The sequence below is a fragment of the Limnothrix sp. CMB-01 genome (assembly GCF_055193175.1).
Genome location: NZ_CM143720.1, coordinates 3518088 through 3633430, shown reverse-complemented (window position 1 = coordinate 3633430; position 115343 = coordinate 3518088). Strand labels below are relative to the sequence as shown.

Genomic DNA, 115343 nt, shown 5'->3' with positions numbered 1-115343 from the left:
ATGCGGTTAAATTTACCCCCGACCACGGATCTGTTTCTTTGGAAGTTTGTTTGGGAACATCACGGCGAGTCCCTAAACTGAACAGTAGTTTGGGGGAAACAGAAGTTCACCAGTTTTTGGAAATTTCGGTGGTGGATGACGGGATCGGGATTTCGCCGGAAGATGTTCGCAAACTCTTTCAGCCCTTTATGCAGGTGGACAGTGCTTTGAATCGGCAGTACACCGGCACAGGGTTGGGGTTAGCGCTGGTGAAGCGAATTGTTGAATTGCATGGTGGAGAAGTATCCCTCGTGAGTGAAGTAGGTGTTGGCAGTCGATTTACGGTCGATTTGCCCTGTGCAAGTACGCTGTCTGGGCCGGATCAACCGGCAACGGGGGCGATCGAGGCGGCGGAACCCAGTCCGGCCGTACCTTTGGAATCGCCGTTGATTCTGTTGGCGGAGGATAACGAAGCCAATGTCAGCACGATCGTGGCGTATCTGCAAGCGAAGGGCTATCGCCTGACCCTGGCCAAAAACGGCGAGGAGGCCGTTGCTTTCGCCAAGGCCGCGCCGCCGGATCTGATCCTGATGGATATTCAGATGCCGGTGATGGATGGTTTGGAAGCCACTCGCCAAATTCGCCAAGATCCAACCCTGGCCAATGTGCCGATCATTGCCCTGACGGCTTTGGCAATGGCGGGCGATCGGGAACGATGTTTGGCGGCGGGAGCCAGTGATTATCTGAGCAAGCCGGTGCGACTCAAGCAGTTGGCAGCCATGATTCAAGAATTCCTCGCGGCCATTTCCTAAGCCAAGGGGGCGGCCGTGGGCGCTGCGGATCTCACGGAATCCCCAAAAATCTGCCGATCGCGGCGATCGTGCCCAGGAAGCCGGTTCCGGGATCGAGCGCGAACAGGGGTGCGCAACCGGGTAAGATAACAGCCTGAATCATTGACCTTCATTTGCCCCAGCCCTCGTCGCCATGACTGCCCCGGTAGACGCGCTTCCCACCCAATATGATCCCAAAGCTGCCGAAGCCAAATGGCAGACCACCTGGGAGGACTCCGCTGCCTTTGCGGCCGATGTTGATGCCGCTGGCGAGCCGTTTTGCGTGGTGATTCCGCCGCCGAACGTCACCGGCAGTCTGCACATGGGCCATGCCTTTGAGCATTCTTTGATCGATGCCTTTGTGCGCTACCACCGGATGACCGGGCGCAACACCCTGTGGCTGCCGGGAACCGACCACGCCAGCATCGCCGTGCAATCGATCCTGGATAAGCAACTGAAGGAGGCAGGAACCGATCGCTTTGCCTTGGGTCGTGAGGCGTTTCTCGATCAGGCCTGGACTTGGAAAGAAGAATCCGGCGGCACGATCGTTGGGCAAATGCGCCGCCTGGGCCTGTCCGTCGATTGGGATCGCGAGCGGTTCACCATGGATGAAGGCCTTTCCAATGCCGTGTTGGAAGCCTTTGTGCGGCTCTACGAAGACGGGCTAATCTATCGCGGCAAATACATGGTCAACTGGTGCCCCGCCTCCCAGTCGGCCGTGTCCGATTTGGAAGTGGACAACAAAGAGGTGGACGGCAACCTCTGGCATTTCCGCTACCCGCTGACCAATGGTTCCGGCGAAGTGGTGGTGGCCACGACCCGCCCGGAAACGATGCTGGGTGATACGGCGGTGGCGGTGAACCCCAAGGACGATCGCTACAAGGCCCTGATTGGCAAAACCGTCACCCTGCCCCTGGTGGGCCGGGAAATCCCGATCGTTGGCGATGAATTTGTTGATCCGACCTTTGGTACGGGCTGTGTGAAAGTCACGCCAGCCCACGATCCCAACGATTTCGAGATGGGCAAGCGCCACAACCTGCCCCAAATCGAAATCCTGAACAAAGACGGCACGGTCAACGAAAACGGCGGCGAATTCTGCGGCCAAGATCGCTTCGTGGCCCGCAAGAACCTCGTGGCCAAGATGGAGGAGCTGGGCTACCTGGAAAAGGTGGAAGCCTATCGCCACTCCGTACCCTACAGCGAGCGCGGCAAAGTGCCCGTGGAACCGCTGCTGTCGTCCCAGTGGTTCTTGCAGGTGCGTCCCTTGGCCGAAAAAGCCCTGGCGGATCTGGAAAACAACCGGGAGCCGCTGTTTGTGCCCGATCGCTGGACGAAGGTCTATCGCGATTGGCTGCTGAACCTGCGTGATTGGTGCATTTCCCGCCAGCTCTGGTGGGGCCACCAAATCCCCGCTTGGTTCGTGATCAGCGAAACCAACGGCCAAGTGACGGAGCACACGCCCTTCATCGTGGCCCGCACGGAAGCCGATGCTCTCAAGCAAGCCCAGGCCCGCTACGGCGAAGAGGCGGTGCTGGAGCGGGATGAGGACGTGCTAGATACTTGGTTCTCCTCTGGTTTGTGGCCCTTCTCCACCTTGGGTTGGCCCAACGAATCCGCGGCCGATTTCCAAACCTATTACCCGAACACGATGCTAGTGACAGGTTTTGACATCATCTTTTTCTGGGTGGCCCGGATGACGATGATGGCGGGCTATTTCACCGGCCAGATGCCCTTCAAGACGGTCTATGTCCACGGGCTAGTGCGGGATGAAAATAACCAAAAAATGTCGAAATCGAAGGGCAATGGCATTGATCCCTTGCTGTTGATCGACAAATACGGTACGGATGCGGTGCGCTATACCCTGGTGCGGGAAGTGGCCGGCGCGGGTCAGGATATTCGCCTGGACTACAACCGCAAAACCGATGAGTCGGTGTCCGTGGAAGCATCGCGCAACTTTGCGAACAAGCTGTGGAATGCGTCGCGGTTTGTGTTGATGAATTTGGCGGGGGAAACGCCGGCCAGCTTGGGTGCGCCGGAGGCCGATCGCCTGGAGCTGGCCGATCGCTGGATCCTGTCGCGGTTCAACCAAACCGTGCGCCAAACCCGCCACGACATCGATCACTACGGTTTGGGCGAGGCGGCCAAGGGGCTTTACGAGTTCATCTGGGGCGACTTCTGCGACTGGTATATCGAGCTGGTGAAACCCCGGTTGAATGGCGACGATCCGGCGGCTCGGCGGACGGTGCAGCAGGTGTTGGCCCTGGTCTTGGATGGGACGCTGAAGCTGTTGCATCCCTTCATGCCCCACATTACCGAAGAGGTGTGGCACGCCCTGACGGGGGCGGCGGCGACGGACTTTTTGGCCCTGCAAGCTTATCCGGTGGCGATCGAACAGGCGATCGATCGGGAACTAGAAGCCCAGTTCGAGGCGATCATCAACGCGATCCGCACGATCCGGAACCTGCGGGCCGAGGCGGACATCAAGCCCGGCCAGAAAGTGCCGATCGTCCTGCAGCCGGAGACCGATCGGGAGCGGACGGCCTTTGAAATTGGTCGCGCCTACATTTGCAATCTGGCCAAGGTGTCCGACCTGACGATCCAGAGCGGTGCAACCCCGGTGAAACCGACAGCCGCCCCAGAACCGACCCTGATGGATGCGGACACGGCAGCCCTGCTAGAGGCAATCGCCGCTGACGAAATGAATCTGGATGCCGACCAACTGGCTTGGGAACAAAGCGAAAAACGGCGGGTGGCCCTGCTGACCCTGGCGATGATCGGGACGGCGGTCTTTGCCCTCTATTTGGCCAACAGCACCCTGGATGCGATCGACGAGATCCCGCTGCTGCCCTCGATCTTCCAGTTGATTGGCTTCTTCTGGACGGTTTACCACCTGCCCAAGACCCTGCTGTTTGCGCGCGATCGAGCCGCCTTTGCCAACGGCGTTCGGCAAGCCAAGCTGACCTATATCGGCGAGGGCAATCCCTTTGCGGTGCGGGCCTATCCTGGGGAAGCCCCGGCCACAGCTCCGGCCACGTCGCAACCGCTCCAGTTGCCGGCCGCCCAAGCGCCGGAAGTGAACTTGCCGATCGACCTGGGCCAGGCAGCGCCCGAAGCCGTCCCGATCGAGCGGGCCATGGCCGGCGTGGTGGGTACGACCCAAGTGTTGCTGCCCCTGGTGGATGGTGTGGTGGACTTGGCCGCCCTGCGAGCCAAGTTGACCAAGGCCCTGATCAAGGCCGAAGGGGAAATCAAGGGGCTGTCGGGTCGCCTCAGCAATTCGGGCTTTGTGGACAAGGCTCCGCCGGAAGTGGTGGCCAGCGCCCGGGCCGCCTTGGCAGAAGCGGAAACCCAAGCCCAATTGCTGCGCGATCGCCTGGCCCAGTTGCAATAGATTGCCCCGAAAATCCTGAATCCCAGCAATTTCCTGAGTTCAAGAAACAAATCAGCGTATGGCTTCACCGGAGGGGACATGGTGCTTTATTTAGCCCAAGTGCAACAACAGGAAACGGATCACTCCCTAGCCCTGATGCCGCTGGCGGTGCAGTCCGTCGATCGGGGATGGCAAATTACCCGAGAGCGCCAACGCCAGACCCTGCCCTTGCCGGAACAGGCCCAATGTCATCCCCAGCAGTTGGTGCTGATTGAGGTGGACAACGCCCAATTGGTGACCGACTGCCAGGATGCAACCGATTGGATTTTGGAGCTGATTAAAACCTACTTGAGCTTGGGAGTCACGCCCGAGGAGTTGGCTCACGAAGCCAACCGCCTAGAGCAGTGGAAACAGTCTCTGACCCTGCAAAATCAAGAGCTATCGCGGCGATCGCTGGAGTTGGAAATTCGCCGCGATCAGCTACAGGCTCTGGAAGCGGCCCTCAAAACATCTTCCCCGGAAGATGAGGAAGCCGCCGAAGCCACTGAGGATTAGTGGGGGAAATCAATAATGTCTTTTTTATCCAAAGAAACCCTGTTTGGTTTATCTCTGTTTCCCTATTTGGGGTTTCTGTGGTTTTTGACGCGATCGGGTCAAGCGCCCAAGCTGGGTCTGATTGGGTTTTACCTGACCCTTTTATTCGTGGCGATTACCATTCCCGCCGGTATCTACGCCCAGGTGCATTACAACCAAAGTCTTGCCGATGTGGACTGGCTCCATGGCAGCGCGGAGGTTTTCTTGACCTTGGCGAATTTGACCTTGGTGCTTGGGTTTCAACGGGCCATCAGCCAACTGAAAGCCACCAAAAAGGCCCCATAGGCCCGCTAGCCCGCTGAGTTGGGGGACTCGAACTGGGGTTGCCCAGGATTGATGCGGTGGGGATGGCTCAGCGGGCGGCGGCTAAACCGCTAGTTCTGGTAGCGGGAACATTTCACCCCGCAGATAAGCCTCAAAGTGCTCTTTGAAGTAGCGCCAAGAGGTCATGTTTTTTTGGGTGCTGTGGTGATCAGGCGCGTGGCGATATTTCGGGAGGCGATCGCGGATTTCCGTTTGCAGCAGGGGCGGCAAGGCCTCGAAGCCCGCCACCCGCTGACCACAGGCGCTGTAGACCAACTGCCCGGAGCGATCGCCCATTTTCATCCAAGGCAACCAAGGGCCAATCCGATGCCAAGCAACGGTCATGGTTTCAACGGCGGCCAACTCCGGATTGGTTAGCTCCGAAAGCGGAACGGTCAGCTTGAAAAACTCAGCGGCGCTGTAGTGGGGGCTGGGGCTGTAGTCCTGAAAGCGCGGGTCGTTGCCCAAGGGGTTGGGATAGGCCGGAAACACATCACAGGTAAAAATCACCGCATCGCCCGCCAGGGTCGCTCCGAACGTGCCCGTGAGGCGACTTTGCACCGGGTCATTGGCCACATGCACCACCGGCACGGTTTCCCCCGTCCAGGGATTATCCCAACTGTGGAGCACGGCCCCCGTATCGGGATCCAAATAGTAGGTCAGTTCCCGGGACACCAAGCTCCAACTGCCATCTCCGTTGTTCACACCCCGGGCCACGTTCATGCCCACGATGTCAAACAGGTGGCATTGGGTTTGGTCGGGCAGCATGGCGTAGATGGAGCCAGTCCATTCCACATACACGTCCCGATCGTCCGTGGCGGCTCGGGCCTTGAGGAAAGTGGCCGCATCAAATTCCGATCGCCCGGAGCCAGGCGCGATCGGGTGAGGGCGGGCCGGTGCTGGGGAACTGCGCAAGGAACTAGGGTTGCCGGTCTGGATACTCATGGTTCAGCCTCCACCTCGGGGGATTGGCCCAAGAGAACTGTGGCGTGGTTGACACGCTTGTCACAATTTCAATATATCGCAACAAATTTTAACAGTAACCCTCGCTACGGTTTTTCTGGACTTCAGAATCTGCTTGGGATCGCGAATTCCCGTTCGATCAGCCCGGGAGCGATCGGGCTGAAATGGCTTTACTGTCAACCCCTTGTCAATTGCCACCGAGCAACGGACACTGGACGTGGAAGTGGATTGGCAGCGCTAGAGGTCGTCTTGTGAAAAGAGTTTTAGGCATCATCCTAGGCGGCGGAGCAGGAACCCGCCTGTATCCGCTGACCAAATTACGGGCAAAACCGGCAGTCCCCCTGGCGGGCAAATATCGGTTGATCGATATTCCGGTTAGTAACTGCATCAATTCCGAAATTCTTAAAATCTACGTCCTCACCCAGTTCAACTCTGCCTCGTTGAACCGTCACTTGTCCCGGGCCTATGCCATGTCCGGGTTCACCGATGGTTTTGTGGAGGTTTTGGCGGCCCAACAAACCCCCGATAGTCCCAATTGGTTCCAAGGCACTGCCGATGCGGTGCGGAAATATCTGTGGATTTTTGCCGACTGGGACGTGGATGAATACGTCATCTTGTCCGGCGATCATCTCTATCGGATGGACTATCGAAAATTTGTGGAGCATCACCGCGCCACCAATGCCGACATCACGTTATCGGTGATCCCCATTGATGAGAAGCGGGCCTCGGATTTTGGCCTGATGAAAATTGACGGCAACGGCCGGGTAACAAGCTTTAGCGAAAAACCGAAGGGGGATGCCCTCAAGACCATGGCGGTGGACACCACCGTTTTGGGTTTGCCGGCTGACCGGGCCCAGGAGATGCCTTATATCGCCTCCATGGGCATTTACGTCTTTAAGAAAGAAGTTTTGATTGACCTGTTGAATGAGTCCGTAGATCGCACGGATTTTGGGAAAGAAATCATTCCGCAGGCGGCTCCCAATTACAACGTTCAAGCCTATTTATTTGACGGTTATTGGGAAGATATTGGAACGATCGAAGCCTTCTTTGATGCAAATTTAGCGCTGACCAAGCAACCGCAGCCACCCTTTAGTTTTTACGATGAACATGCGCCGATCTATACCCGATCGCGCCATTTGCCCCCCACGAAAATTTTGAACGCCCAGGTTACCGATTCGATCGTGAGTGAGGGTTGCATCCTCAAAAACTGCACGATCGAGCATTCCGTGTTGGGGGTGCGCTCTCGGGTTGAATCTGGCTCTGTGATTGACAACGCCCTGTTGATGGGAGCGGATTACTATCAACCCTTCCCCGAGCGGATGGACTGCCTTGAGCGGGGCTACGTGCCGATCGGGATTGGGCCAGATTCCACAATTCGCCGCGCCATTATTGACAAGAACGCCCGCATTGGCCAAAAGGTGGCGATCGTAAACAAGGACAATGTGCAAGAGGCCAACCGCGAGGAGTTGGGCTTTGTCATTCGCAGCGGCATCGTGGTGGTTCTCAAGAACGCCACCATTCCTGACGGTATGGTCATTTAAGCCATGAGTATTTGACCCAGCAATCCGGTTGACCGGAAACCGGGTTATTGAAACGGCTGAATTGAAGTGCTCAGGTCGATCGGGCAGTGCTCGATCGAGCCGTGATCGATGATTAGTCGATCGGGCAGTGCTCGATTCAATCGATCAATCCAATCAACTGAATTGACCGGATCTATCGGATCTATCCGATCGGGAGTGGGCATTCGCTGGCTCCCGATTTTGTTTTGCTGGCGGTGGGATGGTTGCCTGCTTGATTGTGGAGCGAGTGGGCCAACAGCGGATCAAGTCCCGAGTGCCATTCGATCGCGATCGCCCGGCAGAGGGGCTGGGTGTATATTTTGGTGAAAAGTACTATAATTGCCATACTTCACCCGCCTATCTTCATACTGCCGTGTTTGCAGCCGCGCTCGATCGCCCCACCGCCGTTCCTCACGATCTTTTTGCTGCCATTCGCGACCTCAAGCGCGAACTCAACGCCGTCATTTTGGCCCACTATTACCAAGAATCGGAAATTCAAGATATTGCCGACTATATTGGCGATTCGTTGGGTCTCTCCCAGCAGGCAGCCCAGACCAATGCGGATGTGATCGTGTTTGCGGGAGTTCATTTCATGGCAGAAACAGCCAAAATTCTGAACCCCCACAAGCAGGTGTTGTTACCGGATTTAGAAGCGGGCTGTTCTTTGGCGGACAGTTGCCCGGCGAGTGAATTTGCCGCTTTCAAGGCTCGCTATCCCGATCATTTAGTGATTAGTTACATCAACTGCACCGCTGAAATTAAGGCCCTGAGTGACATTATTTGCACCAGTTCCAATGCGGTCAAAATTGTGCAACAAATTCCCCCGGAGCAACCGATTATCTTTGCGCCCGATCGCAACTTAGGGCGCTACGTGATGCAGCAAACGGGTCGCGAGATGGTGCTTTGGGATGGTAGTTGCATTGTCCATGAAACCTTTTCGGAACAAAAATTGGTGCAACTTCAGGTTCAATATCCTGAGGCGGAAGTGATTGCCCATCCTGAATGTGAACCGCCTCTGCTGCGTCATGCCAGTTTCATTGGTTCCACCACGGCCTTGCTCAACCATGTGCAACGGAGCGATCGGGCGGCGTTTATTGTGGCCACGGAACCTGGAATTTTGCACCAAATGCAAAAGGCAGAACCCCAAAAGCAATTCATTCCCGCGCCACCCGAGGGCAATTGTGCTTGTAATGAATGCCCACACATGCGGCTGAATACTTTAGAAAAGCTCTATCTCTGCATGAAGACGCGATCGCCTGAAATCACGATGGATGAGTCCGTGCGATCGGCCGCCCTCCAGCCCATTCAACGAATGTTGGCGATGAGTTAGTAGCTGTTGATTTCTAAACCAGTCATGCAAAAAGGGGCTAATCCTTTAAGAACTAGCCCCCTATGGTTCGGAAAACCGAAGATTAAAGTTTTGCGGGAAAGTTTTACGAGCAAGCTTTGCGGGAAAGCTTTACGGGAAAATTCTACGGGTTAGGAACCGATGCCACATCACCCGGGAGAGCTTGCAGGACTTCCAACCGGACGGAAGCCACCCCGGAGCTGTACATGTCGATTTCGCGAGCAGCCGCCACCGACAGATCAACAATGCGGCCACGGGTAAAGGGCCCGCGATCGTTAATCCGCACAATCACCGATCGACCGTTGCGCAGGTTCGTGACCCGCACCAACGTGCCAAAAGGCAGGGTTCGGTGAGCAGCGGTGAGGGCGTTCTGGTTAAAACGCTCGCCGTTAGCCGTGCGGTTGCCGTGGAAACCGGGACCATACCAGGAAGCCTGTCCCGTTTGGCTCGATCGCACCGCGTAGAGCACCCCGTTATGTCGCAGGCCATTAGCGTTGGGATTGCCCAAAGCATCATCGCCCGACTGGTTCGAGGCAGCCCGCATCCGCAACTGGCCGTTGTAAGCCAAGGGTTGAGCATTGCCCAACTGGCGGCGCAGGCGATTGGTGACCTGCACTGCATCGGCTGAGTAGCTGGCAGTGGGTTGGGGAGCAAGGGTGGTTTGGTCGATCGCAACCAGCGGCTGGCCGCCCATCGTCACCCAATAGCGATTTTCGCGGTTGCTCCACTCGTAACGAATGGCCTGGGCATCCACACCGTTGGCGTGGCGTTGGTCAATTTCGCGAGCGGTGGCGGTGGCCCGTTCCAGGGCGTTGGTGGTGCTGGCTTCGTCGTTGGCCAGGAAAGTCACCACGGGAATGTTGCGAACATAGAGCGTCACTGCTGGCCGATTGCCCAGTTGGTGGGCATGAACCTTGGTGATTCCGTACAGTTGCGACCCGATCGCGGTGGGCTGTGGAATCGCAGCAGCGGCACTGATGCGCGCACCAGTCATTTCAGCGGCTGGCTGGAGGGCCAGGGTGGGAGCGGTTAACTCCGCTGCCAAGATAACTGAGGGGGTGGACTGAGCTTGGGCCGGAATGGGTTGAATTTCTTCCCCAAGGGCGGGAGCTTCAGCGCCGAAGGCGACGGCGGCCACCGAGGCAGCCAACAACGTCAGTTTTTGAATGGAATAATTCATGGCGTGGTGGGGTAAACGTCACGCGCGCCTCAAACTAGGTTCAGTGATCAGGCTCTGGCCGTCCGATGCTCACGAACATGCAATGGTCGAAGGGAAACGAAGTGGGAGCTAGTTGGAGTTAACTGACAAAAGACCACCAAGGGGCGATCGGGAAAGTTAAAGACGTTGGCGCAAAATGCACCGGAGCATCAACAGGTTTTGGAGTATCAGTTAATCGCCGGGGAACTCAGGGGGAGTTCATGGAGGTTAGTCAGTGGCGATCGAACTCGATATTGCAAAACCGGGAACCTAGGAGGTCTGTCGGTTGGTCATGCACCCTAGCAGAGCATCAACACAGCGGTTCCGAAGTAACCAAGCGTCCGTCTAAACTCCAGCGCAACATTCAGCACAGTGGAGACGGCGGCTTTGGTGAACTCGGAGGCTGACCAATGCCGGAACCCAGTTAGCAATAGTTTCAAGGAACCAAAGCTGGGAACCAACGCTGCACAGGGCAACAACACAGTGGACAGAAAGCGATTGGCCGTGGCGATCGCAATCAATGGGTGGATAGCTGAATCGGCAAGAGTTCCAACCGCTTCGCACTCTCCGGCAGTTGCCACCAGGGGTTTTGTTAAGAACCGCAAAGTTTTGACTGCAAGATTGACGTAGGTTACCACAGTCAACCGCAGCAGACCGCCTGATCCCCAGTGGCGGCGCTCTGGGTCTGGCATCGGTGGGGATCGCTCCCTGCTCGATCGCCATGGAAAACAAAGGATTTCAGCCCCTTAGGCTCGATCGTCGTTTTAATAAAAATTTAAGATTTCCCGACCCCAAATTAGTTCCTTTGGGAGCGCCCACAGGACAGAATCGCAACTGGCTGAAGGCTGGGCTAAACGATTGGAAGGCTGAAGGTTCATAGTGCTTGCGGCAACCTGAATGCTAAAATCCATGCCGTTCAGCGCCCCGCCCCCAACGATTTATTTCTCAAGGGTTATTTCTCAAGGGACTATTTCTTCAGGGATTACTTCTCAAGGGATTATTTCTCAAGGAAAGTCTCCCTCAGGAGCGGCGGGCGACTTCGAGAGGAACAGCAACCGTGGACTATCGGGAAGCAGGGGTCGATATTGAAGCGGGTCGCGCCTTTGTGGATCGCATTCGCGATCGCGTGCAACGCACCTTCCGTCCTGAGGTGCTTGGGGGACTGGGCGGCTTTGGCGGTTGTTTTGCGCTGCCCACGGGCTATCAGGAGCCGGTATTGGTTTCCGGAACCGATGGCGTGGGTACAAAGCTGGAAATTGCCCAAAAAACCGGTCAACACAACACCGTGGGCATTGATTTGGTGGCCATGTGCGTCAACGATGTGCTGACCTCTGGAGCCGAACCCCTCTTTTTCCTGGACTACATCGCCACGGGCAAACTGCGCCCGGAGGCTATGGCCGATGTGGTGGAAGGCATTGCGATCGGCTGTGAGCAGGCGGGTTGTGCTCTGCTGGGCGGCGAAACGGCCGAAATGCCGGGATTCTATAGCGAAGGAAAATATGATTTGGCGGGCTTTTGCGTGGGCATTGCCGAGCGCAGCCGCCTCCTGACCGGTGCTCAGGTGCAGGTGGGTGATGTGGCGATCGCCCTGCCCAGCTCAGGACTGCACAGCAATGGGTTTAGCCTGGTGCGCAAGGTAGTTGAACAGGCGGGCCTAACTTGGGGCGATCGAGTAGAAGGGCTGACGGGCGATCGTACCTTAGGTGAGCTGGTACTCACGCCCACCCAAATCTATGTTCAGCCCATTTTGAACTTGCTGAAGTCTGACCTGTCGATCCATGGCATGGCGCACATTACCGGTGGCGGGCTGCCGGAGAACTTGCCGCGCACCCTGGGGCCGAACCAAGCCGTAGCGGTCGATCGCAACAGTTGGCAAATTCCCCCCCTGTTCCAGTGGTTGGCCCAAACGGGCGATGTGCCAACCGCAGCCATGTTCGATACCTTTAATATGGGCGTGGGCTTCGTGGTTTTGGTGCCTGCTGCTGAAGCTGCGGCTGCCTTGACGCAGTTCAATCAATTGGGAATTGCTGCTTGGCAATTAGGCGAAGTGGTGGCAGGTAATGGCGAAATTCTAGGGCTGTTGTAATCAGGGCTGGTTCATTAGCTTTCTGGCTATTGTTGCCGACTTTTCGCATTCTTCCTTCTGATTGGAAGCGGCTGAAAGTCGGTTTGGAAGAAGTTTTGATCCTGTCATTGCTGTTGCGTTTGAGAGAGCTGTTGTGCTGCCACTTGCCTTGCAATTCACTTCGCCAGGGCCCGTTTTTCTGAAATTTGGCCCGCTCATCATCCGCTGGTATGGACTCTTAATTGCGATCGCCCTGATGACGGGCGTGAGCCTATCTCAATGGCTGGCAACTAAGCGTCGAATCGATCGGGATTTGGTTGCCGATGTCTCCATTTGGTTGGTGTTAGCTGCCTTGCCGGCCGCTCGGATCTATTACGTGCTGTTTAATTGGTCAGCCTATGCAGCCCATCCAGAGCGGATCATCGCCATTTGGGAAGGCGGCATTGCAATTCATGGCGCTATTTTGGGTGGCTTGGCGGCATTGTTGCTGTTTTCTCGCCTCAACAAAATTCCCTTTTGGCAGTTGGTGGATGTCATTACGCCTTCGTTGATTTTGGGCCAGGCGATCGGGCGGTGGGGCAATTTCTTTAACTCCGAAGCCTTTGGGCGGCCAACGGATTTACCTTGGAAGCTTTATATTCCGCCCGATCGTCGTCCCTTGGGCTATGAAGGATTTGAGTATTTTCATCCCACATTTCTTTACGAATCGCTCTGGAATTTGGGAGTTTTTGGGTTATTAATGACCCTCTTTTTGCGGTTACCCAATTTGCGACCCGGGACGATCGGTTGTGTTTATGCTGTGACCTATAGTTTAGGTCGAGTTTGGATTGAAGGTTTACGCACCGATAGTCTGATGTTTGGCCCCCTGCGCATGGCCCAGATGGTGAGTTTGACCGGGGTAATTTTGGGCGGTTTGGGTTTGTTTTGGCTCTATAAACTTCGTCGATCGCTGCCTGATGTGGTGAGCGTGGGTCACGAAGCTTCCAATGGTTAAGGCTCCATTCTAATAATTATCAGAGGTAACCCAGCAGAACAGGAATTAGGCTGAAAAATTAGGGCAATAAAGCTCCCCAGTTAAGACTCCAAAATAGAGATCTTCAACGGTCAAAAAATCAAAACCAAGCCAACTCAAAACCAAACTAACAAAGCTACAGAATTACCAGCCAAGTAAACCCGTTTCCTTGATCGTTGGAGATCGCCATGCACAGCAGCCCACCCGATCGCAACTTCTTGGAACCTTGGTTCCGATCCCTATCCAAAATAACCAGGTTCGATGGCTTCGGCTGGCATTCTGGACTGCAAGCGATCGGCAAGGGATGCTTGGCCCATCGCGGCCTGGCCTTGCTCATTTGTTTTGGATTGATGGTGGGCGGTTGTGGATTGCCCCAAGTTAGTGCAGAGTCTCGGTTGCTATTGCCATTGTCCGTTGATTTTTTGGGGGCCTATTTGTTGCCCGCTCAACAGGTCATGGACACGCCCGTGGGAGGGCTTTCGGCCTTGGCATACGATCGCCAAACCGATCAATTTCTGGCCCTTTCTGACGATCGCTCCAACTTGGCTCCCGCAAGGTTCTATACGCTCAAAATTTCCTGGCGATCGACCGACAATCCTAATCCTTCTGGGGCCTCTATTTCTGATCAAAATTCAGCGCCTTCATCGGTCAAAACGGGGCAGACTATTGATCGCGTGACGGTTGAAAATGTCACCATTTTACGAGATGAATCGGGTGAGCCTTTTGCAGCAGGAGAAATTGATCCTGAAGGGTTAGCAATTACCCCACGAAATACGGTTTTAATTTCCAGCGAAGGCGACGTAAAACAGGGCATTCCGCCCATGATTCGTGAGTTCGATCGCAAAACGGGCATGGCCACGCGATCGCCCCTGCCCTTGCCCAGTCGCTATCTACCCGGCAACGCGGCGGACGGTTCGCCCCAAGGAATTCGCGATAATTTGGGTTTTGAGGCGCTGGGCATTGTGCCCGTGGGAACGAACCCCTCCCCTGTGGAGCCGTTTCGGGCGTTCACAGCCACCGAAGAAAACCTGGCCCAAGATTTGGAGCCGAAACCCGAGAAAGCCGAGGGCGATCGCCCCACGATTCCGTCCCGATCGCGCATTTTACATTTCAGTTTGGGCGACGGGCCCCCATTTCCCATTTCTGAGCATTTGTACGAAATGGATCCGGCCAGCAGCACCGCCATTAGTAACGGTTTGGTGGATTTGATGCCCCTTGATCAAGGCGGTCATTTCCTCAGTTTGGAGCGCACCTTTGACCCCCTAGAAGGCTTTGGAGCCAAACTCTTTCAGGTGGAATTAGGAACCGCCACAGACACCTCCAGCTATGCCAATTTGCGGGGGGCTTTACCCGATGTGAAACCCGCTTATAAAAAATTACTGCTGGACTTTAAAACCCTGGGCATCCCGATCGATAACTTGGAAGGATTGACCCTTGGCCCCCAGTTACCAGACGGTCGCCAAAGCATCATTTTGGTGAGTGACAATAACTTTCGAGAAGCCCAAGTAACCCAGTTTATCTTATTGGCACTGGATGGTTTTAAGGCTCAGTAAGAGGCTCAGTAAGCAGTTAGCTGAGTACTGAATTCGTGGAGCAAGCCATCAAATCATCCGTTAGGAAAATTGTTGGCTGCATAGGAAACCACTTTGGGCTGAAATTGCACTAAGTGCAGGTTATTCAGCAAGTCTTGGCTGTTGTACTGTCCCCAATGCTCAATTTCCAGAAAGTTGGCCCATGATAGCGCCGGTTTATAGACCCGAAAATAGCGCATGAGGTGGAGCGAAGCAGCACTTTCCAAGGGGCCAATAAACTGATTGCTGGGTTGCCCAAAGTCCACTGTCGAAGCCCAAAGGGTCATTTGCGATCGGGTCAGAAAAAAGCAACCCGCGTGGGGATTTCCCGCTCGTTGGAATTGGATCGGTTGACCGAGAAACTGGCCAACCAAAACGCGCCGCTCAGTGAAATGGTGGGCAAATCCCGGATTTTGGCCAGTTTTGCTTTCAAAGTCTGGATCAACATAGACCTTGTGATAGTTCGCTGAATGATGGCTTTCTGGATGATTGCTGCCTAGTACATCAGGATGGGTTGAGCTGACTAAATGCGAGGTAGATGAGTCAGAGCATTCACCGACTTCACCGGTTGCCAAAGAATTGGTTGCTAAAGAGTTATTGAGCCACGGATTTGACCATTCAAAGCGATGGGGCTGCAAGATAGCGGTTTCGCCTAGAAGTGACTGAAACCATTGTTGTTTCAGAAAAAATAGGGGATCACGAATGGTTAAATCATCTTCCAAATAACAATAATAGTCATAATTTTCCGAGAGCCGATCGCCCAAAACTCGCTGGCAATAAAACCCCAACTCCCGATCAGGACAATCTAGGGCAATATGCTGAAAAAGATGGCGACTGACGGGTAATTGTGACAACAAATGGCGATCGCCCGTTGTGCAAAGCAGAATATTTAGTTCACAACTTGTCCATTGGTTCACCTGTTGAATTTGTAGTCCCTGTTGGGGCTGATCTTGGAAGGCAATTTGGCGAGCATTGAAAAGGCTATGCAGTGCCTGAATTCCTTGGCTGAGGGCAGCAATTCGCGGCCGGGGATCGCGCCTGGCGGAACCATATTTCCCATCAGCGTCAGGACGAAAAAAGTGCGGAATCGCCACCAAAATTCGCATTTTATAAAACCCTCTCAACCCTAGGACGCACTGACCAAGGCCATCGATCGGGCAGCGAATCCCGCGTTGGAAAGCGCGTGGGTGACGGCTCCCGGATCGCGCACCCGGAATTGGGGGCCAAACCGCACTAATTCACGGCGGCCATCCTCCCCGCGCACAATGGCAATCACGGGCGTTTTGGCATCATCCCCCGCCCAATTCAGCAGCAAGGTTCGTAACTGGTGTTGTTGTTCAATGTTGCCGGCCAAATCGGCAGAAATCTCGATCGTTAACAGTTGAATTTGGTCAACAGGTTCCGCATCTTCAATGATGAATTGGGGTTGATCATCACGGCGATCGACCTTGCCCCAAATCATCAACTGTCGATCGGGCTGAATCAGTGGGTGAATTCGCTCATAGGCCCGGGGAAACACAATCGCCTCCGCCTGAGCAGTCAGGTCTTCAATTTGCACGATGGCCATTCGATCGCCCTTTTTGGTCACCACCGGCTTCACGGAATTCAACATCACAATGGCGCTGACCGTTGCCTTGTCATCGGGTCGCTCGCCCAGTTCTGACAGGTTCATGGGAGCCAACAATCGAGAGGGTTTTTGAATATCCTTCAAGGGATGATCGGAAATATAAAATCCGAGTAATTCCTTCTCCAAATTCAACCGTTCTTGTTTGGGATAATCTTCCATCGGTTGCGCTTTGGGAGCCAAATCCAACACATTGTCTGGCGTTTTGGCATGGCTTGCGGATTCCAGTCCCATAGACAAATCAAACAGATTGCCCTGGCCGCTGGCTCGATCCTTGGCCCGGCTATGGGCCCAGTCGATAATTAACTCCAAATCAGCCATCGATTGACGGCGATTAGCCTGCAAGCAGTCCAATGCACCGCACTGCACCAATGCTTCCAAGGCCCGCCGGTTGACCGATCGCAAGTCAATTCGATCGCACAAATCAGCCAAAGATTTAAAGGAACCACCTTCCGATCGCGCCTGCAATAAACACTCGATCGCCCCCAATCCCAAGTTCCGAACTGCGCCTAAGCCAAACAGAATTTTGCCCCGTTTTCCTGACGCATCCTTGAGCGGTGTGAAGTCCACATCCGATCGATTAATATCCGGTGGCTCCACATCAATTCCCAGGCGCAAACAACTGGCAATATACATTTGCACCTTATCCCGATCGTCGCTGTTGGAAGTCAGCAACGCCGCCATATATTCAACGGGATAATTGGCTTTCAAATAAGCCGTTTGGTAGGTCACATAGCCATAGGCTGCCGAGTGGGATTTGTTAAAGCAATATTCCGCAAACTTCACCATCTGGTCAAACAAACTTTCGGCAATTTTGCTCTTGATGCCATTGCGTGCGGCCCCATCGACAAAAATGCTTTGGTGTTTTTCCATTTCCTCCTTTTTCTTTTTCCCCATGGCCCGTCGCAGCAGATCCGCTTCACCCAAGGTATAGCCCCCCAACTCTTGGGCCACCTTCATGATCTGTTCTTGGAACACCAAAACCCCATAGGTCTCGTTCAAAATGGGTTCCAACATTTCGTGGTCATAGGCGATCGCCTCTCGACCGTGTTTCCGGTTAATAAACTGTGGAATCAGACCAGCATCAAGGGGGCCTGGTCGATAGAGGGCCAAAATTGAAGAAATATCAGCCAAGTTGGACGGTTTCAAATCCCGCACCACCTGGCGCATTCCGGAAGATTCCAACTGAAAGATCCCTTCCAAATCACCACTTGCCAGCAGTTTGTAAGCATGGGGATCATCTTCCGGCACACTGTCAATATCAATGGTTTTGCCACTGGTACGCTCAATGAGGTCAATGGTTTTTTGGATCATCGTTAGGTTTTTCAGACCCAAAAAGTCCATCTTTAGCAATCCAACGGCCTCAATATCTTCCATGTAATATTGAGTGATCACTGAGCCATCATTGTTGCGTTGCAGCGGCACGATTTCATCCAGGGGATCTGCGGAAATGACCACGCCGGCCGCATGAACCCCAAAGGTTTTGTTCGTGCCTTCAATCCGCATCGCCATATCTAGCCAGCGGCGATAGGTCACCCCCGGTAGCGCGCCGGGAACCTGCTCATCTTTGTCATATTTTTCCTTAAATTCGGGGGCAGGCGTTTCATTGGAAACCATCACTTTCAACTTGGCTGGCTTGCCCCGCGAAACGGGAATCATTTTCGCCATTCGATCGGCTTCCCCGTAGGGAATATCCAACACCCGCGCCACATCCTTCAACACGGCTTTCGAGGTCATCCGGTTGAAGGTAATAATTTGCGCCACCCGATCGGTTCCGTATTTTTGGGTGACGTAATCAATTACTTGATCCCGCTTTTCAATGCAGAAATCCGTATCCACATCGGGCATGGATTTCCGTTCTGGGTTCAAGAATCGCTCAAACAGCAAGCCATGGTGTACTGGGTCAATGTTGGTAATGCCAAGGCTATAGGCAACTAGGGAACCGGCAGCACTGCCCCGACCGGGACCCACGGGAATATTGTGATCGCGAGCAAATTTGATGTAGTCCCAAACTACGAGGAAATAGGCCGAAAAGCCCATGCGTTGCAACATTTCCAGCTCGTAGGTTTGGCGTTCCACATATTCAGGATGTCGATCGATCAATTCCTGTCGAGAGGCCAAACCCAAGCGTTGACAAAGGCCCTGCCAAGCCACTTCTTCCACGTAGGTGTCAGCGGTGTGACCGGGAGGAACCGGAAAGTCAGGAATCCGGGGTTGACCCAAGATGTTGTAATCTTCAATTTTTGCAGACACCTTAAGGGTGTTGTTAATGGCCTCTTGAATCACATCATCGGTGAGGTGATCGCGGAACAGTTGGGCCATTTCTTCGGCCGATTTCAGATATTCCGTGCCGCTGTAGCGCAGTCGTTTATCTTCTGTAATTAGTTTGCCGGTTTGGATGCAAAGCAATGCGTCGTGGGCTTCCACATCAAAACAGGAAATGAAGTGGGAGTCGTTGGTGGCAATCAGTTGAATATCGAATTGGCGGGCTAGCCGAACCAAGGCCACATTCACCACCCGATCTTCCTGGGAGCCATGGTCTTGCAGTTCTAAATAAAAATCATCGGCAAAAATTTCTTTGTACCATTGGGCAACCCGTTCCGCCACGTCAAAACGCCCGGCCAAGATGGCTTGGGGAATTTCGCCCCCTAAGCAAGCACTGGTGACGATTAGACCTTCGCGATGGGTTTCTAGTAGTTCTTTATTAATACAAGGACGGGCAAAAATGCCTTTTCCGCGCACCCCTTGCAGGTTGGAAACGGTGGTTAATTTAACGAGATTTTTATAGCCCTGTTTATTTTTTGCCAGGACAACTTGGTGATATTTCGGTAATTTTCGTTTGTCATCAAGGCTGCCATTGATGACATACATTTCGTTGCCAATGATCGGGCGAATGGGTTTGCCGCGACAAACTTTCAGCAGTTCGATCGCCCCATACATGACTCCGTGATCCGTCAGGGCGATCGCGGGCATTCCCAATTCCATGGCCCGATCGATCAAGGCGGGCAGTTGACTCGCCCCATCAAGCAGGCTGTAATCGCTGTGGATGTGGAGACCAACAAAGGACATGGCAGGAGAACTCGATCGAACCGATGGATGATGCGCTCTCCATTGTGGCCTATCGGGTTCCCGGACGCGAGTGCCTGCGGGGTTAATCAGCCGGAACGGGCCAGGCTGCCGCTGCGTTCCACCAAATGCAGGGCGATCGAGCTGAGGGGGAGCACCTGTTTGGCCGCGCCCAGCTCGATCGCCGCTCGGGGCATGCCAAACACCACGGAACTGGCCTCATCTTGGGCGATCGTCCAGCCGCCCGCTTGGGACAGTTCCAGCAGGCCCTTTGCGCCGTCGTTGCCCATGCCCGTCAGTAAAATCCCGATCGCCCGTTTGCCAAAAACCCGAGCCATGGCGCGAAAGGTGGCCGTCACCGAAGGGCAATGGCCATCCACCGGCTCCGTGCGAAAGGTGACGAACCGCCCTTGCAGATCAAACTCCAATTGGTGACCTTCCGGCGGAAAGTAAATCACGCCCGGCTGCGGGGTTTGGCCCGCTTGGGCAATTTGAATCGACAGCGCGCAATTGAGGCTGAGCCAATCCAGCAATCCCCGCAAGAAGCCCGTGCTGATATGTTGCACGCAAACCAGCGGCAGGGGAAAACGCGATGGTAATTGGCTCAAAATCTCCCGCAGGGCCTGGGGGCCGCCCGTGGAAGCGCCGATCGCCCCGATCGCCCGTTCGATCGCTGGCCCTTGCACCAGCACCGACGGCAGCGCGATCGTGGGTGACGGTGAGGGGGATAGCGATCGCCGCAGCTTGAAAACCTTCACCCCCGCCAGCACCCGAATCTTGGCAACTAACTGGGCCGCCACTTGAGCGTATTGTTCCGGCGAACTCATCACCGGTTTGGGGAACACATCCACCGCACCCGCCTCCAGCAACTCAAACACCGTGCGCCGATCGTCTTCGCGAACGGAGTTGCTGATTACCAAAATGGGCCGGGGCGATCGCCCCATCACCTCGCGGGTCAATTCCAGCCCATTCATGCGCGGCATGTGCAAATCCGTGCAAATCACGTCGGGATAGGTCGTTTCCAGCAGTTCCAACCCCTCCAGCCCTGTGCGGGCCGTGCCCACCACTTGCAGCGCACCGGTACTCTCGATCGCCCGCCGCAGGAGCCGGATGGCAATTTCGGAATCTTCAACCAACAGCACTCGGATGGGGGGTGGAGCCACTGGTATTCCCTGCCTGAAATTTTGGTGCTGCAAATCGGGAGGCAATTAATCTTTGTCTGATTTTTTGTCCTATGCCTATTGTCGCAAATTTCTGGGGGTTTGAAGCTAAAACCAGCAAGGATTTAATCAATTAGCCGATCCATTAGCCGACCATTTGCTGATTATTTTTTGAGATTCTGATCCTGTTCGAGCCATTGCTTTTTTTAAAGAAAATGATTCTGCTGCTTAGTTTTTTTGGAACAGCAAACAGAGTTCAATCGCCTTAGATTGCAGCGTTTCGATCGGGTCGCTGCCCCGCTTCAGGAGGGTTTCCTGCTCCAAGAGAAGCTGGAGGCTTTTTTGAAGTGCTTTGAGTCCCATAGGTTGCACTTCTTTCTTAATGAAAAAAAGTCGCTTGGGGTTGCCCAAATCTGCCGCCTTGGCAATCACCAAATCATCCCGCTCGCCCCGATCAAGCATCAGCTTCACCCACAGCCACAGCCGAAACTGGGTGACCAGAGAAGCATGAATTCGCAAAGGATTTTCATTCCGCGCGATCAAATCCGCAATCAGCTTCAAAGCTTGGGAAATTTGCCCCAGGGAAATGGCCTTCGCCAGCTCCAAACTGCTTTGGGTGGAAACGGAAACGAGGTGGTGAATATCTTCCTTGGCGATCGGGCGATCGCCCACAAATAATTGCAGCTTTTCCAGCTCGCTATAGAGTTGGCGCGTGTTGTTGCCCACCGCATTCACCAACAGTTCCGCCGCTTCAGGTTTAATTTTCACTTTCATCGCTTGGGCGGCCCGTTTCACCTGTTGCAACAGCTCCTCCGTTTTCCAGGGAGGAATCGGGGAAAATTCCTGAATTTCGGTGTTTTTGGCCTTCTGGAGCAATTTAGTGGACTTGAGGCGGCCATCGGGCTTTTGGCGGGAGGTGAGCAGCAAAATGGCATTGTCGGGAATTTGGGGCAGGGTGCGTTCCAGCTCTCGCAACCAATCGTCGGGACAGCGCTGGGCCAAGGCCGTTTCCGCCAGCCACACCAGCCGATCGCCCGCACCAAAGGGAGGAGTCACCGCCTGGGCCAGGGCCGCCAGCAGGCCATCCTCGCGATCGGGCGGGATTTTTTCAAAATTAAAGCTTTCCCAAGCCGCATCCACACGCGATCGCAACGGGTCGATCGCCCGCTGCATCGCAAAATCATCCTCACCCCAAAACCAATAAACCGGCATTTTGTTAAACGGTGGCGAACTCGCCCCCGGATGCTTGACTGGAGAATGGGCTAATGGGTTAGCCTTTGCCGCCCCCGATCAGGTAAAGCAACGCCATGCGCACCGCAATGCCGCTGGTCACCTGATCCGGAACCAAGCTCAGGGCCGGGTCATCCATCACATCGGAAGCCAACTCCACACCGCGATTCGTGGGGCCCGGGTGCAACACCCGCACTTGGGGCTGACAGAGCCGCAGTCGATCGCGCGTAATGCCATAGCGTTGGTGATATTCCCGCAAGCTGGGCAGCAGGTGTTGGCTCATCCGTTCCTGTTGCAACCGCAGGGTCATCACAAAGTCCGCATCGGCCAAGGCCGGCTCCAGTTGCCAATGAATTTGGAGGGGCGATCGATCGGCCGTTGGCGGCAAAAATTGGGCAAATTCCCGAGGTAGCAGGGTTGGCGGCCCGGCCAAATGCACGGCTGCCCCGGCGGCCGTCAGGCTCCACAGATTCGATCGAGCCACCCGTGAGTGCAAAATATCGCCCACGATCGCCACCTTTTTGCCCCGCAAGTCCCCGATCGACGGTTTTTGGGGATTCAACACCTGGCAGATGGAGAACAGATCCAACAATCCCTGGGAAGGGTGTTCGTGTTGGCCGTCCCCCGCATTCAGCACACTCACCCCGGACTGCAGCCGATCCATCTCCGCCGCGATCGACTGGGGTACGCCGGCCTGCTTGTGCCGGATCACCATAATGTCCGTCCCCATGGCCAAATAGGTTTTGGCCGTGTCTAGGATCGTCTCTCCCTTGGTGAGCGAAGAGGATCCCGGCGCAAAGTTGAGAATATCCGCTGACAGGCGCTTGGCCGCCAGCTCAAAACTGCTGCGGGTGCGGGTCGAGGGTTCAAAAAACAGGTTGGTGACCACTTGCCCCTGAAGGGTGGGCACTTTTTTGGTGCGACGGGACAACACCTCGCGAAAACTAGCGGCGGTGGTCAACACAGTGTCGTAGTCTTCGCGCGAGAACTCCGCCAACGATAAGACGTGGCGGTGCGTCCAGCTTGCAGTGGTCATGGGGCGAGGGGAAATGCGGGCCAGCAATCCATTGAAGCGCAAATGCAGCGCAAACGGGTGCGCTGGTGGAGGGGATTTGACTGGGCGATCGAATCAGGGGCCGATTAATCGTTCACACGGGAACTGGCACGGCGGTTTGCGCGGTGGTTTATTTGCGCGGTGGTTTATACGGATTGGGCGATCGCGCCTTTGAAGAACCGATCAAGCACCGGCCAATCAACGACCAAGCACCCAATCAAAACAGCGACTCAGCACCCAATCAACACCCAATCAGCACTAGATTTTAAACACCCCATTCAGCCCCCGACCCAGCGCCACCCCGCCACCGACCAATCAGGGATCTGGCCCCCATTCAGACTCCATTCAGACCCAATTCAGAAAGCTTTCCAGTTCGGAGACGCTGGCTGGCCCAAACCGGCAAGATTGAGTCACCTTCTTTTCAGCCCCCCTTCAGCACTACTCCTCGTTGGAATTTTCGCCATGATGCTCGATCGCCCCAAGTTTTCTCAGGCTTCGCGACCCGCCACCCCTCGCCGCGCTCCTTTGGCCTTGGCGCTGCTGGCCCTGGCCATGGTTCCGGGGTTGGCGGGCTGTAATTTGACCGGCGACCCTTCCGCCCAGGCGGCGGCAATCGATTCGGATCCGCTGCCCGACACGGTTTCGGTGGATCTGTATAAGCCGGACGGTGCTTGCAAAGGCTTGGTGGCCCAGTCGGTGAAAGTTCCGCGCGATCGGCCCTTGGAAGCGGCCGTGGGGCGGCTGTTGATTGAAGCAACCGGCGACAAACCCGATCCGGCCTTTGACCTGCGCCACTATCGCATCAGCTTGGACACGGCCAAGCGATCGGTCACCATTGACCTGCGCTTGAATCCCGATGGCCGCCGCAAGTTCCAATCCCTGTCCAGTTGCGAACAGTTAACCCTGTTTGGCAGTTTGCAGGCGACCCTCACGCGCAATCGACTTTGGCCGGTCGATCGGGTCTATTTCACCGACGGCGATCGCCCCTTGAGCCTATAAGGCAGTGACCAGGCGAGATCAACCCATGGGCAATGATTGGGGCAACGATGGGCAATCATCGGCAACTACGGGCAATCATTCAGCTCAATCCGCCTCCCCCGCATGGTAGGAACTGCGCACCAAGGGCCCCGATCGCACCTGGGTAAATCCCAGCTCGCGGGCCAGCGCTCCCAGGCGGTCAAACTCTGCCGGTGTCCAATATTTTTGGACGGGTAAATGGTCTAGGGACGGGCGTAGGTATTGGCCCAAGGTCAGCCGATCGCAATTCACCGATCGCAAATCTTCCAGGGCTTGCAAAATTTCCGCTTCCGTTTCCCCATGACCCAACATCAGCCCGGACTTGGTGGGAATGGTGGGATCCAGTTCTTTCACCCAGCGCAACACATCCAGAGATCGGTGATACTTAGCACCGCGCCGCACGGGCCCTTGCAGCCGCTCCACCGTTTCCAGGTTGTGGTTATAGCAAGCGGGCCGCAGGGCCGCCACCGCTTCCACCCGCGATCGCTGCTTGGCCTGGGGGTCGGGCTGGCCGCCCCAAAAATCCGGGGTCAACACTTCAATTTCCGTGCCAGGGGATTGCGATCGAATGGCGGCGATTGTCTGTGCAAACACATTCACCCCCCCATCGGGCAAATCATCCCGCGCCACCGAAGTCAGCACCACATAGCGCAACCCCAACAGCGCCACCGATTCCGCCACCTTACGGGGTTCTTCCGGGTCGATCGGCATTGGCGCATGGCCCTTGTCCACCTGGCAAAAGCCGCACGATCGGGTACAAACGGGCCCCATCAACAAAAATGTGGCGGTTCGATTGGCATAGCACTCGCCGCGATTGGGGCAACGGCCCTCCTCGCAAATGGTGTGAATTTGCCGCTGCTTGATGATGCGCTGAACTTCGGCTAACTCACTGGCCCGGCCCAAGCGTGGTTTCAGCCAGGTGGGCAACCCTTCGGGCACAGCGGAACTGGGGGCACTAGCGGCACTGGAAGAAGAGGACGGCGACACAGGCGGCAAATGGATTTTGCAAATGAATTTCCCCTATTGTGGCGTAAGAATTGCGGGGCGATTGTTTGACCGCTGTTTGGGGAAATTTTGAGAAGAAATTGGGGGCGCTTGGGGGCGTTTGGGGGAAAATTGCAAGGCGCAGTTTGGGGGCGATGGTTGGCTGATTTTGGGAAGCCGTGCCGGGCGATCGCGCATGGGGGCAAGCTTGGAAACAGCAGCACTCGCGATCGGGAAACTGATCGCACCAGCGGCGGGGCTTTTCAAACCTCGGGACGATCGCCATATACTGGAATCGCAGATGCCCAAGGGCCTTGGCTGTCGATCCAGTGACCTGGAAACATCGCTGAACATCCCTGGCGGACTCAACCCCAGGATTTGCAACGGTCTTCGGGAGTTTTCGGAAAGATTTTTCCAGATATTTCCCCTGGAGACTACCGGAGAGTCCCGATCGCTCGTATCTTAAGCAGGGGTATCCATTGCCAGCCTGTTTTCGGCCCCGATGGTGGCTGAATGCGGTCTTGAGCGATCGCTTCCTAACTTTTCATGCAGCGCGCCGCCCCCTTGAAGGGCGATCGCCCCTATCACTCCCGAATCGTCTGCACGCAAGCCTAAGGAGAAAGTCGTGGCAACACACAAAATCCTCGTCATCGATGACAGCAAAGTGATTCGGCAGCGCGTCAAAGAAATGTTGCCAGCCGGAAACTTTGAGGTTCTCGAAGCCAAAGACGGACTCGAAGGGCTACAGCTCATTCAGCAAGAACATCCCAACCTGATCATGTTGGATTTCCTGTTGCCCAAAAAGAGCGGCTGGGAAGTCTATCAAGAAATTCAAACCCAACCCCACCTGCAAGCGATTCCGTTGCTGGTGATGTCGGGGCGCAAAGAAGAAGTGACCGAAAAAATTTCGGAACCCTTCGAGCGATTTGCCTTCATCGAAAAGCCCTTTGAAAAGAAAGAGCTAATCGAATCCATCAAAGAAGCAATGCGGATTGCCTCGCGGATTCCGGCCGTGGCCCCGCCGCCCGTGGCTGCACCGGCCGCCGCGCCCGTGGCTGCGCCGGGTGCTTCCGCCGCTGAAATCCAGGCCCTGGAGCAAAAAGTGGCGACCTTGCAAGCGGAAGTGGATCAACTGAAGAAGCAGTTAACCCAGCTTGTGACATTCATTAAGCAAAAGTTGCGCTAGTTCATGCGCCGCCGGCCCGCTGGCATGACCCCGCCGCCGCCTTAGCCCACTTCAAAAGCACCGGTATGAAACAGCATCAAAGTTCTGATCTTCAAAGTTCTGATTTTGAGACGGATTTTGGTGCAAACCGTGGCGACCAACCCAACGACGGACAACCAGCACCCGATCGCCCCATCACACCCAGCCAGCAGCACCCATTCTTCGCTTGGCGGGTTTCTCCTTGGCTGACCAGCGCTCTGGGGGTGAGCACGGTGCTGGCGGGCGGTCTGGTTTGGGTGGCCTCGCCGCCGGCCTGTGCCTGTGGCTCTCCCTTGCAGCCCACGGTGGGATCGGTGGTGCGGGCCCAGCAGATGTTTTATCAGGAGTATGGGCGGTTTGCCCGCGACGGCGCAGAACTACAAGCCCGGGTGGGTGCGCTGGTGTCGCCCAAGCTCAATCAGCAGTACCGCATCTACACCAGCGGCAATGCGGACACCGCTTGGGTGATGGGTGAGCATCGATCGCCCCCGGAGCTAACGCCGCTACGCTGGACACAGGTGCTGGTGAATAAACCCTTTGCCCGCAATTTGCCCTCGGATTATCAAATTCAGCTCAAGGTCAATGCTCAGGGGCGATCGAACCCAGCCCTTCAGGTGAGTCATTGCGAGATTCAGCGCCAATGGGTGGGCAATCCGCCGCTGGAACCCTTGACGTTGATGGAAATGCCGCCCCGTTGCCAAGCCCGCTAGGCCCGTAGCCACAAGATTGCTAGCCACAAGATTGCTAGCCACAAGGCCAGCCAGGGCCCAGACCCGTCACAAGATTGCACCTTAGCGATCGAGTTGGTTCTTCAGGGAAGCCAGGGCCGACCAACGGGCATCGATCGCCGGTTGCGTTTCCGCAGCGTCTTCCGGCTCCAAAATTCCTTGGCAGTCTTCGCTACAAAGCTGCTGGGCCGGCAATTCAAGACAAAATTGCTGATAGAGCCAATCTTCGGGATAAAAATAACCCGTTGGCGACAGGGACTCCTGCAAATCCTCAGCGCTGATCTCTCGTTCTAGGGGTAAATCTTTGGACTCCGCCGCCTCATCCAACCAAATCGGCTCTTGGGTATCGACCACCAGCCGCTGATTGTATTGACAAAGGCAGCGATCGCAAGTGAGAGTCACAATTCCTTCCGCCTGGGCCGACACCTCCAGGAAATTGCCCCGGTGAACCACGCGCAACTTGCCGCGCACGGGGGTGAGGGTTTCCAAGCCTGGCAGAAAATCCTTGAATTCCCAACCGATCGTCCGATTGGTGGCCTTCAGGATGTGGGGAATATAGACCGAATCCACGGTAGGAACCCCGCAGCGGGGAGGGTAAAGATGGGTGCGATCGGGACTGGCAGCAGACCGAGGGCCATTCCCGAATGGCCAGCCCAACCCAAACCGCCGAACCCCCAAGGCCCAGCGGCGCGGGTCAAGCTAGGCTTCGGTTGACTTCAGGGCCACCACCAACCGGCGGTGGGGTTCTTGGCCTTCGCTGTGGGTGGCGATGTCGCTGTAGGCCGCGAGCATGGCGTGGAGCTGTTTGCGTTGGGATGAGGAGAGTGAGTCGATCGCCACCGACTCCCCCGTTTCACGAACCTGCGACACCGCATTGGCCGCCACTGACTCCAGCTCGGCCCGTTGCTGGGCCCGGTAGCCGTTGAGTTCGATCGTGTAACCGCAATGGTCATCCCGATCGACCCCCACATTCAGCAGCATATTCGCCAAATACTGCATCGCATCCAGGGTCACCCCCGCTTCACCCACCACGCTGGTGATTTGCTCCGGAGACCAGGGCGAACCATCGATCGTGAGCCAATAGTTCAGCGCATTATCGATCGGGTCGTGCTGGGCTTGCACCTGGGTCGGCAAACCCAAGCGCGCCAGCAGCCCCTCCAGCCAAATTCGTCCCCGATCGCCCGGATCACTCATCACGACTTGCCCTTTTGCTTGTTGTTGTTCGTGCTGGGTTTGTTGCCTGGGCCCTTGCTCGGCTGATTCTTCGCCGGGCTGCTGGCCTTCGTGCCCTTGGGTTCAAACGGCAGCCGGCCCGTCGCGCCATCCACCGCCACCGCCTTCACATCCACAATGCCCTGAGCTTCCGCCATCTTTTGGATATTCTCCGGCAGCGGTTCCCGAGACAAAATGAACGCTTGGGCCGTTTGGAACAGGTTCGCCACCACCATGTACATCAGCACCCCAGCGGGCAGGGGGAAAAACAGAAACATCCCCGAAAAGATAATCGGCGTTAGCTTATTAGCCGCCGCCTGTTGCGGGTTATCCGTTGCCCCTTGGCTGGAAATCGATTGGCTGACATAAAGGCTCAAACCAAACAGCAGCACCATCGCCACAATATCCCAGTGGATCCCCTCATCGTCCACTGCGCCCACATGGCCCAGCGCACTGATGAACAGGAAGCCCTTGCTCGCCGCCAGGCCGGGAATCGTCCCTTGCAGGGTCACATCCCCCGGTTGCAGCGCCGTGATTTCACCGTTGGGGCCCAACTGCACCCGCTCGGCTCCCTTCATCACCTGCCACTTGGGCGAGAGATCAATGTCCCCACCGGCTTCTGTGGCCAGGGTGTTCAAGGTTTTGCCTTCGGGCGTTTGGAACTCCAGCTTGGTAGTGTCACCCACGGCCAGGCGCGTGCCACCGGGCAGCAACCCAACCACGGGATAGTGGGTGCTGTCGGAAATGTAGATGTTCTTGGGCGGGGTGGCAAACGCTTCCGGTTGCACCCGCTCAATTTGCTCCTGGGGCAAAATTTGCAGATTCACGGAGTAGGGCACATCCGCAAACGGCGAGCCGCGCAGGGTGGTGAACAGGGCAATCAGTACGGGCATTTGCACCAGAATCGGGAAACAACCGGCCAGGGGGTTCCCAAATTCCTTGTAAACGGCGCTGAGTTCTTCCTGCTGTTTTGCGGGGTCGCTTTTGTAGCGCTCTTGAATGTCCTTGATCTTTTTCTGCATGATCGGCTGGGTGATCTTCATCCGCCGCATACTGCGGATGGAGCCAGCGCTGATCGGATAGAGGGCAAAGCGCACCACCAGCGTCAGGGCGATGATGGCGAGGCCATAGCTGGGCACGATTCCATAGAAAAAATCCAGGATCGGCAGCATGACGTTGTTTGAGAGAAATCCAACTCCGAAATCCATGCGCGTTGCGTCGGTTGTGCGATCGAGTTGTTAAAAGTTATCAAAAAACCGTCAACGGGCGGTCAACGATTCGTTAAACAGAGGCAAAACGGCGCGGCTGGCCAAGGGTGACTCGATCGAGCCGAACGCTCACCCCATGAACCAGAGCTGCCCTAGCCCAAAGATGTGACTTCAGCTTATGCAAAGTGGGGGCCCTTGGGGGGTGGTTATCAAGTGGGGACTACCGCCCTGGCTGCGGGCCGCCGATGCCGCCCCATTCGTCACAGCCCAATCAACACAGCCCATCCATCACAGCCCAATCAACACATAACCCTCCGCCGGAAGCCACAAGGCCGTGCAAGCAGGAGGGTTGAACATGAGCAGCGAGGGGGCGATCGGGCGGTTTAGCGGTTGCTGGTGGCGGTTTGGGCCGCTGCGCCGATCCGCTCGTTGATGTAGTCGGCGACGGCTCGGAAGTTGGGAACCGATCGCATTTCCAGGCGGCTACCATCCTTGAGGGTCAGCACCATATCGCCCCAAGCACCCCAACCCCGGGGCACGGCCACAACGGCGCGAATTTCGGGATAAATCACATCGGAGCGATCGCGCCCTTGCCAACCGCTGGTGATTGAAATACGGCGGCTGGTGATGCGATAGCGCAACCAAAAGGCCCGCACGATCGAGCCGATGGTTAAGGGCAGGCAAATCACAGTTAGACCCAACAGCAAATTGACGATCAAATCGCCACGGTGGGGGCCGCCCTCATAGTAAACATCTTCCTTGATACCCATAGTCCAGTGCTCGTAAGGTTCAGTGCGGGCCAAATGGGGCGAATTGGGCGATCGCCGCCCCTGATGAATCGCGCAAAATCAACAGCGCAAACACAACGGTCTAAACGCTGGCTTGCTCCAAATCCAACTTGGCGGCGGTCAGCAACTGCTCCAATTCTTGCAGAATTTGGGGGTACTGACACAGGGGCATGGCTGGACGCACACTAATCACCGCCAGCCAACCGAGGGGCATGGTCGGCAAGTGCTGGCACAAAATACCGTGAATTTGTCGCCGCAGCCGATTGCGCACAACGGCGCGTTTATCAACTTTGCGGCTGATGCTGATGCCAACTTTCGGAGCCGGGGCCAGGGTGGGCAGCGTGGGGGCAACGGCCGCCGATGGTTCGCTGGGGGCGATCGCGGGGCTTGCCAGTGGCCGGTAGACCCAAAGGGTTAGGTGCTTGCTGCGATACCGTTTGCCTTGCCGATACACTCGGTCAAAGTCATGGCGATGTCGAAGTCGGTAGGCTTGGGGTAAGGCCATGCACGTTTGGGTGTAGGGGCGATCGCTCAACCACCCTGGAGCGGACTGCCGGTGAGCAATCCTTAAACCGCCAACCGAGCGCGACCGCGACGGCGACGAGCATTCAGCACGCGGCGACCGTTCTTAGTCCGCATCCGGGCACGGAAGCCGGAAACACGCTTGCGCTTGCGATTGGTTCCTTCAAGAGTACGCTTGGTCATGGTTGGGCTAGCTCCGAGTGGGCGATTGGCGGACTAAGCGTTGACCAAACGGGAGCGGGGGCGATCGCACGGGAACGGTTCACGGCTGCACCCAACTGCTGTCTGGCTTGGCAGTCCATATAAATAGGTTCAACAAATTTTGCGCCTGTCTAGGTGTTAGAAAGCGCGACTTTCGATGATATCACGAGCCGGTGCGTTAGCCGGAGATCCGCGAAGTCGCGCGGGGCCGCGATTCTATTGATCGGTGTTGTCGTCGGGATTGCTGGGGGGTCGATCGGGAAAGTAGCCGGTCATTTTGCCCAGCACCAGGCCGCCGATGCCCAACACGCCTTTTTCAAACAGGCCTTTGAAGGTTTGGAACAGTTCGGACTGTTGGGGATTGATCTGCGGCTGGTTGGCCAGGTGGATGGCGGCCCCACCCGAGAGAGCGGTGAACAGAACGGAAACGATCAGCAGTTGTTGATAGATCTGGGGGCGTTTCATGGGAGGTGACTCCGGTGATTTCTGGAACAATTCAAGGATTGCCTGAAATCGCTGAAACGTGGTCTGAGTAAAGTGTCCGGGTTTTGTCAGACTGTCTGATTTTTGTCAAAGACATCGATCGCCCCGGCGATCTCGCTGGGCGGGTGAGGTCGGTGGGGGCAACGGGTTTCGGGCCTGTCGTCATTTCCATCGCCGTAGGGGTTGGGTCTCCCAACCCTAACCTGAGCGATCGCTACAAACCTGTCCACCCCTGGGAACACGCCAGGATCACGGGGACTGGGCGGGGAGACCCCGCCCCTACGACTGATCGGTTGGGACAGCGAGATCATTAGGGTTTTGGGCGATTTGACGACAGGGTTTAAATCTCTTGTCTGGGGAAGATAGCCGATCGCGCCTTGTTGCTCGCAGAATGGAGTTGCTTTCCCCCCAAAGTCTCGTTGCGCGATCGCCTGTCTCTCAGGATTTAGTTCATGCCTTCTCGATCGACTGAGGCGTACCAAACCCAAGCGGTTGATATTCATCCGGCGGCCGATCGCCTGTGGTTTAAGCTGTGGCGATCGCAGTCGATCGAGCAGCGCTGGCAACGGGTCTGTGGTTTGCAGCGCCAGGGGCGTTGTTTGGCCCTGTGGGCGGCTCGGCAGCGGTTGCCTGCAACGGCGAGTGATTTGGCGATCGCTCAGGAATTTGCGCGGGCGATTTTGGGCGATCGGTTGGGCGATGGTGGCTTGGAGCGGTTGACCTATGGCGGGGATCCCATGACTTGGCAGCAAGATCAGTCGGCGATTTTGGCTCAACTGCATGAACTGTTTGAGCAGCGATCGATTCCCTACTTGGTGACTGGTGGGCAGGCGGCGATTATTTGGGGTGAGCCACGGTTTACGACGGATTTGGATATTTTGCTGGCGATCGATGGGGCGCAACTCTCGGCGCTGACCCAAACCCTGGAAGCGGCGGGTTTTTATGTGGCGGAACCGCTGCACCACACGATCAACATCATCCACCGCGATCGCATTGACAATGCCGATTTGATCCTGTCGCAGCAGACTCCGTTTGAGCGTTCTGCCCTGGAGCGGCGGTATCGGGTGGAAGCGCCGGGGATTCCGGTTCACTACATTGCCACGGCTGAGGATGTGGTGTTGGCGAAGTTGTTGTGGCGGCGCAGTTTCCGATCGGAAAAGCAGTGGCGGGATTGTTTGGGGATTGTCAAAATTCAGGGCGATCGCCTCGATCGCGCCTATTTGGCGACTTGGGCAGAGCGGCTGAGTTTGCAGGATGATTTGCGCGATCTGTTGGCGGCGGGTGGGCTGTAGCGGTTGATCCATAGCCGATCGCGCGGGGTTTCTCGCAAAATAGAGGTGGTTCTCCACTCGATCGCCCCATGGCCCGCAACGAACGATCGCTGAAAGCTACGGCAGCCGGTTGCCAAAAGCTGACTGAAGCCCTGAAAAACAGCCGCTACAACAAAAGTTCGATCGGGGATTTTGTTCAGTACCGCAAGCGGGATGGCCAAGATGATCAAGGCGTATCGCGGGCGACGGTTGCCAAGGCGTTTAAGGGCGAACCGGTCGATCGGGGAATTTTTATTGGGTTGTGCGATCTGCTGGGGTTGAATTGGCAGGAAGTGGCTGAGTTAGCAACTAGTGAGCCGCCTGCTCCGAGCGTGGCATCGGATGCGATCAATGTGGCGTGGGTGCGACGTAAGCTTGATCCTTACCTAAGACGACAAAACATTAAACCGCTAACGGCTAGCAGCCCGATTCCTCTTGACGAGATTTATGTCCAAGTAGATGTGCTAGAAAAGCTGACAGCTAATCGACGACTTAGCCCATCAGAACTGCTTCGATCAGGCAAGGCTCCAGAAAATCGAATTTCGAGCTTGGAAGCAGTCAAAAAACACAAGGCACTGATAGTTTGGGGCAAGCCTGGTGCGGGAAAAAGCACGTTCTTGAAACACTTAGTAACTGCTTGCCTCGATGAAGAAATTTTGAGTGACCATATACCCATATTCCTTGAACTCAAAACATGGACAGAATCGCCAGGACAGCCGAATTTTCTGGATTTTATAGCCCGTCAGTGGTCAGACTGGGGCATTGCTAATTCAGATATAGTTTTGAATCAGCTCCTTAAAAGCGGCAAGATTTTAGTCTTATTAGATGGACTAGATGAAGTATTAGAAGCTCATACGAACCGAGCAATTCGAGAAATTGAGTCTTGGGTTGAGCGTTTTCCAGAAATTCATATTGTTGCCACTTGCCGAATTGCTGCAAAGGAATATATTTTTGAAGATTTTACTGAAGTCGAAATAGCTGATTTCTCAAATAGCCAAATTCAGCAATTTGTCATCAACTGGTTTGAGCATCATCAAGATTTGTTCAAGGCTAATCAATTCTTAGAGAATTCAAGAAGCAACAAATCTATTTTAGAATTGTCCAGCAATCCGCTGCTGTTGACATTGCTCTGCTTGATTTTTAGTGAAAGTGGTAATTTTTCGACCAATCGAGCAAAGCTCTACGAGGAAGGAGTAGATCTGCTTCTGAAAAAGTGGGATCTTAAACGAAAGATTCAACGCGATCAAGTCTATAAAAACCTATCAGTTGACCGTAAAAAAAATTTGCTGTCACGACTGGCGCTGGCAACATTTCAAGAAGGAGCGTATTTCTTTGATCAAGGTGTGGCTGAAGAATGGATTACAAAATATATTCATGATCTACCTGATGCCAAATATGATCCTGAGATCTCACAACTGGATGGTGAAGCAGTTTTACGATCAATTGTTGCCCAGCATGGACTACTTGTAGAGCAGTCTTGTGGAATCTATGCCTTTTCACATTTGACTTTTCATGAATATTTTGCAGCACAAGCAATTGCTGCTAGTCAAGACTGGAAGATTCTAGCTCGAAATTTGCTCGAAAAAAATTGGCGAGAAGTCATCTTGCTGATTGCCAATAGTATTCAACAGGGTGATGAATTACTATTAACTCTAAAGCAGAGAACTGACAATTTATTGGCTGACGACCCGAAACTTCAGGCTGTTTTAGCCTGGGCAACTGAGAAAGCAGACTCGATACAAACACCGTACAACCTGCAAGTGGTAATCGCTTTTTATCTTACTCAAGCAAGTATTTGTTATATTCCTTCATCACATGACCATGCCTATGCTCATCACTTAAACACAGATCAGCCTGACAAGTTAGCTATTTTTCTAGCTTACAATCTTGCACATACTCATGATCTTACTCATGCTCTTGATCGTAATCATGATGTTATTCTCGCTGTCGTTCGTATTCACGAAATCGGCCTTGATCTTGAACTTGGTCTTGCTCTCGCTTTTATTCCTGACCTTGCATCTGCTATTGCTTATGCCTACCAGTTAAATAGCCAATTACTAATAGATCAACTAACTGATCTGCAGAGCCAATTAGACCCAATACGAGGCTTGCCCTTGAACCAAAAAGAAGAGTGGTGGAAAAATGAAGGTCAAAATTGGATTCAATCTTTACGAGCTGTGATGATTGAGCATCGTAATATTGGTCATGATTGGCAGTTTTCTGAACAGCAAAAAGCACTTTTAAGGAAATACAATGATGCCAATTTACGGTTGGCAGAATGTTTGAATACGGATTGTTATTTGTCCCGAGAAGTGCGGCAAGACATCGAAGCCACAATGCTGCGCCCGATCGCCCAAATTGAGGCCTACTACGCCGCCAAAGGCAAACCCTATCCACCCGTTCCCAACCCCTAACCCGCGATCGCGGACAGAGGCGATCGGGGACTCGCAGGCACAAAATCTTCCTCCCGCAACCCCAACTCAATCAGGTCATCGATCAAGGTGTCCGTGCCATTCCACTCCACCCGAATTTGTTCCCCGATCGCCCGTAAATGCACCACCACACTGTGGATGCGATCGCGCCCCGACCACCCCACATTCATCAACAGATAATTCCCCGTTTCCCCATCACAAACCGCAATCAGTTCCACCCCCCGATCTGCTCGCGCCAACCCCACATACCGCTGAAAAACCGTCTGAATCGCCTGCCGAAAATCTACATCCCCAGCCATTGCAACACCTCCAGCTCAGGATCAAAAATTAGTAACTGAATTTGCTCTCGAATTAACCAACCCTGAATCACTTCTTTTGAAAAATATTCAGAATAAATTTCCTGAGGAACTGCCAAATATAAACGTCTCTCAGGCTCATCACGCTCTAGCAGATAACGATATAAACCATATTGCCCGATCGCTTTCTGCAATTCAGTAATTGTAGAAACTCCGCCAAGAACCTTAACTTCAACTGCAATTTTTTGAAGTCCCCGTTGAGCTGCCAAAAGCTTTTCAGCGCCCAGATCAGCAAATACCAATAGCTCTTGATCGCCCAAGGGCAAGGGATCGTGGGTGATTGTCCAACCATCCTTCTCTAGGGCATTGCGAACAGCGTCATGGTACAGATCTCGGCGTGACATGGCAGTTAAAAATCTTCCTCCCGTAACCCCAACTCAATCAGGTCATCAATCAAAGTGTCCGTGCCGTTCCACTTTACTCGAATTTTGCGGGTGAAACAGACATAGGCATCCTCCGCAAATGCTGTTCACTCCCAGTCTAGCCGCTGCCATTTCCCGCCCGATACACTAGACAGCAACCACCCCACTCGATCGCCCCATGCCACCCTCTGGTCTCTCGGTGACAGAACTCTATCAACGCTTGCAAACCAGCCCCCAAGCGATCGCGCAGTTCTGTGAAAAATGGGCGATCGTAGAACTAGCGCTGTTTGGGTCTGTATTGCGCTCAGACTTTCGGGCTACCGGAGCTGATCCAAGCGATATTGATTTGCTCTATCAAAGCGCCCCGGAAGCGCACTATGGTTTCAAGTTTTTTGATTTGCAATCAGAACTAGAAAAATTACTGCAACGTAAAGTTGACTTGATTAGTAAAAAGGGACTTGAAATGAGCCGCAATCCCCTACGTCGCCAAGAGATTCTCAACGCCGCTCAAGTAATTTATAAAGTCTCCAGAGTATAAAAATGAGCAGAGATCAGCAAGCGATTCTCGATATCATTGATTCGATTGAACTCATTCAAAACTATACTCGATCAAATAATTGGAGCCAAGCCAGAACAATAGAATATGATGCAGTTATTCGGCGCTTGACGATTATTGGTGAAGCGACCAAGCGCCTATCAATGGAGTTTCGCACTAACCATTCGAAAATACCGTGGAAAGCAATGGCAGGGCTACGGGATTTTGTCGTCCATGAGTATGATGTTATCAATTTGGAAATCATCCAAGATGTGGTGAATTTTGAACTTCCCCAACTGTTACCACTTCTCAAAAGTTTGCTAGATGGAGAATTCTAATTAACCTGAAACAAGACTTTGGGTTGCAACTGACTGATGATGCCGACTTTTTTCCCGAGTGGCGATCGCCCCAAGCCAACCTCAGCCCCCTCGAACAACAACTGCTCGATCGCGTCAAACAGAACTTTCAAACCCTGCTCGAAGACCCACCCCTGCTCGAAGACGGCGTGAAAATGGTTGTGCTTGCGCCCCTGCTTGACCTCGCCGGTTTCTATCAAAAACCCTTCCGGATTCCAACCGAAAGCCGCATCGAAATCACCGCCGAAGATCAAGGGGAGATCGTTCGCGGCCGGATTGATGTGTTGGTGCTGCCCCCACCTCCCTATCGTTCCCACGCGAAGCGTAGGAACGATGTCTGTTTCTACCAGGGATCGATCGCCACCAGTCCCGTTTTCCCCAGATAGTTGCGCGCACTGGGATAGCGCCAATCGGCGGGATCGTCAACATAGCCGCGTTTGACGGGATTGTTGTGGATGTAGTCCAGTTTTTCGCGCATCATGTCATCACTCAAGATGAGTTCAGCGTGTGAACCTTCCTGCCAGAGTTGATACTCGCGATCGCCCTTATGGGCTGCTTTGGCGAAGGTAAGTTGTTTCAGCAAAGTTTGGGCCTTATGCCGTTGGAGTAAATCGATCGTTTGTCGAGCAGTGAACGATTTGAACCGGGCGATACATCGATCGAGTTGGGGCGCCTGGGCGATGAGATGGAGGTGATTTTCGAGGATGACGTAGCCGTAGAGTTGAAAGCGATCGTTTTGGCGCAGGTGTTCCCAGCTATTGAGGACGATCGCCACGGCTTCGGGTCGGGTGAAGATGGGGAGCCATTGGACGATCGTGCAAGTGAGGAAGTGGGGGCGATCGGGTTCAGTGATGACGTAGCGGCTACGACCCATAACCTAATGGTTTCTATTTTTCCCTACTTTACCGTCGATCGCCCCTCTCCATCCCCACCCCCCTATCATTCCTACGCTCCCCCCCCTATCGTTCCCACGCTCCCCTCTATCGTTCCCACGCTCTGCGTGGGAATGCCGTGTGGACGCTCTGCGTCCCGGTGGTGCTGGTGGGCTGGGTACGCGACGCTCCGCGTCGGGGCTGCGTTCCCACGCGGAGCGTGGGAACGATAGACAACCATTTTAAGTTCTGGGGCAGGCGAGGCGGAACCCAACGTTGCTGTCGCGCGAGCCGAACATGAGATCACGATATGCTGATCGGCAGCATTCGGGATTGTTCTCCCATGAACCACCGCGCAGGAGCTTCATTGAATTTCTTGAATTTAGTAGGACTTTGAAATATTCCTCATGATTCTCAAACTCGGAATAATCATAATTATTCTTTAACCACGCACTTCCATCTTCTGGTGCACCTTGATAGTTTCCGTGCCAGTCGTCCATGCACCATTCCCGCACGTTTCCGTGCATATCATATAATCCCCAAGCGTTCGGTGCGTTGAGTTTACCAACAGGAATTGTTTGTTGGAGATAGTTCCCTGTTTGTCCATTGCCGTAGGTATAATTTCCGGCGTAGTTGGCGACTTCTGTAGAAAGAGTTGCGCCAAAGTGAAAGGGTGTGGTTGTCTCGGCGCGGCAGGCATATTCCCATTCGGCTTCGCTGGGCAGTCGGTAGGCTTTGCCGGTGGCTTTACTTAGGCGGAGACAAAATTCAATGCACTCTTCCCAGGTCACGCTCTCGACGGGATGATTAGGATTCTTGAACCGTGACGGGCTAGTTATAAGGTCTAAGCTGATTGGGTCGAGGTTTGCTACGGCTGCCCACTGAGCCTGGGTGACAGTGGTGCGGCTCATGAAATATTCGGGTAAGAGGACTCGGTGGGCTGGACTTTCGCTGATCTGTCGTGTGGCTTCATTTGCAGTAAACATGATCCACGATGATGAATGTGATCTTTCATAGTCATCTCGTGTTTCTTCACTTTTCAGTGATCCCATCATGAAGCTTCCGGCGGGAATGCGGACGAATTCGAGATCGAGGCCGCAGGAGGTTTCAATGAAGCCTTGGTTGCTGCCCTCCTCGCGTTTCGCAACCGTTCCCCACTGATTGAGCGTAATCACAGAGTAGTTGTAGGTTTTGCTGTACCAATCTTGTCGCCCCGCCAGATGACCCTGATCGGCGGCAGGCAACGCCGCAGGCACTTGCTGCTCCACGAGGCTGAGATCCACCTGCCGTAACCCCAACTGCACCAACATCTGATTCAGCCGCAACAAATAGGGCAGATCCGCCTGGGTTGCCAACTCCTCCAACGCCCGACAACGCTGAGACCAATCCGGGTCAACCTCCGCACCACGACTCGTCAGCCAAATCGCCACGGATTCCTGGGTTTGGCGGTTCACCCAGTCCAAGGGATCGTCGATCGCCAATAACGGATCAGCGAGCGACAGCAAACCCTCCGCCAACGCCAACCGTAAATCCGCTAACCAGAGATCGCGATCAGCCGCCAGTCCACGAAAAATCTCGTCATAGGCCGTAACCACCCAGCCCAATAGCTCCTGCACCGGGGCGATCGTCACCAATCCCGGCAGAATCTCCGGTAACATCTTCGGCAACAGCGGCTCACGATTTTCCAAGACCAGATAGTGCAGGTCAGAAAACGTCGCACTCAGTAAACAGTGCAGGGAGGCAAAAAAATCGCAAAACTGGCTGTCATCCTCCGGCATAAACGGATAGTGCCGATCGAACGGGATGCCATCGGCCAAATCTTCCTGTTCCTCCAGAAAAACCGCTAAACCCGCCATCTGACGCGGGTAACGAGCGCGTAACTCGTCTGGCGTGGCCCCTCGTGCCAGCCGCTTATCGTACACATCGGTTTTCCACTGCTGCACCCGCCGCCGCGCAAAAGCATCGAGCATTTCCACATAGGGCAACGCCTCGATCGCCGTGACATAACTGTAGCTATTCGCCCCGGCACTCCAGTACGCCAAACGCAGATTTAACTCCTCGCCGCTAATCTCCGATTCCAGCAATAACACCGACTCCGACTTGAGTTGGTTAAACAGCGTTTTGACACTGCTGCCGCCGCCAAAACGATTGCTGTCCCAGGCCCGATCGAGCAATTCCACCGGGCGATCGTCCCCTTGGAAGGGAAAATAGCGATCGAGCAACGTCCGCATTTTTTGGGCAAGACGCTTTTCTAACTTGGGAAATTCCTGGCTACTGCCAAAGCGATCGTAGTCAATTTCCGGCGGTGCAAGGATCACCTGTAACGGTGTCGGCTGGCGATTCGGGTGGGCATCGATAATATCTTCCGGCACTAAGCGCAACGGCCAGTTATCAACCTTTTTGCGATACCACTCCATTTGCTTTGCTGTTTCTCGTTGCTCCCGCGCCACCGTCAGTTGCGTTTCACGGTTGCCCAGCATCATTTCCAGTTGGAGCGATCGTTGTTGCTCTGCCAGTTCCCGTTGAAGCTGTAGATTCGACGACTGGTGTGCCTTTTGCAGTGCAAGGCGCGTTTCTTCGGCCTTTTCCTGAATTTTTCGCGACTTGTGAGCGTTAAAGGCATTGACGATCGAGTTAGCAATACCTGAAACGCCAACCACGAGACCACCAACCCACGCCAAAGGATTCAGATTTTGCATGATTAATCCACACCGCCGTAGCGAATAAACAACAAATAGCAACCCGCGCCGATCGCGCCATTGGACGTATGCTGTGCGCCTTCGATCACGCAACCATTTTTGTCATAAATTGTCCCGCCACGCTCCCAGCCCAGTAACTTATCGTGATTGTCGTAAACATTGCCATCGCGCCCGACATAGCCCAGATAGTCGCCCCGGTTGTTATAAAACGAGCGATGATCGACACGACCCACAGCATCGTACTCATAGGATTTTCCGGTGGCGTGTTTATAAATCGTGCCACTTGAATCGAGTGATACATAGGGCTGGCCGTCGTGACACTGGCTGTGGGCACTGAAGTGGTGGTGGCTGTGGTCAACTGGAGCCTGAGAAAACTCGCTGTGGGGGTCGATCTCAAAAGGGCTGGTGTGCGAACTGGCGTGCAGGCTGTGATCGATATTGTGGTCGGTGTGGGATGCACCGCGATCAGCATCGATCGGGTGGCTGAGATCAAAATTGGCTTGAGTTGGATCAGCGGAAGCATGATCGTGGGCGTGGGAGAAATGATGCGTAGAATCGTCCAAGGGTGGCCGCATAGGAACAATCAACCAAACGTTTCTCTCAAGGTAGCCTAAGTTTCAGCGACTGTTGCACGGTTAATTGCAAATCACTCTTGGTTTTTCACTTATTGATCCCGCAATCTCCACCCATTGCCCCGATCGATCGTTCTTACAGTCTGCATCTATATGACAATCTCTACGTCGAGGAACTCGGGGGGCCGTAGCCACCACCGCCGGGGGTTTCGATCACGATCGCATCGCCCGGTTCGACTTGGCAGCGATCGGTACTGCCCAGCACTTCCTCGTCACCGTTGGCCTTGAGCCAGCGGTTGCGGCCCGGTTGGCCCGATTGGCCGCCAGCGAGGCCCGCCGGAGCCGTCGATCGCCGACCCGAGACGATTGGATCGTCCCCACGCGGAGCGTGGGAATGCCGTATGGACGCTCCGCGTCCCGGTGAAAGAAGTGAGAGGGTTACGGGACGCAGAGCGTCGGGGCTGCGTTCCCACGCTCTGCGTGGGAACGATGGATGTTTCATATGATCTCGGTGATCACGACCGACGATCGAGCCATGCTTGAAGCGATCGTTGACTTTCGCCCGAAGGTTGCCCCAACAGCAGATTTTTGACGCTGATATCCTCATCGAGGTCAGGCCAATGAATGCCGGTCTGGTTCGGGGAAATTTCCCAGCGATCGCGCTCATCCGGTGAACCGTTAAAGAGGCGAGGATACCAGGCGATCGGCACGGAAATAATGCGACCATCGGTCAGAGTAACGGTCAGTAATTCATCGGTGAGCGTTAAGCCAAGAATTGGCGGGACTTGGATTATTTCAGTCGCGAAAGAACTCATCCCATTTCTCCATCAAGTCAGGTTGATTGGTTTCGATTAAACGCTGAATACGGTTCAACTCTTTGGCACTGAAGCCTTGGTTGGACTGCAATCGGACAGGAACAAGCCAAAATTTTGCCTCATTGTTGCTGGTACGAACGTGAATATGGGGCGGTTCGTCGCGATCGCCTGCGTAGCAGAAAAAACGATAGCCATCAATCCGCAAGAGCGTTGGCATAGTCTTTAGTATGTTGCTGGTCGTTATCGTTCCCACGCTCCGCGTGGGAATGCCGTATGGACGCTCCGCGTCCCGGTGACAGGAGTAAGAGGGTTACGGGATGCAGAGCGTCGGGGCTGCGTTCCCACGCTCTGCATGGTAACGATGGGACGGCGTGGGAACAATGGGAGGTGTTTACAGGGTGTCGAATTGGGCGAGGTTTTCCCAGAAGAGCGATTGCAGTTGTTGAACTAATGACTTTTTGAGCTCGTCATCCTTCACCGAGGCCAAAATCTCTGGCAGAAGTTGAGGAAGCTGGGGCGGGCGATCATAAAACGAGAGGTAGTACAGATCCACTTGCATCATCAGGATGAGATTACCGATCGTGGCGAGGAAATCGGCTAATTCTTCAATGTATTTTTCATCATTGACGATGTAGCCATAATCGTGAGTTTCATCAAACATATTCAGCTCACGATCTTCTTCCTCCCGTTCCAGTGTTTTCAAATTGGCTTCATCGGCTGGCCGGCGCTGGGCAACTTCCTCTACACTGCGGCCGCGCTCGATCAACTTCAATCGATCGTCCCGCCATTGCGCCGCATACCGCTTCGCTGTGGGATACAGCACATCCTTCCAAGAAATGGAAAACACCTGTTCGTAACTGCTGCCCTCACTGCGGTTGCAGCAACCAATGTACAAATCAATATTGTTGCCGTTAAGCTTGCACTCCAGAACGATGACGGGCGCAAAGGGCAGGGCGGTATGGAGATTGTCGATCGCCGATTTGCCGCTGAATTGCTTGCTACGCCAACCGTTACCCTGGTAGTTCACCGGATGGGACGAACCCGCACCACACCGATCGCCAAACACCCGGCTGATCGTGTCGGCAATCCGATTGCTGATGTTGACAAAACCGCGATCGACATTGGCGCGAGGCGACGGTTCGTGTTCCAACGCCAACGGCGAGATCGCCACCAACGGGGGAACCACATTTTGGGTTGCATAGTACCGATCATAGGTGTCCCGCAAACTACGCACCGTCACCGTCAGCGGATACACCGCACTCACCTCGCGATCGTCCGCCAGTTCACGCTGTCGTATGAAGTGCAGTTCCGCTAACATCAGTTCCTTGGCTTTTTGGAATTCCGCCAGGGCGATGTCGAACTTCATCCGCTTTTCTTGGATGACCAGATCATGACTCAGGCGCTGAGCAAGGCGGTCATCTTCCCGATCCTGGCGTTCCCGTTCAATCCGGGCGTTAAATTCTATCTGGCGACGCTGTTGCGCTGCTTGGAAGGCCCGATCAAGATCAGCCCGCGCATCCGCCGCCGCGATCGCCAGACTCTGGAGTCGTTCCTGATGAGCGTGATTTTGCTCTTGCAATCTCACGTTCGTCATCAACGTTGCCATGGCGTTTTCGCGCTGCATGTCCGCCGCTTCACGCATTCCCGCTCGCTGTTGATAGCTCGGCGGTGTGAGCCAACTGCTCGCCCAGCGTCGTGCCTTGTCAAACCAGTTGGTTGATTTTTGCATCTCGCTGCGGGACGAGTCGATCGAAACAAGACTTCCCATTGGTTTTCGGTTAATTGAAGGTTGTTGATCGTTCCCACGCTCTGCGTGGGAATGCCGTCTGGACGCTCCGCGTCCCGGTGACAGTGTTTGCAGGGCTAATCAACGGTTACGGGATACGCGACGCAGAGCGTCGGGGATGCGTTACCACGCAGAGCGTGGGAACGATGAGAAATTAAGCACGGGACAGGTTGAAAATTAATGTCGCGGCTGCCCAGCGAGCCGAAAGTCCACTCGCAAACAAAGTCGCATCATTGCCGGTTCCCGCATAGGCACAGCCTCCGGGTGTGACATAACCCAAAACATGACCGTTGGCATTCACCACCTCTAGATTGCTTTTAAGTGTACCCAGAAGATTTCCCGAACAGTCGTAATACTTATGTCCACTCACCGTGCCAACTTTGCCTCCCCCATAACGATGCCAGTAAACATCGCCATCGTCGTAGATCTTGACACTATTATCGTCGCCGGGATGAATTGGGCTAGAACAGGCGGAAGAGTGGGTTTCTAGGCTGTGGGAAGAAGTGGAATTTGCGAGGAATTCGAGCGATGAAGTAAGGTGTGAATCATGGGTTGATTCGAGCGTGTGGCTGTCATGACCGTGAATCGACGAATCACGGAAAGGAGAAACGCCACCATGATCGAAGCTTGGATAATCGAGGCTTGGATTCCACGTTGCCGATTCTTGTCCCCAGGCGCGATCATCGTTCAGATTCAGAACGTCTGTATGACCCAAGCCATGATTAGCTGTAGTCGGCGGATGCTCTCCGAACCCCAAGGAGGACTCATGAGCTAGTAGATCTGAGGTTAAAAGAGTTGGGTGTGGATCAGTGATCGGGGAATTGAGATCCAACCCGCTTTGAGTTTGATCATGCTGATGAGTTGGCTCTATAGCAGCATAATCGGCATGACCGTGGGAGTGGGCGATATGAGCCAAAGCATCATCAAAGGGTGGCTGCATAGCAACGATCACTCAAGCTTTTCTCTCAAGGTAGCTCAAGCTTCCGCGAATATCACACAGTCGATGATACAAACCAAACCTGATCGATTAACAGCAAGCATCATGACCCAGATTATTGCTGCCCCAGATGTCACCCTTCGGAACCTGAAACAAGACTTTGGGTTGCAACTGACTGATGATGCCGACTTTTTTCCGAGTGGAGATCGCCCCAAGCCAACCTCAGCCCCCTCGAACAACAACTGCTCGATCGCGTCAAACAGAACGTTCAAACCCTGCTCGAAGACCCGCCCCTGCTCGAAGACGGCGTGAAAATGGTCGTGCTTGCGCCCCTACGAGGTTTGGGGTCGGGCTATTGCGGGCGCTGGACGATCACTTCGCGGATCCGTTGCTTACGATCGGGGTCGATCGCCACCAATCGCACATAACAATCCAGATTTTCCGCCAGGCAGGTTTCCAACTTCCCGATCGCCTCGGTTTCCTGGTGCGGTTCCGCCGTTCCGTAGCATTGCCAGGAATTCGCGTTGTAGTGGCGCTTGTCGGCCACCTCGATTCCCAGCCGGTAGCCGTTGTTAACGATCGGCACGAGCTGCGATCGAATCGTCGGGCCCAAGGGCTGCACCAACTTCGGCCGCTGGCTGCTGCGATACTCCAACTTCGCTTCCAAATCGGGATTGCCACTCAAGGGCGGCAACTCCGGTTCCAGCTTGGGCCGGAGCACGCCGCTGGGTTTGGCTTCCGGGGCGATCGGTTGGGTTTGGGTGTGGGTGGCCACGGCCGGCTCGGCGGCGATCGGCTCCGGTTGAGCAGTGGCGCTGTAGGGGCGCGATCGACCCTGTAGCCCGTTGGTTTCGCCTTGGCCGTTTTGGCTCACCGTTTCGCTGGCGGCATTGGCCTCGCCGTGGGGATTGTAGGCCGCCACCAGGTGCAGTTCCCGAATTCGATCTTGCTCCTTCACCAAGGCGGCCCCGATCATCTTCAGTTGTTCCAGGGTCGGTTGCGGTTCCGCAAACTGGGGCAGCGCTTCCTTGGATTTCAGCAGTCGATTCGACACCTGCGCCAAGCCCGTGTCTTGGATGAACTGCCGCACCAAGTCGTCATAGACCCGCGATTTCATGGCCCCAAAGAAGTCCACGGATTGGTTGGGGAAGGTTTCCACCAGTTCGGCCACGGCGCGATCGGCCAAACCCAGGCCCTCAAACATGCCGCGCACCACCTCCAGCCGTTCCGCCGCCGTCGGTTCCCAATAGAACTTGTCCATCCGCCCGTCGCGGATCAGGGGGGCGTAGAGCGTGCCAAAGTCATTGCCCGTAACGATGATCGGAATCCGGCGCACCGGCTCGCTGTCGTAGCTGCCGGGCAACTGCACGTTGGTCGGGTTGTCGGCAATGTTCATCAGGGTGGCGTTCACCAATTGGGTGTTCACCGTGTATTGGGTCAGGCGATCAAACCGGCCCGCCCCCGCATCAATATCGTTAATCAGCAGCACGCACATCCGCCCGCGCACCTTCACCATGTCCGAGGCTTCCCGGTAGCGCAACCGCAGCAACCGCGCCGGGTCGCCCGCATCGGGGCTTTCCAGTTCGCCGCCAGAAATATGCACCGCGTCGATGCCCATTTGCTCAAAGACCAGGTTGCACTGGAAGGTTTTGCCCTCGCCTTTTTTGCCATGAATGCCCAAAATCAGCGGTACGGGCACACGGGGCAAGTTCAAGAAGTTCTTGACCACATGGACGGCGACTTTCTCGGTGAAGCGGGGCGAAACGAAGTAGGACATGGTGCGCAACGGAGACAACGGGAACGGCGCAACCCAAGCGCCAGGGCAATTATCGCCTATCCCGTACCCCTCCCCGATCGAACCCTGATTAGCAATTGTTTTGGGTGCGATCGGGATTGCGATCGGGATGCTGTTGGCAAAACTAACCAATCGGCCCCTTGTATCAATCTCCTTACGAATAAAGAATCCTGACCGGTCAAGAATAGGAACTGGGAAAAGAGAAGTGAACAGTATGGCCGAAATTGCATTTTTGGGATTGGGCGTGATGGGCAGCGCCATGGCTGCCAACTTGGCCCGGAGTGGAGCAACGGTGCGGGGCTGGAATCGCACGCCCGATCGCCCGACGGTGGCCCAAGCGGCGGCGGCAGGCGTGGCGATCGCTCCCGACTTGGCCGCAGCGGTGGCCGAGGCGGATTTGGTCTTTTCCTGTTTGGGCGATGTGCCCGATGTGCAGCAGGTGTTGTTGGGAGCGGGCGGTGCGGCAACGGCGGCGCGAACCGGGGCGCTGTTTGTGGATTTCACCACGATCGGGAGTGTGGCCGCGATCGAGCTGGGAACCGCCTTGCGATCGCTGGGGTTTGGGTTTTTGGATGCGCCGGTTTCCGGGGGAGACGTGGGGGCCCAGCGGGGAACCTTGACGATCATGGTGGGGGGTGAGCTGGCGGATTTTGAGCGATCGCGCCCTTGGTTGGCTCCCATGGGCCAAACCATTCGCCACTGCGGCCCGATCGGCAGCGGCCAGGCGGTGAAGCTCTGCAACCAGGTGTTGGCCGCTGGTCACATGCTGGCCCTGTGCGAGGCCCTGCAATTGGCCGCTGCCCAGGATTTGGATCCGCAGTTGGTAATTGAGGTTTGCAGCACCGGAGCGGCCGGATCTTGGGCCTTGGCGAATTTGGGGCCGAAAATTTTGGCGGAGGATTTGGCCCCGGGCTTTGCGATCGCCCACATGCAAAAGGATTTGCGTTTGGTGGCGGAAGCTGCCGGTCACTGCGCTTTGCCGGTGACAGAACTGGCAAATCAGATTTTTCAGCGGGTTAGCGCCCTTGACGACGGCCAAGGCGCACAACAAGGCACACAAGCAGCGATTCGCGCCTATAAGACAACGATCCCGAAATAATTCTGTGCAATTTGAAACCGTAAGCTAAAGTAGACACTCGGTAGGTTGTTCTATTTTCTTGTCAACGTTGGGTTGGCAACCTGTGATCGTGAAATCTGTTGCAAACTCCCTGGTGTCTAGTCCAGCTTCCCCTGGGCGTATCCTGTGGGGACGGTCGATCGCCCTTGGCGTTGCGGGCACGGCAATCGTGTTAATTGCCCTGCCACTCACGGCCGGCAAGCAAACCCAGCCCAAAACGGAGGCCAGCACACCCTTGCCGGTGTCGCCCCTCAGTTTTGATTTACCCGGTGATGATGCTTCCCGATCGGGTTCCGGCTCGATCGCGAGTCAGCCAACCGGCGGTAGCAACGGAGATGTGCCCATTTCGGATCCCTTTGCCGCCAACCTGGAATCCATGGCCACGGTTCCCACCACCAGCGGCGCAGCACCCGGCCAAACCGGTGCTGCTCCCAACAGCGGCACAGGGGCCACCGGAAGCACAGCCACCGGTAGCCAACCCAACCCAACCCAATCGGCCCCAGCAGCGGCCCCAACCACCGCCCGTCCCACGCCGGCCGCTCCGCTGAAACCCAGCAATGCCAAGCCGCCCACTGCGCCACCCACCCGACCGGCTCCCAACGGCCAAACGATGTTTTGGATGGAGCAGGCTCCCCAGCGGGCGTTTAATTTGCAAAAAGATTTGCCGGTTTATGCCCAAATTTTCCAAAGCCCCACCTCCATGGGTGTGGTGGCTGTGGGAGTGGCCGAAGGAAACTATCGGTTGATGGTGCAAAACGGCAGCTTGTTTGTGCAGCCCACGCCGAACTATTACGGCCACACGGATCCGGGCAATTTGTCTTGGGGGCAGCGGGTCACCAACTACGGGGCTTGCAGTGACCAGGGCCGCAGTGGCGGTAACTTGGCCGTGGCCGATCGCGCCTGTGTGGAGCGGTTGTCTGGGCGGTTGCCCACGGCTCTCACGGATCTGTATGCCGCTGGCATTGATCCCTACGAAGATTTGCAAGCCTTGGTCAACGCGATCGACCTGTATAACCAAGCCAGCCCGGTTCACTCCCGCTGGTTTCCCCAGGCCTTGGCGATCGCTCGGCGGGGGGGTCTCTCGGGGCTGGAGGCCTATGCTTGGGCCCGAACGGCTTCCTTTTATTTAGACAGCAACGATCGGTTGGACATCCGCAATGGCACGAACCGGGCTTCGGGCCTGTTGGGCATTTGCTCCCGGGAAGGTCGCGCCGTCACGCAATGGGAATGTGTCTATGCGGATCAGGCCCGTCGCGTCCAGGCGATCGCCACCACTTACCAGAGTTTCTTGAAGCTGGCCACCAACAAGAGTCGCCGGAGCTAGGAGCTGGCTGGTTTTTGCCCGATCGCTCCATGGATGATTGAGGCCACTCCTAAACCACTGCCGCCGCTCGATCGCCCGTTAACCGTTCAATGCTGGCCACCAACTCCGGCGTAACGTGGGGCTTCAGCATATAGTCTGCGGCCCCCAAACTCAGGGCCACCTGTTTATATTGCGTGCCGCTACAGGAAGTCAGCAGGATCACGGGCACTTGGGCGGCGTTGGGATGCTGGCGGCGGGCGTTCAAGAACTCTAAGCCTGTCATGCGCGGCATTTCAATATCAGAAATGACGAGATCAATATCGGAGCGCTGCCGAAGCTGGGTCAAGGCTTCCAACCCATCAACCGCTTGCACCACACGATAGCCCTGGCGCTCCAGGGTCAGGGTCAAAAGGCGGCGCTCGGTGTCGGAATCTTCCACCACCAGCAAGGTTTTGCTGCCTTGGGCGGTGGCGGGACTGTGGGGCGCGATCGGGGCATTGGGCAACTCAGCGGGCAATTCCGGCGCGATCGCTGGCGGGGCGGCGGGCTGGGGCAACTCCGGAGGCGCGGCAGCAACGATCGGCACGGCCTCGACTTGGGCCAACAGTTCGTTACCATCGATCGCCAAGACCATGCGCCCATCGCCCAAAATGGTGCAGCCATAGATGTAGCGCGGGGCGGGCAGGGCTTCCGACAGTTGCCGCAACACCAGTTCCTGTTCACCCACAACCCCATCCACCTCGATCGCCACGGGGGTGTCACCGGCATCCATCAACAGCAAGGGCGCGAGGCGATTGCTCAAAAATGGCGTGATTGCGCCCATGTCCGATCGCAACAGGCCCGGAGCCAAGGAACTGTAGCGCATCAGTTCCGCCAGTTTGCGAATGGGAATGGTGATTTCGGGATCTTCGCTGCTGGCTCGCCACCGCAAAATTCGCTGTCCCCCGAGCATTTGGGTTTGTTCCGGTTGAGGAATCAGAATTTGGCGGACGCTTTCTGAGGGCAGGGCATAGGCCGCGCGATCGGCCTGGCAAACCAACAGGCGAGCGGTCATCAAACTCAGGGGCACGCGCAGAATGAAGGCCGTGCCACGCCCGGGACTCGATTGGATGGTGACGGAGCCTTTGAGGGATCGCATTTGCGATCGCACCACATCCAACCCCACGCCGCGCCCAGACAAATCGGTGACTTTATCGGCGGTGGAAAAGCCCGGCTCAAATAGCAAATCCAAGAGGGCTTGGTCTGAGGTGGTTTGGGCCCGATCGGGCGTGAGCCAACCGCGTTCGATCGCCTTCTGTCGCAGCCGTTGGGGGTCGATGCCTTTGCCATCGTCGGCCACCCAAATCAACACATGGTTGCCCTGTTGTTGGGCCCGCAGCTCGATCGTCCCTTCGGCGGGTTTGCCCCGATCGCGCCGTTCTTCCACCGCTTCAATGCCATGGTCAAAGGCGTTGCGCACCAGATGTAGCAGGGGATCATAAAGCTGCTCGATCGCCACCTTGTCAATGGCAACCCGCTCCCCCACCACTCGCAAATGCACCGTTTTGCCATAGCGGGCGCACAGTTGCCGCACCAGGGGCCCGAAACGATCGAACACGGCCGCCGCCGGTTGCATTCGGGTATCCATCAAACTGTCGCGCACCTGACCCAATAATCGGCGTTGTTTGTCGAGGGTGGTGGCCGTTTGTTGGGCATAGCGTTCCACCACTTCCGCCGTGGAATCTAGCCGCTCGGCGCTGTCGAGGGCCGCATCGATCGACTGTTGCAAAATCAGATCGTTGGCAGTGGCGGCGGGAGAACCATTGAGCGATCGGCGATCGGTGGGACGCTTTTCCAGTCGATCGCGTGCTTCCGCCAGCAGGCGACGGTGTTGGCGCAGGCCTTGGCGAAACCGTTCCAGGGCCGATCGCAACTGTTCATCCTGCAAACTTTGACGATTTTCATTAATCAACAGCTCCCCCACCAGGTGTTGCAGGGATTGCAGCCGATCGATCTCCACCCGAATCAGGGGAGTTGGGGTTAGGGGTTTGCTGTCCACCCGTTGCGGTTCAGCCGATCGGGCCGGTTCCGAAGTTCCACGGGGGGCCGTTTCCGCCGTCACCAAGGGGGCAGGCGGGGAATTGGGCGGGGCCGGAACCGGTGCGGCAACGGGCGCTGGAGCAGGTGCGGCAACCGCAGGCGATCCACCAGCGATCGGGGGAGCAGGTGTGGGAGCAGGCGGGGAATCCGTGGTCAGATCCAACGTGCCATCGGTCAAGTCCAACCACCCGGCCGGCATCTCATCACTGAGATCCATGCTGAGATCCAACGTGCCCTCGGTCAAATCGCCCAGGTCTCCCGGTTCCGGCTCCTGACCCGCCAGGGCCGCCAATTCCGCCGACACTTCACCGCCTTGGGTGCGATCGCCCGCCAAAACCGCCTCTTGGGCCGCTTGCCAATTGCTTAACACCGCCTGGGCCACCACCAAGGGCCGATCGCCCTGGTGAGCCACGGCCTGGAGTGCCGCCTCCGCGATCGCCTGGAACCCCGGCAGCCCCAAGGATTCCCCTAAGCCCGTAAACACCTCCGATTGGGTGGCCACCGTTTCCAAGGCCGCCGGCCCATCCCCCGCCGCCACCAGCGTCGCCAACTGATCGATCCGTTCCTTCACCCCCGTTTCAAAAATCGACTGCACCAGGTCAAACCCCAGTTCAGCGGAGGTGGGCAACTTTTGTTCGCGCTCAAAGCAGTCTCCCAACAGGGTTTGGATCCGGGCAAAGGCATCGATCGCCTGATCCAACACCTCTTGATCGGCCTCCCGTCCCTGTTCCCATTGGGTGGTCAGGGCCAAGCGCAAACATTCATAGAGCTGAAACAACAGCCCCTCCAGTTCCACCTCCACTTCCGCTTCCGGATCAAACAGGGAGCGAAACACGTCCTCCATGTGGTGGGCGATCGTGGAGATGGTTTCCAACCCCACATTGGCGGAAGCCCCCTTCAGGGTGTGGGTGGCACGCATCAGGGCATGGATCCGCTGTTTCGAGGGATCGTCGCGCAGTTGCAACAAATCCGTCTCGATCGATCGCAGCAGGTCTTGGGACTCACTGAGGAAGTATCCGTAGGCTTCCTCGCGGATGGCGGGATCGAGCATAGGGGGCTACCGGAAACGACCTGGTTTTGGTCTGTTGGAAAAACGAACGGGGGTTAAGCAAAGCAGCAACAGGGGGCATCGGGGGCAACCGAGGCGCAAACGAGGCGCAACTTTAGGAGCGGCGCGATCGCCCCCTGGCGATCGGGGCTAAGGCATTCGGCCGTTAGTTGACCTTGAACCGGCCCACACTGGCTTGCAACTCTTGGGACATGGCCAACAGATCCTCAAAGGAAGCGGTCAGGGCCACGGAACTGGAAGAGGTGCGATCGGCGATCGTCGCCACCTCCGTCATCGTGTGGGCCACCGCTTGGGCCTGTTGGGTTTGGCTGGCGGCGGCTTGGTTAATGCCCTCCACCAACTGGCCAATTTGGGCCGTCACATCCACAATTTCGCTCAGGTTCGATCGGGTATCGCTGACCAGATTCGTCCCCGCCACCACCTGCTGAATCCCCGCTTCCATGGCCTGGGCCACCGCCTGGGTTTCCGCCTGAATCTCTTCCACCAGGGCCGCAATTTCCGTGGTGGCATCGGCCGACTGGCGGGCGAGCGAGCGCACTTCATCGGCAACCACCGTGAAGCCACGACCATATTCCCCGGCGCGCGTTGCCTCAATGGCAGCATTCAGCGCCAACAGTTGGGTTTGGGTGGTGAAGTTGCCAATCAGGCTCACGATCTTCGAGATCTTTTGGGACGATTCACTCAGGGACCGAATCTTGCGCCCCGTTTCCGCCACCGTGTCCCGAATCGACAGAATGGCATCCACCGTCCGGTTCATGGCCGCGTCGCCTTCCTGGATTGTGTTGGTGGCTCGTTGCACCGCCTGGGTCACCTGCTGGGCGTTTTGGGTCACGTCCGTGCTAGCTTCTGCCATGGTTTGCACCCGCTGCACCGCCTCCAGCAGGGCCCGATATTGTTGCTGGGCTTGGTTAGACAGCTCACCAATGGCGCTGGAACTGGTGGTGGAGGTATTGGACACCTTGGCCGCCGTTTCTTGCAGCTTCACCACAATCTGTCGCAGGCTTTGCAGGGTGTTGTTGTAGGCATCGGCGATCGTGCCCACTTCGTCTTCGGTAATCGGCGCGCGCACGGTGAGATCCCCTTCCAGGGCCGGCCGCACCGCCATCAGCAGGTTCAGGGCCTTCTGTTGCAGGGCTTCGCGGGCGGCCTTGTCCCGTTGGGCGGCCTCTTCCACCTGGGCCGATTTCCGCTGCAATTCTGCCAGGGTTTCCGCCTGCTTCAGGGCAATGCCCAACTGTGCACCCACCTGGGCCACGAATTCCACTTCTGAGGTTTCCCAGTGACGTGGGCCGCTGTTTTGGTAAATCGCTAGCAGTCCCCACAGTCGATCGCCCTGAAAGATCGGGGTAATGGCGTAGGCGCGGGCTTGGAACCGTTCCAACACACTCAAATAGCAGGGGGTGAACCCGGCTTTGTAGATATCAGGAACCACAAAGCTTTCGCCTCGGGCATAGCGGCCCCCTTCGTTTTCCTGAAGGTAGGTGTCTCGCACCCGGCCGGCGTTGGCGGGGCGAGCTTGGGTCAAGCTGTTGATGGCTTCGCAATCGCTCATTTCCGTTTGGACACTGCCATCGCTGTCGGGAGAGTCCAACAGCCGCAACCAACCGGGGCCGACGGATTCCGCCATGAATTGCCCACTCCAGTCAGGCTGGAATTGATAGATTCCGACCCGATCAACCTCCAGAATTTGGCGCAATTCCGTGGTGGTGGTGCGGAAGATGGTGCGGATGTCCAGGGAAGCGCGAATTTTGTCGATCGTCGCGGAAATGGCCTTATTCCGTTCGGCCGATTTTTGGAGCTGGGCCGCTTGGGTTTTGAGCTGTTCCACATACTCGGCCTGTTGCAGGGCCAAGCCCAGTTGGGTTCCCAACCGAGACAGAATCTGCCCTTCCAGTTCTTCCCACTGGCGGGAGTTGCTGTTTTGGTAAACCGCCAACAGACCCCAAAGGTCATTGCCCTTGAAGATTGGGGCGATCGCGTAGGCCTTAGCTTGGAACTGTTCCAGCAGGTCAAGATAGCAGCGGCTGAAGTTGGCTTGGTAAATGTCGTTGACCAGCAGGGTTTCGCCTTGGCGATAGCGACCGCCCTGGTTGTCTTGCAAATAGCTGTCTTCGACGCGGGCCAGGGAGCGCCCGCCCCGTCGGTTGTTGCCATCCCGCAGGCCGGCCCCATCGCGATCGAGCAGTCGTTGCCAACCGGGGGTGACCGCTTCGGCCACAAACTCGCCGCTCCAGTCCGGATCGAACCGGAAGATGCAGGCGCGATCGGCCTGGAAAATTTGGCGAATTTCCTGGGTGGTGGTGGCAAAGAGGCTGTCAATGTCCAGGGATTCGCGGATTTTGTTCATCACCGTCAGCAGGGCGCGGTCTTGCTGCACATTGCGCTCAAGCTGTAGTTTTTGATCCTGAAGCTGCTTCAGATATTCCGCCTGTTGCACCGCCACACCCATTTGCTGGCCCATTTGGGTCACCAGGTCGGTTTCTTCCGGCTCCCAACTGCGCACCCGATCGTTTTGATAGACCGCCAGCAGTCCCCACAGCTTATCGCTGGCAATCACGGGGGCGATGATGTAAGCCCGGCATTGGAACTGTTCCAGCAGTTTCAGGTGGCAGGGATCGTAGTCTTGGGTTTGGATGTCCGCCACGGTTAGGGTTTCGCCGTTGATGTAGCGGCCGCCTTTGGTGCGCTCAAAGTAGCTGTCGCGGAAGGTTTTGCCCAGCAGCGGTTTCCAGCCCCGACCCACGGATTCCGAGACGAAATCGCCGCTCCAGTCGTCGCTGAATCGATAGACGGCGGCGCGATCGCACTCCAACAAAATCCGCAGTTCGTCGGTGGTGGTTTGCATAATCGTGGCCAGATCCAGGAATTGGTGAATCTTGTCCACGATCGTGGCGATCGCCCGTTGGCGGCCCACTTGTTTTTGCAGTTTCTCGATCGCGCTGAGCTGGGCAATGCTGCGGCTCACCTGATCGCTGGCATATTTCACCAGCTCCGCTTCCAGGGGACTCCAGGGGCGCGGGCCGCTGTTTTGATAAATGGCCAGCAACCCCCACAGTCGATCGCCCTGAAAAACCGGCGCAATCATGTAGGCTCGTCCCTGGAACCGTTCAATGAGCTGCACATGGCAAGCGCTGAGGCCACCGCGATAGATGTCCTCGCATTGGTAAACATCCTTGGTGTTGTAGCGGTTGCCTTGGGTGCTTTCAAAGTAGGTGTCGCGGAAGGTGTTCCCCACCAGGGCCATCCAACCGGGGGCCATGGATTCGGTGATGAATTCCCCAGTCCAGTCGAAATTGAACCGGTAAATGGCCACCCGATCGGCTGACAGTTGCAACCGCAATTCTTGGCAAAGCCGCCGCAGCAGTTCATCCAAACTTTGGCTGTCTTCGATGGTGCGATCGATCCCATCCACCGGTAGGCGGTTCCCGCTGGCCGCTTCCCCATCGGTGGTCACCAGGGCCGTGCCGATCGACTCCGCAAACTGCTCAATTTGCTCCATCTTTTCCATCACGAATCGATCGGGCCGGCCCGATCGTTCCAATTCCGCCTTCAGGGCATCGACTGCATCTTGGAAACGGCGCAAATCAGGAGCGGGGCTATGTTCAACGGGGGGAGTGCCGTTGCGGGCCGGGCGATCGTCACGAACCGTGCGCGAAGCATCAAAGTAAGCAGTCATAGGAATTTAGGCCAGAGAGCAATCGGAAAAACAGAGAGTCAGAGAGCCGTTACCAGTGGGCCCGCCAGGCCGCCAGCCAAGAGACCAGCAACCATTCAGCAGTTCCCCATCACGGTGGAAATCACGGCCACACTGGGGCCCTCGGGGCAAGGGGAGCCAAGCAACATCAAGCAAGGGAACGTCAAGCAAGGGAACGTCAAGCCATGTCCAAAAACATGAAGCAACATCAAACAATCAAACAAAGTTACAAAGGTTGCAAAAGTTACAAAGGAGCAGAAGCGGATTTGAGCAAAGGTGAGTTGGGAAAACAGGCTCAGGACTGGGAAATTTCCCAGCAATGGCGGGGCAGGATTGGCGCGATCGCCCCGAGGGCCAATCCCAATCCCGATGGCCAAGCGTCCTAGCCGGCCTGTTGGGCGCTGGCTCTGGCGATCGCGCTGGGGTTCAACACCATACTGCTGGCCTCGCTGAGGTAGCCCTGAACAAAGGGCAAGAGCCGATCGGGAAACAAACCCGCGCTGGGCGGCTGAACATTTGGAGAATCGTGCCACTCGATATCTTCAATTTGGGGCACGACCAGCCCCAGATTCTGGCCATCACACTCCAGAACAATGGCGATGGCGGATGAGGTGGCCGTCAAATCCGGCGCAATGGCCGGGAAACCCACCAACTGGTTAAGGTCGATCGTCCAAATGATTTCACCGCGCCAGTTGTACACCCCTAAGACCGATTCTGGCATATGTGGCACGGGCAGAATGTCCGTGGCCGCAATTCGCAGCACTTCCCGCACCTCATCGATCGGGAGCAGGGCCGTATCCTCAAAGCCCAGGTGAAAACGCAGGAAACGCTGGCCATCGGTACTCAGGGCGCTGCCGGCCGACCTGGTGGGCAAGTTCAAAATGGCAGATCCGTCGCCCTGTTGCAGCCATTGGGTGAGCGGATCCAGGGGGGCGCTGGGTTCCGGCTCCGACGGGGTGATCGGGGCTGGCTCGGCCGCCTCCACCACCGACAAGGGCGGTTCCGGCTCACGAACCGATTCATCCACCAATTCACGAACCGGCGCAGGCTCGAAAGCCACCGCTGCCACCGGAGCCGCAGGCACTTCGGCGGCGGTGTCGGCGGCTAGGGCTTGGTTAGCAATGTCCACCAGGGCCGCGAATCCTTCATCCCCAAAGAACCCCGAAGGCTCATCGTCGTCATCCCCGAAAAAGCCCAAGGGTTGATCGTTTTGATCCAAATCTGGCCCCAGATCGGGTTCCGCATCGAAGGCGATGACGGCGGGGGCTTCCGGCAGCGACTCCACCAATTCCGGCAGCTCCGGCAGTTCCGGCAACGGCTCGGCGGGGACGGCGGGATCGGGTTCCGGTTCCTCAGGCAAATCCAGAACATCGGCCAACGCTGGTAGTGGTTCTGGTAATGCCTCTGAGTCGGCCGCTTCAGTCGATTCCGTCAAGGCAGGAGATTCGGTGGCCTCAACTACCTCGGTGGGTGCAGCCGCTGCGATCGACTCGGTGGATGCCGCTAACTCGGCCGCTGGGACAGATTCAGCAGGTTCCGCAGGGGCGATCGGGACAGGCTCCGACTCGCGAGGGGCAGCCGACGCGCCATCACCCAAGGATTCCGCCAGGGCCAGCAGCGCCGATCGGGGATCGCTGGATTCGGCTAATAACTGCGCCACCAAATTGACCAAACCGCTGCGCTCATCCGAAACAACGGTAGATTCCGGGGATTGCACCGGTTCGATCGGGTTGGGTAATGGTTCGATCGGCTCTGAATTCACCGGCTCTAGGGATTCGGTAAAATCCGCTAGGTCATCGGATAAATCATCTAAATCATCGGTTGGATCATCTAAATCATCTGACTCAACTTCTTCAGCCACATCAGTTAATTCAGCCAATTCACCTTCATCAACATTGGTTGGCTCGATCGGGTCTGATAAATCGGTCAAGCCTGATAAATCATCTGGCTCAACTGCTTCGGTCAAATCAGTTAATTCAGCTAGATCATCTTCCGCTAATTCATCGACTAAATCATCGGCCACCACCTCGGGAGAAGCTGGCTCGATCGGGTCAGTTACCTCAACGGCCGTTGAATCTAAATCGGCCAAATCCGATAGGTCAGCCAGATCTGACAAATCAGATAAATCATCGGATAGATCCGAGAGATCCGAGGAATCGATCGCCTCTTCGGGTTCCACCCAATCCAGCGATTCGGATTCAGCATCTTCGGATTCAGCTAATTCAGCACTCTCTGCCAATTCGTCAACAATTGCGGCCGATTCAGAAATTACCGCCGATTCCGGATCTGTCGATTCAGTGGGGGCCGCCGCTGCGGGAGGTGGTTCTGGTGGGGGAGCGATCGGCTCGGGAGCAAAGCCAGCCAAACGGGCGATCGTGGCGATCGCGGCGTTCAGATCCAAATCGCTGCGATGTTCTGCCAGTTGGGTCAGTTGCGCAATGGTGCTGAGGGCTTCCCGAGGGCTGATGGTTGTGGGTTCTGCAATCAGTTCCGCTGCGGCCGTGCCAGGTTGTGCGATTTCTGGGTCTGCACTGGCTGGTGGATTGGTTAGATCTTCACCCGCTGAATCTGGATCAAGCAGGCTCAATTCATCATCCAGTTCATCGCCAAATTCATCGCCCGTTAATTCATCATTCAGCTCGTCACTCAGTTCATTGACCGTTGATTCATCACTCAGCTCATCGCTTGTTAATTCATCGCCTGTTGATTCATCGCCCGTTAATTCATCACTCAGTTCATCACCAAATTCATCGCTCGTTAATTCATCACTTAGTTCATTGCCAAATTCATCACTGAGCACATCACCTGTTAATTCGACATTTAATTCATCAGTCAGCTCATCACTGCATTGATCGCCAAGTCCATCACTGGTTAATTCATCATTCAGTGCCCCGATCGGGTCAGCCTCTTCCTGAGTGAGTTCTGCAATTTCTGGTGATTCCGGTAGCTGATCTAGAGTGATTAACTGGTCAGAGTCCTGCGCATCAATCAAATCAGTCGAGTCACTCAATTCATCTGATTCAGTCAAATTCAATTGCAAATCACTGAGGTCTTGATCGATCGGTTCGGGATCAGTTAGTTCCTGAGTTTCTGGATCAACGATCGTCGAATCCAGTAATTCTGGATTGGGGAATTCTGGATCGGGTAATTCCAGATTCGCTGAATCGATCGCAGCTTGCGCTCCTTGGTCTGAAGGTTCTGAGGAGGGTTCCGAGGAGGGTTCGGGCGATCGATCTGAAGGGGGTGGTTCCGGCGCTGCCACTGGGGGCGGACTGGCCAAGGCACTCAACCGGGCGATCGCCGCCAACGCCGTGTTCACATCCGCGTTGGGATGATGTTCCACCAACTGCACCAGACTGCTGATTGCGTCGGTCACTTTTTCAGCGATGGTTTTGCTGTTGTCTGAGGCGATCGCGGCCAAAACTGTCCCGATCGGCTCTGACTCTGGCTCTAGCTCTGGCGTTGGGGAAATTTCCGTTGGCTCCGTGGGCGGCTCTGCGGAGTCGATCGGGTCGATCGCTGTTTCTCGATCGAAGTCCAGGCTCGCCCCGTCATCCTCCAATGCATCAGGGGATTCCAGCAAATCTGCCGTTTCTTGCGCCGCATCTGCCAAGGGATCCAGCAGCTCGGAATCGGCCGCCAACTCGGCCACCAGTTCCGCCGCTTCATCGATGACTTGATCGATCGTTTCGTCGATCATTTCATCAATGGCGGCATCGCTGGCGAACTCATCAATCGGGTCTTCTGAGTCGATCGCCGGTTCCACCAACGGGGTCAGTTCGGGTAAGGAGTCGATCGCCGGTTCCGGTTCTGGAGCCACGGTCTCGGAGCTGGGTTCCGCCATCCCTTCTTCTTCGATCGCGGCCCAGTCGGCTAACTCTGCTTCGGTGAGGGCCAAAGCATCCGGATCCAGGCTGAGGGTCTCCGGTTCTAGGTCGCTGGTTTCCTCTGAGGGCAACGAATCTAGGGACTCGATCGCCCCTAAATCCTGTTCATCCACCGCAAAATCGGGTTCCTCGGTTTCTGATGCGAGTTCTGGTGCTGGCTCTGGTTCTGGCTCAACGATCGCCAGCTCTGGTTCTGTGATGGGTTCCGGCTCGGGTGGTGATTCGAGGATTTCCACCGGTTCAACGGCCGGCGCGATCGACTCCGCAGCACTCAACTCGGAAGCCGCCAACGGCGATGGAGCGATCGACCCCACAGCCGTGACCAGGGAAGCAGCGGCTTTTTCCAGGGTGCTGGCCAAACCCGTCAGGGCGGCCAGGGTGGCTTGCAGTTGGGCTGCTTCAGTGGGAATGGGCAACGGTGGCGTTGGTACTTCTTCCGGCGTAATGACTTCCGGCGTGCTGACTTCCGGGGCGATCGGCTCTGGGGCGATCGGGTCTAAATCCGGTCGGTCAAGATCCGTTGCTGCTGACTGATTGCAGTCCTCGGTTACATCTTCGGTTGTATCTTCTCCCACCTCGATCGCGGGTTCCGGATCGATCGCGGGTTCCGGTGAAGCCACCGCAACCCCATGACCATTCTGGGACTCCGGCCCAGCAACACCCGACAGGACAGCCAAGGGCGGATCGCTGATCAAGGCCGCCACGCCATTGGCCATGCTTTGCACCTGGGACTCCAAGAAGTTGACGATCGGATCTGTTTCCTGATCGCCACTTTGGCCATAGGGCAAGGGCGGCAAGTCGATGTGATAGCACCATTTGGGCGATCGCTCATCCAGCGCTTGGCCGCCCACTTTCACCGATTGGATCACGGCCCGGTTCAATCCGGCCACGGCCAAATCCTCGATCGCCGGCTCAACGGTTTCCAAGGCCAAGCGGGCCGAAGGAGCTTGCTCACTGGCCAGCAGCAGATATAAACATCCCTCCTTCAAGGCCGCCTTCACGGTAATGGTCGGTTCCAGTCGATCGCGAATGAGCAGGGCGATCGCCTGGGGATTGGCATCCAAAGCCTGCTGAATCAATGCGGTTTGCTGCTGTGCGTCCATCGCCCACGTTCTCCCACATCCAAAAACCCAATTTTTAATTGGCCGTCCTGGCCCGCCTCGGCTGACGCTTCGGCCGGAACCCGGCCATGGTGCAGGCCCCGGCCCATGAACAATCCATGGTTCAGTGTCCCGAACCCGATTATTTCTCTCAATTCCAGGCCCCACGGGCCCAATGGCAACCCCAATAGCACACCCTGATCATTGCCGGACTGATGCCTAATCACTGGTTGATCAATTCAATTAGCTGGGATTGGTAGCTGGGATTGGCTTGATCGTCGATTGGGTCATTGCTTAGGACATCGGTTGGATCAGTAGTTTTAACTTGCCCCGATCGCCCCTGTTTGATATCGATCTCGCAGCTTTCAAATTGTCAATTTCCTGCAAGAATTGTGGTTTTTTGTTGATGAACCTCAAGCTGAACCTCAATCCCAATTCAGTGCAAATGAGACTCAATCAGCTTGATTTTTCATGGCTTACCGATCCGTCTGTTGCATCCGTCTGTGTCAACGGATGAACTTAAACCCCAATCCCCACACAGTCCCCACATACAATTCCCACATCCCGATCGGGCGTAGGTGGCAACCCCATACAATCCTTTCTCTATTGTTTCGCCAAAACTCCAAATTCATAGCGATTGTTGAGCATTTCTTCACCGAGTAAGTATCGATTCAGGGGGCCGGCGTTGTTGGGTTGAATGCCAGCGGCGGGGGCCGGATGCCAGCCACCACCATTGCGCGGCGGTGTGGGGAGGGTGCCTGCGGTTGTTGGCGAGGGTTGTGGCCGTTGGGGATTGTCCTGGGGTGGCGGTTGCAATCGATCGGGCAAATATTGCTGAAGCAGCGCAGCCACCTTTTCCAGGCGCAGAGGCTTGGGCACAAACACCGAAGCTCCAACCAGCTTGCCCGCACCCGGTCGATCGCCCCGCGATTACTGGTGACAATCGCGATCGGCACATTGGCCAACAGGTTCACCCGTCGCAACTGGGTACAAAGCTCATAGCCATTCACAATCGGCATCACCAAATCCAGCAACACCATATCTGGCCGCTGCTCGATCGCCGCCGCCAAGGCCCTTGTCGCCTCCGTGATATGCACAAACCGACAACCCAAACGATGCACCACGGGGCGCAGCAGCTTGCCCACCATCGGATCATCATCAATCAACATCACCAAGGGTTGCTCAGAGTTGGGGCCTTGGGTTGCTGGAGTGGGCTGGGGTGTTGGGGTCTGGTTCGCCGCCGGCCCACCCGATCGCCCTGGAACCGTGGCGGCTCTGTCCCGGGGCGCTGCGGACTGTGGGGGCTTAACTGGTGCTGCTTGCGGCGTGAACAGCAAATTCAGCACCGTGTCCGCCGGGCGATCGTCCAAGGGCAGAAAATCCAAGCCCCCACGCTCCACCAAGTGATGCAGCAGATGCACGACGATCGACATGGGCTGTTTCATCACCAGCGAGACATCCCAGGTCGATCGTTGACCATTCAGCAACGGAGCCAACGTTAAAAACGTCGATCGGTCATTTTGAGTTGTTGCGGACGGAGACCAATCCAACTGGGCCAACTGCGGCGCGCGATCGGCCTGCTCTGGCGACAACCCCACCGACTCCCACCGTTGCAGCAACTTCACCACCGACTGCATCACCGCCAACAGGGCCTCACTGCCGAGCAACTGTTGCGCCACCGCCCGCGTGTCCGGCAAAGCGGGCACATACTTATCCCAGTGAGACACCACCGTGGGATCACTCGCCGCCGCAAACAGCACCTCCTGAGCCACCGACTCCAGCACCGAGTGCAACTGGGCCGGTGTGACTTGGCCCGCCAACAGCGCCGTCGCCAACCACCACACCTCCCATAGGGGCCGTGCCGTTTCCGTCAGCGGAACCGGCTGCAAATTCACCCCCGATCGCTTCAGGGCCCGTTGCCAACGGCGAATCCGAAACTGCTCATCGATCGCCCACAACAAGCGACCCTGCAAAAAAATCAAGCGCCAGCGACTCGGCCCCCGCTCCAGCACCAACACCCCCGAAGCCCGTCGCTGCACCACCGTCGCCAGCGTCCGCGACACCTTTGTCCATCCCGTTGCTGCTTCAGTCATCGATGGACACTCCCAATCCAACCCATTGACCCATTTGACCCATGGCTAATTGATCACGACGCTCCCGTCGTCCTCAAATAATCATTCGAGAATCATTCACCAGTCACCGATTCCTCAGACCATTCATCGATCCCATTCATCGATCGCTGGCCAATTCCTTGGCCCTGGACTCACACCCCCAATTCCACCCCGATCGTCCTTAATGCTCCCTTGCGAACCTTAATGACAGTCATGAAACCAACCTTCAACCCAATGACAATCGCTGCGCCTGTTTTGCCCAAAGACCTGAAGCTTTACGACAGGCCCCGCAAAATTGGCACAGTAGTTTGATCTTGGTCTTGAGTCAGTTTTCAGGGAATTTCTGCCGCTGTAAAACTGATTCCGTCTGGGCGATAGATTCCTGAGTGATGGTCAACTTTGCTCGCCAAATTGCTTGATTTTGCTAATCAATGGCGATGAACCCAAAGCCGACGTGAATGTTATGTATTAATTGATACTCCAAGTTCACCTCCTACTGAACTGATTTGAGAACAGGTTGAGCAAGCTCAAACGTTGTCGTGGTCTACAAACAGTCGCCTAGCAGCAATCGGGAAATTTACCGAAGAAATGGCGAGAGTTAACCCAGAGATCATGAAGACATATTCAATTATTAAATAATAATTTAATTGATTTCAAACGGTTATTAACTTTTCTTGATGATCGTGTTGGCTTCGGATCTGCTCTCTCGCGTCTTTCGCAGACTAAAACCGCTCCTCAGAACAGTTTAGGACTTGCCGGCTAACATATGAATGATTGGTATTTTTAATCCACTGGTTGCTTGGATGTTTACCAGATCTGTCTTTAAGAAATTTTAGATTTTTTTCATGTTTACAAAAATCACTCATGATCAAGCGATCGCTCGACCCACTCAGAGAATAATTCTCAAGAGATTAATCACCCAAAAGTAATTGAATGATTTAGAAAAAATTCCCAAGAAATATTGATTTTATTAATTTTTTGCGCATTTAAACCCACTAACAAGTCAAGCTAGCACATAACCTGCTGTGCCTAATTAGCAAATCATGAATGGAACTTTATTCCATATGATCGCAACTCTTGTCAGTTTAAATTTTCACCAATGCTGCCAAGGCCTAAAACAATGACGAAAAGTGTTTTTTCAGAAAGCTGACCAAGCGTCAATTTTGACACGCTGGTCGCGACTGGGGCAGATTGACCAGCAAAATGCGGTCGATATGCTCAAAATTCCGCCAAAATGAGCCGATTGCCCTTTTTCGATCATTCCCAGGTTTTTCTTTGCATCCTGCCACTTTATTCAACCTTCAAAGATTGGTCTAAAAGCGAAGGAATTGTGGAGCAATGATGAAGGGGATCGCTAATTTTGGGTCATTTAGGGCATTTTGAATGAGACCCCAATTCAACTTCTCATCATTCAACTTCTCATCAATCGGTGGCGGGGGCTGTGGCGGTAAGGATCCCATTGGCCACGGCATAGCCCCGGGGGGTGATCACCTTGCCGCTGTGGGTGAAGGTGCTGGCGTTGCCAATTAAAACGACGGTGAGCATATCAATCGCCTGTAAATCAACCGTAGCCAAGGTGGCAATGGTGATTTGTTCGTCGGGCCGGTGGAGCGATCGAGCCAGAACCACGGGGGTTTCGGGCGATCGCTTGGCTCGCAAAATCTCGAAGGCCGTTTCAATTTGGGTTTGGCGCGTTTGCGATCGGGGGTTATACAACGCCACCACAAAGTCTCCGGCCGCCGCCGCCTGCAACCGCTGCACAATGACGGGCCAGGGCGTGAGCAAGTCCGACAGGGAAATGGCGCAAAAATCATGCATCAGGGGCGCACCCACGCGGGCGGCGGCCGCTTGCAGGGCCGTGATGCCGGGCAACACTTCCACCTGTGGAGTCTGGCCGTCCCAATGGCGGGCCGCCAAACATTCCAGCACCAGCCCGGCCATGGCATAAATTCCACAGTCGCCGGAGGAAACCACAGCCACCCTTAGCCCCCGTTCCGCCAGGTCGATCGCCCGTTCAGCACGCTGCTTTTCGCGGGTGATGGGGCTGCCTTCAATGATTTGCCCCGGATGCAACAGGGGGCGCAGCAGGTCTAGGTAGAGTTGATAGCCAATGATTACATCGCACTGGCTGAGGGCGGCGCGGGCGGCGGGGGTGAGCTGATCCAAGGAGCCGGGGCCCGTACCAATCAGCCACAGCTTGCCCAGGTGGGGGGTATATTCTCGATCGGCCCGGGCCAGGGCGATCGTGCAAGCGCCGGAGCCACCGTTGGGGGCCCGAAACACCTGTTTTTCCCGAATCAGTTCGGCTCCGTCGGCCGCCAACCGGGCCGCCGCTTCCGCCACCGAGGGCGTGCCCACCTCTGAGCGCACCACCTCCGAAGGATTAGGCACGGCGATCGGGGCCAGGGCGGCGGCGGTGAACCAACGGGCGGCCAGATCGAGCCGATCGACCAAGGCCAGCAACCCCACCTCATCCTGTTTCAGGTCGATCGAACCAATCCCGGCGATCGCCTCCGGAGCCAAATCCGCTTGCTCCAATACTTGGGCCAAAGCCGCTGCCATCTGACCTTCGGGGGTGTGACGTTCGCAACCAATGCCAACCCAAAGGGTGCGCGGATGCCAGGCCACGGCGGGCAAGGGCAAGGGCGGCAAGGGGCGATCGCTAATCCAAACGATCGCCCGCAAATTGGGGGGCAACTCGTCCAAATCCACCAAGTCCGCTTCCGACAGGAGCACAAAGGGGTGAAACTCCGGCAACTCCTCAATCCACAGATTCCAGCCGCAGGTTTGCACCACGCCCACGGTCTCGAACCGGGCGATCGCGCTGGCCACCCCCAGCCAATCCCCTTGGCCCCGTCGCCAACCGTAGCGATCGCCCAACAGATCGATCGCCGGGAGCTGCTGCCCTTCGGCGGCACTGGTAATCACCGGCTCCACCGCCAACAGTCCCGCCACCTGCCGGGTCAAGGCATCAGCCCCGCCCAAATGTCCCCCACAAAGGCTGATCACATGGTGACCCGTCTCATCAACGGCCACCACCGCCGGATCGGTGCGTTTGTCTTGCAAATGGGGGGCGATCGCCCGCACCGTAGCCCCCACCGCCAACACAAAAATCAGCGGTTCCCCCGCCGCCCAGCGATCGGCCACCAGGGCCCGAAAGTCTTCGTAGGTGCGAAGGGCATTCTGGGAACCCGCCGCCGCACTGCCCCGGGCCGCATCCTTCGTCCAAATCACGGAGCCGGGCAGTCCCGCTTGGATTTGTTGGGCCAACCGCAGACCGCGAGGCGTGGGCGCTAGGATGGCAACGGAAGGGCGATCGCTCATGGGTTGGGTGCCAGGAAGAGACAGGACTTTTCAGCTTACCGACTGAGAGGCGAAGGTGATTGAACTGTGAGTAAAAAAACTAGCACCTACGGATGGGTGGCCACGATCGGCTGGGTGATGGTGGCGGGCTGTGCGGTTCAGGCGGAAGCCCCCCGATCGGCTCAATCCTCCCGATCGGCTCAATCCTCACCCGAACAGCGATCGCCCAACCCCAGCCCGATCGCCGCCAACGTCCCGATCGTCCCGCCCGACGGAGCCAACCCTTGGCCCGCCGAGTGGGAAGCGGCCTACCAAGCTCGGGGACGGGCCCTCATTGCCCAATTTGCCAACCCCAAAACCTACGGCAATGGCTATTTTGAAAATGAGAAAAAGTCCTATCCCAAGGCCATGCTGGACTTTTTGGCGGGCAACCGCGATCGGGCGATCGCCTTCCTGCAAAAACCCGACCCGATCCCCAGCAGCACCGAACATACCCTTGGCATTGATTTCTATCCCGCCTTCACCCTGAAGGGGCAGGTGCGCAAATACTTTTATTTTGGGCAATTTCTCGATCCGGCCTATCGCGATCGGATGAGGCAGGGAGCCGCCCTCTGGACAAAGTTGGATCCCCTGAAGCAGTTTTTCAGCACCCCGCAGCCCTTTTGGAATCGATCGCGCGATAACTGCATCACCTGGGTAGATTGCCGCAACACCGATAATTTGCGATCGATGCGAGAAACGGCCGTTTATCTGTTTGCCATGGAAGCCGGCAACCGAGAAACCGCCGCCATTTACCGAGATCGCCTGCAAAGTTTCGCCCGCAATCTTTACAAAATTGGCCAGGGGGAATGGGACTCGGAAACCTACTGGGGCCACACGTTCACCGCCTGGCTGAATCTTTACGACTTTGCGCCGGAACCGGAAATGCGGGCCACGGCTAAGGCCGCCCTGGATTGGTTAAGCATCACCGGAGCGTTGAAATATTGGCGCGGCGGCTTTGGGGGCCCCAGCAAACGCGACGCTAGCAAGGGAAATGCGCCCTTGGCGGCTTTGGCGAGCAAACTGCTGAATTTATATTTTGGGGAGGCGATCGCCCCGGATCCGGATCCTGACCCCGATGGTGTTCATGCCCTCACCAGTGGTTACCGACCGCCGGCCGTGGCGGTGGCCCTGGCCCGCAAACGGTTCGATCGCCCCCAAGAAGTGTTTGCGGGCAAACCCACCTATGAACATTGGAAACCGGGCGCACGCGATCGCCCCTTGTATTACGAAACGCTCTACTTTGGCCGCACCTTCCAATTGGGCAGCCTGGCCCAAGGGTCGATCGATGATGTGAACGGTTTTAAACTGCTAGCCACCCACCCCAGCCGGGGCGTGGATTACCTGCTGGCCGGTTCCGGGGTGAATCCCGAGAAAATTTCTACCCACCACCAACCGGACACCCACGACGCGATCGGGCAGTTTGGGCCCCTGTTGGTGTGGCTGAATGACGGGCGGGCCCCGTTTCAGTGGAGTTTGCCCCAAGCGGCCGCCAGCGAAACGGCCCAAACCGCCGCCGGTCAGCCGGTTTTGTTTTGGCAGTTGGCCGAAACTTGGATTGCCATTTACCCGATCGGGCTGACGCTGCCCCAGGTAAACAACAGCGAAACGACCAAGCTACAAAAGCGCTATCCCACGGATCAACTGTGGGTAGCTCGCCCCGATCGCCCTGCCGGAACCCTCACGGGCTGGGCCATGGAGGTTGGAGAACCGGGAACTAATCAGAATTTCGCTACGTTTCGGGCGGCGGTGTTGGGGCGATCGCGCTGGGTTGTGAACCAAAACACGGTCACTTTCACCGGTTCCCAAGGCGATCAACTGGCCGTGACCCAACGGGGGCCCGATCGCCCCGTTGTGAGACGCAACGGAGAAAAGCTCGATTGGGGCCAGTTTGCGGCCTATCGATCGCGCAACCCAGCCCGCCCCGATCGACCGCTGATCACCCAAGATTGGGAAGGGGGAACCCTCCGCGTGATTGTTGGTGAGCAAACCTGGACAGGCTCCGCTCCCGATCGCTAGATCAAGCAATCGCTCAATCAGGGCGACTCGCGCAAAACATAACCAACCCCCCGCAAGGTGTGGATCAGACGAGGGCGCTGGGCCATTTCTAATTTGATCCGCAAGGCTCGGATATAGACTTCCACGATGTTAGATTCGCCGCCAAAGTTATTGCCCCAAACGGATTCCAACAGTCGATCGCGCGAAATCACCTGACGCGGATGGCGCAACAAAAACTCGAGTAAATCAAACTCCTTGGCCGTTAAGTCCACCCGATCACCCCCGCGTTGCACCTCCCTGGTTAGCGGATTCAGGGTCAAATCTGCCAGGGTGATTTGATCGGGTTCGTGGGGCGAAACTCGCCGCAAATGGGCCCGCACCCGCGCCAACAGCTCCGCAATGCTGAAGGGTTTCACCACATAATCATCCGCGCCCGCATTCAAGCCCGTGACCCGATCGAGAATTTCATCCCGGGCCGTCAGCAGAATAATGGGGGCCTGTAATCCCGTTTCCCGCAACCGCAGACAAAGATCCAAGCCCGACAGCCCCGGCAACATCCAATCCAAAATCAGCAGATCCGGCGACGGGTGCGATCGGGCGGCGTTCAGCCCCTCCAGTCCTGTGGTTGCCACGGTTACCCCGTAGCCCTCCAGTTCCAATTCTCCCGCCACAAATCGCGCCAAATTGGCATCATCTTCCACCACCAGAATTCGGGCTGTGGGGGGATTAAGCTTCAAGGGTGAAACCATAGTGGCCATCAATCACGAATTGATCAATTGATCAACGGATGAATCGGATGCAGAGGACATGTGCCAGCGAGGAAGTCTGATCGTGAAGGTGCTGCCCAGGCCCGGTTGCGATTGCAGATCGATGCGGCCGCCCATTCCTTCCACGGCTCCCTTGGCGATCGCCAGGCCCAAACCCGTGCCATCGCGCGATCGGGTCATTTCATCTTCGCCCCGATAGAAGCGTTCAAAAACCCGGCCTTGTTGATCCGGAGGAATGCCCATCCCGCGATCGCGCACTTCAATGGCGGCCCAGCCCGCCTGATGGCTCAGTTGCAGGGTCACGGGCTGCTCGGGGGCGGAATATTTCACGGCATTGTCCAGCAAATTCCGAATGGCGCGGGTCAGACGATCGCGGTCAGCCAAAACCACCACATCCTCCGCCACCAAATGCAAATGGATGGGCCGATCGCAGGCCAGCCGTTGCCAGTCCGTCACCTCTGACAGCAGGGTATTAAGGACGATCGGCGCTTGCCGCAAGTGGAGTTGCCGATTGTCAATGCGGGCCAGATCTAACAAATCCTGCAACATGCGCACGGTGCGATCGGCCTCCGCTTCCGCCGTGGTCAAGGCTTGCAACTGATAGTCGTTCAGGTTGGTGCTGCGCCGCAGGAGGCTTTGCAAATAACCCAGCACCACCGTGAGCGGGGTGCGCAATTCATGGGAAACATTGCCCACAAATTGTCGTTGTTGCTCCCAAGAGCGCGACAGCCGCGCCAACATCTCATTAAAGGCTTGGGCTAGGCCCCGAACTTCATCGGGGGCCCCTTGCAACTCCAGGCGGGCCCCGGCCAAGTCATCGGCAGAAACGGCGCTGGCCACTTGGCTCATGGTGGCCAAGGGCAGGAGGGCTAAGCGAATTCGCCGCCCGATCGCCCCCAGAGCAACCACCATGGCTAAACCATTCACCAACCACAGCAGCCGCAAACTGCCATGGAGCTTGTGCCAATCATGGCTCACGTCTTGGGCAAAGTAGACCCGCCCGATCGCCCGGCCCCGTACCGTCAAGGGCTGCTCGCATAAAACCCAAACTCGGCCATCGCGGTGAACAATGGTCAACCGTTGGGCAGCGGCCGGTAAAGACTGCACCAAATTGCGGACGATTTGATAATTCTGATCATCTTTGGGTTGGGCCAGCAAGCGCCCTTGATCATCGGTGACCCAAGCTAACAGCCCCGCCATGGCCACCTTATCGATGGTGGTGGTTAATCCACTGGCTAGCCCTTCGTGCTGATCGTAGAGGGCCAGCTCCTCGGGAAAGCGCTGGGAAATATAACTGAGGGTTTGCTTGTGGGCGGTGGCGAGGGTCTGTTCCATTTGCCAGGTGGACCAAAGGGCCGCCGTGCTCAGGCTCAAGACCGCGATCGCCCCTAATTCAAGGGTGAGTCGCCCCTGCAACGATGACCACCGCCAGCCCGATCGGCCCAATGGCCCCGATCGATCGCCCGGGGCGGGTTGCGGGGCGATCGCGTCAGTCCCTCGCTCGGGCAGAGTTGGGGTTGCGGTTTGGGGCGATCGCTGGGAGGGCTTAGACCTCCAATGGGCAATCCTTCCCCGAAGCACTTGAGTGAACAGCATGGGAACCTTGGCCTCAGGGTCGCTTTCCCAGTCTAAACCCGTTCCAACAGGCCGATCGGGACTTGCTGAAACGGGTTAGGGCCTCATGGGTTTAATCGTAGGGGCGGGGTCTCCACGCCCAGCCCCTGTGATCCCGGTTCCAGGGCTGGGCGGGGTTATGGCGATCGCTCGGGTTAGGGTTGGGAGACCCAACCCCTACGGCAATGGAAATAATGACAGGCCATCAAGCCCCTTGCCCCCTACGATCTTCAGGGCGGAATCAGAGTTTCAGACCCTAGGGTCTCAGGCAATTCGCCGACCAGTCCTAGCCTTGGCGCAGTTTTTCTGACCAAACCCGCGTCGGCAGACCCCAAACATAGATGAAGCCCTCGGCGGCCTTGTGGTCAAATTCATCATCAGACCCGTAGGTGGCCAGCTCTGGCGTGTAAAGACTCTGCTCGGACTTGCGACCGACGATCGCCGCATTGCCCTTGAACAGCTTGATCCGCACCGTACCGGTTACCCGCTTTTGGGTTTCGTTGATGAACCCGTCCAGCGCCGCCTTCAAGGGGCTGTACCAGAGACCGTTGTAGATCAGTTGGCTGTAGGTTTCTTCAATGCCGCGCTTGTAGTGGCTCACATCAGCGGTCAGGGTCAGGCTCTCCAGATCCCGGTGGGCGGCGATCAGCACCGACAGGGCCGGCACTTCGTAGATTTCGCGGGACTTAATTCCCACCAAGCGGTTTTCCACCATGTCGATCCGGCCGATGCCGTGGTTGCCGACGCGGGTGTTGAGTTCCTCAATCAGGGCGATCGAGTCCAAGGTGCGGCCGTCCAGGGTGACCGGCGTGCCCGCTTCAAAGCCAATTTCCACGTAGTCCGGCTCATCCGGCGTGTCGGCGATCGCCTTGGTCATCAGGTAAATTTCTTCCGGCGGCTCCGTCCAGGGATCCTCAAGGGGGCCCGCTTCAATGCTGCGGCCCAGCAGGTTGCGATCGATGCTGAAGGGCGACTTTTTCTTCACGGGCGCGGGAATCCCGAACTTTTCCCCGTAGGCGATCGTTTCTTCGCGGCTGAAGCCCCACTCGCGAGCGGGAGCCAACACCTTAATGGTGGGGTCGAGGGCCGCGATCGCCACATCAAACCGCACTTGGTCGTTGCCCTTGCCTGTGCAACCGTGGGCTACCGCGTCTGCGCCATATTCCGCCGCCGCCTCCACGAGCGCCTTGGCAATCAGCGGGCGCGCCAGGGCCGTTGAAAGGGGATAGCGGTTTTCGTAAAGGGCATTGGCCCGCAGGGCCGGGAACGCATAATCCTGCACGAACTCGGCCCGCAGATCCGCCACCAGCGAAGTACTGGCTCCGGAGTCGAGGGCTTTTTGCTTGATGGGGCCCAGTTCGTCGCCTTGCCCTAAGTCGGCGGCCAGGGTAATGACTTCTTCAACGCCCCATTCCTGCATCAGGTAGGGAATGCAAACGGAGGTATCCACACCGCCGGAGTAGGCGAGGACAACTTTCTTGGCGCGACCCATGTATTTTGCTCAAGCTGCGAGAAAACAACCCCATATTGTAGGCACGGCCCGGGCGATCGCAACGGTCAGTTAGCGTACCAACTTTGAGGACTTCTTGACTTTGGAGTGGCTTGGGAATGATTTTGGAGGGATTTTACAGGGTTGGCATCGATGGCTGGGCGATGGGGCCACAACCCAGAATGGCTCATTGGTTTTTTAATGAGTCCCCCCAATTAGCGCCCTGATTCGCCGCCCTAGAGCTTGGCTTGGTAGTCATCGATCGCCTGATAAAGCCGCTCCACCTCCCGATCGGGAATGAAATCCAACAGGGGAATCGATCGCTTGCCGGCCCCAATTTCGATCGCCATTTCCCCTAACAAAGCGGTCAGCTTGGTACGGCTGAAGGTGCGATCGAGCAAGAGGGGATAGATTTTTTCAGCGAGGGCACTGTGCAAATGGGCATGGGCCAAATCGAGATGCCATTTGGCAATGTCCAGATAGGCCACATCGCCAATCTCTGCGGCCAAGGTTTCGATCGCTTCATTACTGACAGATTTCGACATTTCAGCACCTGCGGTTGAGTTGGATCACTTGCAGACTTAATTATCCAGATTGCTGGGCGGTGAGGCCAGCTTTTGCAACTGAACAGCACATGCCTTCAGTTCCGGTTCAAAGGAGTCGGGACAAGCTTCCGGGTGGGTGAGGGCGTTGGCTTCGGCCCCGTCACCCCACAGGGATCCCCAATGCATGGGCACAAACACGGTTCCCGGCGCGATCGCCCGGGTCACCTTGGCCGGAAACCGCCCATCGCCCCGGCGCGACTTCACCGCCACCCAGTCGCCCTCCCGAATGCCCAGGGGTTCCGCATCCTTGGGGTGAATTTCGATGAAGGGATTCGGGTGCAGCTTTTTGATTTTTTCAATCCGACCGGTGCGGGTTTGGGTGTGCCAATGGCCATAGAGCCGGCCCACGGTCAACACGAGGGGATAGGCCGCATCGGGTGGTTCCGCCAGCCCGCGCGAGTGAACCGCCAAAAATTGGGCCCGCCGATCGGGAGTATGGAATTGTCCATCGGTATATAACCGCTTGGTGGGGGCTGGCTGCAAAGGGTCGATCGCCCCGTCCGCCGGAAAAGGCCATTGTTGGGGGCCAGCGGTTCTGAGCTGATCGTGACTCAAGCCGGTCATGTCGCAAGGGCGGCCTCGGGTCAATTGCACAAATTCGCCGTAGACCTCCGCCGAGGATTGGAACCAAAACTGCTCCCGGAAGCCGAGCCGCCGGCCCACCTCCGCAAAGATGGCCCAATCTTCCTTGGCTTCTCCCGGAGGGGGCTGAAACGCCTGGGAAAGGGTCACCATCCGCTCAGAATTGGTCATCGTGCCGGTTTTTTCGCTCCATTGGGTGGCGGGCAGCAGCAAATGAGCAAAGGCACTGGTTTCCGTGGGGTAATAGGCTTCTTGATAGATCGTGAAGGGCGATCGACTCAGGGCGGCTTTGGTGCGGTTCAGGTCGGGAAAACTAACGGCGGGATTGGTGGCCGCAATCCACAACAGGCCCACTGCTCCCGCCTCCAGCCCTTCCACAATTTCCCAGGCGGCCCGGCCCGGTGTTGGGGAAATGCGACCCGGGGGCAGGTTCCAAAAATCCTCCACTTCGGCCCGGTGCTGGGGATTGGTCACGGAGCGATAGCCCGGCAGCAACCGCGACAAACCGCCGGCCTCGCGGCCGCCCATGGCGTTGGGCTGGCCGGTGAGGGAAAAGGGCCCCGCGCCCGGTTTGCCCATTTGCCCCGTCAGCAGGTGCAGGTTAATGATGCTGCGAACTTTGGCTGTGCCTTCGGAGGATTGGTTAATGCCCATGGACCAAAGGGACAAGACCCGATCGCTCTGGGCCCAAATTCGCGCCGCCGCCTCGATCGACTCCACCGAAATGCCGCATTGCTCGGCCACGCGATCGGGCGGGTAATGTTGCAGCAGATCTTCGTAGGCTGCGAAGCCGCCCGTGTGGGCTTCGATATAGGCGCGATCGATCTGATCCCACTTCAGCAGCAGGTGGGCCATGCCGTTCAGTAAGTCGATGTCAGTGCCGGGACGAATGGGCAAATGGAGATCGGCCACCTGGCCCGTTTCGGTGCAGCGGGGATCCACCACCACCAATCGCACTCGATCGGGGTTGGCCTTGTGGTGTTTGCGGAACCGGTTAAAGACGATCGGGTGACATTCGGCCGTATTGGTCCCGATCGCGAACAGGCAATCCGTCAGTTCCAAATCGTCATAGCTACAGGGGGGCCCATCGGCCCCGAAACTGCGCAGGTAGCCCGAGACGGCGGAAGACATGCAAAGCCGCGAATTGGCATCAAAATTGTTGGTTCCCAGGCAACCCTTGATCAGTTTTTGGGCCGTGTAGTAATCCTCCGTGACAAACTGCCCGGAGCCATACATACAAAGGCCGTCGGGCCCTTGGTTGGCCAAAACGGTTTGGATGCGATGCACGATCGCCTCAAAGGCCTCATCCCAACTAATCCGCTGAAAGTCTTGATCCAAAGCGGATCGCCACATGGGGTACAGCAGCCGATCGCGGTCGATCGACTCCAAAATCGTTGCCCCTTTTACGCAAACCATACCTTGGCTGGAAGGATGGGCCCGATCGCCCCGCACCTTCAGCCCCGCCGGCCCTTGCACCACTTCCAAACCACACCCCACGCCGCAGTAGGGACAAACGGTTCTGACAGATTCCATGGATTAATTAAAACAACCTCTAAGTTGCGAATACGTTGTGAAAATAAGTCAAGCCGCAGCTAGGCAACGATCCCAGCGGGCCATGAGTCAAAAAAATGCCCCTGGCGGGGCGTTGAACTGAATGTTGAACTGAGCATTGAGCTGAGGAGAGAGGCCCATGAGGCCAATTAAGCGCCGATTGCGTAGGAACCGATCGCGTAAGAACCGATCGGGGGCCAACCCTCAGCCCTATTCCGCCGCGTCATCGTGGGCATAGCGGTTATAGAGGAAGTCGAGTGCGTAGTTGCGCAGCTCGTAATATTTGGGATCTTCCAAAAGTCGGGCCCGATCGCGCGGTCGGGGGAACGGAATATCCATCACCTCCCCAATCTTGGCGGCGGGGCCATTGGTCATCATCACCAATCGATCGGACAGGTAGAGCGCCTCATCAATGTCATGGGTGATCATCAACACCGTGACCTGATTTTCCCGCCAAATTTGCAGCAACTCGTCTTGCAACTCTTCGCGGGTGATGGGATCCAACGCCCCAAAGGGTTCATCCAAAATCAACACCTTGGGGCAAATGGCCAGGGCCCGGGCGATCGACACCCGCTGTTTCATCCCCCCGGAAATTTCCGCCGGCCGCTTGTGAATCGCCTCAGTCAACCCCACCATCTCCAAATATTTCAGGGCCAATTGCCGCTGTGCTTCCTTGGGTTGGGTGGTGTAAACGGCTTTTACCGCCAACAACACATTTTCCAAAACGGTTTTCCAGGGCAGCAGGGCATAGTTTTGGAACACCACCATCCGATCGGGGCCGGGCCGAGTGATTCGCTGCTGCTCTAGGCGCACTTCACCGGCCGTCGGTTCCGCAAAGCCCGAAACCATGTTCAACAGGGTGGACTTGCCGCAACCCGAGTGACCAATCACCGAAACAAATTCACCTTCGGCTACCCGCAAGTTGACCCCATCCAGTACGGGGTATGGCCCCTTGGGCGTTTGATAGACCTTGGAAACTTGGTCAATCACCAAAAAATCGGGTTCCGCTGCGACAACCATGGGCGGGACGGTTTGAGAAGAGAGGGTTTGCATAGGATTGCCAGGGCTGAAGAAGGGGTCGATCGAGTCAGAGGATGAAGAGTTGGGGCGATCGGCATCGGGCCACAGGCGGGCCCCTTAGCTAGGGGAAACGGAGCAGCTAAAGATTTCATCGACCCGAATTTCGGCCACACGGATATTGCGTTTAATCGCCAGGTTGTCGAGGTAGTCGATCGGGCGATCGGGGTCAAAGGTTTGGCCGTCAAACAGGACGATCGGCTTGCGGTCTAATTCCACCTCCGGCAGTCCCAAGTTGCGAGCCGCAGTCAGATAGGTGGCCGTTGGGTTCACCCGTTCCATCACCTCCACCCAATTGCGGGGGAAGGGCGTAATTTCCCAGCGGGCCATCTGGGCCAGGGTCCAAAGGGACTGTACCGCGTCGGGACAGGCCGATCGGCTCACAAAGAACTGATGGAAGGTGTAAAGCGCTTGGGCCTCGGAACCATCACCCCGATCGAGCGGCGACAGGAACCCGGGCGAAATCATCTCCACCGGCAGCCCCACATAGTCGGGGCGGGCCAAAATTTCCAACACCTCAGCCCGGTTGCGATGATCATCGCAATATTCACAGGCCTCCAGCAGAGCCGTCAGCAGGGCCGCATGGGTATTGGGATAGGCCTGGGCCCAATCTTCCCGCACCCCCAGCACTTTTTCCACATGACCCGGGAACAGGTCAAGATCCGTGGCCATGATTTGACCAATGCCCTCTTGCACGGCTCGGGAGTTCCAAGGCTCTCCAACGCAATAGCCGTCAATGTTGCCCGCCTTCAGGTTCGAGACCATCTGCGGCGGCGGCACGGTGGCCAAGCTGATATCCCAATCGGGGTCAATGCCCCCGGAGGCGAACCAATGCCGCAGCAACAGGTTGTGCATGGAAGCCGGATGCACCATGGCAAAGGTGTGAACCTTGTCCGGATCCCGCTCAATCAGACTTTTGAAGGTGGCCAGGTCATTCACGCCCTGTTCGATCAGGCGTTTGCCCCAGGTGATGGCGTTGCCGTTGCGGGACAGCACCATGGAGGCTTGGATCGGCACGGGTTCGCTTTCGCTGCTGCCCAGGGTCATGGCCAAGGGCATTCCGGTCACCATTTGGGCCGCGTCGAGCTGGCCGCTGGCGACCCCATGGGCGATCGATTTCCAATTGGGTTTGCGCTGAAGGGTGACCTGCTCTAGGCCGTGCTTGGCAAAGAATCCCTTTTCCCGCGCGATCGCCAGGGGCGCACAGTCGGTGAGGGGAATGAAACCCAGCTCCAAGTTGACCTTTTCCAGGCCATTGCCGGCCGCCACCACAGGGGCCGCCACTTTCCGTTTCTTGGAACGTTTTTGTTGATTGAGGAAGTAAACGATTTCGTTGCGCAGGCTGTAGTAGCTGGGATGGTTCACCACGTCCATGCGGCTGCGGGGGCGGGGAATATCCACCTCCAGAATTTGCCCCACATGGGCGGCGGGGCCAGTGGTTAGCATCACCACCCGATCGCTCAGGAGCAAGGCCTCGTCCACGTCGTGGGTCACCATCACGCAGGTGACATGGCTCTCTTCGCAAATGCGCATCAGTTGCTCTTGGAGGCCGCCCCGGGTCAGGGCATCCAAGGCCCCGAAGGGTTCATCGAGCAACAACACTTGGGGACGGGTGGCCAGGGCCCGGGCGATCGCCACCCGCTGTTTCATACCGCCGGACAGTTCGCCGGGAAGCTTATCGGCCGCGTGGGCCAAGCCAACGAGCTGAATATTTTCTTCCACGATCGCCCGCCGCTCTTCCTTGGGCAGATTCTTAAGCACCGTGTTCACGGCCAGGGCGATGTTGTCGCGGACGGTTTTCCAGGGCAACAGGGAGTAGTTTTGGAACACCACCATCCGATCGGGCCCCGGGGCTTCGATTTGGCGACCGTTCAAGATGGCCCCGCCACTGGTGGGGCGATCGAGGCCCGCAATGATGTTCAGCAGGGTGGACTTGCCGCAGCCAGAGTGACCAATCAGGGAAATAAATTCCCCTTGCTTGATCTCAACGTTGATGTTTTGGAGCGCAATGTAGCGATCGCCCCCCGGCAGCGGAAAGATTTTGTCAACGTGATCGATTTCCAGAAAAGGAGTCATGGTGTTGTGCGATCGGTGTTGTGCGATCGAGGAGTGAGTTATCCAAAGCTATGCCCAAACTTCGCCCGTTAGCGGCGTTCCGGCGGCACGGCAATGCTGCCCAAAAAAGCCACGAATCGATCGAGCAACAGCCCCACCAAGCCCACAAAAATCAACGCCAGGATAATTTCACTGGTCAGGGAACTGTTATAGGCATCCCAGATGAAGAACCCAATGCCAACACCGCCCACCAGCATTTCCGCCGCCACAATGGCCAACCAGGACAGCCCAACGCCAATCCGCAGACCCGTGAAAACATAGGGAACCGTGGCCGGAAACAGCACGTTCAGGAAATATTCCACTCGCCCCAAACGCAGCACCCGGGCCACGTTTTTGTAGTCTTGGGGCACTTGCTGCACACCGGTTACCGTGTTTAACAAAACCGGCCAAACTGCTGTAATGAAAATTACAAACAGCGCCGCCGATTGGTTGTTTTTCAAGGCTTCCAAGGAAATGGGCAGCCAAGCCAATGGCGGGATAGTTCGTAGTAGTTGAAAGACCGGATCCAGTGCGTCATAGATCAGCGGGTTACTGCCGATCAAAATGCCCACTAAAACCCCAATAATTGCCGCCGCTGAAAAGCCGATCGCCACACGCTGCAAGCTGGCCATTAAGTGCCAAAAAATGCCCACGTCGGTGCTGTTGGGATCCGTGCGATCGAACGCACCCACAATCAATTCCTGGGTGTCGCCAAACACTTCCAGGGGCCCCGGCAAGGGTGCTCCGGGAATTGAGCAAATTGCCTGCCAAGCCACCAAGCAAATGAGCGTTCCCACAATGGCCGCAATCACTTTGCGGGCATTTTTTTTAGACAGCGGCACAAAACGAATAATCGAATCAACGAGCGAACTAGAACTACTTGCAGCCATGGTGGTCAAACCTGAGTGTGATTAAATCCTCAATCGATCGTTGAGCATTCGATGGGCATTCGATGGGCATTCAAGTTGTCAGCCTGAGTCGATCGTTACGCTTGCTCGCAGATGGCTGAAACCCTCCAACAACGGCTCATTCTCGATGAGATTATCAAGCCTGATCAAATGATTTGATTCAGGCGACTGACCCAGGAATTTTGATCGGGCAATCTCGATCGGGCAGTCGCAGTCTAATCTCGATCAAGAGAAACCGTTGCTGGTGGCTTCAGCCCTCCCTTCAATATGGCAATCATTCCTGAATGAAAGGTTTTGATTGCCTGACAACATTCGATTCAGAACCCAGCCCTAGGCTTTCAGGGCCTTGATCTTCAGACCATCGAGATAGGCCTTGGGATTTTCCGGATCAAACTTCACCCCATCAAAGAAGGTTTCCACCCCGCGCGACGTATCCTTGGGAATTTCCGCCTCGGGCACACCCAGCGCCTTGGCTGCTTCGCGCCAAATGTCTTCCCGGTTGACCTGATCCACCAAAGCTTTCGTGTCGGTGTTTTCCGGCAAGTAACCCCAGCGAATGTCTTCCGTGACAAACCACAGGTCATGGCTCTTGAAGGGATAGGAGGCGAAGTCTGCCCAGAACTTCATGGCCAGCGGGAATTTTTCTTCCTTACGCCCATCACCAAAGTCGATCGTGCCTTGGGAGCGACCCAAAATATCTTCCGCCTTGATCTTCAGCCACTCGCGCTTGCTGATGATGTCGCACATTTCGGCGATGTTTTCGGGTTTGTCGCACCACATTTGTGCTTCCAGCACTGCCATGGTCAGGGCTTTGGTGGCGTTCGGGTTCTTTTCCACCCAATCGGCACGCATCGCAAAGGCCTTTTCCGGGTGATCTTTCCACAGTTCACCGGTCACCAAGGCCGAGAAACCCAGCTTTTGGGACACCGTTTGGGCATTCCAAGGCTCACCCACGCAGAAGGCTTCCATGGTTCCGGTCTTGATGTTGGCCACCATTTGCGGCGGCGGAACCACAATCACCGACACATCCTTGTTGGGATCAATGCCACCGGATGCCAACCAGTAGCGCATCCATAAATCGTGTGTTCCTCCGGGGAAGGTGACGGCCACTTTCACATCTTTGCCACCGGACTTTGCTTTAGCCAGAGCTGCTTTGAAAGGTTGGTTGTCAAGACCGATTTTTTGACCAAGATAGTCTTTGCTGAGGGAAATAGCCTGACCGTTGGTATTTAAACGGGCCAAGATGTTCATCGGCACGGGTTTTTTCGTGACCTTGCCGGTGGTCATCAGGTAAGGAATTGGGGAAAGAATATGCGCACCATCAATCCCGTTCCCGGCCGATCCCAATTCCAGGTTGTCGCGAGTGGCGGCCCAAGAGGCTTGCTTGACCACTTCCACATCGGGCATTCCGTATTTGGCGAAGAGGCCCTTTTCCTTGGCGATGATCAAGGGGGCCGCGTCGGTGAGGGCAATGAAACCGAGCTTGGCTTTGGTTACTTCCGGCGGGGCGATCGAGGCGGCCGGCGAAGGGCTGCCCCCGGCGGAGTCGCCACCGGCCGGGCTGCTGGCGGCCTGGTTGCCACCTCCGGCAGCACAACCATGGATCGCAACGGTGGCTCCGGCAGCGGTGGCGGCGGTGAACAAAAACTTGCGGCGAGAAAAGCTGCTCATGGTTGCTGAGTTTGAAGGTAAAGAAGGGGAGTCAACGATCGGGAAGGATCGAGTGGTGTGTTGGGAGCTAAGGGCCGGGTTGGGTTACGCCTCGGCCAGGGCGGGAGATTTGCGCTCGGCTTGGAAATGCTCCACCAGCAAGTCCACCAGCACATCGTTCAGGTCTTCGCAGGGAATGCCTTTCATGACCCGATCGCCCAAGTGGGCCTCCTTGCCCACCTTGCCGCCGAGGAAAATGTCCACGGCCTCAACGGTTTTGCCGTCCTTGCGGGCCTTGCTGCCCATCAAGCCGATGTCGGCCACTTGGGGCTGGCCGCAGGAGTTGGGGCAGCCGGTCCAGTGAATTCGCACCGGCCGAGGCAGCTTGACCCGATCGGTGACGGCTTGGGCCACGGCCAGGGCACGCTGTTTGGTTTCAATCAGCGCAAAGTTGCAAAACTGCGACCCCGTGCAGGAGACCAATTCCCGCACGAGGGGAGCCGGGGCGATCGAAAAGGTTTTCAAAAGCGGCTCTTGGGTAAAAACCGCTAACCGGGAATCGGGAATGTTGGGAATAATCACGTTTTGCTCAACGGTGAAGCGCAGTTCACCGCTGCCGTAGATATCCGCCAACCGCGCCAGGTCAAACATTTGGCGCGCATTCAGCCGGCCCACGGGAATGTGTAACCCGGCATAGTTGAGGCCCACTTGCTTTTGGGCGTGGATGCCGATGTGGTCGCGTTTGTCCCAGCAATACTCATCCTGCTCGGCGGCGGCAATCAAGGGAAATCCCAGTTGCTTTTCGACAACGGCGCGGAATTTTTCAATTCCCCACTCGTCAATCAGCCACATCAACCGAGATTTTTGGCGGTTGGCGCGGGGGCCGTGATCCCGATAGACCACCAAGATCGCTTCGCAGAGGGACACCACATCGCGTGGATCCACCCAGGCATTGAGGGGAATGGCGGGGGCCACGCGGCTGGCGGAAAAGAACCCGCCCACCACAACGTTGAACCCAAGCTTGCCGTCTTTGTAGGCGGGGATGAAGGCGATGTCGTTAATTTCGGCGTGAACCGAGTTGTCGCGGCTGCCGTCGATCGCGATGTTGAATTTGCGGGGCAGGTTGGTGAAGCTGGGGTTGCCATCACCGTTGTTGGTGATCATGTCCTGCACTTTGCGCACCAGCCCCCGGGTGTCGATCAACTCGTCGGCATCAATGCCGGCCACGGGGGAGCCGGTGATGTTGCGCACGTTGTCCATGCCCGATTGGATGCTGGTGAGGCCGGCGCGATCGAGCTGTTGGAAAATTTCAGGAATGTCATCCAACCGAATCCCGCGTAGTTGCAGGTTTTGGCGGGTGGTGATGTCGGCGCTGCCATCGTCGCCGTAGCGCTCAACGATGCTGGCGAGGACGCGCAGTTGACCGCTGGTGCAAATGCCGTGGGGCAACCGCATCCGCAACATGAACTTTCCGGGAGTGACCGGGCGAAAGAACACCCCTAGCCACTTCAAACGGTGATTCAAGTCGTCTTCGGGGAGGTTTTCCCAGCCCAAGCGGGCAAAGGTGGCGAGTTCGTGTTTAACTTGCAGTCCGTCTTTTTCGGCTTTGAATTTCTCAAACTTGGTGAGTTTGGAACTTGCCGGGGCGATCGCTTGAGCCATAGTTACCAGCGAGGGGGTCAATGCCGGTGGGTAAAAACTTCTGACCGCTGGCCGAGGCCAGGGAGTATTCGGTCAGAAGTTGTAGTTGCTAGAGCTGAGAATGGGCAAATGCTAGCGATCGCGCCTCAGGGCTTTTGTAATCCAAGTTACAAAAAACTTTACAGAATCCGTTTCAAGCATGAATTTCATGCAATTTCTGCATTTAAGCACCCGTGAGCTGCTCGATTCCGCCCCGATCGCCCAGTCAGCCACCCCAAAAACAGCCGATCGCCTCGGCCCAAAACTGAACCAGGCGATCGGCTCCCAACACAGGCAAAACCCTTAGAAAAAACCTCAGAACGCAGAGCTTAGAACGCAGAACTTAGAACGCAGAACTTAGAACTTAGAACGCAAAGGTAGTGCGCACCACGCCCACCACCTGCGTGCCATTGTCCTCATCATGTTCCGGGTTCACAATCACGATCACGCCCGGCGTGATAGCGATGTTATCCGTCAACCGGTGGCGGTAAATGGCTTCCACATGCAACGACGTGTCCCGATCCTCGCGGCTGGCCAAGTCGTTTTGGGTGGCCTTCGGCGGCATCCCGAAGATAATCCCGCCCACATTTCCCTCCTTGAACAAGTCCGGGAAAGCCATCGTGACAGCCCAAGTCCAGATATCCGCATTCGCCCCCCGATCGCCCCCTGATTTGGCCTCGGCATCCGTATAAGCTACCCAACCGGACAAATTGAAACGGGGACTGAATTGCACCGCACCGATCAACCCGTAGGAATTGGCCGCAGTATCCACCCGATCGAACGGCCGTTGGGCAAAGGCGCTGCCGATGTTGTCCGTAATGTTCACGTCGGCTTCATCGAAGTAGGTGTGGGTGAAGGTGAAGCCAATGCTGGTGCTGGGGGTGGGTTGATAGAGCAATTGCCCCAAAATGCCGTAGCTGCCATTGAACAGCCCCGCCTCATCATCCGGGCTGCTGGCCCGAGGCGCACGGTAGGCCACATCAGCCGACCAATGTTGATTAAAACGATGCTGAATTCCCACACCGGGGCCGCGCAACCCGCGATAGATCGAGCTATAGCGCCCAAATCGGGACAGCGCCCCGGAACTGTCACTACGCAGGTATACGTTCAGGGGATCCGTGATCCCATCCGTGCCGTGGCCATTGGCAATTAACCAGGCCCGCGTTTGATCGCCCAAGGGAAAGCGGTAGTACAAATCCCCTAGCCGGAGCTGGCCGCCGCTGTTGCCGTCAAACCCCAGGCGGGTCATGCTGGTTCCCGTCAAGTCGCCATCGATCGGGAGGATGTTGTTGCTTTGCAGCCGCACCCGCAACTCGTCTTTACCGGTAAAGCTGGTGTTGAAATTCAGCCGTACCCAATAGGCAAAGGTGGCGTTGTAGTCCAAATCGCCGCCACCCGCTTTTTCGTCGCCCCACACATCAGCCAGGGCAAACATGGCTTCGGACTGGAGCTTGGTGGCCGGCGAAAAGCGATTAGCCTCCAACTCTGCCGTGCGGGCTTCCAATGAATCCACCCGACCGCGCAGACTGGCCAACTCCGCTGCGAATTCCTCTTGCAGTTTTTGCAATTTCCGCAGGTCTTCCTTGGCAGCGAGCGGATCGGTGGCGGACTTGATTAGCTCATTGATCCGATCGAGGCAGGCATTCAACCCGGCAGCAAATTCATAGCGACTGAGGGGCCGGTTGCCCTTGAACGTGCCATCGGGATAACCGGCAATGCAGCCATAGCGCTCCACCAAGGATTGCAGCGCCTGAAACGCCCAATCGGTGGGCTGCACATCCGAGAGCTGTGAAACGGCGGTGACTTGGGCCAGGTCATCCGTGCCTAAGGGATCCGTGCCCAGCAGGTCAGCTTCGGTGGCCACCGTCGGGCGATCGTCCAAGGTCAGCAGGGGAATTTCCGAGGCGATCGCCCCCGTAGGTATTCCCAAAATCAGGGTCAAAAGAGGCAACAGAGCGGAGCTAGAGAGTAGTGGCAGAAAACGATGGGTCATGGGTTAGTCCTCAATAATTGCCAAGCGGTTGCGGGGAGATTGACTGAGCCACAGTGAGCCGCAGTGAGCTGTTGCCCAGAAAAAGCTGGCTCCCCGTCAATGATTCACCTCTGCTACTTCCAAAAAGCCGGATCAGGTATTTACGCTGAATGGCCACACCGGATTTAGTTAGAAAGAGAACACAGTGCGCACCACACCCACCACTTGGGTCTCGTTATCGTTGTTGTGCTCCGGGTTGAAAATCGCAATCACACCGGGCGTAATGGCAATGTTGTCCGTGAGCTGGTGGTAGTAGAGCGCCTCCAGGTGGAACGAAGTGTCGCGATCTTCGCGGCTGTCCACATCGTTTTGGGTGGTCTTCGGCGGCATCCCGAAAATAATCCCGCCCAGGTTGCCTTCCTTAAACAGATCCGGAAAAGCCATCGTGACGGCCCAATTCCAAATGTCGGCATTGGCTCCCCGATCGTTGCCCGATTTGGCTTTGGCATCGGTGTAGCCCACCCAGCCGGACAGGTTGAAACGCGGACTAAATTGCACCGAACCGATCAACCCATAGGAGTTGGCCAACGTATCAACCCGATTAAAGGGCCGTTGGGCAAAGGCACTGCCCACGCCGTCCGTGATGTTCACGTCGGCTTCGTCAAAGTAGGTATGGGCGAAGGTGAAGCCAATGCCAGCGCTTTTGCTGGGCTGATATAGGATTTGGCCCAAAATGCCGTAGCTGCCGTTGAACAGGCCCGCTTCATCATCCGGATTGCTGCCCTGGGGCGCACGGTAGGCCAGATCCACCGACCACCGATCGCTAAAGTCATGTTCGATCGCAAACCCGGGGCCCCGAACACTGCGGTAGATCGAACTAAAGCGACCAAACCGCGACAGGGAACCGGCACTGTCACTGCGCAGAAACGAATTCAACGGATCGGCAATGCCGTCAGTTCCCTGACCGCTGGCAATCAGCCACATGTGGGTTTTGTGCCCGATCGGGAAGCGATAGTGCAAATCGTCCAATCGGAACCGATTGTTGCTGTTGCCATCAAAAGACAGGCGGGTCATGCTGGTTCCCGTCACGGCCCCATCGATCGGGATGATGTTGTTGCTTTGCAGCCGCACCCGCAACTCGTCTTTACCGGTAAAGCTGGTGTTGAAGTTCAACCGCGCTCGATAGGAAAACGTCGTGTTGTAATCCAAGTCACCGTCGCCGGCCCGCCCATTGCCAAATACGTCATCCAAGGCAAAAATCACTTCGCCTTTCAGCTTGGTGGTGGTCGAAAACTGGTTCGTTTCCAGTTCCGAAGCGCGGGCTTCCAATGAATCCACCCGCCCCCGCAGACCGGCCAACTCCGCCGCGAATTCCTCTTGCAGTTTTTGCAATTTCCGCAGGTCTTCCTTGGTCGCAAGCGGATCGGTGGCGGACTTGATTAGCTCATTGATCCGATCGAGGCAGGCATTCAACCCGGCGGCAAATTCATAGCGACTGAGGGGCCGGTTGCCCTTAAATGTGCCATCGGGATAACCGGCAATGCAGCCATAGCGCTCCACCAAGGATTGCAGCGCCTGAAATGCCCAATCGGTGGGTTGCACATCCGAGAGTTGCGAAACGGCGGTGACTTGGGCCAGGTCATCCGTGCCTAAGGGATCCGTGCCCAGCCGGTCGGCTTCGGTGGCCACCGTCGAGCGATCGTCCAAGGTCAGCAAGGGAATTTCCGAGGCGATCGCCCCCGTGGGTATTCCCAAAATCAGGGCGAAAAAAGGCAGCAGTGAATAATGAGCGAGTCGTGGAGCAAAGGGATGAATCATCAGAAATTCCTAGGCGTTTCCTGTGGAGCTAGCGGGTAACGATTCTGTAGGGCTAGCTGGCAGGTAGAATTCGCAGTCAACGCACGAGCACCCAAAACAGAAATCTTCAGATTCATAACCTATGGCGAATTCAGATGTCATCCCAAATTCTGCTGATTTCTACCCTCAAACTCCTTAATTCTTGGTTCGTGTTCTAATTTCAGATCGGTCAATTTTTTTGATTATTTCTGATTTTTTCCCTTTGTCAAATACCACCTTTCTGACTGTTTGTGCCTCCTTGGCAGATATTTGACCATCGTTGATCGTGATGGATTGCAGATCCCGATCGCGTATCAATTCAGACAGGGCGATCCAGAGATCCGCTGGGCGATTGGAGCCGCTGAGCCGCCACCGGTCGATCGAGTCATGGAGGCGAATTCATAGGCGATAATGGAGGAGACTCTGTACTGAAATTGCCGTCAAGCCACCCCGATCGATTGTCTGCCCGCCTTTGCAAACGGGCCCGGCCGCCAATCCGTCAGGGCGGCTTGATTTGTGTCTCTACCGGTTGGCTATGACTGCGAATCTTGCTGCTGCGCAAACCCCGTCCGATCGCCGCTCTGAAACTGACTGGCGGCTTTTTTTGCGACTGGTGCCCTACGCCCGTCGCAGCGGCAAGCTGCTGATTGTGTCGCTGATTTTGTTGCTGCCCTTGTCCTTGGGCAATGCGTTGCAGCCAATTTTGGTGGGTCAAGCCATCTCGCTGATTCGGGGCGAGGCCAGCGCTTGGGATTTTCTGGAAGCGATGCCCCTGCGATCGGGTCTGAACACCGTGGGGCTGTTGGTGTTGGTGACGGTGGCAGTGCGGTTGGCGCTCCAAGGGCTTCAGGGCTACTTGGTGCAGGAAGTGGGCCAACGGATCACGGCGGATATTCGCAATGATTTATTCGATCATGTGACCGCGCTGGCCATGCGCTTTTTCGATCGCACGCCAGTGGGTCGGTTGATTACCCGCCTAACCAGCGATGTGGATGCCTTAGGTGAGGTTTTCTCCACGGGCGCGATCGGGATTGTGAGCGATCTGTTGTCGATCGTGGTGTTGGTAGCCACCATGTTGACCCTGCAATGGCAATTAGCCTTATTGCTGTTGCTGATGTTGATCCCGATCGCGGGGGCCATTGTTTATTTCCAAGGGGAATTTCGGAAAGCCAACTATCGGGCCCGCGAGCGGTTATCGGATTTGAATTCGATGCTGCAAGAGAATCTGGTGGGCGTGAATGTGGTGCAATTGTTCCGTCGAGAACGCTACAACGCCAAACAGTTTCGGAAAACCAACCAAGACTATATTCACGAAGTCGATCGCACCATCTTTTTTGACTCGGCCGTTTCAGCCACCTTGGAGTGGATTTCCCTGGTCGCGATCGCCGGAGTGCTTTGGTATGGCGGCGCATTGGTGGCGGGCAAAACGATCGAGTTTGGAACCTTGGCGGCTTTCATTCTCTTTGCCCAACGGATGTTTGATCCCTTGCGAGAATTTGCCGAAAAATTCACCGCCATTCAAGCGGGATTCACCGCCATTGAACGAATTAACGGAATCTTCTCGGAGCCGATCGAAATTCAAGACCCGCCCAAGGTCGATCGCGCCCAATTTGCCAGCCTAAAAACCCGTGGTGAAATTCGCTTTGAGCATGTTTCCTTTGGCTACAAATCCGATGAAATTGTGCTCCACGACCTAGACTTCACCATCCATCCCGGCGAAAAAGTGGCCTTCGTGGGGCCCACGGGCGCGGGCAAATCTTCAATCATCCGGCTACTCAGCCGTTTGTATGAAGTCACCGAAGGGCGAATTTTGCTGGATGGCGTGGACATTCGCGACATGGCTCAGGCCGATTTGCGTCGAGAACTAGGGATTATTTTGCAAGATGGATTTCTCTTTTCCGGCGACGTAAAAAGCAACATTACCCTCGGGGAAAATTACAGCCTGACCGAGGTGCAAGCCGCCGCCGAACGAGTCAGCATTGATGAATTTATCCGGCAATTACCCCAAGGATATGATTCGGAATTACGTGAGCGCGGCACTAATTTATCGGGTGGTCAAAAGCAGCTTTTGGCCTTTGCACGGGTGGCCATTCGAGAACCCAAAGTGCTGATTTTGGATGAAGCTACGTCCAGTTTGGATGTGGCAACGGAGGCGGTTATTCAAGCAGCGGTCGATCGAATGATGCGCGATCGCACGGCGATTATTATTGCCCACCGGCTCTCGACCATTCGCAATGTCGATCGCATCTTTGCCCTCAAACGGGGTCGTTTGGCGGAGTCTGGAACCCACGATCAATTGATGGCTTTGGATGGTCTTTATGCCAGCCTTTATCGATTGCAAATGTTGGGGGCAGATGTTTAGCAATGGCTTGATTTTGCTGGGCGATCGGTGATTTTGCGCGATCGCCCGGCCCCAAACCCCCAACAACACCTGCACGAACGAGGTGGTGAGCAGCTTACCGGAGATCGACATCAAAATCGATCAGCACAAACAGCGGGGCAATGTGTTCAACGACCAATCAGCCCCTGTTTTCAACGCGCCGATCACGCAACATTTCAGTTAGTGAGCCAGTAGGTTGGGTTTCGCAAAGCTCAACCCAACGCGATTCATGTAATCCCTACAGACTGACCATGAAGGCCGTGGTATTGGAAACGAATGAATCGATGAGTGATCGCTGGTTTGGGTTGGTGATTCAACAGGGGCAGGCGTAAGGCATGGGCGATCGCGTCGAGCAAAGCCACAGCGGCCCGGGCGATAACGTTGCGGGCGATAAGAATATCACCGTCCAGCCCACAAGCCAGCAAGGCATCGTGGGTAACGACTCAACCACGATCAACATTCAAACGGTAGAGCAGCGCTTTGAAGCGAAGACGCTGGAGCCGACGATCGACGGGCCGCCCAATAATTTGAAGGTTTACGGTTTGCCGCGCGATCGCTTTGTGGGGCGGGACGCGGATTTGGCGCGGTTGGATGAGCTGTTGCAGACCCAAACCCAAGTGGCGATCGCGGGGGTGAGCGGTCTGGGCGGTGTGGGCAAGAGCGAGCTGGCGTTGCAATATGCGCGGGAGCACCTGGGCGACTATCCCGGCGGGGTGGTGTGGCTGCGGGCGGCGGCGGCCTGTGGGGAGTTGGTGGCCTTTGCCCAGCCTCGTTGGTTTGCCCAGGTGGATTTCACGCAGTTGGACACGCTGGAAAAGCAGGCGGCCTTTTGCCAAGCCCATTGGCCCAAAACCGCTGACGATCCGCCGGGTCGAGTGTTGTTGATTTTGGATGATGTGACGGATTTTGCGGCCCAGGTGAAAGGGTTTCCGGTGGTGGGCGATCGGTTTCGGGTGCTGTTCACCAGTCGGGAGCAGTGGCTGAATCCAGAATCGCAGCTGGATTTGGGTCTGTTGGAACCGGCGGCGGCCTTGACGTTGTTGAGCAATTTCGTTGGGCAAGACCGGATCGCGGCGGAACAGGCGACGGCAGAAGCGCTGTGCGAGTGGCTGGGCTATCTGCCCTTGGGATTGGAGTTGGTTGGTACGTTGCTGAGGTCGGAACCAGATTGGTCGATTCAGTTTGTTTTGGAACGGATAAAAGGGGAAAAGCTCCAGCATGAAGCGATGGGCGAAATTGAAATCGCCTTTAACATCAGTTGGCAGCAACTTAGCCCCGCGCCTCGGCAACTGGCTGTGCTGTTGGGTTGTTTTGGCAATGGCCCGATTCCGTGGGAATTGGTGGAGGCGACCGTTGACCGTTGTGAAACCCAACCCCGTCGCCAACGCAAGCGCGATCGGCTTTGGCAGTGGATGACTCGCAAATCAGCGACTCAGCCGGAGCAGTGGTGTTTGTTGTTGAATCGCGATCGGCTAGCCCAATGCCGTCGTCGGTTAGTGGAACTGAGTTTGCTGGAGCGAACAGGCACGGAAGAATACACATTGCATCCGCTGATTCGGGAGTTTTTCGCCCAGAAATCCACTGATCGATCCGATGCGCTTGTTCTCAAAACAGCAGTGGCCGAGGAATTGCTGAAGGCAACGGAGTCAATTAGCCAGGCGATGACGATTGACCAAGTGCAAGCCCTAGGGAACGTCATTCCCCATGCCCAGTCCGTTGCGAAGTGGACTGACCACACCGAGTTAGGTAGCCCGCTAGCCCGGTTAAACAGGGATTTGTGCTATCTCTACTACGCCCAAGGACTATTTGGCTTGGCAGAGACTTGGGCTATGCGATCGCTGGAAATCTGTGAGCGCGTGCTGGGAGCCGACCATCCCAACACTGCCGCCAGCCTCAACAACTTGGCAGAACTCTATCGATCCCAGGGACGGTACGAGGCAGCGGAACCCCTCTACCGGCGAGCACTGGACATCCATGAGCAAGTGCTGGGAGCCGACCATACCGCCACCGCCACCAGTCTCAACAACTTGGCATTACTCTACGAATCCCAGGGACGGTACGAGGCAGCGGAACCCCTCCACCGGCGAGCACTGAACATCCATGAGCAAGTGCTGGGAGCCGACCATACCGCCACCGCCACCAGCCTCAACAACTTGGCATTGCTCTACAAATCCCAGGGACGATACGAGGCAACGGAACTGCTCTTCGGGCGATCTCTGGAAATCCGTGAGCAAGTGCTGGGAGCCAACCATCCCGCCACCGCCCAAAGTCTCAACAACTTGGCAGGACTCTACGAATTCCAGGGACGGTACGAGGCAGCGGAGCCCCTCTACCGGCGAGCACTGGAAATCCGTGAGCGAGTGCTGGGAGCCGACCATCCCTCCACCGCTACCAGCCTCAACAACTTGGCAAGCCTCTACTACTCCCAGGAGCGGTATGCCGAAGCAGAACCTTTCTTCCGACGATGCTTGGAAATTGCCCTAACAAAACTCGGTCAAGACCATCCCAACACCCAAACCTTTGGGGGAAATTTCATCACCTTCATGCAAACCGTCATCGAAGTCGATCGCGCCGCCGACCTCTCCGACCACCCCCTCACCCAATCCCTCCTGCAACAACTCACCACCCCACCCTCCGATCCCGCCTGATGCCCGCCAAAGACCTCTACCACAACGCCATTAAAAACGCCCTGATCACCGACGGCTGGACAATCCTCGCCGATCCCTATCGCATCGAATACAAAGACGATCGCCTACTCGCCGACCTCGCCGCCGCCCGCCCGATCGCCCCCATAAATCCAGACACCCCGGAGATCGTTTTATGGACACCTCAGCGTACCTAAACATTCTCGAAGCCACCGTACAGGACTACCACGACTGGGCAAACCGAGCCGCCAGCGACACCGATGAAAACTGCCTGATTATCGATCGCGATCGGGGCTACTGCCTGTGGCTATACATCGGTTGGAAAAACCGCAAACGCATCGAAAAAACCATGATTTTCGCTCGCCTCAAAAATGGCAAAATCTGGATTGAAACCGACGAAACCACCGACGGCATCGCCACCGACCTGATGCGAGCTGGAATTCCCAACACCGATATTGTCCTTGGTTTCCTTGCCCCCGAAGAGCGCCCCCTCTCCGAATTCGCGGTGGCATGAAGCAAGCAATCTCGCGCCGCCGAACTCTCCGACCACCCCCTCACCCAATCCCTCCTGCAACAACTCACCACCCCACCCAATCCGTAGGGGCGCATCGCCATGCGCCCTCCGATACGCGAGGTCTCCGCAAACCAATTCGGTTCCAGCGATCAATCCTGGCGGAGGGCGTACAGCGGTACGCCCCTACCCATGCGGGAAAACCGATTCTTGTGGGGCCACATCGCCATGCGCCCTCCGATACGCGAGATCTCCGAGGGGCAATTCATTTCAAGCGATCGCCCCTAGTAGAGGACGTACAGCGGCCATTGGCTGCAACTTTCTGCACCCTTCCGTGTCGGCCGCTCCTTCGCTGGAAACTACCCTTCAGCCTGCCATTGCTGAAGTAACCAAGCGCTGACCTGGCCGTGGTCGGCCTCGCGCGATCGCCGCAGGGCTTCTTCAAGAACGTCCAAACTCAGGCCCGGCAACACGATCGATTCTTGGATCCGCCGACTGCCGCGCTCAATAATTTCAAACCCGAGGATCAGCGCCTCCGCCACATTCACCACCCAATATTCCCGCACGCCCAAATCTTCATAGAGCAAGCGTTTGCGCCCACAGTCATCGGGCAGGGTGCTATCGGAAATTTCGATCGCCAAGTCCGGCGGCGGCAACTGATCCAAGTCCACAATCTTGGTTTCCCAGTCCAGCGATCCCACCCGATCGCCCACATATAGGGAAATATCAGGTTGCGCTTCTCTCAGGCCGGTTTTGCGGTAGGTGCAATTGTCGTGGACATCCACCCGCAGATCACGAAGCGCAGCAAACAGTAACGTCGCGTAAATTGCGATCGAATGGTCACGGGAGTGGGGGTTTCCGACGGGAGACATTTCGAGCCTCATCATTCCGTCGTGATAATAACCTTTTGTTTTCTCACCGGCTTGGGCGATCGCTTGCTGATATATCTCCCAATCTGCCTTTTGCCAGTCATCGGGTGAGTCTTCAGCAATCACATCGCCCCCTTCAACCAGTTCGGTTGCCGGTGTGGCGGCCAACGACTGAGGCTGATCAGATGCAGCAGCCCCAGCGGCAGTCCTAGCAATTGTTGTGGAGCGGTTGGGCTGGATGGCAACCATGGCGGGCAAGTGGGGGCGATCGACTGTTTGGATTTTAGCAATCTCTCCGTTCAGGCAGAATCAGACAGGATTGGTTCTCCGAGCCTGCCACCATTCAGCCTGAGCGATTGATCCAGTCCGGTGAAAAAATTCCCCACCCTTGCTCCGCCCATTCGATCGTTGGATCTGCGATCGGCGGAGCGATCCCCTTGGGCGATCGATTGCAGACATGAACTTAACTTTTTGAAACAAATCTTAATCATTAGAAAAAACGATTGGTCACTGTATGTAAAGTTTATTAAACTAAAACCAGGTGAGTAATTATCCCTACCTACTCCTCATCGAGTTCATACCCGACCTTTGCAGCCGGGTGGAGTCAATGGACGCAACATTTCCCTGGTTAAGTTTGATTACGCTGCTGCCTTTGGTGGCGGCGCTGCCAATTCCCTTCCTGCCCGATCGCGACGGAAAAACAATCCGTTGGTATGCGCTGGCAGTGGGCATTGTGGAGTTGGCCCTGATTTCCTACACCTGCTTCGGGCAGTTTGATTTCACCAACACTGAGTTTCAACTGGCGGAAACCTACGCTTGGTTACCGCAAATTGGCTTGAACTGGTCTTTGGCGATCGATGGCATCTCCATGCCGCTGGTGGCTCTGACCGGTTTGGTCACCACCCTGGCGATCGGCGCTTCCTGGAATGTCACCAAGAAACCCCGCCTGTTCTACACCCTGCTGCTGGCCATGTACAGCGCTCAGCTTGGGGTGTTTGTTTCCAAAGACCTACTCCTGTTCTTCTTGATGTGGGAACTGGAGTTAGTACCGGTCTACCTGCTGATTTCGATTTGGGGTGGTGCGAAGCGTCGTTACGCTGCCACTAAGTTCATTCTCTACACGGCTCTTGCTTCCCTGTTCATCCTGGTGGCGGCGTTGGCCATGGCCTTCTCGGGCGGCCCGGTCACCTTTGATATGGATGCCTTGGGGCTGAAGAACTACTCCCTGACGGCGGAACTCCTGCTTTATGCGGCTTTCTCGATCGCTTTCTTGGTGAAGCTGCCTGCCTTCCCGGGTCATACCTGGCTGCCCGATGCCCACGGTGAAGCGCCCACGCCCGTTTCCATGCTGCTGGCCGGTGTGCTGCTGAAGATGGCGGGTTACGGCTTGATTCGGATGAACATGGAGATGCTGCCGAACGCGCACATCTACTTTGCGCCGGTCTTGGCGATCCTGGGTGTGGTGAACATCATCTACGGTGCGCTGAATGCCTTCGCCCAACGGAATCTGAAGCGACGGATTGCCTACTCGTCAATGTCCCACATGGGCTTTGTGTTGCTGGGGATTGCTTCTTTCACCGATGTGGGTCTGAGCGGTGCGGTGCTGCAAATGGTGTCCCACGGGTTGATTGCGGCGGCGATGTTCTTCCTGACGGGCGTAACCTACGAGCGCACCCACACCCTCTCGATCGACGACATGGGCGGCATTGGGCAAAAGATGCCCCGCACCTTCGCGCTGTTTGTGGCGACGACCATGGCTTCTTTGGCCCTGCCCGGTATGAGCGGGTTTGTGGGTGAGCTGACGGTGTTCCTTGGCTTAACCACCAGTGAGGTCTATAGCGCTCCGTTCCGGGCCACGGTGGTGGTGTTGGCGGCGGTGGGTGTGATTCTCTCGGCGGTTTACTTGCTGTCGATGCTGCGGGAAATTTTCTACGGCAAGGAGAATACGGCTCTGACTGAGGTGAATTGGTCGGATCTGAAGCTGCGGGAACTGGCGATCGCCCTGGTGTTGTTGGCCCCGATCGTGGGTGTGGGTATCTATCCCAAGCTGGCGACCCAAACCTATGAAATGAAGTCTACGGAAGTGGCTAGCCGAGTGCGGAGCAGCTTCGCGATCGTGGCAAAGGCCCAGGATTCCCGATTCTACTCAGCGGTGCTGAATGCTCCGAAGCTGGCGGATACGGAGTTGGCGGCATCGGTACGCACCAACTAAGGATCGCTAGCTAAGGGTCTCTAGCGAAGGCTCTCAATGTTGCCCCTGAAGGGGTGACGAACCCCTGACAAATCTCGATGAGATGATTCCATAATCCCGATTTTTCCCTGGTGGAGAATCGGGATTTTGTTTTGATCACCAATCAGCAGCCGTGCGGTTTTGAGTTGATGGAATTCCACGGTGATAATTTTACGGATACTTACAAATACCGTTGACTTACCCCTTGATTAATCCCTTGACTAATCCTTGGGGTTTCCTGGTAATGGTTTTCTTTGGCAACCCGGCGACTTTGGTGCAATGACTCTGGAATTCTTTTTGGCAGATGCGACTGCGACCCAAGCCCTGGGCCGGGCGATCGGGCAGATCTTGCGGCCCGGTGCGGTGATCCTGCTGGATGGAGAGTTGGGAGCCGGCAAAACAACGCTGGTGCAAGGCTTGGCGGCGGGGCTGGGCATTGCGGAGCCGGTGGTGAGTCCCACCTTTGTGCTGGTGAATGAGTATTTGGAGGGCGCGATTCCGCTGTATCACTTTGACCTCTATCGGTTGAGTCCAGAAGAGGTGGAGCCGCTGGCCCTGGAGCAATATTGGGAAGGGGGCGAGGTGGCTGCGGGAATTGTGGCGATCGAGTGGTCGGAGCGGTTGCCGGAACTGCCGATCGATTATCTCCAAGTGGCCTTGCGATCGGGCATGACAGGCCGTCAGGTGTTGATTGAGGTGGTGGGTGAAGTGCCGGGCTGGAACCCCCGACATCTTGAAGATCTTTGCGCAAATTTGGGCGGACTCACGCTGAATCAGGAATGATGGAGGGTGGGCGCTGGTCTGTGGCGAGGTGAACTGTGAGTGAATGCGATTTCCTCATCTCCGATGCTCCTGTGGCGTTCCCGTCCTGGATAACTTGATCAACTCAGTGGGTAAGCCAACCGGTGACGCGCTTCTCTAGTCCGCCGATCAACTGGAATCGATCGCTGCCAACCAAAGTCGGTGCGGCAGTGTTTTTAAGTGTTTTGGGGGGCTGGTTTCTGTGGGCGAGTTGGGAGCCGTTTCCCTTGGCCAAGGTGGCGAGCTGGGCCTTGGCTGTCAGTCTTTTAACGGGGATGACTGCGGCTTGGATTTGTAGTCGGGCCTTGGACTCCATCCGCCTTGCTTGGGTGCTATTGAGCTGTTTGGATCAGGAGTCTTCTTTTACGGGGGGCTTGGCGGCGAAGGTCAGCGCCCTGACGCAATTGGACGATCAGGATGATTGTGCGCAGTTTGTGCGGCTCACCAGTCGCTTGCTGGTACGGTATGGCGATCGATTGCAGTTTTTGGAGCGACAACGATTAGCCCTGGAAAGTTGGCTCCATGAACATCGCGATCGACTGATTTTGATGGAAGCGGAACAGGAAAAATTGCAAGTGGCCCTCGCCCAGGCCCAAGACCGAATTCGACAGTTGGAAGGCGTTGATCTGGAAACGGGTTTGGCGAATCATCATCGCTTTTATGAAGCGTTGCAGCACACTTGGCAACAGGCGCTGCGATCGGAACAGGTGCTATCGATTGTGGCCTGCGAGGTGGATCATTTGGCGGATTGGGTGAATCTCCAAGGCGAGGCCTTTGGTCAACAAACGATCCACAATCTGGCAACGGTCTTAAAACAACAGGTGCAGCGCAGTTCCGATGTGGTTGGCCGCGATCGGGGCGATCGATTCTTGATTCTGCTGCCCAACACCGACTCGATCGGCGCTTTGGCCGTTGCGGAATCGATTCGCCATCAGTTCAATCGCTGCACAACTCAGCAGGCCATGACTCCCACGGCTCACCATTGGCCAAGCCACTACGATGAGGCTCCGGCTTCTCCCTGGGCTGCCGGTTCGTCTTTGCATCTGGATATGGATTTTCCCCCAACGCGCGATCGGCCCCGGAACAACTCCACCACCGCCAATGACCGGGTTCATGCTGGGCAAGAGGCATCCAGACCGATCAATACCAACATTAATGTTGGCAATGTCGGCAATGTCGGCAATGTCGGCATCGATGCCAGCGCAGATTTAGCCGATGCGTTCTTGGTCACTGGTTCTGAGGCTGCAATGGCTGCTGAAGTGGCCCCTGAAGTCTCTTCCGAAGTCCCTGCCGGAGCGCCAATGGATCGCTCCCCGTCCGCCCAGGAGCCGATCCCAATCGCTGGCGGAGAAGTGACCCTATCCTTAGGCATTGGCACGTTAGTGCCTGACCTCCAGCAACTGCCCGATGCGGCCGTGCGATCGGCTTTGCGGGCCCTTGAACGGGCCCGTCGGCATGGGGGGAATTGCGTTGAGATGGACGGGCTGGAATATTAACCCGGCTGTTGGTTGTATTAGCTGGTTGTATTGACTGGTTGTATTGGCTGGTTTCGTTCGTTGATTCTGTCTGCTGATTTTTTGTGGGTTTGGTTGGTCTCGGTCTGGCTCTGTTGACCCCTTGGTATAGATTGGGGTAATCGATGGATTGGAGTAATCAGCAGTTAAGTTATGGCTACGATCGCATAGTTCAGATGGTGTGTTAGCAGTGAATCGCAATTGGTGGATCGCAGGCACAGTCGCGTTTAGCTTAGGCCTTGGCATTGGGGTTGTGACCGATCGCCAATGGCAAAAGGCCCTCGGTCTCGGAGCCATTGCCCTGTCCGGTGCAGCGGCGATCACCGCCTTAACGCCCGATCGCTCCCGATCGCAGTCCGAACCCTGGGATCCTCGCCTCAGGGAAACCATCTCCCCCGAATATGCCAACTGGTTACCCAGCGATCGCCGCCCACCAACCATCAACCCGCCCCTCAGCAGCGACCTCGCCAGCGCCTTGCGTGTGGAGGTCGATCGCCTCGAACGAGAACTAGAACAATCCCTCACCCGTAAGCAGCAACTCGAAGCCGTGATTGGTGTTCTGCGCAAGGAAAAAGAAGCAATTCAGTCCCAAATTGATGAAGGCAGCGGCCGAACGCAGAAGGTCTATCGCGTTTTGGCTGATTTGGAAACCCAGCGCCAGCAACTGGAAGACAAAATTGCTCAGCATCAAACTCAATTAGCCAATCTTGACAGTCGCAAGGCAAGCATGGAGCGCGACCTTGCTCAGGTCGATCGACTGCGCGCCGAAACAATTGCCCTAGAACAAGAGGCCCAAGAGCGCCAAGCCAACCTCAGCAACCTCCGCCAGCGAGAACAAACCCTCCTCAACAACTGCACCAGCCTTGAGGCCCAAGCGGCCGAACTCAGCGAGCGCACGGCCACCCTCACGCGATCGCTCGCTGACACCATGCGAGAACAGCAGAGCGTAGAAATGACCCTGCAACAGCAGCAAGCGGCCCTCGAACAAATTCGCACCCAAGCCGATGCCCATCACCGGCGGCGCTACGAACTTCGCCAACAGATCGAAACCCTGCAACAGCAATATGACGGACTGCCCTCCACCGTCGCTAAACTACAGGCAGAGCACGATCGACTCGTGGCCCTCTGTCGCGATCGGCAAGTGGCATTAAACCAAATTCACGAAAATATGGCCCAAGCTCGTGCTCAGCAGCAAGCAATCCAAGCCGAGTTACAGCGCGATCGCCAGGCACTCCTAAGGGTCAACCGCAAAAAACAACAGGAAACCAACTCCTTGCGGCTGTGGCTCAGTTTTCTTCTCAAAGACCTACCCGCTAACGAGCCACCAGCACCCAAGCACCGCCGCGCCCCCCGCAAACCCAACGTCTAGTGGCAAGTCAGGTAAACTCGCTTAAAAATTGGACTATAACTGCTGAACTCACGGCTCAAACCGGCGAACCCATGAACCAAACTTGAGCTTGGCATTGAATTAATGTTGTTAATATTGATCTGCCACTGATCTTAAATTGTTTTATTTTGAGTTCGTTTTGAATTTATTTTGATTGTTTACGAATATTGCTCCAGATCCGCTGCCAACCCCCTTGACTAGTGTTTGATCAAAAAGAAATGAGCATTTTTTTGATTACAAAGGAAGCAACAGCAAAACTCAAAGAGGTTTATAACCGCAATCCTCTCTTTCTCTTAGAGCACATTTTTGTTGTTTTCTTTCTCATTCGCTACTCCCTTGGCATTCTGGAGGTTATTTTAACCAATGGAGCCAGTGAAGGTGATGGGCAAGATATCTTATCTTTTAATTATAAACCGAGCGTGGCGCTCTATTTTTTGAACTACATCGTCACTAATATTTTATTAATTATGCGATGGAAAAAAGTCATTGTGATGCTAATGGCAGCTCCCACAGTGGTTTTTCTCATTGCCATGTTTCCCATTTCATTTCTCTGGTCGATCGAGCCGTCTAAGACCCTTAATGCCTCGATCGCCATGATTGGCACCTTTCAATTTGGTCTTTATCTCGCCACTCGCTATTCCCTCAGGGATCAAGTGCGAATCTTGGGAGTTATGTTTGGCATTTCCCAAGTGCTCTGTTTCGTCTTTGGTGTTGCCCTGCGTAAATATGGCGTGATGGGCGCAGTTCATGCCGGCAAATGGCGTGGCATCTATTCCCACAAAAATCAACTGGGTAAAATGATGGCCCTTGCTTCCGGGGTCTTTGTGCTGCTTGGTATTTCCGAAACCTATCGACGATATCGCTATTTAGCTTGGTCTGGCCTCCTCACTGCCTTTGTTCTTATTCAACTCTCTGGCTCCAAAAGTCCCTTTATTAATATTGGATTGCTGATTGGCATGAGCGCATTTGGCCAGATTTTTCGCCTACCACATAAATGGATGGTTCGCTGCCTAATTTGGTCAGCCGTCATTGGAATTAATTTATTTTTTTATTGGGATGACATCGTAATCAATATCCTGGGCGCGTTAGGTAAGGATGCTAGCCTAACAGGTAGAACAGATGTTTGGGAATTTGTGATCGATCGAATCAAGGATCGACCAATCCTGGGTTATGGCTTTGGCACATTCTGGAATGGCTTAGATGGGAAATCAGCCTATGTTGTTCGCGCAGTTCGGTGGCCCGTTCCTGATGCGCATAATGGATTTTTGGAAATATGTATTGATTTAGGTCTTGTGGGCTTAGCAGTTTACGTTTGGGTTGTTTTTCAAACAATTGTCAAAACCATAGCACTCATGCGTGCCACCAAAAATAACGAATATATTTGGGTTCTGATGTTCTTTACCTACAGCACCGTTGCTAATCTTTCGGAAAGCTCCTTGCTGTTTCGTAATTCCTTACCAAGTGTCATTTTTGCCGCCGTCTCCTTCACAGTGGCAGCAAACTATTATCAGCAATTTAAAGTTAACCCCTCGAATTTTTCTACTCAGATTCCGGAACAACCCTTGCCCGAGACCGCTGAGTTCTTGTCGGATGAGTCAAGAGTTGGAATTGAGTATAAGTCCAATTCTTGACTACGAGAAAAACCGAAGGTACTTTAAGAAAATTCAAAATACTTACTTGCAAGAAAATTCTTTAAGAAAAACTCATTTTCTGCAAATTACAAATTCTTCTTGATCAAAAATAAAAATTCCTCGAAAATTCTCAAAAAAATTCTATAAAGCTAAATACAAATCAATTTCGGCAATGCAGTATAATAATAGCGAAAATCTTTGGCTTACAATGGGTGCTTGAAACATAGCCTGAGAAGTTGCTTGAACATTACTTCAGGCTTACAAAGCTTCAAGCTTGAAAACAGAACAATTCATTTCATGATTGAGAAACTTTTTCTTGATTCACTTTTTCCTGATTCAAATAAAATCAATAAGAATAATTGTTCAGTGCCTTGTTTTCAACTATCCTGTTTTTATTTTCAACTGTCCTGTTTTTAAAAGAACCCTTTGAGTCAGTATTTCGCTTGAAGATGCTCAAAAATCGATAACCTAGCTCTGCCTTCAACACCAGTCATCCCATGCAAATCGATAATTCTCAAAATCTGTCTTCCTTTGCAATCATTACGCCAAGCTATGATCAAGATTTCCAACGCTGTCAACTTCTCTGCAAAAGTATATCGCGATTTGTTCAACCACCTTTCAAGCATTACATTGTTGTAGAAAAGCGCGATCTAAAACTGTTTTCACAACTCAAAAATCAACACACAGAAATTATTATTGTTCAAGATCTGCTCCCCTTTTGGCTTTTTAGGCTACCCAAAATCCGAAAAACTTGGTTCAGCCTAAAAGGAGTTCCAGTGCGTAGCTGGATTATGCAGCAAATTTCCAAAATTGCACTTTCTAGAGTCATTGATGAAGAAATTTCAGTCTTTTTAGACTCGGATGAAATGTTTATCCGAGACTTTGGCATTTCGAACCTGGTCAAAAATAACCAAGTTCGATTCTATGCTGAGCCAGAGGGCAATCCGATCGGAATGGATACGCCACATCAACATTGGCATCAATCGGCTAGCCGGTTATTGGGTTTAACGGCAACACCCATGCCAGCTCCCGACTACATTGCTGATGTGATCACGTGGAAACGAGAAAATGTAACAGCGATGTGTCGTCACATTGAGCGAATCTATCATCAATCATGGTTCGAGGCAGTTTCAAAAACCTGGCATTTTTCTGAATACACACTCTATGGAACCTATATTGATCGGGTGCTCCAAGACCGAAGCGGTCATTACTGGGATTCAACCAAAATTCTCAATTCCTATTACGATCCCAATGTGATGACCGAAGAAGAGTTGCGCAACTTTGTTAACTCAACTCGACCTGAGCATGTTGCCATCATGATTTCTGCTAAGGCTAAAATAGCAGTTGATCGATACGCGAGCTTGTTAGAGCTTGAATAGACTGGTTGCTAGGGGTGTGCATGTGTAGTCGATCGCTCTTCATGATGGATGGAGGGTAACTTTTGAGCGAGTCGAAGAAGCCAGCATACGATCAAAAACCCTCGGGCTACTTTCAATGATCCGGTTCCTGGCCACAAATCTTGGTAAAGGATGAAAATTTGGCCAGGTTTGTGGGGGCCCGCTGACCAACTCCTTGGTCAGCAGTGATGTTCTTGATCCTGAGACCGCCAAAACTAGCTGACTATTTGGGGCATCCCCCTTATTCTGTTTTTGATCAATATAAACGGGCAATAGTTCCATGAATGTTGCATTGATCGGCTGTGGATTTGTTGCTGATTATTATGTGCGAACCCTCGAAAATCATCCTTCATTAAAAATTCTGGGCGTAATGGATCGAGATTCAGCACGCACAGAGCATTTTTCTCAATTTCATAAACTTCCTAAGTACCCCAGTTTGGAAGCGGTGTTGGCAGATGAGCGCGTGCAAATTGTCATCAACCTAACCAATCCTCGCAGTCACTACGAAGTTTCCAAAGCAGCTTTGTTGGCGGGCAAACATGTTTACTCGGAAAAACCGCTGGGGATGACTTTTGAAGAGGCCAAAGAACTGGTTGAACTAGCGGAATCTAAGCAACTGGAAATTTCCGGTGCGCCTTGCAGCCTTTTGGGCGAAACGGCACAAACGATTTGGAAAGCTTTGCGCGAGCAAGCGGTTGGCCAAGTCAGCTTGGTTTATGCAGAAATGGACGATGGGTTTGTGCCTGCGATGGCTTACCAAACCTGGCTGAGTGAATCGGGAATACCGTGGCCCTACAAAGATGAATTTGAAGTGGGTTGCACGTTGGAACATGCGGGCTATTACTTAACTTGGTTACCTGCTTTCTTTGGGTCGGCTGTTAGCGTCACTGCCTTTGCGGATTGTACGATTCCCAATAAGGGTGTTGATCATCTAGATCCACCCAATACGCCGGATTTTTCAGTTGCCTGTATTAAGTTTGCTTCAGGGGTTGTGGCTCGCTTGACCTGTAGTATTGTGGCTTCCCATGATCACGAATTACGAATTTTTGGAAATCAGGGGGTGATGTATACGGAAGATTGTTGGTTTTATCGATCGCCCGTTTATATTAAACGTCGTCTACGAATTCGTCGCAAAACGATCGAGGGGCCGCTCGCGCAACGTTACCCATTGGTGGGGCCAGTCACCAAGCGTCAAAAGTATCGGGGCGCTCAACAAATGGATTTTGCGCGGGGAATTGCCGACTTAGCCGAGGCAATTGAAAATAAGCGATCGCCCAGGTTATCAGGACGCTATTCATTGCATGTGAATGAAATGGTCTTGGCCATTCACTACGCGACGGCTCAAGGATGTACCTATCAAATGCAAACCGATTGTCCGGTGGTGGAACCATTGCCTTGGGCACTTTGATCGTGAGGCTTCGATTCAACGAGTCATCATCGCAAAATGAGGGATCACGGGCGTTTTAGGGGCGATTGGTGAGTGCGACTGATTGAGTGTGGCTAATTGAAGGTGATCAATTAAATTTTCATGAAAGTTTCCATCTGTGTTGCCACCTATAAACGACAAGATTTACTGCATCAACTGATCTTGAGCTTGCAGGCACTCAAGTTTGAGCAAATTGCAACTCCTGAAATTGAAATCATTGTGGTTGACAATGATGCAAATGGGTCGGCGCGTGAAACCTTGTCCACTTGGCAAGAAAGCTCCCGCTGGCCAATTCGCTACGATGTTGAAATGCGATCGGGTGTGACCTATGCCAGAAATCGCACCATTCAAAATGCGGCTGAAGATAGTGACTTCATCGCCATCATTGATGATGATGAACAAGCTTGCCCCTCTTGGCTAGAAGCACTTTTGACTGCGCAAGCGCAATTTCAAGCAGATATTGTGGGCGGGCCAATCTTGCCCGTATTTCAATCCAATCAAGTGCCTAACTGGATTCATCAGGGACAATTCTTTGCGCCTCCTGCCTATAGAACAGGTCAGAACTTGCACGTGGCTTTCACGAACAATGTGTTGCTCCCTGCGCCGTATCTGAAGCAAATGCCCTGTGTTTTTGATGAGCGATTTGCGGTGGGAGGTGGAGAAGATACGCACCTATTTATGCGGCTCCATCAAGCGGGCTTAAAAATTGTTTGGTCAGCAGAGGCGATCGCCTATGAATCGATTCCGGCCAGTCGAACCACGTTTCAATGGTTGTTACGGCGTAACTATTGGGGTTGGAGCATTTACAGCTTGGTTGAAAAAGAACTCTACCCACAGCCCAAGATATTTCTAGTTCGGCTCTGCAAGGGACTTGCGTTAATGATTTTGGGAATTCTGGCGCTAATTCCTGGGTTGCTGCGAGGAAAGCATCATTTATATCGAGCTTGTATCCGAACGGCGCAGGGAGCGGGCACAATTATGGGATTACTGGGACGCAGAACCACTTGGGTTTAGCGCTCATCTAGGCTCAGCTTAATAAAGTTCAGTGAGGGATTGTTGATGCTGCTAAAACCTGGGAGCTAACTCAGGATTTCAATCAAAGCTTAATATGTAAATCTCTCAGTGTAGATATCCTCAAAGTTGAATGCATGATTGATAAATATTGATAAGCTTAGGTGAACGAAGTTCGATGAATAAAAAATTTCTGAGGTTCCAGTGTCTTGGGAATTTGCAAAGCGTGCTGAAGCACCAGCCCAAAATCTGTTGAAAATTGGAGAGGTGCGATCGCGCAGTGGCTGCTCCATTCAAACGATTCGCTACTACGAAAGTTTGGGACTGATCCAAGCAATTGATCGAACGGCTGGCGGGTTTCGGTTGTTTGCACCGTCCACGCTCGATCGCTTGGCCTTTGTGAAGCAGGCCCAATCTTTGGGCATGAGTTTGCAAGACATCAGTGAGCTGCTGACGGTTTATGACAGTGGCAATGCTCCCTGCTCAACGGTGAAGCATAAGCTGCGAGACAAGTTGGCAGATTTGGATCGTCGCATTCAATCGCTTCAGCGGCTGCGGGACGAGTTGCAATCCCTGTTGGCGGTGGCGGATGACTTGGAACAATCCCCGGGCAATATTTGTCCGATTGTGGAGCGAGCAAGTCAGCTTCATCAGGCGATGGAGGGTGCTGCTTTGGAGGCGGAGACTGCGGCTACTCAGGGTTTAACGATCGCCCAGTCATCGATCGCCCAGTCAACCCCGCCGCCGTCTGCTGCTGCCGGTTGCTGTGCGAATCGATCGCCAAGCCCTGGCACTGAACCTTGAAGCCGATCGCGCCCTCTAAAATCTTCAGAATTGCCCGTTGCAAGCTGCCGCCAGAATGGCGCAAAAGTCATGCCCAGTCTTACTCGTGTTGCTAACCGTGCTGCTATTGGTTGGGCCGTTGGTTTAGGGCTGGGGTTGGGGTTGCCGGTGGCAATTGCGCCCGGGGCGATCGCCCGGGAAGGGCCACCCAAGACCGAGCCGGTGCAAATGTCCGTGTCGCCAGCCGTGGAAACTTCGGCTTCGGAGGCTGCGGCAGCAGCCGTCACCAGCGGCAGCGATGCACTGTCTGATCAACCCTTGGGGGATCCGGTGGCCGTGGAACTGGAGCCAACCCGCATCTTTCGGCGGACGGGCTGCTTTGGCGATCAACCCATGGCCACCGATCAGGAAATTCGCCAACAGGGCCTGACTCCGCCTAGCCTCTGGCTCACGCGGGATTTGCTGGGGGGAAAAATTGTCGATCGCTGGACGATCCACCGGGGTGATGAGCAATTGCCGCCTTGGGTGGAAGTGACGTTTAATTTGCAACCTTGGAATAATTTGGAATACCCGCGCCAATATGCCTACTTGAATGAATTTGGGCGAGTGGCCAGGGAATATGGCTTTAATGTGCGAGTTTGCAATGGCTCGGGCGATGCGCTGGCGGCCCAGTTCTGCGACTGGTCACAAATGCGGGCGGGGGTCACTTGTCCAATTTATCTGCCGGGGGGATTTTCGGCGCGGGCACGATCGCGACTGTTTTAGCGGGGTCGGTGGGTTTGGCATCAAGGCCACCCAGGCCAATGCGCGATCGCCACTCGTCTCGCAGTTGGTGCAGGACGGTTCCCGGCTCCACAAAATCCAGCAAGTCCTTGGCGAGGGTGTCGGGGCCGTCATCTCCCCAAGTGCAGCCCGCTTCGAGGGAACTGCGGGTGGTTTTGGCGATCGCTAAGCTGCCAAAGGCCGCCGCCGCCGCCTGCACCAGGGCCGCCCCCAGGTAGCCGCTGAAGCCGTCGCTGCCCGCCTGGAGCGATCGCCCGTCATTCCCGCCCAGGAAGCCGCCCCCCACCTCTCCAAGCAGCATGGCTCCCAAGCTAACCAAGCCCGTTTTCCAAAACGACTGCCAAGCCGATCTCACCAGGGGCAAGCCATAGAGCCGCGACAGCGATCGCACCAAAAACCAATCCACCAACACCGCCGCGATCGCATCCAACAGCACAAAGGGACTGAGGGCCACGATCACGGCCTTCACTTGAATGAATCGCCAAGTTTGGGTCTCCGCATCGTCGCGCAGATGGGTGAGGGTTTTTTGGGCGATGGTTTGCTGGGCCGTGCGAGCCTGCATCAGGGCATTCAGGGCCAGCAGGGCTTCCCCTTCCCGATCGATGGTGGCCAAAATGGCCGATCGCAAGGCCTCAATCTCCGGTGGGGGAGACTCCCAACCATAGGTCACCCGGCCATCGGGCCATTCTTCCCGCACTTGAATCGGAGCCGGTTCCGCCGCCGCCAGCACAATTTCATCCACGGGCAAGAACGGATCCCAGCGACGTTCAGCGGGATTGCTGGGCCGGTGGGTTGCTGGGGGCTGACCGGCCGCTTCCAACTGCATGAGCGATCGCAGCCGCTCCACAATCGCCGGCCGCTCCGTTTCGGGAAACAAATCAATTTTGTTAAAGACCAAAATCAAGGGCTTATGGGCCTGGCGCAAGGTTCGCAAGGTCGCATATTCCACCTGGGTTAAGTCGCCAGCGGTGATGAATAGGATCAAGTCCGATCGCTCGGCCACTTCCCGCGAGAGTTCGGCGCGGCTTTCTCCATCAATTTCATCCAGCCCCGGTGTGTCAATGAATTCCACCTCGATCGGGCGATCGCGCCCGGGAGGATGCCACCGCACCGATCGGGGCAAGCGCGTCAGGCCATTCAGGGGCCCCGTTTCCAGCAGGCGTTCCCCCAATAGGGCATTCAAAACGGCGGATTTGCCCCGGCTAACCAAGCCAAAGGCCGCAATCCGCACCACGAATCGATCGAGCTTGTCGAGGGCCCCCGCTAACCGATCCAAATCCGGCTGAATCAGGGCATTCCACCGTTGTGAATCGCGAGTACCCAACTGCTCGATCGCCCGTCGCAGGCTCGATCGGACGCGCTCAAATTGTTCCGACTGGGGCGCGTTCAAGGCTGTGAACTCATCCAAATCAAACTAGTCGCCCCCATTGTAGAAGCGAGGCGATCGTCTCGTTGCATTGGCTCCCGAAAATCCAGCTAGCAGGTGCAGATCGGGGCATTGCCGCCATCAGCACCACGGCCATAGGACAACTCCTTAGGAAATAGGAGTTTAAGGAATTTAAGGAATCGGAGTTTTTAGAAAATCATGGGATTGGAACGATTCAGCGGCGGATTCGCTAACACAACTAATTCAACTGGGAAACGAACGGGAGCAATAGGGTCGTGAAGTAATACACCAGGGGAGCCGTGAAAATGTAGCTGTCGGCGCGATCGAGAATGCCGCCATGGCCCGGAATCAAATTCCCGGAATCTTTGACCCCCGCGTCTCGCTTCATCAGGGACTCAATCAAATCCCCTAGCAGACTGGAAACGCCCACCAGCAGCCCCAACAAAGGCCCCGTGATGAACCACAGGGGCCAATGGCAATAGGCCGCGCCCAGAGTTCCCACCAGTGCGCTGCCCAGCGTGCCGGCCAAAGAGCCTTCCACGGTTTTCTTGGGGCTGATGTCCGAGAGGCGGGTTTTGCCCACCCATTTGCCCATGATGTAGGCCCCAATATCGGCCGCCCAAATGCAGCAAAAGGCCAGAATCGTCACCGTCAGGGCCTCGGGCCAGGCGGCCGGGTTCCAAGATTCGGGCCAGAACCCATTCAGCGGCAACCGGGCCACGGCTCCATCGTCCAAGGCCAACCCCGCCCCGACCCGCAGCCGCACCCAATAACTGGGCAAATAGCCACAGTAAAACAGGCCCATCACCGAGCTGGACAGATCGGCGATCGAGGCCATCTTGGGCATAAACAGCAAATAGAAACAAACCAGGGTGCTGGCGATCGGGACGATCGCATCGGCCACGGACGGCATCCAAGCCGAAGCGGCCACAATTGCCAAACAAGCAATGGTGACGGTTTTCACGGCGGGAACTGCCCCTTTGGCCTGCACCAGGGCGAAATATTCACCCAAACCCAGGTAGACCAACAGGCCAAACCCCGCCGTGAAATACCAGCCACCTAACACCAGCATGGTGAGGGCGATCGAGATTCCCACCACGGCACTGAAAATCCGCCGCCAGGGCCACCCTGCTAATCGATCGCCCCAACTGCGGCCGGCATTGCCCTGGGCCGCTTTTGGCAAAGCAGACTTGATCGCAGCGGAACTTGATTCACTCAAAGACATGGGACGCAACCAGCACGAGGACAGCAAGGGCGAGCGCAGCGACCAAGAACTGCGACACAGGGTTAAGGAAACGGGGAACCGAGGTTAAGTTGGCCTTAATTAAGGATAAGGCAGTGCGCCTCGGTGTTGTGTGCCGTAGCCAACTAGGGCGATCGCGCTAAATCCGTCCCTATTTCAGGTTTAGGCTGGGTGCTGGGCCTAATTGCGGCTGGCATGGCCATAGTCAATGCGGGCCCCGGCCCAAAGCAATTTCTCGCGCAGGGTGCGGTAGTAGGAATAGTTTTCCCGCAGGATCACAAACTTGGCCACGCAGTCTGCCATTCGCACATCAATCCGCTGGCCGGGCCAAAGGGAAGCCCCAAAAACACCATCCGTCCAAACTTTGGTGGCCAGCTCGTAATCCCCCAAGGGCCAAATGCTGACCACACAGCGGGGAGGCAACACGATCGGGCGGCTAGACAAACTGAGGGGGCAAATGGGGGTAACGGTGATGGCATCCAGGCCAGAATGGAGAATGGGCCCGTTGGCGGAAACGGTATAGCAGGTGGAACCGGTGGGGGTGGCCACAATTAGCCCGTCGCCGTGGTAGCGATCGACGATTTCGCCATCGATTTCCACTTCCAGCATGGTGGTCATCAGGCGATCGTTGGAAATGGGCTTCACGCAAATTTCGTTCAGGGCCAGGAAGGTTTCCCCCACCGGTTCCGTTCCCTTGTAGCTGCCATCTTCCATCGCGGCGAGGGTTTTCCCTTCAAAAACCTGCCCTTGCAACATCATCCGTTGTTGAACGGCGAAGCGATCGCTCTGGAGCCGTTCCCACACCGCTTGGGAGTTTTCAAACAGCTCAAAGGGTTCCGTTAAAAACCCCAAGTGCCCTCCCACGTTCACGGCCAAAATGGGCACTTGTTCCGGGGCCAGGTGTCGAGCAGCGGCCAACACCGTGCCATCCCCCCCCAAAACAATGGCCAGGTCGATCGGCTGGGTGACCGAAGCCAAAAACACCGGGTAGGGATTGTCCTTGGGGCCGCTGGGGCCCACGAGCGATCGCGTGCCTAGGGCATCCAGTTCCCGTGAGCAACGCTCTGCCCAGCCTTGGCTGCGAGAGTCTCCGGCTTTATAGATGATGATGACTTGTTTCAGATTCATGGCAAAGGGGGAATGATTCGGTGCAGGTCAGGGCGATCGGCCAAGAGAACGCAGAACAAGACGAGAACTTGGCCCTTGCACCATGTCTCTCTTGCACCATTTCTTTTTGTAGCGTTTCTGGCCAATGCGGAATGCTCGAATCGCACCACCATGCCACCGCAATTCAACCGTTGCGATCAGCCCCCATGATCTGGCTGCTGGCTGAGCTGCTGGCTAAGTTAGCTGCTGAATTAGCTGCTGGGTTCAGCCCTTGGTTGATTAGCCCTTTGATTAGCCCTTGATGAGTCTCTGATTCGCCCCGATCGGGATCAAGCCTGCTGAATCCAAACTGATACCGATCCCCCGGCACAGCGGAACTCACCCCAGCCCCACTCATTGGTGTAAACCAGTTCCTTCACATGATCCGTTAGGTCATAGAACGTGGCGTTCGATTGTCCCGTTTCCATCCAAAGGCTGCTGGGGCCGCCGTTGCTCAACACCACCGCCATGCTCAGGGGATGAGTGGCATCGCCTAACCGAGTCCAGCCGATCGTGTTGCTGCCGGAGAAGTAGTCATACTGCGGCCCCCAACCAAAGCGCCGACGGGCATACAGAAACTTATCCAACAGCCAATTGTGTTTGGACAGCGAAACGGTATGTTGATGGCCATCCCGTCCCCGATCGGTATATTCCGCACCGTAATAGTCCCCGTAGAACACACAGGGATAGCCCTCCCGCCGCAGCAAAATGATCGCGTAGGCAAGGGGTTTAAACCAAGCTTCCACAGGCGATTCCAGGGCTTGCAGGGGTTGGCTATCGTGGTTGTCCACAAAGGTGACGGCCAAGGTGGGCTGCTGTTGCATCAGGGTGTGATCGAGAATGGTGCGCAGGTCATAGGCGCTGCCCGATCGACTGGCTTGATGGAAGTTGTAGTGCAACGGCACGTCAAACAGCGACATCCGCCCCTCCGTGGCCGCCAAATACCGATGCAGGGCCTCCACGTCGTTTTCCCAATATTCCCCCACCGCAAACAGCTTTCGATGGGGACAGTGACGGCGCACCGCATCGAGCCACTCATTGAAAAAGCTCGATCGAATGTGTTTCACCGCATCCAACCGAAACCCATCCGTGCCCAGGGTGTCTTGGATCCATTGGCCCCAATGCACCAGCTCCTGGCGCACCTCCGGGTGATTCGTATCCAAATCGCAAGCCATCAAAAAGTCATAGTCGCCATAGCGATGGCTCACTTCCGACTCAAAGGTTTTGGGACTGAGGCGATAAATGGCGCGATCGTCCGGATCGTTGGCATTGTGGTTCACCGAATCAAAACAGCGGGCATCCCACTTCATGGCCGAGTAGCGATCGCCCCGACCGGGAAAGGTGAACTTCGACCAAATGCTAATTTCCCGGGCCGCTCCCAACTCCCAATTGCGGTTATCGCTGGCGACGGGCGTGGCCCACACCGTTTCCGTGGCATCGCCCCCGTTTTTGTGATTAAACACCGTGTCCAAATAAACCTGCAAACCCGCTGCCCGCGAAGCTTTCACGGCCGCGATCAGCTCTTCTTTAGTGCCATATTTGGTGCGAATAGTGCCTTTTTGGTCAAACTCGCCTAAATCAAACAGGTCATAGGTGCCGTAGCCCACATCAGAACTGCTGGTGCCCTTATAAACCGGCGGTAACCAAAGGGCTGTGATCCCTTTTGCGGCCAACTCCCGAGCTTGATCCTGCACCTGACCCCAAAGGGAGCCATCGGCGGGGCAGTACCACTCGAAGTACTGCATGATGACACCGTTTGTTTCTACCATGACCGTTCTCTCCGCTTCCTGGGCTGGCCCTTATCCATGACTGTAGGCCGATCGCCCAGAACTCAGCCCGGTAGTTTGCACAAACTTAAACTCTTTCAGAAAGGGGGCTATTGCACGGATTGGTCGCGATGGCGTTGAGGGGGATGGTGGTGGGTTGGGTGTCGGCAAGCGGTTCCGAGAAAGTACCAGCAACCTAGCTGACGGCAGCCACAGCCTGGGAGAGGGCCGGGCTGGGAATGTCTTGATGCATCGGGATTTCGATGTGAAACGCCGTACCACGCCCCACTTGCGAATCAAACCAGAGCCGACCTCGATGGGTTTGATGAATCACCTGGTGACTGATTGAAAGCCCCAAACCTGTACCTTTGCCCACGGGTTTTGAAGTCACAAAGGAATTGAACACTTGGCTCTGCAAATGGTCAGGAATGCCACTGCCGTTATCGGCGATCGTGATCCGAATCAGCCGTCCTTCACAGAGGCGTGTTTGAATCCGAATAATGCCAGGATTTTCCCGAATTTCATCAAAAGTCCAACCGGATTGAGATTCCTCGATCGCGTCGATCGCATTGCTCAAAAGGTTCATGAACACCTGATTCAGAGGCCCTAAACAGCATTCCACCAAGGGCAAATCCGCATATTCTCGCAATACTTGAATTTCTGGCCGCTCGCTGGAAGCCTTAATGCGATGGTTCAAGATAATTAAGGTGCTGTCGAGGCCCTCATGGATATTGGTGACCTGAAAATCGTTGTCATTGGCTCGCGAGAAAGATCGGAGCGATCGCACGATATCTCGTACACGCTCGGATCCCAACCGCATCGATCGCACCATTTGGGTCAAATCATCTAACAGAAAATCAGGATCAACTTCCTCCAACACCTCTTGTAACTCTTCTGGCACTTCAGGAAAGTAATGTTGATAGCTGCGAATAATGCGGCCCAAATCCTGAACATAGTGGCCCAGGTGTTCCACATTGCCGGAAATAAAGCTAATGGGATTATTAATTTCGTGGGCTACCCCTGCCAGCATTTGCCCAACCGCCGCCATTTTTTCGCTTTGAATCACCTGAAGTTGGGTATCTTTCAGTTGATTCAGGGTATTTTGCAAAGAGCTAAGCGAGGTTTCCAATTGCCGATACATGGCTTGGAAAGCATCTTGCAAAAGATCAATCTCATCGAGTCCCAGGGTGGGATCAATCGCAGTAGCAGGCTTGGTTGCCAAGGCTGCGGAAGGGTCGATCGCCCCCACCTTGTCCGCTCCTGCGCCGGGAAAGGGCGGCGCGGCGCTGGCTAAGGTAGCCATCGGGGCGATCGATTCGGGCGATCGCGCCGACTCCGGCCCCTTGGGATTGCTGGGGATGCCACCTGCCGGGGGCGATGTTTCCTCTTCATTGGTAATTCCGCTGGAAAGCAGCGCCATTTGGCTGCTGTGAACCAGTTCCCGGCAGCCATCAATCATGGGCTTCAAGCGCTGATTCAACCGGTGTACGAAAAACCAAATGCTGCCCAGCAGCACCAAACTAGCCACCAAGCTGGTTCCCAAGGCCGTTTGGAAAATGGGGGCAAACAGTCGGCGGCGCGGCACCACTGCCACCATCATCCAGTCCGTTCCCGCGATCGGGCGATAGGCCAAAAACTCAGCGGGAGTTGTCCGAAAACCCAACCGAGATTGGCGAATTTTGGGCCAAATTCGTTCCAAGGAGGGAATTTTCTGGTAGCTCGATAGGCCCGTGGCCCGCTGCGGATCCGGTGGATAGGCCAGCAGTTCCCCCTCATAACTCAGCAGTACGAAATAGCCGTCCTGTCCCAGCACCGGCCGCGCCAAACGTTCACTGAGATTGGTGATGTCAATATCAACTACCGTGGATCCCACCTTGTGGCGATCGCGACTGCGCACCGGACTCAGCAGCGTCACCAGCACCTGTTGATTCCAGCGGTAGGGCTTGAGCCACCGTGGCTCCGCTGCACTTGCCTCCTTGGGAGACACCAGGCGAGCTTCCGAAGGGGTCAGCCGCTCCGTCAGGGATTCGGCGCGATCGAGTTGGGCCAAGTGATCGGGGGTTGAAGGCGTGGCTGTGGGCGATGGAGTGGAAGGGGGAATGCCATCGCGGATCAACACATAGGGCGGAGCCAGCCGCTTATGGATCATGCTTGGCTCCGAAAAAGCGGTTTTCGGTTCCGACACCGTGGATCGAGGGCTAGCGGGCGTGGGCTGCGATCGCCCCAGTTCCGAAACCCGGTTTACCAACCGCTGCGGCACGATCGAATAATACGGATCGAACTGCTCCCTGCCCTTCAGCAGGGCAAACGGTTCCTGTTGCAACCCCAAGCCCGCCACCAGAGGCGGCCGGTTTTTCAAAAATTCCAAAATAATCTGTTCACAGCTTTGGGCGATCGCCGCCTCATCCTGGCCCAGTCGGCTGACCTCATAGACAGCAACCCCGAACCCATCCGCAAATTCTTCCACCTGCTTCAGATCGCTTTCGAGGCCTTGCACCTCAATCCTCAGGGTTTTTTGAATCTCATCAACCGTCTGATCCTTCAGCAGGTTGTAAGTAATCCCGGTCATGATGCCCAGCGTTGACAAAATGCCCAGCATCGTCCACAAGAGCATCTGAGCACCAATGGAAGAAAGCCTCGTGGCCTTCAGAATCAGTAGCAGTTCAAAGACACGATGTCTCATGTGTTGACATCCTCCCTGTCCTAAAGGAGCGTGGATTCCGGCCCTAGGCAAACAACCGAAGTTGCTCGACTAGACCACGGGTTGACGCTTCATCGGCTGCCACCAGCGAACTGGATTTACGCTGGCCTCCACGTCCGTTTTGAGTCTCGGACTGCCCGCCCGCGACTTGGATATTGATTGCGGCATTCACATCGCGATCATGTACCGCACCACAGTGCATACACGTCCACTCGCGTACATCAAGGGGTTTCTTGCCGCCCAATTGACCACAAGATGAACAACGCTGGCTAGTCGGTTCCCATCGGCTAATCACCTGGAAATCCCGCCCGTAGCGGATCGACTTGCCCTCGATCATTTGACGGAAGCTGTACCAGCCAGCATCCGAAATTGCCCGCGCCAACTTGCGATTTTTCACCATGCCCGACACATTCAAATCTTCCAGAACGATCGCTTGGTTCTCGCGAACGATTCGGGTTGATAACTTGTGCAGGAAGTCGGTTCGTTGATCCTTGATGCGGGCGTGAATCCGGGCCACCTTGCGGCGGGCTAGATATCGGCGCTTGCTGCCCTTAACCTTGCGGCTGAGGGATTTTTGAGCACGGCGCAATCGCTTGAGGGATTTGGCTAGAGGCTTGGGACTTCGTACCTTTTCACCCGTGGACAGAGTGGCAAAGGTGGTCAATCCTAAGTCGATGCCAACTCCATTGTTGATAGCCTTCAGAGCGATCGGATCCACTTCACAGACAAACGATGCAAAGTAGTGATCGGCTGCATCCTTGATGATCGTCACTGATGATGGATCCGATGGCAGTTCTCTTGACCACTTGACCCGCACACAACCGATCTTGGCTAAGTAAACCGAGTTGGGTTTAACCGAAAAACCGTTAGTTGTGAAGCGAATGGATTGAGTTGAGTGTTTCTTTTTGAACTTCGGAAACCCAACCTTGCGGCCTTTCCGCTCACCCTTCAAGCTTTTGAAGAAGTTACGAAAAGCCAGATGGGCATCTTGCAAGGATTGAACTAACGGTACAGATGCAACTTCCGATAGCCATTCACGTTCAACGGTTAGCTTGGCTTGGGTAATCACCCGTTTCTGAATTTCAGTATCGCTAACTTTCTCCCCTTGCTGATAGAGGTCTTGACGCAATCGAATTGCATCGTTGTAGACCACACGAGCACAACCGAACGTCTTCGCCAGCATTAATCTTTGCAGGCGATTGGGATAAATTCGGTAGCGAAATCGTGCTCTCATAACTAACATTATAAGTGGGGTTGATCGAAAAAGCCGCCCTAGAAGGGCGGGGCTTGTACCCTTTCTTTTGGTCAATGACATGACCATCACTGCAAAACCAGGTAATCTCGGGGTGCGATGGCATTACAACGCCTCGGCTCTCTCAACAACTACATATTTCCTATATCTCAATCGAACTTTGCAGATTCAGGAGACTTCAGAACTTTCTGACCCATTTCATCCTAATGACCTCATCCCAATGACGGACTTTTGATGAAATTTCGGCTAAATTTATCCCAAAAAATGCATCTTTGGCGACAATTAGCGACAAAACAGACCATTGGCAACTGAATAATAAACCCAATGATTTAGGTTTTTTCTCGATTGCCATTGTGAAGGGTGACGCAATGATGGTCAGGACAGAAATTGCCTAATGCTAATTCGCTAGGCCTTTCTGCAAATTGACTAAAACCAAAAAGAATTATTGAGAAATGACTGCATTTTTGAATCATCTCTTAAATTAATCATTTTTGAAATTAGTCTTTTTTGAAATTATTGGTTCACTCTGAATTTACTCCTAAATTTACTCCTCATCAAACTTCCTCAAGATTGACGAATTGATCCCGAGGACTGGTGCAATTGACTGTTGCCTGAAAACCACCGAGTTAGGGCATTAGCTAAACGGTCTGGAATGCACCCATGGGGAGTAGAAAGGCCAATTTGATTTATCCAAAATTCCCCTTAGCTTAGGAGATCACCTGGCCTGATCTTGTATTCAAGACTACCGTATTCCGATGATGGTGCTTGGGATTCGCGCCCCAGGTTTCACAAGGTCTTGCGCAAAGGATGCCTGAAAAGCCAGAGTTGGCAGCGAGAAAACGGACTACCTTTGCT

The 115343-nt window shown here is 55.5% G+C and carries 87 protein-coding genes and 1 pseudogene (1 of these 88 only partly in view); 36 read left to right on the top strand and 52 right to left on the bottom strand.

Features of this window, described 5'->3' with window-relative positions; all coding sequences use genetic code 11:
* The 4 genes from ACZA91_RS14985 to ACZA91_RS14970 all read left to right on the top strand — a co-directional run.
* Positions 1–791 carry the 3' portion of a PAS domain S-box protein gene (locus tag ACZA91_RS14985; RefSeq protein ID WP_463183111.1) on the top strand. The gene continues 5293 nt to the left of window position 1, outside the view, so 791 of the gene's 6084 nt are visible here — the last part of the coding sequence; its start codon lies off the left edge, out of view; its stop codon occupies positions 789–791.
* Between the two features lie 172 nt (positions 792–963).
* A complete protein-coding gene (locus tag ACZA91_RS14980) occupies positions 964–4200 on the top strand; it encodes a valine--tRNA ligase (RefSeq protein ID WP_463183110.1) in 3237 nt (1078 codons plus the stop codon).
* Between the two features lie 78 nt (positions 4201–4278).
* A complete protein-coding gene (locus ACZA91_RS14975) occupies positions 4279–4734 on the top strand; it encodes a hypothetical protein (RefSeq protein WP_099532442.1) in 456 nt (151 codons plus the stop codon).
* 15 nt (positions 4735–4749) lie between these two features.
* Positions 4750–5058: a DUF3593 domain-containing protein gene (locus tag ACZA91_RS14970; protein WP_190355739.1), complete on the top strand. Its 309-nt coding sequence runs from the start codon at positions 4750–4752 to the stop codon at positions 5056–5058.
* Positions 5059–5139: 81 nt separating this feature from the next.
* Here the strand turns inward: ACZA91_RS14970 and ACZA91_RS14965 are convergent, their stop codons facing one another.
* Positions 5140–6021, bottom strand: a complete 882-nt coding sequence (locus ACZA91_RS14965; protein ID WP_099532440.1) for a DUF1838 domain-containing protein — start codon at positions 6019–6021, stop codon at positions 5140–5142.
* A 269-nt stretch (positions 6022–6290) separates the two neighbouring features.
* Here ACZA91_RS14965 and ACZA91_RS14960 point away from each other — a divergent pair, with 269 nt between their 5' ends.
* Together ACZA91_RS14960 and nadA are read left to right on the top strand one after the other, a co-directional pair.
* The gene (locus ACZA91_RS14960; RefSeq protein ID WP_099532439.1) at positions 6291–7580 is read left to right on the top strand and encodes a glucose-1-phosphate adenylyltransferase; all 1290 of its coding nucleotides are present in this window, start codon (positions 6291–6293) and stop codon (positions 7578–7580) included.
* 238 nt (positions 7581–7818) lie between these two features.
* Positions 7819–8928 carry a quinolinate synthase NadA gene (gene nadA / locus ACZA91_RS14955; RefSeq protein ID WP_463183107.1) on the top strand — a complete coding sequence of 370 codons (1110 nt, stop codon included), beginning with the start codon at positions 7819–7821 and terminating at the stop codon, positions 8926–8928.
* Positions 8929–9070: 142 nt separating this feature from the next.
* On the opposite strand, the gene ACZA91_RS14950 is transcribed toward nadA, so the two are convergent.
* A complete protein-coding gene (locus ACZA91_RS14950; RefSeq protein ID WP_463183105.1) occupies positions 9071–10126 on the bottom strand; it encodes a septal ring lytic transglycosylase RlpA family protein in 1056 nt (351 codons plus the stop codon).
* Between the two features lie 317 nt (positions 10127–10443).
* Positions 10444–10836 (bottom strand): hypothetical protein, encoded by a 393-nt coding sequence (locus ACZA91_RS14945; RefSeq protein ID WP_463183102.1) that lies wholly within the window; start codon positions 10834–10836, stop codon positions 10444–10446.
* A gap of 365 nt (positions 10837–11201) precedes the next feature.
* Here ACZA91_RS14945 and purM point away from each other — a divergent pair, with 365 nt between their 5' ends.
* From purM to ACZA91_RS14930, 3 genes are all read left to right on the top strand, one after another.
* The gene (gene purM, locus ACZA91_RS14940) at positions 11202–12230 is read left to right on the top strand and encodes a phosphoribosylformylglycinamidine cyclo-ligase (protein ID WP_463183100.1); all 1029 of its coding nucleotides are present in this window, start codon (positions 11202–11204) and stop codon (positions 12228–12230) included.
* A gap of 136 nt (positions 12231–12366) precedes the next feature.
* Complete coding sequence (gene lgt, locus ACZA91_RS14935; RefSeq protein ID WP_190531294.1) at positions 12367–13203, top strand: prolipoprotein diacylglyceryl transferase; 837 nt, start codon at positions 12367–12369, stop codon at positions 13201–13203.
* Between the two features lie 206 nt (positions 13204–13409).
* On the top strand, positions 13410–14774 hold the full coding sequence (locus ACZA91_RS14930; RefSeq protein WP_463183098.1) for an esterase-like activity of phytase family protein: 1365 nt from the start codon (positions 13410–13412) through the stop codon (positions 14772–14774).
* Between the two features lie 53 nt (positions 14775–14827).
* Here ACZA91_RS14930 and ACZA91_RS14925 read toward each other — a convergent pair whose 3' ends face one another.
* The 5 genes from ACZA91_RS14925 to ACZA91_RS14905 form a co-directional block, all read right to left on the bottom strand.
* Complete coding sequence (locus ACZA91_RS14925) at positions 14828–15898, bottom strand: hypothetical protein (RefSeq protein ID WP_463183096.1); 1071 nt, start codon at positions 15896–15898, stop codon at positions 14828–14830.
* A gap of 20 nt (positions 15899–15918) precedes the next feature.
* Positions 15919–19485, bottom strand: a complete 3567-nt coding sequence (locus tag ACZA91_RS14920; protein ID WP_463183094.1) for a DNA polymerase III subunit alpha — start codon at positions 19483–19485, stop codon at positions 15919–15921.
* Between the two features lie 86 nt (positions 19486–19571).
* Positions 19572–20645, bottom strand: coding sequence for a chemotaxis-specific protein-glutamate methyltransferase CheB (gene cheB, locus ACZA91_RS14915; RefSeq protein WP_463183091.1), 1074 nt, complete (start codon positions 20643–20645; stop codon positions 19572–19574).
* Positions 20646–20870: 225 nt separating this feature from the next.
* Complete coding sequence (gene holA / locus ACZA91_RS14910) at positions 20871–21854, bottom strand: DNA polymerase III subunit delta (protein WP_190530077.1); 984 nt, start codon at positions 21852–21854, stop codon at positions 20871–20873.
* A 58-nt stretch (positions 21855–21912) separates the two neighbouring features.
* Entirely contained in the window at positions 21913–22908 is a 996-nt protein-coding gene (locus tag ACZA91_RS14905; protein ID WP_099532479.1) for an aspartate carbamoyltransferase catalytic subunit, read from the bottom strand.
* Between the two features lie 480 nt (positions 22909–23388).
* Between ACZA91_RS14905 and ACZA91_RS14900 the strand changes: the two genes are divergently transcribed.
* Positions 23389–23925 carry a hypothetical protein gene (locus tag ACZA91_RS14900; RefSeq protein ID WP_190531104.1) on the top strand — a complete coding sequence of 179 codons (537 nt, stop codon included), beginning with the start codon at positions 23389–23391 and terminating at the stop codon, positions 23923–23925.
* An 84-nt stretch (positions 23926–24009) separates the two neighbouring features.
* Here the strand turns inward: ACZA91_RS14900 and lipA are convergent, their stop codons facing one another.
* Positions 24010–24930, bottom strand: coding sequence for a lipoyl synthase (gene lipA / locus ACZA91_RS14895; protein ID WP_463183088.1), 921 nt, complete (start codon positions 24928–24930; stop codon positions 24010–24012).
* Positions 24899–25213, bottom strand: a complete 315-nt coding sequence (locus ACZA91_RS14890; RefSeq protein ID WP_463183087.1) for a hypothetical protein — start codon at positions 25211–25213, stop codon at positions 24899–24901. Before ACZA91_RS14890 ends, lipA begins: the two co-directional genes overlap by 32 nt.
* 339 nt (positions 25214–25552) lie before the next feature.
* On the opposite strand from ACZA91_RS14890, the gene ACZA91_RS14885 reads away from it, so the two are divergent.
* On the top strand, positions 25553–26113 hold the full coding sequence (locus tag ACZA91_RS14885; protein ID WP_099534327.1) for a response regulator: 561 nt from the start codon (positions 25553–25555) through the stop codon (positions 26111–26113).
* Positions 26114–26178: 65 nt separating this feature from the next.
* The gene (locus ACZA91_RS14880; RefSeq protein WP_463183085.1) at positions 26179–26841 is read left to right on the top strand and encodes a hypothetical protein; all 663 of its coding nucleotides are present in this window, start codon (positions 26179–26181) and stop codon (positions 26839–26841) included.
* Between the two features lie 81 nt (positions 26842–26922).
* Here ACZA91_RS14880 and ACZA91_RS14875 read toward each other — a convergent pair whose 3' ends face one another.
* The 7 genes from ACZA91_RS14875 to ACZA91_RS14845 all read right to left on the bottom strand — a co-directional run bounded on the left by ACZA91_RS14875 (position 26923) and on the right by ACZA91_RS14845 (position 31255).
* Complete coding sequence (locus ACZA91_RS14875) at positions 26923–27429, bottom strand: YceD family protein (protein ID WP_099534329.1); 507 nt, start codon at positions 27427–27429, stop codon at positions 26923–26925.
* A 129-nt stretch (positions 27430–27558) separates the two neighbouring features.
* Positions 27559–28053 carry a Jag family protein gene (locus ACZA91_RS14870; RefSeq protein ID WP_099534330.1) on the bottom strand — a complete coding sequence of 165 codons (495 nt, stop codon included), beginning with the start codon at positions 28051–28053 and terminating at the stop codon, positions 27559–27561.
* A complete protein-coding gene (gene yidC, locus ACZA91_RS14865; protein ID WP_099534331.1) occupies positions 28053–29279 on the bottom strand; it encodes a membrane protein insertase YidC in 1227 nt (408 codons plus the stop codon). The genes ACZA91_RS14870 and yidC overlap by 1 nt, the downstream gene beginning before the upstream one ends.
* 383 nt (positions 29280–29662) lie before the next feature.
* Positions 29663–30049, bottom strand: coding sequence for a PH domain-containing protein (locus ACZA91_RS14860; RefSeq protein ID WP_099534332.1), 387 nt, complete (start codon positions 30047–30049; stop codon positions 29663–29665).
* Between the two features lie 100 nt (positions 30050–30149).
* On the bottom strand, positions 30150–30572 hold the full coding sequence (gene rnpA / locus ACZA91_RS14855; protein ID WP_463183083.1) for a ribonuclease P protein component: 423 nt from the start codon (positions 30570–30572) through the stop codon (positions 30150–30152).
* Between the two features lie 62 nt (positions 30573–30634).
* Complete coding sequence (rpmH, locus tag ACZA91_RS14850) at positions 30635–30772, bottom strand: 50S ribosomal protein L34 (protein ID WP_099534334.1); 138 nt, start codon at positions 30770–30772, stop codon at positions 30635–30637.
* A 234-nt stretch (positions 30773–31006) separates the two neighbouring features.
* Complete coding sequence (locus ACZA91_RS14845; protein ID WP_099534335.1) at positions 31007–31255, bottom strand: hypothetical protein; 249 nt, start codon at positions 31253–31255, stop codon at positions 31007–31009.
* A gap of 470 nt (positions 31256–31725) precedes the next feature.
* Between ACZA91_RS14845 and ACZA91_RS14840 the strand changes: the two genes are divergently transcribed.
* Positions 31726–32565, top strand: coding sequence for a hypothetical protein (locus ACZA91_RS14840; RefSeq protein ID WP_463183080.1), 840 nt, complete (start codon positions 31726–31728; stop codon positions 32563–32565).
* A 68-nt stretch (positions 32566–32633) separates the two neighbouring features.
* On the top strand, positions 32634–34997 hold the full coding sequence (locus ACZA91_RS14835) for an NACHT domain-containing protein (RefSeq protein WP_463183078.1): 2364 nt from the start codon (positions 32634–32636) through the stop codon (positions 34995–34997).
* Here the strand turns inward: ACZA91_RS14835 and ACZA91_RS14830 are convergent.
* Together ACZA91_RS14830 and ACZA91_RS14825 are read right to left on the bottom strand one after the other, a co-directional pair.
* Positions 34994–35314 (bottom strand): element excision factor XisI family protein, encoded by a 321-nt coding sequence (locus ACZA91_RS14830; protein ID WP_463183076.1) that lies wholly within the window; start codon positions 35312–35314, stop codon positions 34994–34996. The two genes, ACZA91_RS14835 and ACZA91_RS14830, sit on opposite strands and share 4 nt — an antisense overlap.
* Positions 35299–35715, bottom strand: coding sequence for a XisH family protein (locus tag ACZA91_RS14825; RefSeq protein ID WP_190530092.1), 417 nt, complete (start codon positions 35713–35715; stop codon positions 35299–35301). The genes ACZA91_RS14830 and ACZA91_RS14825 overlap by 16 nt, the downstream gene beginning before the upstream one ends.
* Before the next feature lie 196 nt (positions 35716–35911).
* On the opposite strand from ACZA91_RS14825, the gene ACZA91_RS14820 reads away from it, so the two are divergent.
* The 3 genes from ACZA91_RS14820 to ACZA91_RS14810 are packed head-to-tail and all read left to right on the top strand — an operon-like array spanning position 35912 to position 37010.
* Entirely contained in the window at positions 35912–36271 is a 360-nt protein-coding gene (locus ACZA91_RS14820; protein ID WP_099534337.1) for a nucleotidyltransferase family protein, read from the top strand.
* Positions 36272–36273: 2 nt separating this feature from the next.
* A complete protein-coding gene (locus tag ACZA91_RS14815; RefSeq protein ID WP_463183073.1) occupies positions 36274–36606 on the top strand; it encodes a HepT-like ribonuclease domain-containing protein in 333 nt (110 codons plus the stop codon).
* 23 nt (positions 36607–36629) lie between these two features.
* Positions 36630–37010, top strand: a complete 381-nt coding sequence (locus ACZA91_RS14810) for a hypothetical protein (protein ID WP_463183071.1) — start codon at positions 36630–36632, stop codon at positions 37008–37010.
* On the opposite strand, the gene ACZA91_RS14805 is transcribed toward ACZA91_RS14810, so the two are convergent.
* The 9 genes from ACZA91_RS14805 to ACZA91_RS14765 all read right to left on the bottom strand — a co-directional run bounded on the left by ACZA91_RS14805 (position 36968) and on the right by ACZA91_RS14765 (position 46082).
* The gene (locus tag ACZA91_RS14805; protein WP_463183068.1) at positions 36968–37498 is read right to left on the bottom strand and encodes an REP-associated tyrosine transposase; all 531 of its coding nucleotides are present in this window, start codon (positions 37496–37498) and stop codon (positions 36968–36970) included. The genes ACZA91_RS14810 and ACZA91_RS14805 overlap by 43 nt on opposite strands.
* Before the next feature lie 240 nt (positions 37499–37738).
* Entirely contained in the window at positions 37739–40156 is a 2418-nt protein-coding gene (locus ACZA91_RS14800; RefSeq protein WP_463183066.1) for a formylglycine-generating enzyme family protein, read from the bottom strand.
* A gap of 41 nt (positions 40157–40197) precedes the next feature.
* The gene (locus tag ACZA91_RS14795) at positions 40198–40758 is read right to left on the bottom strand and encodes a 4-fold beta flower protein (protein ID WP_463183064.1); all 561 of its coding nucleotides are present in this window, start codon (positions 40756–40758) and stop codon (positions 40198–40200) included.
* Between the two features lie 172 nt (positions 40759–40930).
* Positions 40931–41269, bottom strand: a complete 339-nt coding sequence (locus tag ACZA91_RS14790; RefSeq protein ID WP_463183061.1) for a hydantoinase B/oxoprolinase family protein — start codon at positions 41267–41269, stop codon at positions 40931–40933.
* Positions 41270–41282: 13 nt separating this feature from the next.
* Positions 41283–41582: a DUF2442 domain-containing protein gene (locus ACZA91_RS14785; RefSeq protein WP_463183059.1), complete on the bottom strand. Its 300-nt coding sequence runs from the start codon at positions 41580–41582 to the stop codon at positions 41283–41285.
* Positions 41563–41799: a DUF4160 domain-containing protein gene (locus tag ACZA91_RS14780; RefSeq protein ID WP_463183057.1), complete on the bottom strand. Its 237-nt coding sequence runs from the start codon at positions 41797–41799 to the stop codon at positions 41563–41565. Before ACZA91_RS14780 ends, ACZA91_RS14785 begins: the two co-directional genes overlap by 20 nt.
* Before the next feature lie 174 nt (positions 41800–41973).
* Positions 41974–43350, bottom strand: a complete 1377-nt coding sequence (locus tag ACZA91_RS14775) for a hypothetical protein (RefSeq protein WP_463183055.1) — start codon at positions 43348–43350, stop codon at positions 41974–41976.
* A 172-nt stretch (positions 43351–43522) separates the two neighbouring features.
* The gene (locus tag ACZA91_RS14770) at positions 43523–44308 is read right to left on the bottom strand and encodes a hypothetical protein (RefSeq protein WP_190531138.1); all 786 of its coding nucleotides are present in this window, start codon (positions 44306–44308) and stop codon (positions 43523–43525) included.
* A 349-nt stretch (positions 44309–44657) separates the two neighbouring features.
* The gene (locus ACZA91_RS14765) at positions 44658–46082 is read right to left on the bottom strand and encodes an AAA family ATPase (RefSeq protein WP_463183052.1); all 1425 of its coding nucleotides are present in this window, start codon (positions 46080–46082) and stop codon (positions 44658–44660) included.
* Between the two features lie 232 nt (positions 46083–46314).
* Here ACZA91_RS14765 and ACZA91_RS14760 point away from each other — a divergent pair, with 232 nt between their 5' ends.
* Together ACZA91_RS14760 and ACZA91_RS14755 are read left to right on the top strand one after the other, a co-directional pair.
* The gene (locus ACZA91_RS14760) at positions 46315–47199 is read left to right on the top strand and encodes an NAD(P)-dependent oxidoreductase (RefSeq protein ID WP_463183050.1); all 885 of its coding nucleotides are present in this window, start codon (positions 46315–46317) and stop codon (positions 47197–47199) included.
* Between the two features lie 88 nt (positions 47200–47287).
* Complete coding sequence (locus tag ACZA91_RS14755) at positions 47288–48541, top strand: hypothetical protein (protein WP_190355708.1); 1254 nt, start codon at positions 47288–47290, stop codon at positions 48539–48541.
* Between the two features lie 49 nt (positions 48542–48590).
* Here the strand turns inward: ACZA91_RS14755 and ACZA91_RS14750 are convergent, their stop codons facing one another.
* Both ACZA91_RS14750 and ACZA91_RS14745 read right to left on the bottom strand, forming a co-directional pair.
* Positions 48591–51650: a hybrid sensor histidine kinase/response regulator gene (locus ACZA91_RS14750; protein WP_463183048.1), complete on the bottom strand. Its 3060-nt coding sequence runs from the start codon at positions 51648–51650 to the stop codon at positions 48591–48593.
* Between the two features lie 163 nt (positions 51651–51813).
* Positions 51814–55344, bottom strand: a complete 3531-nt coding sequence (locus tag ACZA91_RS14745) for a GAF domain-containing protein (protein ID WP_463183046.1) — start codon at positions 55342–55344, stop codon at positions 51814–51816.
* A gap of 203 nt (positions 55345–55547) precedes the next feature.
* On the opposite strand from ACZA91_RS14745, the gene ACZA91_RS14740 reads away from it, so the two are divergent.
* On the top strand, positions 55548–55748 hold the full coding sequence (locus ACZA91_RS14740) for a hypothetical protein (protein WP_463183044.1): 201 nt from the start codon (positions 55548–55550) through the stop codon (positions 55746–55748).
* Here the strand turns inward: ACZA91_RS14740 and ACZA91_RS14735 are convergent.
* The 3 genes from ACZA91_RS14735 to cobJ all read right to left on the bottom strand — a co-directional run bounded on the left by ACZA91_RS14735 (position 55745) and on the right by cobJ (position 65784).
* Positions 55745–60352: a chemotaxis protein CheW gene (locus tag ACZA91_RS14735; RefSeq protein ID WP_463183042.1), complete on the bottom strand. Its 4608-nt coding sequence runs from the start codon at positions 60350–60352 to the stop codon at positions 55745–55747. The two genes, ACZA91_RS14740 and ACZA91_RS14735, sit on opposite strands and share 4 nt — an antisense overlap.
* Positions 60353–61020: 668 nt before the next feature.
* Entirely contained in the window at positions 61021–62442 is a 1422-nt protein-coding gene (locus ACZA91_RS14730; RefSeq protein WP_463183040.1) for a response regulator, read from the bottom strand.
* A 1440-nt stretch (positions 62443–63882) separates the two neighbouring features.
* Entirely contained in the window at positions 63883–65784 is a 1902-nt protein-coding gene (gene cobJ / locus ACZA91_RS14725; protein WP_463183038.1) for a precorrin-3B C(17)-methyltransferase, read from the bottom strand.
* A 66-nt stretch (positions 65785–65850) separates the two neighbouring features.
* On the opposite strand from cobJ, the gene ACZA91_RS14720 reads away from it, so the two are divergent.
* Positions 65851–67821 (top strand): hypothetical protein, encoded by a 1971-nt coding sequence (locus tag ACZA91_RS14720; RefSeq protein WP_463183036.1) that lies wholly within the window; start codon positions 65851–65853, stop codon positions 67819–67821.
* Positions 67822–67838: 17 nt separating this feature from the next.
* Here the strand turns inward: ACZA91_RS14720 and ACZA91_RS14715 are convergent, their stop codons facing one another.
* From ACZA91_RS14715 to ACZA91_RS14670, 10 genes are all read right to left on the bottom strand, one after another.
* The gene (locus ACZA91_RS14715; RefSeq protein WP_234407061.1) at positions 67839–68537 is read right to left on the bottom strand and encodes a response regulator transcription factor; all 699 of its coding nucleotides are present in this window, start codon (positions 68535–68537) and stop codon (positions 67839–67841) included.
* Positions 68538–68561: 24 nt separating this feature from the next.
* Positions 68562–70163 carry a sensor histidine kinase gene (locus ACZA91_RS14710; RefSeq protein ID WP_463183034.1) on the bottom strand — a complete coding sequence of 534 codons (1602 nt, stop codon included), beginning with the start codon at positions 70161–70163 and terminating at the stop codon, positions 68562–68564.
* A 304-nt stretch (positions 70164–70467) separates the two neighbouring features.
* Positions 70468–71673, bottom strand: coding sequence for an argininosuccinate synthase (locus ACZA91_RS14705; RefSeq protein WP_099534788.1), 1206 nt, complete (start codon positions 71671–71673; stop codon positions 70468–70470).
* 233 nt (positions 71674–71906) lie between these two features.
* Positions 71907–72215: a DUF3181 family protein gene (locus ACZA91_RS14700; protein WP_463183032.1), complete on the bottom strand. Its 309-nt coding sequence runs from the start codon at positions 72213–72215 to the stop codon at positions 71907–71909.
* 36 nt (positions 72216–72251) lie between these two features.
* Entirely contained in the window at positions 72252–74390 is a 2139-nt protein-coding gene (locus ACZA91_RS14695; protein ID WP_463183030.1) for a molybdopterin oxidoreductase family protein, read from the bottom strand.
* Between the two features lie 228 nt (positions 74391–74618).
* Entirely contained in the window at positions 74619–75461 is an 843-nt protein-coding gene (locus tag ACZA91_RS14690; protein ID WP_099534785.1) for an ABC transporter ATP-binding protein, read from the bottom strand.
* Positions 75462–75545: 84 nt separating this feature from the next.
* Positions 75546–77561 carry an ABC transporter ATP-binding/substrate-binding protein gene (locus ACZA91_RS14685; protein ID WP_190531167.1) on the bottom strand — a complete coding sequence of 672 codons (2016 nt, stop codon included), beginning with the start codon at positions 77559–77561 and terminating at the stop codon, positions 75546–75548.
* A gap of 68 nt (positions 77562–77629) precedes the next feature.
* On the bottom strand, positions 77630–78469 hold the full coding sequence (ntrB, locus tag ACZA91_RS14680) for a nitrate ABC transporter permease (RefSeq protein WP_190529802.1): 840 nt from the start codon (positions 78467–78469) through the stop codon (positions 77630–77632).
* 348 nt (positions 78470–78817) lie between these two features.
* On the bottom strand, positions 78818–80158 hold the full coding sequence (locus ACZA91_RS14675) for a CmpA/NrtA family ABC transporter substrate-binding protein (protein WP_190531169.1): 1341 nt from the start codon (positions 80156–80158) through the stop codon (positions 78818–78820).
* An 84-nt stretch (positions 80159–80242) separates the two neighbouring features.
* A complete protein-coding gene (locus ACZA91_RS14670; RefSeq protein ID WP_190529806.1) occupies positions 80243–81799 on the bottom strand; it encodes a ferredoxin--nitrite reductase in 1557 nt (518 codons plus the stop codon).
* Between the two features lie 187 nt (positions 81800–81986).
* Between ACZA91_RS14670 and ACZA91_RS14665 the strand changes: the two genes are divergently transcribed.
* Positions 81987–82124 (top strand): hypothetical protein, encoded by a 138-nt coding sequence (locus ACZA91_RS14665; protein WP_463183023.1) that lies wholly within the window; start codon positions 81987–81989, stop codon positions 82122–82124.
* A gap of 57 nt (positions 82125–82181) precedes the next feature.
* On the opposite strand, the gene ACZA91_RS14660 is transcribed toward ACZA91_RS14665, so the two are convergent.
* Together ACZA91_RS14660 and ACZA91_RS14655 are read right to left on the bottom strand one after the other, a co-directional pair.
* A complete protein-coding gene (locus ACZA91_RS14660) occupies positions 82182–83810 on the bottom strand; it encodes an iron uptake porin (RefSeq protein WP_463183021.1) in 1629 nt (542 codons plus the stop codon).
* A gap of 168 nt (positions 83811–83978) precedes the next feature.
* Positions 83979–85607: an iron uptake porin gene (locus ACZA91_RS14655; RefSeq protein ID WP_463183019.1), complete on the bottom strand. Its 1629-nt coding sequence runs from the start codon at positions 85605–85607 to the stop codon at positions 83979–83981.
* A 553-nt stretch (positions 85608–86160) separates the two neighbouring features.
* Between ACZA91_RS14655 and ACZA91_RS14650 the strand changes: the two genes are divergently transcribed.
* The 4 genes and pseudogenes from ACZA91_RS14650 (at position 86161) to ACZA91_RS14635 (ending at position 91164) form a co-directional block, all read left to right on the top strand.
* Positions 86161–87987, top strand: coding sequence for an ABC transporter ATP-binding protein (locus ACZA91_RS14650; protein WP_099534778.1), 1827 nt, complete (start codon positions 86161–86163; stop codon positions 87985–87987).
* Positions 87988–88340: 353 nt separating this feature from the next.
* Complete coding sequence (locus ACZA91_RS14645) at positions 88341–90653, top strand: tetratricopeptide repeat protein (RefSeq protein WP_463183016.1); 2313 nt, start codon at positions 88341–88343, stop codon at positions 90651–90653.
* A pseudogene (locus tag ACZA91_RS14640) lies at positions 90653–90793 on the top strand (element excision factor XisH family protein); the annotation flags it as partial. The gene ACZA91_RS14645 and the pseudogene ACZA91_RS14640, both read left to right, overlap by 1 nt.
* A 32-nt stretch (positions 90794–90825) precedes the next feature.
* Complete coding sequence (locus ACZA91_RS14635; protein WP_190355909.1) at positions 90826–91164, top strand: XisI protein; 339 nt, start codon at positions 90826–90828, stop codon at positions 91162–91164.
* Between the two features lie 356 nt (positions 91165–91520).
* Here ACZA91_RS14635 and ACZA91_RS14630 read toward each other — a convergent pair whose 3' ends face one another.
* Positions 91521–92279, bottom strand: coding sequence for a Uma2 family endonuclease (locus ACZA91_RS14630; RefSeq protein WP_463183012.1), 759 nt, complete (start codon positions 92277–92279; stop codon positions 91521–91523).
* A 358-nt stretch (positions 92280–92637) separates the two neighbouring features.
* Between ACZA91_RS14630 and ACZA91_RS14625 the strand changes: the two genes are divergently transcribed.
* The 10 genes from ACZA91_RS14625 (at position 92638) to ACZA91_RS14580 (ending at position 104975) form a co-directional block, all read left to right on the top strand.
* Positions 92638–94242 (top strand): NAD(P)H-quinone oxidoreductase subunit 4, encoded by a 1605-nt coding sequence (locus tag ACZA91_RS14625; RefSeq protein WP_190355911.1) that lies wholly within the window; start codon positions 92638–92640, stop codon positions 94240–94242.
* Between the two features lie 297 nt (positions 94243–94539).
* Positions 94540–95043, top strand: coding sequence for a tRNA (adenosine(37)-N6)-threonylcarbamoyltransferase complex ATPase subunit type 1 TsaE (tsaE, locus tag ACZA91_RS14620; protein ID WP_190531302.1), 504 nt, complete (start codon positions 94540–94542; stop codon positions 95041–95043).
* 122 nt (positions 95044–95165) lie between these two features.
* A complete protein-coding gene (locus tag ACZA91_RS14615) occupies positions 95166–96557 on the top strand; it encodes a GGDEF domain-containing protein (RefSeq protein ID WP_463183006.1) in 1392 nt (463 codons plus the stop codon).
* A gap of 208 nt (positions 96558–96765) precedes the next feature.
* Positions 96766–97944 (top strand): hypothetical protein, encoded by a 1179-nt coding sequence (locus ACZA91_RS14610; protein ID WP_463183004.1) that lies wholly within the window; start codon positions 96766–96768, stop codon positions 97942–97944.
* 236 nt (positions 97945–98180) lie between these two features.
* Positions 98181–99593, top strand: a complete 1413-nt coding sequence (locus ACZA91_RS14605) for an O-antigen ligase family protein (RefSeq protein ID WP_190529830.1) — start codon at positions 98181–98183, stop codon at positions 99591–99593.
* A 497-nt stretch (positions 99594–100090) separates the two neighbouring features.
* Positions 100091–100972 carry a DUF6492 family protein gene (locus ACZA91_RS14600; RefSeq protein ID WP_463183001.1) on the top strand — a complete coding sequence of 294 codons (882 nt, stop codon included), beginning with the start codon at positions 100091–100093 and terminating at the stop codon, positions 100970–100972.
* A 298-nt stretch (positions 100973–101270) separates the two neighbouring features.
* Positions 101271–102398 carry a Gfo/Idh/MocA family protein gene (locus tag ACZA91_RS14595; protein WP_463182999.1) on the top strand — a complete coding sequence of 376 codons (1128 nt, stop codon included), beginning with the start codon at positions 101271–101273 and terminating at the stop codon, positions 102396–102398.
* 120 nt (positions 102399–102518) lie between these two features.
* Positions 102519–103430: a glycosyltransferase family 2 protein gene (locus ACZA91_RS14590; RefSeq protein WP_463182997.1), complete on the top strand. Its 912-nt coding sequence runs from the start codon at positions 102519–102521 to the stop codon at positions 103428–103430.
* 201 nt (positions 103431–103631) lie between these two features.
* Complete coding sequence (locus ACZA91_RS14585) at positions 103632–104231, top strand: heavy metal-responsive transcriptional regulator (RefSeq protein ID WP_463182995.1); 600 nt, start codon at positions 103632–103634, stop codon at positions 104229–104231.
* A 69-nt stretch (positions 104232–104300) separates the two neighbouring features.
* On the top strand, positions 104301–104975 hold the full coding sequence (locus tag ACZA91_RS14580) for a hypothetical protein (RefSeq protein WP_190531194.1): 675 nt from the start codon (positions 104301–104303) through the stop codon (positions 104973–104975).
* Here ACZA91_RS14580 and ACZA91_RS14575 read toward each other — a convergent pair.
* The 6 genes from ACZA91_RS14575 to ACZA91_RS14550 all read right to left on the bottom strand — a co-directional run bounded on the left by ACZA91_RS14575 (position 104914) and on the right by ACZA91_RS14550 (position 114470).
* The gene (locus ACZA91_RS14575) at positions 104914–106383 is read right to left on the bottom strand and encodes a DUF697 domain-containing protein (protein ID WP_463182992.1); all 1470 of its coding nucleotides are present in this window, start codon (positions 106381–106383) and stop codon (positions 104914–104916) included. The genes ACZA91_RS14580 and ACZA91_RS14575 overlap by 62 nt on opposite strands.
* A gap of 235 nt (positions 106384–106618) precedes the next feature.
* Entirely contained in the window at positions 106619–107605 is a 987-nt protein-coding gene (locus tag ACZA91_RS14570) for a phosphatidate cytidylyltransferase (RefSeq protein WP_190529842.1), read from the bottom strand.
* Between the two features lie 198 nt (positions 107606–107803).
* Positions 107804–108751, bottom strand: a complete 948-nt coding sequence (locus tag ACZA91_RS14565) for an NAD(+) kinase (RefSeq protein WP_190355921.1) — start codon at positions 108749–108751, stop codon at positions 107804–107806.
* Positions 108752–109059: 308 nt separating this feature from the next.
* A complete protein-coding gene (locus ACZA91_RS14560; RefSeq protein ID WP_463182990.1) occupies positions 109060–110538 on the bottom strand; it encodes an alpha-amylase in 1479 nt (492 codons plus the stop codon).
* A 193-nt stretch (positions 110539–110731) separates the two neighbouring features.
* Positions 110732–113218, bottom strand: coding sequence for an ATP-binding protein (locus ACZA91_RS14555; RefSeq protein ID WP_463182988.1), 2487 nt, complete (start codon positions 113216–113218; stop codon positions 110732–110734).
* Positions 113219–113261: 43 nt separating this feature from the next.
* On the bottom strand, positions 113262–114470 hold the full coding sequence (locus tag ACZA91_RS14550; RefSeq protein WP_463186451.1) for an RNA-guided endonuclease InsQ/TnpB family protein: 1209 nt from the start codon (positions 114468–114470) through the stop codon (positions 113262–113264).
* Positions 114471–115343: the final 873 nt, after the last annotated feature.

What these genes read in the sequence shown, in the direction of transcription:
- ACZA91_RS14980 (WP_463183110.1), top strand. Translation starts at nt 964, where the DNA reads ATGACTGCCCCGGTAGACGCGCTTCCCACCCAATATGATCCCAAAGCT.
- ACZA91_RS14975 (WP_099532442.1), top strand. Translation starts at nt 4,279, where the DNA reads ATGGTGCTTTATTTAGCCCAAGTGCAACAACAGGAAACGGATCACTCC.
- ACZA91_RS14970 (WP_190355739.1), top strand. Translation starts at nt 4,750, where the DNA reads ATGTCTTTTTTATCCAAAGAAACCCTGTTTGGTTTATCTCTGTTTCCC.
- ACZA91_RS14965 (WP_099532440.1), bottom strand. Translation starts at nt 6,021, where the DNA reads ATGAGTATCCAGACCGGCAACCCTAGTTCCTTGCGCAGTTCCCCAGCA.
- nadA (WP_463183107.1), top strand. Translation starts at nt 7,819, where the DNA reads ATGGTTGCCTGCTTGATTGTGGAGCGAGTGGGCCAACAGCGGATCAAG.
- ACZA91_RS14950 (WP_463183105.1), bottom strand. Translation starts at nt 10,126, where the DNA reads ATGAATTATTCCATTCAAAAACTGACGTTGTTGGCTGCCTCGGTGGCC.
- ACZA91_RS14945 (WP_463183102.1), bottom strand. Translation starts at nt 10,836, where the DNA reads ATGCCAGACCCAGAGCGCCGCCACTGGGGATCAGGCGGTCTGCTGCGG.
- ACZA91_RS14930 (WP_463183098.1), top strand. Translation starts at nt 13,410, where the DNA reads ATGCACAGCAGCCCACCCGATCGCAACTTCTTGGAACCTTGGTTCCGA.
- ACZA91_RS14925 (WP_463183096.1), bottom strand. Translation starts at nt 15,898, where the DNA reads ATGCGAATTTTGGTGGCGATTCCGCACTTTTTTCGTCCTGACGCTGAT.
- ACZA91_RS14920 (WP_463183094.1), bottom strand. Translation starts at nt 19,485, where the DNA reads ATGTCCTTTGTTGGTCTCCACATCCACAGCGATTACAGCCTGCTTGAT.
- holA (WP_190530077.1), bottom strand. Translation starts at nt 21,854, where the DNA reads ATGCCGGTTTATTGGTTTTGGGGTGAGGATGATTTTGCGATGCAGCGG.
- ACZA91_RS14905 (WP_099532479.1), bottom strand. Translation starts at nt 22,908, where the DNA reads ATGACCACTGCAAGCTGGACGCACCGCCACGTCTTATCGTTGGCGGAG.
- ACZA91_RS14900 (WP_190531104.1), top strand. Translation starts at nt 23,389, where the DNA reads ATGATGCTCGATCGCCCCAAGTTTTCTCAGGCTTCGCGACCCGCCACC.
- ACZA91_RS14890 (WP_463183087.1), bottom strand. Translation starts at nt 25,213, where the DNA reads ATGGCGATCGTCCCGAGGTTTGAAAAGCCCCGCCGCTGGTGCGATCAG.
- ACZA91_RS14880 (WP_463183085.1), top strand. Translation starts at nt 26,179, where the DNA reads ATGAAACAGCATCAAAGTTCTGATCTTCAAAGTTCTGATTTTGAGACG.
- ACZA91_RS14870 (WP_099534330.1), bottom strand. Translation starts at nt 28,053, where the DNA reads ATGAGTGATCCGGGCGATCGGGGACGAATTTGGCTGGAGGGGCTGCTG.
- yidC (WP_099534331.1), bottom strand. Translation starts at nt 29,279, where the DNA reads ATGGATTTCGGAGTTGGATTTCTCTCAAACAACGTCATGCTGCCGATC.
- ACZA91_RS14860 (WP_099534332.1), bottom strand. Translation starts at nt 30,049, where the DNA reads ATGGGTATCAAGGAAGATGTTTACTATGAGGGCGGCCCCCACCGTGGC.
- rnpA (WP_463183083.1), bottom strand. Translation starts at nt 30,572, where the DNA reads ATGGCCTTACCCCAAGCCTACCGACTTCGACATCGCCATGACTTTGAC.
- rpmH (WP_099534334.1), bottom strand. Translation starts at nt 30,772, where the DNA reads ATGACCAAGCGTACTCTTGAAGGAACCAATCGCAAGCGCAAGCGTGTT.
- ACZA91_RS14845 (WP_099534335.1), bottom strand. Translation starts at nt 31,255, where the DNA reads ATGAAACGCCCCCAGATCTATCAACAACTGCTGATCGTTTCCGTTCTG.
- ACZA91_RS14840 (WP_463183080.1), top strand. Translation starts at nt 31,726, where the DNA reads ATGCCTTCTCGATCGACTGAGGCGTACCAAACCCAAGCGGTTGATATT.
- ACZA91_RS14835 (WP_463183078.1), top strand. Translation starts at nt 32,634, where the DNA reads ATGGCCCGCAACGAACGATCGCTGAAAGCTACGGCAGCCGGTTGCCAA.
- ACZA91_RS14830 (WP_463183076.1), bottom strand. Translation starts at nt 35,314, where the DNA reads ATGGCTGGGGATGTAGATTTTCGGCAGGCGATTCAGACGGTTTTTCAG.
- ACZA91_RS14825 (WP_190530092.1), bottom strand. Translation starts at nt 35,715, where the DNA reads ATGTCACGCCGAGATCTGTACCATGACGCTGTTCGCAATGCCCTAGAG.
- ACZA91_RS14820 (WP_099534337.1), top strand. Translation starts at nt 35,912, where the DNA reads ATGCCACCCTCTGGTCTCTCGGTGACAGAACTCTATCAACGCTTGCAA.
- ACZA91_RS14815 (WP_463183073.1), top strand. Translation starts at nt 36,274, where the DNA reads ATGAGCAGAGATCAGCAAGCGATTCTCGATATCATTGATTCGATTGAA.
- ACZA91_RS14805 (WP_463183068.1), bottom strand. Translation starts at nt 37,498, where the DNA reads ATGGGTCGTAGCCGCTACGTCATCACTGAACCCGATCGCCCCCACTTC.
- ACZA91_RS14790 (WP_463183061.1), bottom strand. Translation starts at nt 41,269, where the DNA reads ATGAAACATCCATCGTTCCCACGCAGAGCGTGGGAACGCAGCCCCGAC.
- ACZA91_RS14785 (WP_463183059.1), bottom strand. Translation starts at nt 41,582, where the DNA reads ATGAGTTCTTTCGCGACTGAAATAATCCAAGTCCCGCCAATTCTTGGC.
- ACZA91_RS14780 (WP_463183057.1), bottom strand. Translation starts at nt 41,799, where the DNA reads ATGCCAACGCTCTTGCGGATTGATGGCTATCGTTTTTTCTGCTACGCA.
- ACZA91_RS14775 (WP_463183055.1), bottom strand. Translation starts at nt 43,350, where the DNA reads ATGGGAAGTCTTGTTTCGATCGACTCGTCCCGCAGCGAGATGCAAAAA.
- ACZA91_RS14770 (WP_190531138.1), bottom strand. Translation starts at nt 44,308, where the DNA reads ATGCAGCCACCCTTTGATGATGCTTTGGCTCATATCGCCCACTCCCAC.
- ACZA91_RS14765 (WP_463183052.1), bottom strand. Translation starts at nt 46,082, where the DNA reads ATGTCCTACTTCGTTTCGCCCCGCTTCACCGAGAAAGTCGCCGTCCAT.
- ACZA91_RS14760 (WP_463183050.1), top strand. Translation starts at nt 46,315, where the DNA reads ATGGCCGAAATTGCATTTTTGGGATTGGGCGTGATGGGCAGCGCCATG.
- ACZA91_RS14750 (WP_463183048.1), bottom strand. Translation starts at nt 51,650, where the DNA reads ATGCTCGATCCCGCCATCCGCGAGGAAGCCTACGGATACTTCCTCAGT.
- ACZA91_RS14745 (WP_463183046.1), bottom strand. Translation starts at nt 55,344, where the DNA reads ATGACTGCTTACTTTGATGCTTCGCGCACGGTTCGTGACGATCGCCCG.
- ACZA91_RS14740 (WP_463183044.1), top strand. Translation starts at nt 55,548, where the DNA reads ATGTCCAAAAACATGAAGCAACATCAAACAATCAAACAAAGTTACAAA.
- ACZA91_RS14735 (WP_463183042.1), bottom strand. Translation starts at nt 60,352, where the DNA reads ATGGACGCACAGCAGCAAACCGCATTGATTCAGCAGGCTTTGGATGCC.
- ACZA91_RS14730 (WP_463183040.1), bottom strand. Translation starts at nt 62,442, where the DNA reads ATGACTGAAGCAGCAACGGGATGGACAAAGGTGTCGCGGACGCTGGCG.
- cobJ (WP_463183038.1), bottom strand. Translation starts at nt 65,784, where the DNA reads ATGAGCGATCGCCCTTCCGTTGCCATCCTAGCGCCCACGCCTCGCGGT.
- ACZA91_RS14710 (WP_463183034.1), bottom strand. Translation starts at nt 70,163, where the DNA reads ATGCTGTTCACTCAAGTGCTTCGGGGAAGGATTGCCCATTGGAGGTCT.
- ACZA91_RS14705 (WP_099534788.1), bottom strand. Translation starts at nt 71,673, where the DNA reads ATGGGTCGCGCCAAGAAAGTTGTCCTCGCCTACTCCGGCGGTGTGGAT.
- ACZA91_RS14700 (WP_463183032.1), bottom strand. Translation starts at nt 72,215, where the DNA reads ATGTCGAAATCTGTCAGTAATGAAGCGATCGAAACCTTGGCCGCAGAG.
- ACZA91_RS14695 (WP_463183030.1), bottom strand. Translation starts at nt 74,390, where the DNA reads ATGGAATCTGTCAGAACCGTTTGTCCCTACTGCGGCGTGGGGTGTGGT.
- ACZA91_RS14690 (WP_099534785.1), bottom strand. Translation starts at nt 75,461, where the DNA reads ATGCAAACCCTCTCTTCTCAAACCGTCCCGCCCATGGTTGTCGCAGCG.
- ACZA91_RS14685 (WP_190531167.1), bottom strand. Translation starts at nt 77,561, where the DNA reads ATGACTCCTTTTCTGGAAATCGATCACGTTGACAAAATCTTTCCGCTG.
- ntrB (WP_190529802.1), bottom strand. Translation starts at nt 78,469, where the DNA reads ATGGCTGCAAGTAGTTCTAGTTCGCTCGTTGATTCGATTATTCGTTTT.
- ACZA91_RS14675 (WP_190531169.1), bottom strand. Translation starts at nt 80,158, where the DNA reads ATGAGCAGCTTTTCTCGCCGCAAGTTTTTGTTCACCGCCGCCACCGCT.
- ACZA91_RS14670 (WP_190529806.1), bottom strand. Translation starts at nt 81,799, where the DNA reads ATGGCTCAAGCGATCGCCCCGGCAAGTTCCAAACTCACCAAGTTTGAG.
- ACZA91_RS14665 (WP_463183023.1), top strand. Translation starts at nt 81,987, where the DNA reads ATGCAATTTCTGCATTTAAGCACCCGTGAGCTGCTCGATTCCGCCCCG.
- ACZA91_RS14660 (WP_463183021.1), bottom strand. Translation starts at nt 83,810, where the DNA reads ATGACCCATCGTTTTCTGCCACTACTCTCTAGCTCCGCTCTGTTGCCT.
- ACZA91_RS14655 (WP_463183019.1), bottom strand. Translation starts at nt 85,607, where the DNA reads ATGATTCATCCCTTTGCTCCACGACTCGCTCATTATTCACTGCTGCCT.
- ACZA91_RS14650 (WP_099534778.1), top strand. Translation starts at nt 86,161, where the DNA reads ATGACTGCGAATCTTGCTGCTGCGCAAACCCCGTCCGATCGCCGCTCT.
- ACZA91_RS14645 (WP_463183016.1), top strand. Translation starts at nt 88,341, where the DNA reads ATGGGCGATCGCGTCGAGCAAAGCCACAGCGGCCCGGGCGATAACGTT.
- ACZA91_RS14635 (WP_190355909.1), top strand. Translation starts at nt 90,826, where the DNA reads ATGGACACCTCAGCGTACCTAAACATTCTCGAAGCCACCGTACAGGAC.
- ACZA91_RS14630 (WP_463183012.1), bottom strand. Translation starts at nt 92,279, where the DNA reads ATGGTTGCCATCCAGCCCAACCGCTCCACAACAATTGCTAGGACTGCC.
- ACZA91_RS14625 (WP_190355911.1), top strand. Translation starts at nt 92,638, where the DNA reads ATGGACGCAACATTTCCCTGGTTAAGTTTGATTACGCTGCTGCCTTTG.
- tsaE (WP_190531302.1), top strand. Translation starts at nt 94,540, where the DNA reads ATGACTCTGGAATTCTTTTTGGCAGATGCGACTGCGACCCAAGCCCTG.
- ACZA91_RS14605 (WP_190529830.1), top strand. Translation starts at nt 98,181, where the DNA reads ATGAGCATTTTTTTGATTACAAAGGAAGCAACAGCAAAACTCAAAGAG.
- ACZA91_RS14600 (WP_463183001.1), top strand. Translation starts at nt 100,091, where the DNA reads ATGCAAATCGATAATTCTCAAAATCTGTCTTCCTTTGCAATCATTACG.
- ACZA91_RS14595 (WP_463182999.1), top strand. Translation starts at nt 101,271, where the DNA reads ATGAATGTTGCATTGATCGGCTGTGGATTTGTTGCTGATTATTATGTG.
- ACZA91_RS14590 (WP_463182997.1), top strand. Translation starts at nt 102,519, where the DNA reads ATGAAAGTTTCCATCTGTGTTGCCACCTATAAACGACAAGATTTACTG.
- ACZA91_RS14580 (WP_190531194.1), top strand. Translation starts at nt 104,301, where the DNA reads ATGCCCAGTCTTACTCGTGTTGCTAACCGTGCTGCTATTGGTTGGGCC.
- ACZA91_RS14570 (WP_190529842.1), bottom strand. Translation starts at nt 107,605, where the DNA reads ATGTCTTTGAGTGAATCAAGTTCCGCTGCGATCAAGTCTGCTTTGCCA.
- ACZA91_RS14565 (WP_190355921.1), bottom strand. Translation starts at nt 108,751, where the DNA reads ATGAATCTGAAACAAGTCATCATCATCTATAAAGCCGGAGACTCTCGC.
- ACZA91_RS14560 (WP_463182990.1), bottom strand. Translation starts at nt 110,538, where the DNA reads ATGGTAGAAACAAACGGTGTCATCATGCAGTACTTCGAGTGGTACTGC.
- ACZA91_RS14555 (WP_463182988.1), bottom strand. Translation starts at nt 113,218, where the DNA reads ATGAGACATCGTGTCTTTGAACTGCTACTGATTCTGAAGGCCACGAGG.
- ACZA91_RS14550 (WP_463186451.1), bottom strand. Translation starts at nt 114,470, where the DNA reads ATGAGAGCACGATTTCGCTACCGAATTTATCCCAATCGCCTGCAAAGA.